Annotated in this window: 114 protein-coding genes and 1 tRNA gene (2 of these 115 cut by a window edge); 79 read left to right on the forward strand and 36 right to left on the reverse strand. The window is 45.3% G+C overall.

All coding sequences use genetic code 11. The annotated features are described in order from the left end of the window. The 12 genes from LZT21_RS04135 to LZT21_RS04190 all read left to right on the forward strand — a co-directional run. A protein-coding gene (locus LZT21_RS04135) for a 2Fe-2S iron-sulfur cluster binding domain-containing protein (protein WP_233935835.1) crosses the window boundary here: on the forward strand, positions 1-636 show its 3' portion. Its footprint begins 414 nt before the window's first position; 636 of the gene's 1,050 nt are visible here — the last part of the coding sequence; its start codon lies beyond the left edge, outside the window; it ends in the stop codon at positions 634-636. 49 nt (positions 637-685) lie between these two features. Further along, positions 686-994 (forward strand): Rieske 2Fe-2S domain-containing protein, encoded by a 309-nt coding sequence (locus tag LZT21_RS04140; RefSeq protein ID WP_233923751.1) that lies wholly within the window; start codon positions 686-688, stop codon positions 992-994. Between the two features lie 158 nt (positions 995-1,152). After that, on the forward strand, positions 1,153-2,277 hold the full coding sequence (locus LZT21_RS04145; protein ID WP_233935842.1) for an ABC transporter substrate-binding protein: 1,125 nt from the start codon (positions 1,153-1,155) through the stop codon (positions 2,275-2,277). Positions 2,278-2,367: 90 nt separating this feature from the next. After that, entirely contained in the window at positions 2,368-3,249 is an 882-nt protein-coding gene (locus LZT21_RS04150; protein WP_233989322.1) for an ABC transporter permease, read from the forward strand. Positions 3,250-3,252: 3 nt separating this feature from the next. After that, positions 3,253-4,104, forward strand: coding sequence for an ABC transporter ATP-binding protein (locus tag LZT21_RS04155; RefSeq protein WP_233923754.1), 852 nt, complete (start codon positions 3,253-3,255; stop codon positions 4,102-4,104). A gap of 3 nt (positions 4,105-4,107) precedes the next feature. Continuing rightward, positions 4,108-4,926 carry an ABC transporter permease gene (locus tag LZT21_RS04160; RefSeq protein ID WP_233923755.1) on the forward strand — a complete coding sequence of 273 codons (819 nt, stop codon included), beginning with the start codon at positions 4,108-4,110 and terminating at the stop codon, positions 4,924-4,926. A 15-nt stretch (positions 4,927-4,941) separates the two neighbouring features. Beyond that, positions 4,942-5,814, forward strand: a complete 873-nt coding sequence (locus LZT21_RS04165; protein ID WP_233989324.1) for an ABC transporter ATP-binding protein — start codon at positions 4,942-4,944, stop codon at positions 5,812-5,814. A 45-nt stretch (positions 5,815-5,859) separates the two neighbouring features. Further along, positions 5,860-6,726, forward strand: coding sequence for a 3-methyl-2-oxobutanoate hydroxymethyltransferase (gene panB, locus LZT21_RS04170; RefSeq protein ID WP_233923757.1), 867 nt, complete (start codon positions 5,860-5,862; stop codon positions 6,724-6,726). 73 nt (positions 6,727-6,799) lie between these two features. Then, positions 6,800-7,558, forward strand: coding sequence for a sulfite exporter TauE/SafE family protein (locus LZT21_RS04175; protein ID WP_255696428.1), 759 nt, complete (start codon positions 6,800-6,802; stop codon positions 7,556-7,558). A gap of 4 nt (positions 7,559-7,562) precedes the next feature. Next, positions 7,563-8,636: a hypothetical protein gene (locus LZT21_RS04180; protein WP_233989793.1), complete on the forward strand. Its 1,074-nt coding sequence runs from the start codon at positions 7,563-7,565 to the stop codon at positions 8,634-8,636. Between the two features lie 152 nt (positions 8,637-8,788). Further along, a complete protein-coding gene (gene soxC, locus LZT21_RS04185; RefSeq protein ID WP_233935855.1) occupies positions 8,789-10,105 on the forward strand; it encodes a sulfite dehydrogenase in 1,317 nt (438 codons plus the stop codon). Next, positions 10,092-10,685, forward strand: a complete 594-nt coding sequence (locus tag LZT21_RS04190) for a c-type cytochrome (RefSeq protein WP_233989328.1) — start codon at positions 10,092-10,094, stop codon at positions 10,683-10,685. Before soxC ends, LZT21_RS04190 begins: the two co-directional genes overlap by 14 nt. Positions 10,686-10,728: 43 nt before the next feature. Here the strand turns inward: LZT21_RS04190 and LZT21_RS04195 are convergent, their stop codons facing one another. Then, positions 10,729-11,643, reverse strand: coding sequence for a bifunctional enoyl-CoA hydratase/phosphate acetyltransferase (locus LZT21_RS04195; protein WP_233935867.1), 915 nt, complete (start codon positions 11,641-11,643; stop codon positions 10,729-10,731). Continuing rightward, positions 11,643-12,443 carry an IclR family transcriptional regulator gene (locus tag LZT21_RS04200; protein ID WP_233923763.1) on the reverse strand — a complete coding sequence of 267 codons (801 nt, stop codon included), beginning with the start codon at positions 12,441-12,443 and terminating at the stop codon, positions 11,643-11,645. Before LZT21_RS04200 ends, LZT21_RS04195 begins: the two co-directional genes overlap by 1 nt. A 206-nt stretch (positions 12,444-12,649) precedes the next feature. Between LZT21_RS04200 and LZT21_RS04205 the strand changes: the two genes are divergently transcribed. The 3 genes from LZT21_RS04205 (at position 12,650) to LZT21_RS04215 (ending at position 16,665) form a co-directional block, all read left to right on the forward strand. Next, positions 12,650-13,633, forward strand: coding sequence for a tripartite tricarboxylate transporter substrate binding protein (locus tag LZT21_RS04205; RefSeq protein ID WP_233923764.1), 984 nt, complete (start codon positions 12,650-12,652; stop codon positions 13,631-13,633). Then, positions 13,633-15,039, forward strand: a complete 1,407-nt coding sequence (locus tag LZT21_RS04210; protein ID WP_233923765.1) for an aldehyde dehydrogenase family protein — start codon at positions 13,633-13,635, stop codon at positions 15,037-15,039. Before LZT21_RS04205 ends, LZT21_RS04210 begins: the two co-directional genes overlap by 1 nt. A 66-nt stretch (positions 15,040-15,105) precedes the next feature. Then, positions 15,106-16,665, forward strand: coding sequence for an AMP-binding protein (locus tag LZT21_RS04215; RefSeq protein WP_233989339.1), 1,560 nt, complete (start codon positions 15,106-15,108; stop codon positions 16,663-16,665). On the opposite strand, the gene LZT21_RS04220 is transcribed toward LZT21_RS04215, so the two are convergent. The 4 genes from LZT21_RS04220 to LZT21_RS04235 are packed head-to-tail and all read right to left on the reverse strand — an operon-like array spanning position 16,658 to position 21,255. After that, positions 16,658-17,938, reverse strand: coding sequence for a SulP family inorganic anion transporter (locus LZT21_RS04220; RefSeq protein ID WP_233989341.1), 1,281 nt, complete (start codon positions 17,936-17,938; stop codon positions 16,658-16,660). The genes LZT21_RS04215 and LZT21_RS04220 overlap by 8 nt on opposite strands. 8 nt (positions 17,939-17,946) lie before the next feature. After that, positions 17,947-19,572 (reverse strand): GMC family oxidoreductase, encoded by a 1,626-nt coding sequence (locus LZT21_RS04225; protein WP_233989349.1) that lies wholly within the window; start codon positions 19,570-19,572, stop codon positions 17,947-17,949. Next, positions 19,569-20,405 carry a 3-keto-5-aminohexanoate cleavage protein gene (locus LZT21_RS04230; RefSeq protein WP_233989351.1) on the reverse strand — a complete coding sequence of 279 codons (837 nt, stop codon included), beginning with the start codon at positions 20,403-20,405 and terminating at the stop codon, positions 19,569-19,571. The genes LZT21_RS04225 and LZT21_RS04230 overlap by 4 nt, the downstream gene beginning before the upstream one ends. Positions 20,406-20,436: 31 nt before the next feature. Next, entirely contained in the window at positions 20,437-21,255 is an 819-nt protein-coding gene (locus LZT21_RS04235) for an IclR family transcriptional regulator (protein WP_233989353.1), read from the reverse strand. Between the two features lie 111 nt (positions 21,256-21,366). Here LZT21_RS04235 and LZT21_RS04240 point away from each other — a divergent pair, with 111 nt between their 5' ends. The 17 genes from LZT21_RS04240 to cysK all read left to right on the forward strand — a co-directional run bounded on the left by LZT21_RS04240 (position 21,367) and on the right by cysK (position 35,800). After that, complete coding sequence (locus tag LZT21_RS04240) at positions 21,367-21,936, forward strand: acetyl-CoA carboxylase (RefSeq protein ID WP_233989355.1); 570 nt, start codon at positions 21,367-21,369, stop codon at positions 21,934-21,936. After that, positions 21,936-23,414, forward strand: coding sequence for a pyruvate carboxylase subunit B (locus LZT21_RS04245; RefSeq protein WP_233989358.1), 1,479 nt, complete (start codon positions 21,936-21,938; stop codon positions 23,412-23,414). Before LZT21_RS04240 ends, LZT21_RS04245 begins: the two co-directional genes overlap by 1 nt. 75 nt (positions 23,415-23,489) lie before the next feature. Next, positions 23,490-24,770, forward strand: a complete 1,281-nt coding sequence (locus tag LZT21_RS04250; protein ID WP_233989360.1) for an ABC transporter substrate-binding protein — start codon at positions 23,490-23,492, stop codon at positions 24,768-24,770. Beyond that, positions 24,770-25,543, forward strand: a complete 774-nt coding sequence (locus LZT21_RS04255) for an ABC transporter permease (protein WP_233923783.1) — start codon at positions 24,770-24,772, stop codon at positions 25,541-25,543. Before LZT21_RS04250 ends, LZT21_RS04255 begins: the two co-directional genes overlap by 1 nt. A gap of 29 nt (positions 25,544-25,572) precedes the next feature. Continuing rightward, complete coding sequence (locus LZT21_RS04260) at positions 25,573-26,349, forward strand: ABC transporter ATP-binding protein (protein ID WP_233935896.1); 777 nt, start codon at positions 25,573-25,575, stop codon at positions 26,347-26,349. Further along, on the forward strand, positions 26,346-27,095 hold the full coding sequence (locus tag LZT21_RS04265; RefSeq protein ID WP_233935898.1) for a sulfite exporter TauE/SafE family protein: 750 nt from the start codon (positions 26,346-26,348) through the stop codon (positions 27,093-27,095). Before LZT21_RS04260 ends, LZT21_RS04265 begins: the two co-directional genes overlap by 4 nt. A 1-nt stretch (position 27,096) precedes the next feature. Continuing rightward, positions 27,097-27,840, forward strand: coding sequence for a sulfite exporter TauE/SafE family protein (locus LZT21_RS04270; protein ID WP_233923786.1), 744 nt, complete (start codon positions 27,097-27,099; stop codon positions 27,838-27,840). Next, a complete protein-coding gene (locus LZT21_RS04275) occupies positions 27,841-28,839 on the forward strand; it encodes a tripartite tricarboxylate transporter substrate binding protein (protein ID WP_233935907.1) in 999 nt (332 codons plus the stop codon). A gap of 45 nt (positions 28,840-28,884) precedes the next feature. Next, positions 28,885-29,214: a helix-turn-helix transcriptional regulator gene (locus LZT21_RS04280; RefSeq protein ID WP_233935927.1), complete on the forward strand. Its 330-nt coding sequence runs from the start codon at positions 28,885-28,887 to the stop codon at positions 29,212-29,214. Continuing rightward, entirely contained in the window at positions 29,211-29,690 is a 480-nt protein-coding gene (locus LZT21_RS04285; RefSeq protein WP_233923793.1) for an arsenate reductase ArsC, read from the forward strand. Before LZT21_RS04280 ends, LZT21_RS04285 begins: the two co-directional genes overlap by 4 nt. Beyond that, positions 29,687-30,319, forward strand: coding sequence for an MIP/aquaporin family protein (locus LZT21_RS04290; RefSeq protein WP_233989367.1), 633 nt, complete (start codon positions 29,687-29,689; stop codon positions 30,317-30,319). Before LZT21_RS04285 ends, LZT21_RS04290 begins: the two co-directional genes overlap by 4 nt. 161 nt (positions 30,320-30,480) lie before the next feature. Then, positions 30,481-31,713 (forward strand): aconitase X catalytic domain-containing protein, encoded by a 1,233-nt coding sequence (locus tag LZT21_RS04295; RefSeq protein ID WP_233989369.1) that lies wholly within the window; start codon positions 30,481-30,483, stop codon positions 31,711-31,713. Further along, positions 31,710-32,129 carry an aconitase X swivel domain-containing protein gene (locus tag LZT21_RS04300; RefSeq protein ID WP_233989378.1) on the forward strand — a complete coding sequence of 140 codons (420 nt, stop codon included), beginning with the start codon at positions 31,710-31,712 and terminating at the stop codon, positions 32,127-32,129. Before LZT21_RS04295 ends, LZT21_RS04300 begins: the two co-directional genes overlap by 4 nt. Positions 32,130-32,187: 58 nt before the next feature. Next, positions 32,188-33,165: a tripartite tricarboxylate transporter substrate binding protein gene (locus tag LZT21_RS04305; RefSeq protein ID WP_233989380.1), complete on the forward strand. Its 978-nt coding sequence runs from the start codon at positions 32,188-32,190 to the stop codon at positions 33,163-33,165. A 72-nt stretch (positions 33,166-33,237) separates the two neighbouring features. Beyond that, entirely contained in the window at positions 33,238-34,140 is a 903-nt protein-coding gene (locus tag LZT21_RS04310) for an NAD(P)-dependent oxidoreductase (RefSeq protein ID WP_233989382.1), read from the forward strand. Between the two features lie 78 nt (positions 34,141-34,218). Continuing rightward, a complete protein-coding gene (locus tag LZT21_RS04315) occupies positions 34,219-34,695 on the forward strand; it encodes a disulfide bond formation protein B (protein ID WP_233923799.1) in 477 nt (158 codons plus the stop codon). Positions 34,696-34,822: 127 nt separating this feature from the next. Beyond that, on the forward strand, positions 34,823-35,800 hold the full coding sequence (cysK, locus tag LZT21_RS04320; RefSeq protein WP_233923800.1) for a cysteine synthase A: 978 nt from the start codon (positions 34,823-34,825) through the stop codon (positions 35,798-35,800). A gap of 13 nt (positions 35,801-35,813) precedes the next feature. On the opposite strand, the gene lysS is transcribed toward cysK, so the two are convergent. The 4 genes from lysS to LZT21_RS04340 form a co-directional block, all read right to left on the reverse strand. Beyond that, positions 35,814-37,373, reverse strand: a complete 1,560-nt coding sequence (gene lysS, locus LZT21_RS04325) for a lysine--tRNA ligase (protein WP_233989384.1) — start codon at positions 37,371-37,373, stop codon at positions 35,814-35,816. Between the two features lie 18 nt (positions 37,374-37,391). Further along, positions 37,392-38,496 (reverse strand): peptide chain release factor 2 gene (gene prfB, locus LZT21_RS04330; protein WP_233923802.1). Its coding sequence is split into 2 segments (ribosomal slippage): positions 37,392-38,414 and positions 38,416-38,496, totalling 1,104 coding nucleotides; the frame shifts between segments, so codons are not numbered across the junction. A gap of 54 nt (positions 38,497-38,550) precedes the next feature. Continuing rightward, positions 38,551-40,290, reverse strand: coding sequence for a single-stranded-DNA-specific exonuclease RecJ (gene recJ / locus LZT21_RS04335; protein WP_233989393.1), 1,740 nt, complete (start codon positions 40,288-40,290; stop codon positions 38,551-38,553). Beyond that, complete coding sequence (locus LZT21_RS04340; RefSeq protein ID WP_233989395.1) at positions 40,290-41,342, reverse strand: hypothetical protein; 1,053 nt, start codon at positions 41,340-41,342, stop codon at positions 40,290-40,292. The genes recJ and LZT21_RS04340 overlap by 1 nt, the downstream gene beginning before the upstream one ends. 47 nt (positions 41,343-41,389) lie before the next feature. On the opposite strand from LZT21_RS04340, the gene LZT21_RS04345 reads away from it, so the two are divergent. Genes LZT21_RS04345 through LZT21_RS04360 form a run of 4 tightly spaced genes read left to right on the forward strand, consistent with a single transcriptional unit; the run spans position 41,390 to position 46,632 of the window. Continuing rightward, positions 41,390-42,652 carry a lipoprotein-releasing ABC transporter permease subunit gene (locus LZT21_RS04345; protein WP_233923805.1) on the forward strand — a complete coding sequence of 421 codons (1,263 nt, stop codon included), beginning with the start codon at positions 41,390-41,392 and terminating at the stop codon, positions 42,650-42,652. Then, positions 42,645-43,331 carry a lipoprotein-releasing ABC transporter ATP-binding protein LolD gene (gene lolD, locus LZT21_RS04350; RefSeq protein WP_233989408.1) on the forward strand — a complete coding sequence of 229 codons (687 nt, stop codon included), beginning with the start codon at positions 42,645-42,647 and terminating at the stop codon, positions 43,329-43,331. Before LZT21_RS04345 ends, lolD begins: the two co-directional genes overlap by 8 nt. Continuing rightward, a complete protein-coding gene (locus LZT21_RS04355; protein WP_233989410.1) occupies positions 43,318-44,151 on the forward strand; it encodes a TatD family hydrolase in 834 nt (277 codons plus the stop codon). Before lolD ends, LZT21_RS04355 begins: the two co-directional genes overlap by 14 nt. Continuing rightward, positions 44,152-46,632, forward strand: a complete 2,481-nt coding sequence (locus tag LZT21_RS04360; protein WP_233989412.1) for a DNA internalization-related competence protein ComEC/Rec2 — start codon at positions 44,152-44,154, stop codon at positions 46,630-46,632. On the opposite strand, the gene LZT21_RS04365 is transcribed toward LZT21_RS04360, so the two are convergent. Beyond that, positions 46,629-47,321 carry a fumarylacetoacetate hydrolase family protein gene (locus tag LZT21_RS04365; RefSeq protein ID WP_233989414.1) on the reverse strand — a complete coding sequence of 231 codons (693 nt, stop codon included), beginning with the start codon at positions 47,319-47,321 and terminating at the stop codon, positions 46,629-46,631. The two genes, LZT21_RS04360 and LZT21_RS04365, sit on opposite strands and share 4 nt — an antisense overlap. Before the next feature lie 122 nt (positions 47,322-47,443). Between LZT21_RS04365 and LZT21_RS04370 the strand changes: the two genes are divergently transcribed. From LZT21_RS04370 to LZT21_RS04380, 3 genes are all read left to right on the forward strand, one after another. Next, a complete protein-coding gene (locus tag LZT21_RS04370; RefSeq protein WP_233989416.1) occupies positions 47,444-48,430 on the forward strand; it encodes a tripartite tricarboxylate transporter substrate binding protein in 987 nt (328 codons plus the stop codon). A gap of 66 nt (positions 48,431-48,496) precedes the next feature. Continuing rightward, entirely contained in the window at positions 48,497-49,189 is a 693-nt protein-coding gene (locus LZT21_RS04375; RefSeq protein WP_233989418.1) for a hypothetical protein, read from the forward strand. 63 nt (positions 49,190-49,252) lie between these two features. Next, complete coding sequence (locus LZT21_RS04380) at positions 49,253-49,639, forward strand: hypothetical protein (protein WP_233989421.1); 387 nt, start codon at positions 49,253-49,255, stop codon at positions 49,637-49,639. Positions 49,640-49,690: 51 nt separating this feature from the next. Here the strand turns inward: LZT21_RS04380 and LZT21_RS04385 are convergent, their stop codons facing one another. Continuing rightward, the gene (locus LZT21_RS04385) at positions 49,691-50,128 is read right to left on the reverse strand and encodes a thioredoxin domain-containing protein (protein WP_233989428.1); all 438 of its coding nucleotides are present in this window, start codon (positions 50,126-50,128) and stop codon (positions 49,691-49,693) included. Next, positions 50,112-50,534: a thioredoxin domain-containing protein gene (locus LZT21_RS04390; RefSeq protein ID WP_233989430.1), complete on the reverse strand. Its 423-nt coding sequence runs from the start codon at positions 50,532-50,534 to the stop codon at positions 50,112-50,114. The genes LZT21_RS04385 and LZT21_RS04390 overlap by 17 nt, the downstream gene beginning before the upstream one ends. Before the next feature lie 331 nt (positions 50,535-50,865). Between LZT21_RS04390 and LZT21_RS04395 the strand changes: the two genes are divergently transcribed. Both LZT21_RS04395 and LZT21_RS04400 read left to right on the forward strand, forming a co-directional pair. After that, positions 50,866-51,390, forward strand: coding sequence for a hypothetical protein (locus LZT21_RS04395; protein ID WP_233989432.1), 525 nt, complete (start codon positions 50,866-50,868; stop codon positions 51,388-51,390). Positions 51,391-51,450: 60 nt separating this feature from the next. Continuing rightward, a complete protein-coding gene (locus LZT21_RS04400) occupies positions 51,451-52,161 on the forward strand; it encodes a tail fiber domain-containing protein (RefSeq protein WP_233989434.1) in 711 nt (236 codons plus the stop codon). Between the two features lie 107 nt (positions 52,162-52,268). Here LZT21_RS04400 and LZT21_RS04405 read toward each other — a convergent pair. Beyond that, positions 52,269-52,345 (reverse strand) — tRNA-Met (locus tag LZT21_RS04405). A 143-nt stretch (positions 52,346-52,488) separates the two neighbouring features. Between LZT21_RS04405 and LZT21_RS04410 the strand changes: the two genes are divergently transcribed. From LZT21_RS04410 to radA, 3 genes are read left to right on the forward strand one after another with little or no spacing between them, the layout of a single operon-like run. Further along, positions 52,489-54,432 (forward strand): potassium transporter Kup, encoded by a 1,944-nt coding sequence (locus tag LZT21_RS04410; protein ID WP_233935968.1) that lies wholly within the window; start codon positions 52,489-52,491, stop codon positions 54,430-54,432. Further along, positions 54,429-54,923 carry a hypothetical protein gene (locus LZT21_RS04415; protein ID WP_233923824.1) on the forward strand — a complete coding sequence of 165 codons (495 nt, stop codon included), beginning with the start codon at positions 54,429-54,431 and terminating at the stop codon, positions 54,921-54,923. The genes LZT21_RS04410 and LZT21_RS04415 overlap by 4 nt, the downstream gene beginning before the upstream one ends. A gap of 6 nt (positions 54,924-54,929) precedes the next feature. Further along, the gene (gene radA, locus LZT21_RS04420) at positions 54,930-56,300 is read left to right on the forward strand and encodes a DNA repair protein RadA (RefSeq protein ID WP_233989441.1); all 1,371 of its coding nucleotides are present in this window, start codon (positions 54,930-54,932) and stop codon (positions 56,298-56,300) included. Here the strand turns inward: radA and prmB are convergent. The 3 genes from prmB to dapD are packed head-to-tail and all read right to left on the reverse strand — an operon-like array spanning position 56,292 to position 59,261. Continuing rightward, entirely contained in the window at positions 56,292-57,212 is a 921-nt protein-coding gene (prmB, locus tag LZT21_RS04425) for a 50S ribosomal protein L3 N(5)-glutamine methyltransferase (protein WP_233989446.1), read from the reverse strand. The two genes, radA and prmB, sit on opposite strands and share 9 nt — an antisense overlap. 52 nt (positions 57,213-57,264) lie before the next feature. Then, entirely contained in the window at positions 57,265-58,431 is a 1,167-nt protein-coding gene (gene dapE, locus LZT21_RS04430) for a succinyl-diaminopimelate desuccinylase (protein WP_233989453.1), read from the reverse strand. 2 nt (positions 58,432-58,433) lie between these two features. Beyond that, complete coding sequence (gene dapD / locus LZT21_RS04435) at positions 58,434-59,261, reverse strand: 2,3,4,5-tetrahydropyridine-2,6-dicarboxylate N-succinyltransferase (protein ID WP_233923828.1); 828 nt, start codon at positions 59,259-59,261, stop codon at positions 58,434-58,436. A gap of 169 nt (positions 59,262-59,430) precedes the next feature. On the opposite strand from dapD, the gene smc reads away from it, so the two are divergent. The 6 genes from smc (at position 59,431) to LZT21_RS04465 (ending at position 68,710) form a co-directional block, all read left to right on the forward strand. Next, positions 59,431-62,952, forward strand: a complete 3,522-nt coding sequence (gene smc / locus LZT21_RS04440; protein WP_233923829.1) for a chromosome segregation protein SMC — start codon at positions 59,431-59,433, stop codon at positions 62,950-62,952. Next, a complete protein-coding gene (locus tag LZT21_RS04445) occupies positions 62,953-64,008 on the forward strand; it encodes a cell division protein ZipA C-terminal FtsZ-binding domain-containing protein (protein ID WP_233935994.1) in 1,056 nt (351 codons plus the stop codon). Between the two features lie 9 nt (positions 64,009-64,017). Further along, positions 64,018-66,033, forward strand: a complete 2,016-nt coding sequence (ligA, locus tag LZT21_RS04450; RefSeq protein ID WP_255696399.1) for an NAD-dependent DNA ligase LigA — start codon at positions 64,018-64,020, stop codon at positions 66,031-66,033. Positions 66,034-66,170: 137 nt separating this feature from the next. Then, positions 66,171-67,307 (forward strand): NAD(P)-dependent oxidoreductase, encoded by a 1,137-nt coding sequence (locus tag LZT21_RS04455; RefSeq protein WP_233989457.1) that lies wholly within the window; start codon positions 66,171-66,173, stop codon positions 67,305-67,307. 1 nt (position 67,308) lies between these two features. After that, positions 67,309-68,229, forward strand: a complete 921-nt coding sequence (locus tag LZT21_RS04460; RefSeq protein WP_233989459.1) for a hypothetical protein — start codon at positions 67,309-67,311, stop codon at positions 68,227-68,229. Then, the gene (locus LZT21_RS04465) at positions 68,213-68,710 is read left to right on the forward strand and encodes an NUDIX hydrolase (protein ID WP_233989461.1); all 498 of its coding nucleotides are present in this window, start codon (positions 68,213-68,215) and stop codon (positions 68,708-68,710) included. Before LZT21_RS04460 ends, LZT21_RS04465 begins: the two co-directional genes overlap by 17 nt. A gap of 8 nt (positions 68,711-68,718) precedes the next feature. Here LZT21_RS04465 and LZT21_RS04470 read toward each other — a convergent pair whose 3' ends face one another. Then, positions 68,719-71,319: a [protein-PII] uridylyltransferase gene (locus LZT21_RS04470; protein WP_255696400.1), complete on the reverse strand. Its 2,601-nt coding sequence runs from the start codon at positions 71,317-71,319 to the stop codon at positions 68,719-68,721. A gap of 31 nt (positions 71,320-71,350) precedes the next feature. Next, the gene (gene map / locus LZT21_RS04475) at positions 71,351-72,187 is read right to left on the reverse strand and encodes a type I methionyl aminopeptidase (RefSeq protein WP_233989468.1); all 837 of its coding nucleotides are present in this window, start codon (positions 72,185-72,187) and stop codon (positions 71,351-71,353) included. A 172-nt stretch (positions 72,188-72,359) separates the two neighbouring features. Between map and rpsB the strand changes: the two genes are divergently transcribed. Genes rpsB through LZT21_RS04555 form a run of 16 tightly spaced genes read left to right on the forward strand, consistent with a single transcriptional unit; the run spans position 72,360 to position 87,421 of the window. After that, complete coding sequence (rpsB, locus tag LZT21_RS04480; protein WP_233989470.1) at positions 72,360-73,109, forward strand: 30S ribosomal protein S2; 750 nt, start codon at positions 72,360-72,362, stop codon at positions 73,107-73,109. Beyond that, a complete protein-coding gene (gene tsf, locus LZT21_RS04485; protein WP_233989475.1) occupies positions 73,109-73,990 on the forward strand; it encodes a translation elongation factor Ts in 882 nt (293 codons plus the stop codon). Before rpsB ends, tsf begins: the two co-directional genes overlap by 1 nt. Before the next feature lie 29 nt (positions 73,991-74,019). Next, on the forward strand, positions 74,020-74,730 hold the full coding sequence (pyrH, locus tag LZT21_RS04490; RefSeq protein ID WP_233923835.1) for a UMP kinase: 711 nt from the start codon (positions 74,020-74,022) through the stop codon (positions 74,728-74,730). Between the two features lie 13 nt (positions 74,731-74,743). Beyond that, positions 74,744-75,304: a ribosome recycling factor gene (gene frr, locus LZT21_RS04495; protein ID WP_233923836.1), complete on the forward strand. Its 561-nt coding sequence runs from the start codon at positions 74,744-74,746 to the stop codon at positions 75,302-75,304. 45 nt (positions 75,305-75,349) lie between these two features. Then, entirely contained in the window at positions 75,350-76,135 is a 786-nt protein-coding gene (uppS, locus tag LZT21_RS04500; protein WP_233923837.1) for a polyprenyl diphosphate synthase, read from the forward strand. Positions 76,136-76,161: 26 nt separating this feature from the next. Beyond that, positions 76,162-76,992: a phosphatidate cytidylyltransferase gene (locus tag LZT21_RS04505; RefSeq protein WP_233989477.1), complete on the forward strand. Its 831-nt coding sequence runs from the start codon at positions 76,162-76,164 to the stop codon at positions 76,990-76,992. Next, positions 76,989-78,197, forward strand: coding sequence for a 1-deoxy-D-xylulose-5-phosphate reductoisomerase (ispC, locus tag LZT21_RS04510; protein WP_233923839.1), 1,209 nt, complete (start codon positions 76,989-76,991; stop codon positions 78,195-78,197). Before LZT21_RS04505 ends, ispC begins: the two co-directional genes overlap by 4 nt. Before the next feature lie 15 nt (positions 78,198-78,212). After that, a complete protein-coding gene (locus tag LZT21_RS04515; RefSeq protein ID WP_233923840.1) occupies positions 78,213-79,346 on the forward strand; it encodes an RIP metalloprotease in 1,134 nt (377 codons plus the stop codon). A 12-nt stretch (positions 79,347-79,358) separates the two neighbouring features. Beyond that, positions 79,359-81,827 carry an outer membrane protein assembly factor BamA gene (gene bamA, locus LZT21_RS04520; protein ID WP_233923841.1) on the forward strand — a complete coding sequence of 823 codons (2,469 nt, stop codon included), beginning with the start codon at positions 79,359-79,361 and terminating at the stop codon, positions 81,825-81,827. A gap of 28 nt (positions 81,828-81,855) precedes the next feature. Then, positions 81,856-82,395 (forward strand): OmpH family outer membrane protein, encoded by a 540-nt coding sequence (locus LZT21_RS04525; protein WP_233923842.1) that lies wholly within the window; start codon positions 81,856-81,858, stop codon positions 82,393-82,395. A gap of 5 nt (positions 82,396-82,400) precedes the next feature. Then, positions 82,401-83,462, forward strand: a complete 1,062-nt coding sequence (gene lpxD / locus LZT21_RS04530; protein WP_233923843.1) for a UDP-3-O-(3-hydroxymyristoyl)glucosamine N-acyltransferase — start codon at positions 82,401-82,403, stop codon at positions 83,460-83,462. Between the two features lie 41 nt (positions 83,463-83,503). Next, on the forward strand, positions 83,504-83,953 hold the full coding sequence (gene fabZ / locus LZT21_RS04535; protein WP_233923844.1) for a 3-hydroxyacyl-ACP dehydratase FabZ: 450 nt from the start codon (positions 83,504-83,506) through the stop codon (positions 83,951-83,953). Continuing rightward, positions 83,953-84,750 (forward strand): acyl-ACP--UDP-N-acetylglucosamine O-acyltransferase, encoded by a 798-nt coding sequence (gene lpxA, locus LZT21_RS04540; RefSeq protein WP_233989481.1) that lies wholly within the window; start codon positions 83,953-83,955, stop codon positions 84,748-84,750. The genes fabZ and lpxA overlap by 1 nt, the downstream gene beginning before the upstream one ends. Before the next feature lie 7 nt (positions 84,751-84,757). Further along, entirely contained in the window at positions 84,758-85,942 is a 1,185-nt protein-coding gene (gene lpxB, locus LZT21_RS04545; RefSeq protein ID WP_233989483.1) for a lipid-A-disaccharide synthase, read from the forward strand. Between the two features lie 10 nt (positions 85,943-85,952). Next, complete coding sequence (rnhB, locus tag LZT21_RS04550; protein WP_233989491.1) at positions 85,953-86,582, forward strand: ribonuclease HII; 630 nt, start codon at positions 85,953-85,955, stop codon at positions 86,580-86,582. Further along, on the forward strand, positions 86,579-87,421 hold the full coding sequence (locus tag LZT21_RS04555; RefSeq protein WP_233989493.1) for an RNA methyltransferase: 843 nt from the start codon (positions 86,579-86,581) through the stop codon (positions 87,419-87,421). The genes rnhB and LZT21_RS04555 overlap by 4 nt, the downstream gene beginning before the upstream one ends. A 14-nt stretch (positions 87,422-87,435) precedes the next feature. Here the strand turns inward: LZT21_RS04555 and LZT21_RS04560 are convergent, their stop codons facing one another. Further along, complete coding sequence (locus tag LZT21_RS04560; RefSeq protein WP_233923849.1) at positions 87,436-88,257, reverse strand: pyruvate, water dikinase regulatory protein; 822 nt, start codon at positions 88,255-88,257, stop codon at positions 87,436-87,438. Between the two features lie 128 nt (positions 88,258-88,385). On the opposite strand from LZT21_RS04560, the gene ppsA reads away from it, so the two are divergent. Next, positions 88,386-90,776 carry a phosphoenolpyruvate synthase gene (ppsA, locus tag LZT21_RS04565; protein ID WP_233936443.1) on the forward strand — a complete coding sequence of 797 codons (2,391 nt, stop codon included), beginning with the start codon at positions 88,386-88,388 and terminating at the stop codon, positions 90,774-90,776. Positions 90,777-90,817: 41 nt separating this feature from the next. Here the strand turns inward: ppsA and LZT21_RS04570 are convergent, their stop codons facing one another. The 5 genes from LZT21_RS04570 to smpB all read right to left on the reverse strand — a co-directional run bounded on the left by LZT21_RS04570 (position 90,818) and on the right by smpB (position 95,505). Next, positions 90,818-91,660: a peptidase gene (locus LZT21_RS04570; RefSeq protein WP_233923850.1), complete on the reverse strand. Its 843-nt coding sequence runs from the start codon at positions 91,658-91,660 to the stop codon at positions 90,818-90,820. 31 nt (positions 91,661-91,691) lie between these two features. Then, a complete protein-coding gene (locus LZT21_RS04575) occupies positions 91,692-92,489 on the reverse strand; it encodes a transglutaminase family protein (protein WP_233923851.1) in 798 nt (265 codons plus the stop codon). A gap of 21 nt (positions 92,490-92,510) precedes the next feature. After that, on the reverse strand, positions 92,511-93,488 hold the full coding sequence (locus tag LZT21_RS04580) for an alpha-E domain-containing protein (RefSeq protein WP_233923852.1): 978 nt from the start codon (positions 93,486-93,488) through the stop codon (positions 92,511-92,513). 7 nt (positions 93,489-93,495) lie between these two features. Further along, on the reverse strand, positions 93,496-94,908 hold the full coding sequence (locus tag LZT21_RS04585; RefSeq protein ID WP_233989495.1) for a circularly permuted type 2 ATP-grasp protein: 1,413 nt from the start codon (positions 94,906-94,908) through the stop codon (positions 93,496-93,498). 147 nt (positions 94,909-95,055) lie between these two features. Continuing rightward, positions 95,056-95,505 carry an SsrA-binding protein SmpB gene (gene smpB / locus LZT21_RS04590; RefSeq protein ID WP_233923854.1) on the reverse strand — a complete coding sequence of 150 codons (450 nt, stop codon included), beginning with the start codon at positions 95,503-95,505 and terminating at the stop codon, positions 95,056-95,058. Positions 95,506-95,534: 29 nt separating this feature from the next. Between smpB and LZT21_RS04595 the strand changes: the two genes are divergently transcribed. From LZT21_RS04595 to guaA, 4 genes are read left to right on the forward strand one after another with little or no spacing between them, the layout of a single operon-like run. Then, positions 95,535-95,966 (forward strand): type II toxin-antitoxin system RatA family toxin, encoded by a 432-nt coding sequence (locus tag LZT21_RS04595; protein WP_233923855.1) that lies wholly within the window; start codon positions 95,535-95,537, stop codon positions 95,964-95,966. Between the two features lie 4 nt (positions 95,967-95,970). Then, positions 95,971-96,342 carry an RnfH family protein gene (locus tag LZT21_RS04600; protein ID WP_233989504.1) on the forward strand — a complete coding sequence of 124 codons (372 nt, stop codon included), beginning with the start codon at positions 95,971-95,973 and terminating at the stop codon, positions 96,340-96,342. Between the two features lie 34 nt (positions 96,343-96,376). Further along, the gene (gene guaB / locus LZT21_RS04605; protein ID WP_233923857.1) at positions 96,377-97,843 is read left to right on the forward strand and encodes an IMP dehydrogenase; all 1,467 of its coding nucleotides are present in this window, start codon (positions 96,377-96,379) and stop codon (positions 97,841-97,843) included. Positions 97,844-97,854: 11 nt separating this feature from the next. Next, a complete protein-coding gene (guaA, locus tag LZT21_RS04610) occupies positions 97,855-99,462 on the forward strand; it encodes a glutamine-hydrolyzing GMP synthase (protein ID WP_233989510.1) in 1,608 nt (535 codons plus the stop codon). Positions 99,463-99,485: 23 nt separating this feature from the next. Here the strand turns inward: guaA and LZT21_RS04615 are convergent, their stop codons facing one another. Genes LZT21_RS04615 through LZT21_RS11860 form a run of 5 tightly spaced genes read right to left on the reverse strand, consistent with a single transcriptional unit; the run spans position 99,486 to position 103,412 of the window. Beyond that, positions 99,486-100,463, reverse strand: coding sequence for a tripartite tricarboxylate transporter substrate binding protein (locus tag LZT21_RS04615; protein ID WP_233989512.1), 978 nt, complete (start codon positions 100,461-100,463; stop codon positions 99,486-99,488). A gap of 1 nt (position 100,464) precedes the next feature. Further along, positions 100,465-101,349: an oxaloacetate decarboxylase gene (locus tag LZT21_RS04620; RefSeq protein ID WP_233989514.1), complete on the reverse strand. Its 885-nt coding sequence runs from the start codon at positions 101,347-101,349 to the stop codon at positions 100,465-100,467. A gap of 7 nt (positions 101,350-101,356) precedes the next feature. Further along, positions 101,357-102,256, reverse strand: coding sequence for an N-formylglutamate amidohydrolase (locus LZT21_RS04625; RefSeq protein ID WP_233989516.1), 900 nt, complete (start codon positions 102,254-102,256; stop codon positions 101,357-101,359). A gap of 4 nt (positions 102,257-102,260) precedes the next feature. Continuing rightward, on the reverse strand, positions 102,261-103,241 hold the full coding sequence (locus tag LZT21_RS04630) for a tripartite tricarboxylate transporter substrate binding protein (protein WP_233923876.1): 981 nt from the start codon (positions 103,239-103,241) through the stop codon (positions 102,261-102,263). Positions 103,242-103,289: 48 nt separating this feature from the next. Then, entirely contained in the window at positions 103,290-103,412 is a 123-nt protein-coding gene (locus LZT21_RS11860) for a hypothetical protein (protein ID WP_255696402.1), read from the reverse strand. Here LZT21_RS11860 and LZT21_RS04635 point away from each other — a divergent pair. Genes LZT21_RS04635 through LZT21_RS04660 form a run of 6 tightly spaced genes read left to right on the forward strand, consistent with a single transcriptional unit; the run spans position 103,406 to position 107,447 of the window. Beyond that, entirely contained in the window at positions 103,406-104,179 is a 774-nt protein-coding gene (locus LZT21_RS04635) for a hypothetical protein (RefSeq protein ID WP_233923877.1), read from the forward strand. The two genes, LZT21_RS11860 and LZT21_RS04635, sit on opposite strands and share 7 nt — an antisense overlap. After that, positions 104,155-104,883, forward strand: a complete 729-nt coding sequence (locus LZT21_RS04640; protein WP_233923878.1) for a hypothetical protein — start codon at positions 104,155-104,157, stop codon at positions 104,881-104,883. The genes LZT21_RS04635 and LZT21_RS04640 overlap by 25 nt, the downstream gene beginning before the upstream one ends. A 40-nt stretch (positions 104,884-104,923) precedes the next feature. Beyond that, positions 104,924-105,577 (forward strand): 7-carboxy-7-deazaguanine synthase, encoded by a 654-nt coding sequence (gene queE / locus LZT21_RS04645; RefSeq protein ID WP_233923879.1) that lies wholly within the window; start codon positions 104,924-104,926, stop codon positions 105,575-105,577. Position 105,578: 1 nt separating this feature from the next. Further along, positions 105,579-106,049 (forward strand): 6-carboxytetrahydropterin synthase QueD, encoded by a 471-nt coding sequence (gene queD, locus LZT21_RS04650; RefSeq protein ID WP_233989795.1) that lies wholly within the window; start codon positions 105,579-105,581, stop codon positions 106,047-106,049. A 4-nt stretch (positions 106,050-106,053) separates the two neighbouring features. Continuing rightward, the gene (gene tadA, locus LZT21_RS04655; protein WP_255696404.1) at positions 106,054-106,506 is read left to right on the forward strand and encodes a tRNA adenosine(34) deaminase TadA; all 453 of its coding nucleotides are present in this window, start codon (positions 106,054-106,056) and stop codon (positions 106,504-106,506) included. Beyond that, positions 106,503-107,447, forward strand: coding sequence for an LD-carboxypeptidase (locus tag LZT21_RS04660; protein WP_233936056.1), 945 nt, complete (start codon positions 106,503-106,505; stop codon positions 107,445-107,447). The genes tadA and LZT21_RS04660 overlap by 4 nt, the downstream gene beginning before the upstream one ends. Before the next feature lie 18 nt (positions 107,448-107,465). Here LZT21_RS04660 and LZT21_RS04665 read toward each other — a convergent pair whose 3' ends face one another. Genes LZT21_RS04665 through LZT21_RS04690 form a run of 6 tightly spaced genes read right to left on the reverse strand, consistent with a single transcriptional unit; the run spans position 107,466 to position 113,865 of the window. Continuing rightward, a complete protein-coding gene (locus tag LZT21_RS04665) occupies positions 107,466-108,317 on the reverse strand; it encodes a 23S rRNA (adenine(2030)-N(6))-methyltransferase RlmJ (protein WP_233989525.1) in 852 nt (283 codons plus the stop codon). A 27-nt stretch (positions 108,318-108,344) separates the two neighbouring features. Next, positions 108,345-109,127, reverse strand: coding sequence for a phosphatase PAP2 family protein (locus LZT21_RS04670; RefSeq protein ID WP_233989527.1), 783 nt, complete (start codon positions 109,125-109,127; stop codon positions 108,345-108,347). Continuing rightward, entirely contained in the window at positions 109,114-110,358 is a 1,245-nt protein-coding gene (locus LZT21_RS04675; protein ID WP_233989534.1) for a glycosyltransferase family 9 protein, read from the reverse strand. The genes LZT21_RS04670 and LZT21_RS04675 overlap by 14 nt, the downstream gene beginning before the upstream one ends. Positions 110,359-110,367: 9 nt before the next feature. Then, complete coding sequence (locus LZT21_RS04680) at positions 110,368-111,411, reverse strand: lysylphosphatidylglycerol synthase transmembrane domain-containing protein (RefSeq protein ID WP_233989536.1); 1,044 nt, start codon at positions 111,409-111,411, stop codon at positions 110,368-110,370. Beyond that, on the reverse strand, positions 111,408-112,934 hold the full coding sequence (locus LZT21_RS04685; protein ID WP_233923886.1) for a glycosyltransferase family 39 protein: 1,527 nt from the start codon (positions 112,932-112,934) through the stop codon (positions 111,408-111,410). Before LZT21_RS04685 ends, LZT21_RS04680 begins: the two co-directional genes overlap by 4 nt. Positions 112,935-112,956: 22 nt before the next feature. Next, entirely contained in the window at positions 112,957-113,865 is a 909-nt protein-coding gene (locus LZT21_RS04690; protein WP_233989538.1) for an NAD(P)-dependent oxidoreductase, read from the reverse strand. 86 nt (positions 113,866-113,951) lie between these two features. Here LZT21_RS04690 and LZT21_RS04695 point away from each other — a divergent pair, with 86 nt between their 5' ends. Beyond that, positions 113,952-114,758, forward strand: coding sequence for a DUF3047 domain-containing protein (locus LZT21_RS04695; protein ID WP_233936068.1), 807 nt, complete (start codon positions 113,952-113,954; stop codon positions 114,756-114,758). A 98-nt stretch (positions 114,759-114,856) separates the two neighbouring features. Continuing rightward, a protein-coding gene (locus LZT21_RS04700) for a DUF47 domain-containing protein (RefSeq protein ID WP_233923889.1) crosses the window boundary here: on the forward strand, positions 114,857-115,343 show its 5' portion. 161 nt of this gene lie beyond the right edge of the window; 487 of the gene's 648 nt are visible here — the first part of the coding sequence; it begins with the start codon at positions 114,857-114,859; its stop codon lies beyond the right edge, outside the window.

The raw sequence follows: 115,343 nt of genomic DNA on the forward strand, positions 1-115,343 counted from the left end.
ATGGTCTTAGAGTTTGCAGGGATACAAGGTGGACGAGCATGGTCAATGACCAATCAGGCCAAATTCACGGATACGCTAGATTTTGTCATTAAAAAGAAACCCCAAGGACTCTTATCTGATTACTTATTTGAGCAAGAAAATGTAATTGGGCTGAAGGCTAATTTATTTGGCCCCATTGGCAAAGCAGTTTACGAGGGTGAGTTAGATCGAGATTTAGTCTGTATAGCAGGCGGGACTGGCATGGCTGGAATGATGTCGATTTTGGCAGCCTTCATCGCCTCTGGGGCATACCTGCGTAATCGTGCTGATGTATTTTTTGGTGTCCGCACTCCCGCCGATTTATTTTTTGTCAGCGAGCTAAGACAATTTGTCGAGCAGTCAAAAGGCGCTCTAAAGGTCTTGGTAGCCTTTTCAGATGGCCCTGCGAGCGCTGCATTAATCGCAGCAAACCCACTGCTAACCTTCGATCAGGGTTTTGTACATGAAGTGGCCATGCGCGTGATGGAAGGACAATTTACCCCCAAAACAAGAGCCTATTTGGCAGGACCGCCTCCCTTAGTAGATGGTGCCCTAAGAATGCTGTTATTAAAAGCGCGCATACCAGCAACAGAAATTTTATACGACAAATTTGGTTAATATCTGTCAAATTTTATGAAAATAATTCTCTACATTTATTGGAAATAGCATGGCTTCAACTTTTATCTGTAAAAAATCGGATATTCCGCAAGATGGATTTAAGGTTTTTGATGTTGCTGATGGCAAATTACTGATTGCCAATTCAGATGATGGCTACTATGGCTACAACGGCTATTGCCCACACCAAGAAGTTTGCCTTGCGGAAGCCCTTTATGACGGTAAGGTTTTAACTTGTCATGAGCACTTGTGGCAGTGGGACATTGTTTCTGGCGAGCCGCAGGGCTTGGCTGAAGGGCCTTTAGTTACAAAGCCAATTGAGCAAATTAATGATGAAATTCACTTGCTAGACGCCGCATAATCACCTATTTTTACGTATTTAAAAGAACTCTTGCAGAACTAAGGGATAACACCGATTCAGAATTTTATAAATTCCTATATTTTCCAATGGTAGGCTTATTTATAGGAATTTAAATAACGACCAGTTAATCAAACTGGGTAATAAATTGGGAGACACGAATGAAATTTGCATCAATTAAAAAATATAGCTTGAAATATTTGTTGGCTGGGCTTGTAAGTGCTGGCTGTATTTCGCCTGGTTTAGCCCAAACAATTGATTATGGAAAAGTGGGCTCGCCAGTTAATTTAGTGGTGGGCTATCAACCCTATTACACAGAGGCTTGGTCGGGCGTGATTATGCGCGGTAAAAAGTTTTACGAAAAATATTTACCCAAAGGCTCCACAGTTGAGTTTCAAGTCGGCTTGCAGGGCGCTATTATTGTAAATAATATGTTGGCGGGTAAACAACAAATTGGTTACGTTGGCGATATGCCTGCGATTGTTTCCACTACCAAGCCAGAGGTTGCCGATATTCGTCTTGTTGGTGTGTTGGGTATGGGCAAGGATATGTGCAATATTGTTTTAGTAAGGCCTGATGCGCCAGATTTTAAAACGCCCAAAGATGCCTTTCAATGGTTAAACGGTAAAATTATGGCCTCACCGAAGGGCTCTTGTACCGACAGGTTTGTGCAAGATGCTTTCAAAAAAGAAAATGTTAAACCTGAAAATTACCTGAACCAAAATATTGAAGTAATTACCAGTAACTTTAGAGCGAAAAAAATTGATGGCGCTGCAATTTGGGAGCCAACCGCCTCTAAATTAGTTGAAGAAGGTTTGGCGAAGCGGGTTGCCTCGGGTTTTACGGTTGGCTTAAGCGACGGCGGTTTTTTAACCATGCGTGACGATTTAATTAAAGCTAGGCCTGACGTTGCCCAAGCTTGGTTGAACGCTGAGCTAGATGCGCAACTCTTTTTGGCTGATGAGAAAAATGCTAAAGAGGTAATTGATATTGCTATGGCCCAACTTACTGGCTTTACCCGTTCATCTATTTCTAAATCGGTGTATGGTCAAAGCCCAGATCAACTGGGTAGTAAAGTACGTTTTAATTTGCCATTTACCTTTACTCCTGATGTTCGCTCACTACTTACGGGGGCCACAACGTTTTTAAAAGATATGAAGGCAATTAATGTTTCTGAATTACGCAGTGACGCGATCGTTTCCAAGTTTGCTGACGAAGCTTTGAAGGCGAGAAATTTAAAAGCGCCAATTGGTGATGTAGCAGTAATTAATCCGGCACCAATTTAATTTTTATGCGACCCCCTTTGTAATTAAAGGGGGTTTTTTTCGAGTATTAATTTATCAAATGATTTTTAGTTTACCGATTATTGCTATTTCATGACGAATTCAAATGATTCAAATCCAACAGTAAAGCAGCAGCGGCTGAGTTTCGAAATTCGCGAAGGCTCGTTGTTGGCGAAAATTTTAAGCCCACGCCTTTTTTTGATGCTGGTAGGTTTCATTATTTTTTTAGGTTTTTGGCACTTATCCGTTGAGGTTTGGCGGTTACCACGTTTTGCACAAATGCCAGCTTTGCGCACCGTTGTTACCGAGATACTCAGCCCCAATCCCACTTATGGCATTTCTATTTTTGTCGGCGAATACTATCAACATATTCTTGCCAGTTGCCTGCGTGTTTTCATTGCTTTTGCGTTGGCGACAATTTTAGGTGTGCCGCTTGGGCTTTTCTTAGGTTGGTCGACGAAATTTAGGGAATATGTCTTTCCGGTGTTTGAAATGTTGCGACCCATACCGATCTTAGCTTGGGTGCCACTGGCCATCATTATGTTTACTAGCCTAGAGGCGCCAGTCATTTTCTTGGCTTTTCTAGCTTCATTTTTTGTGACCGCCCTAAATACCATGCTCGGTGTCGAATCGATTGATGAGTCTTATTTCAGAGCTGCAAAGTGTTTAGGTGCTAAGGACTACCAAGTCTTTTTAAATGTGGTGATTCCAGGGGCTACGCCGTTTATTTTTACGGGCTTACAAATTTCGATTGGCGTTTGTTGGTTTTCTCTAGTGGCAGCTGAAATGGTCTCGGGGCAGTTTGGACTTGGCTACATTATTAATACTTCATATACCAATGTACGTTATCCAACCATCATTATTGGGATGGTGACTTTAGGGTTTATCGGTTACTTAACGAGCGCAATGGTGCGTGCGGTTGGTAAGCGATTGATGCAATGGCGTATGCGTGAGTTAGCGCTATCTGGAAATTAAGCAATGAATGAATCTGTAAAAACAAGCCAACATATGGGTCGTGGTCAAATTTCAATTGATAACGTCGTCAAAATTTATGATCCTGAAGGTGCTGCAGTGATGGCAGTCGATCATTGCTCGCTGGAAATCGCAGCTGGTGAAATTTGCATGATTGTTGGCCCATCAGGTTGCGGTAAAACTACTCTATTGAATGCGATAGCAGGCTTTCATAGTATTAATAGTGGCAGCATTACGCTGGATGGAAAACTTCTCTGTGGCCCCGGTAAGCCCCAAGCAACACCCGGCTCTGATCGCATCGTAGTCTTTCAAAACGGCGCTTTATTTCCCTGGAAAAATGTGCTGGATAACATGATGTTTGGGCCTGTAATGGCCGGCAAAATGGGTATCAAAGAAATTAAAGAAAAAGCCTTTTCGATGATGGCTGATGCAGGGCTCTCGGGTACTGAAAATAATTTTCCTGGTGAGCTTTCCTCAGGCGTTCGGCGCCGCGTTGAAATAGTGCGCGCGTTAATGAACGACCCGAGTGTGTTGTTGTTAGATGAACCCTATCGCGCGCTAGATTCATTAACAAAATCGGTAATGCATGAAGCTCTGTTGGATATTTATTATAAAAATAAAGTTACTATATTTTTTATTACTCATGATTTACAAGAGGCTTTATTTTTGGGCAATAAAGTAGCGATTATGACAAGTCGCCCTTGTAAGCCAAAAAAGGTATTAACCGTTGATATTCCGTATCCAAGAAGTTATAGCGTAGTAACCGATCAACGCTTTAGAGATTTAATGGAAGAGACTAGTGATTTAGTGCATGAAGAGGCGAAAAAATCATTCGCTGCTGGCGAAAGGGAGGGCTAGTTGATGATTCGCTCAGTGCAAAAATTCTTTTTTAATCGCTCTTCCCGTCGAGCCACGATTGCAATCATTGTCTTTCTGTTGTTTTGGGAAACCTGTTCACGTTCAATGGGCTGGTTCGGTTTTCAAGTGCCGTGGATTGGCAAAATTCCCGCTCCCTCTGCTGTTATTACAGCCTGGATTCCATTGCTTACCGATAGCGGCTATTGGACGAGTTGGTACTTAAGTTCTAAACGCGTCTTCACCGGTTTCTTAATGGCCATGATTCTCGGTATTCCTTTCGGATTATTGTTAGCGATTAATCGGACGGCCTATGGAATCATGTTTCCAACTTTTGAGGTATTACGTCCCATACCACCTTTGGCATGGGTGCCTGCAGCGATTATTTTCTGGCCTACTGCCGAAATGTCCATTGCATTCGTCACCTTTTTAGGCGCCTTTTATACGATTGTGATTAATGTGCTTGGTGGAGCGCAATCGATTGACCAGCGTTTTTTCCAGGCTGCCCGCTCAATGGGTTCATCACAATGGGATATTTTTAAACGAATTGTCTTGCCAGCTACGGTACCCTCCATTGCGGTTGGTGCTTCAGTGGGAATGGGTATTACCTGGGAAGTAGTAGTTGCAGCTGAAATGATTTCTGGCGGCGGTTCAGACGGCGGTGGTAAGGGCGGTGGGCTTGGCTTCTTTATTTGGGACTCTTATTTAGGGGGCTCGTACCAACAAATTGTAGTGGGAATGATTTCGATTGGTATTGCGGGATATTTATCAAGCTCACTAATTCGCGTCTTAGGTGATCATTTCTCAAAATGGACTCGCAGGTAATTGGGTGCTAACGCTATGACAAATATCAATATGAAAAATAAAGCTACAGGCGAAATTGTGCTCAAGTCAGTGAGTAAATCTTATGGCTACGGTGACAGCCTTAAAGAAGTGATTAAAGATTGCTCGCTCACTATTGAGTCTGGAAAGTTAACGGTCATGATTGGCCCTTCAGGATGCGGTAAAAGTACCCTAATTCGTTTGTTAGCGGGCTTTGAAAAACCAACTAGCGGCGCTTTAACTATAGATGGCAAGTCGATTACTGGGCCAGGCAAAGATCGCTTAGTGGTATTTCAAGAATCGGCTTTATTTCCTTGGCAAACTACCGCAGATAATATTATGTTTGGTCCGATTGCGCGGGGTGAAAATACCAAAGAATCGCGCGATTTGGCCGGCTTTTTGTTAAATAAAGTAGGCTTAAGTCAATTTAAAGCAAAATTTCCAAATCAATTATCGGGTGGCATGCAAAGGCGTTGTGAATTAGCGCGGGCTTTGGTTAATTTACCCGAGGTGATGGTGCTCGACGAACCATTTCGTGGTTTAGATGAAATGAGTAAAGAGTTAATGTGGGAATACTATGCAAATTTGTATGAAGAAAATCGACATACAAATTTTTTTGTCACTACCGATATTGACGAAGCTATTTTTTTGGCTGATCGCTTAATCATTATGACAAATATTCCTACTCAAGTAGCGCACGTTATCGAGGTTGATATTCCTAGGCCTAGAAGGCTAAAAAGCTTATTCGAGCTAGACCGTGCAAATGAAATAAAAATGGAAGCCTTAAAGATTTTGCATACTGAGGCAATGAAATCATTTAAGAGTGGAAGTAAGGCGGCTGCAGATTTTATTGACGCCTATTCAAAACGGGTTGAGCCGCTTGCGTCTTAATTTTATAGTGTGGTTTGTAATTTATGTTAATGAGGAGATTTAGAAATGTCTGATACACCAGTAAAAAGAAAAAAAATGACCATTCCGATGTTGAATGCGAAGAAAAAGAATAAAGAGCCGATCGTTCAGCTTGCAGTTTATGACTATGAGAATGCCATCATTGCCGATCGTTTAGGTATTGATATTCTTTGTGTTAGTGATACTGGTGGCATGGTGCTATTTGGCCATGAATCAACCACTTCAGTGTCATTTGAAGAAGTCATGTTTATGGCTCAAGCAGTAAAGCGTGGCTCGCAATATGGTTTACGCATGGTTGATATGCCCTACATGAGTTTTCATCTTTCCGAGCAACAGGCTGTTGATAATGCTGCTCAATATGTTGCAAAAGCTGGTGCCGAAGTGATGAAGTGCGAAGGCAATATTCATCACGCCCGCAATATTGAAGCAATTATTAAAGCTGGTATCCCTGTGCAAGGCCATATCGGTATTTGCCCAATGAGAATGCCTCAATTAGGCGGTTTCGTTGCCCAAGGTAAAACAGCACAACGCGCTAAGGAATTGGTTGAAGATGCACAGGCATTCGTCGACGCCGGTTGCTTCTCAATCATGACGGAAGTTTGTACTTCAGAAGTAAGTCAGTATTTGGCTGAAACGTTAGATGTGCCAGTCATTAGTCTGGGTTCCGGAAGCACCTCGGACGGCGTGCATATTATTGGTTCTGATTTATTCCATCTATATGAAAAGCATGTACCACGCCATTCTAAAATTTATTGTGATTTAGTGCCTATTTTAGAAAAAGGCTATACCGAATATATGCATGACGTTAAAACTCGTCAATATCCCGGTAAAGAGCATACCGTTTTTATGAGTCCAGAAGAGTTGGATAAATTTAAAAAACTGGTTAATTGGTAAGCGTTTTACTCAGAATTTTGAGATGCTATAAATAGAGGGCTGTAAGGCCCTCTATTTATTTAAGGAGATCGAACTGGGATTATTTTTATTAGCCACAACTGCATTATTGGCGGGAACATTTATTGGTGCGGTGGGTGTGGGTGGGGTACTTTTGATTCCAGCCCTAATTGCATTTGCTGGCTTAGATATTCATCAGGCTAGCGCTTCAGCGCTTATCACCTTTATCTTTACCGGCGCTTTAGGTACTTATTTATTTCAAAGACGGGGTTCAATTAATTGGCGGATGTCGGTACCAGTGTGCCTCGGTACATTAATAGCTAGTTATTTGGGTGCCGAAGTGAATGCTATTACAGGCGATCATTTACTAATTGGCATTATTGGTTTGTTGGTTATTGCGGCCGGTGTCTGGGCATTAACGGCGCCCATTTCATCAGACCTTGCAGGCAACTCGGCTTCTCAGGTATTGACAATTAAAAAAACAGTTGTACTAATACTAGTTGGTTTAATTGCCGGATTTGGTTCAGGTCTTTCTGGAGCTGGCGGCCCACTATTTTTTGTACCCTTGATGCTAGTCTTAAAATTTAGTCCGCTGCTGATTATTGGTATTGCCCAAGTGATTCAGATTATTGGTTCAAGCTCAGGATCGGTGGCGAACATTCTTAATAGTGCGGTTGATTTTAAAATTGTCGCCTTTATCTTGCCGTTTGAATTAATTGGAATCTGGATTGGCGTCATCATTGCTCATCGTGTTCGCGTTGATCGCTTAAAGAAGGTGGCAGCTTGGTTATGTATTTTGGTAGGCATTTATATGACAGTCAACTCCTTGGTTTAGTGTGATGCAGTCATCGTCGCTAAGTGATTATTTTGCGCAGCGAAAAATTCCTTTATTGGCACTCGGCCCTAGTCTTCTTTTGCCAGCTGAATTTTCATCGGTTGAGCAAGAATACTGGGCAGTAAGAAGATCAGTTGGTATTTTTGATTTTTCTTTTATGAGTACAGTTGAGTTAGTGGGTAGTGATGCTCTTGCCTTGCTTAAGCTAATTCAAAACCGTGATTGCGAGAAATTGGCGATTGGTAAAATTGCCTACAGCATGTTGTTAAATGAAAATGGTGAAGTTTGGTTAGATGCCACTGTTTGGCGACTGGGCCCTGAACATTTTTATTTAATTACCGGCAGTGCCATTTTGTCTTTTTTGTTGGCTGCCGCAAGACCTTATAGCAATTTGCGCTTGCTAGAAATTTCAGATCAATATCAAGTCATTGCCGTGCAAGGACGGCATAGTAGCGCCTTATTGGAGACTGTTTTGGGGCTTAAGGCTAGTGATTTACCACAATATTTTGCTTTTAATCGGCCACTTCGCTACCCCTCATTATTGATTGCGCGTCTAGGGTATACCGGTGAACTAGGTTATGAGTTATTAGTGCCTCGCGCAGAGGCTATTACTCTGTGGCAGCAATTACAGGCTATAGCTACTTTACCTGCCTTAGAATGTGGTTTTCTAGCCGCTAATATCTTGCGTATTGAAGCGGGCTTTATTTTATTTAGCAATGAATTAACTAAGCCACGCACACTTGCAGCCCTCGGAAAATTATTTGGCGCCGCAAGCGAGAGTGGGGCAGCAGGCTTGCAAACCAAACTCGTGGGTTTGCATTTTCCGCAGAGCGCTAAGGCGATAAATAGTGAGGTAAATTTCGACCGTGATTTAGGTCAAAAAATCGAGCTGACTAGTCACGCTTTTTCCCCTCAATTGGGATATGAAATTGGGCTCGGTTTTAGCTCTCAAGCAGTCTTAGTAGATGGGCCCCTGAACCCTCAAGCACGCCATGTTGCAGTGCTCCCTGGGGGCAGCAATTTAGGCCCTGTTTATATAGAAAAATTACCCTTTTCTGGCCTGTGTGCAAAGACCTAAAATAAGCCCTTCAGCTAATTTATCTATTTCTTTATCGTTTGATAGATAAGGGTAAATACTTAAGGGATTTATCTATGTATAAATAAGCCTAATCGGGCTATCCTAATCTACACAAATAAGTGTATTTAAATAAAATTAAAGAGGAGCGTAGATTGAAAGAATCGGAAAAGATGCAGGCCATAGTGGCGGCTTCGCAAAAAGAACTCCAAGCCTCTACCTCAATGTCGCAGGAAGTTACACGACGATCATTTTTACGCCAAACGGTTGCGCTGGCTGGGGGAGCAGGAACCCTAGGAATGGCCAGCACTGCAGTCTTGGCAGACCCATTACCCATACCTGCCTCCAATCAAACTATGGGCGCACCCTTAGTAGCTGCTTACGGTATGCCATCGAAATATGAAGCGAATGTGATTCGGCGTCGCTCCGATGTTTTGGTTAATAAGCAAACCTTGTCGGACTGGAGTATGACGCCACTGCAATCTACGCCAGGCATTGTCACTCCTAACGGATTATTTTACGAGCGTCACCACAATGGGGTGCCTGATATTAATCCAGATACCCATAAATTAGTGGTACATGGCATGGTGAGCAAGCCACTGGTATTAACCATGTCTGATTTAATGCGTTATCCAACTGTTACCAAATTTTATTTTATGGAGTGTTCCGGTAATGGCTTAACCGATTGGCTTAAGCCCGCTTCGAAAACAGTTCAACAAACTCATGGTTTACTCTCTTGCGCGCAATGGACTGGCGTGCCGCTTTCGTGGGTGCTCGATGAGGCTGGCATTGATCCCAAGGCTACTTGGATTGTGGCAGAGGGAGCCGATGCTTCAGGCCACTTGCGTAGTTTGCCCCTAGATCGCATTATTGATGAGGCCATGTTGGCTTATGCCATGAATGGCGAAATGCTGCGCAGTGAAAATGGATTTCCTTTGCGCTTAATGATTCCGGGTTGGGAAGGTAACGTCAGCATTAAATGGCTGCGCCGTATTAAAGCGGGCACAGAGCCTTGGCATGTGCGCGGCGAAACTGCTCGCTATACCGATCCAATGCCAGATGGCAAATGGCGTAAGTTTAGTTTTGAGATGGAAGCTAAATCAGTCATCACTAACCCATCGGGAAGTATGAAGATTAAGCCGGGATATAACGAAATTACCGGCTTTGCTTGGTCTGGTAAGGGCAAGATTGCTGCGGTTGACGTTTCAGTTGATGGTGGTAAAAATTGGCAACAAGCTCGCTTGGAAGAGCCCGTAATTGATAAGTGCCTAACGCGATTTAACTTCAACTGGAATTGGCAGGGTGGCCCTGCGGTTATTGCTAGCCGCGCGGTTGATAGCACTGGATATGTGCAGCCGACTGTTGATGATATAAAAAAGGTACGTGCAATTACAGGCTTTGTACAACATCACAATGGCATTTTCCCATGGAATGTCAGCGCAAATGGGGAGGTGACAAATGGCATTGGTTAAAAAAATAATAATAATTACAGCAGGCTTAACTTTATTGGCGGCTTGTTCAACAGCGCAAAATACGGCGCCTAAAAATACCTCTGGGGCTGCTTTTGGTAAGCCTATTGCAGAGAAAGATCTGCAGGCTTGGAATATTGATATTCGCACCCAAGATGGTCAGGGGTTGCCAGCCGGACAAGGGAATGCTGTAGTGGGGGAAAAAGTGTATAACGCCAAGTGCGCTTCGTGCCACGGACCTGATGCTAAGGGCGGCCCAGTATTTGGCCCGATGGTTGGTGGTATTGGTTCGTTTAAGACCAATGCACGCGTTCTAACTCCAGGCAGTATGTATCCCTATGCACCGATCTTATTTGATTACGTGCGGCGAGCAATGCCGATGGATAAGCCACAGTCTTTAACAAATGATGAAGTATATGCACTGTCAGCCTATATCCTGAATTTAAATGGCTTAGTGGGTAAAACGGATGAAATGAATAGCAAGACTTTGGCAGCAGTAAAGATGCCTAATCGCGATGGCTTTATGGTTGATGATCGGCCTGATACCAATGCAGTGCGTTGCATGACCAACTGCAAGCCATGAAGTCTTGATGCGGGAAATGAAAAATCGCCTGCGGGCGATTTTTTTATGGCTGTGCGGTTAAGCGCAGCGCCAGAGCGGTAGACGCCACTCGAGAAAATACAGAGTCAGCGCGCGAGGTCAAAATAATCGGTACTTGTGCACCCAGAATAACGCCAGCACATTCGGCGCCCGCCATATAAATTAAGGCCTTATACAAAATATTGCCGACCTGTAAATCCGGCACCAATAAGAGATCGGGTTCTCCCGCCACAATGGATTCAATTCCTTTGGTTTTGGCGGAAAGGGCAGAGAGCGCATTATCAAAGCCAAGTGGACCTTCAATGACTGCACCAGGATAAATGGGTGTAATTTGATGGGCATCGACAATGGATTTTGCATCCAGGGTTGCTGGCATGGCAGGGTTGACAACTTCAGTGGCCGCAATGATTGCAACTTTAGCCTGATGAATTCCCAGGCGGTCGAGCGCCTCTAGGCTACTCAATAAAATTTGCTGCTTTTGCGCTACATTCGGCGCGATATTGACGACGCAATCGCTGATACCCAGTAATTTAGGGTAGCTAGCCATCTCAAAAAGAAAAAGATGGCTGGTACGCCGTTTGGTACGTAAGCCGTCACGATCAACGATGGGACCCATTAAATCTTCGGTATGTTGTGAGCCTTTCATCAGCGCAGCAAATTCTCCTTGCTTGACCATTTGTACTGCTAATTGTGCTGCGGCAATAGGATTGTCGGGGGTGTCAATGAGACGAATATGGGTTAAATCTAAACCCACCTCTTTAGCCAATGAAGTGATGCGCTGTGCGGGGCCAAGTAAAGTGGGAAGGCATAGTTGATGCGCGAGAAGCTCACGCACAGTTTCAAGGGCTGGCAAGCTTAAGGGATAAACCACGCCCAGCGGCAAATGACTTTTGGCAGAAGCAATGAGCTGCTGCAAGCGCGGATAGGTAAAGCGACTCATTAGCTCAGGGTTTGTGAGACGCGTTGAGCCGCCTCTTGTAGTTGCGGAATATATTCCATCGCTTGATTTAGTGGCAGCCTAGCTGTGGCTGCGTGAATGGCAATTGCAGCAACCACGTCTTGGTTACTGTCGTATACGGGTACAGCAACACAAGATACGCCAATCACATATTCTTCATTATCGACCGCATAACCCGTCGTCACAATGCGCTCTAATTCAGACTCTAAAAGCGTGCGATCGGTAATCGTGCGATGGGTAAAAGGTTGTAGTGGAATATTTTGTAATAGTTGGCGGCGCTCCTCGGCGACTTTAAAGGCAAGCAGTAATTTACCGCTTGCACTGCAATGTGGAGGGAGCACTGTACCGGGAGGTAAATGTAAGCGCAGTGGCCAATCAGCCTCAACGCGGTCTAAATAAAATAACTCACCTCTACGCAATACCGCAAGGTTGCAGGTTTCGCCAACTTCAGCGACTAATTTTCTCAATACGCTGTGGCGAATTGCGGCCACACTATCGTGCGTAATCGTAGCAATGGCTAATTTAGCGAGGCGTTCGCCAGGGGCATAGGTTTTCCCCCCAGGTTCTCGTGAGACTAAGCCAGCTTCTTCAAAGATGGCTAAGGTGCGGTGCAAAGATGCCTTTGGCATGGCGGTAATTTGCATCAGTTGCGCCAAAGTAGCCGGTTGAGAAAGGGTGGCTAGTGCCTCCAAAATAACCACGCCCTTCAGCATGGACGAATTTTCATTGGCGGGGTCTTTTTTAATGCCCTCCACTAGGTCTGTCAGGGTCGTTTCAAACATGACTAATCAATCTCAGGAAATGGGTGAATTTGTTGATTTTAATTGAACGTTTCACTAATTAACCCATAAAATACCAGTATTTGCACTTATACGAAACAACTTGTTCCGTTGAGTAAGATTAGTTATTCTATAGGCTTTGGTCTGTGCGACCTTAAACGACCTTATTTATGATAAAAAAACGGGTACAAGAAGATAAAGGAATCAAGATGTCAAAATCATTTATTACCAAGTTACTAATTACCCTATTTATATCTAGTTTTGGGTTGATTTTTTCTGCGGGAGCTTGGGCCCAAGCATGGCCCACGAAGTCAATTAAATTTGTTGTGCCTTACCCGCCTGGAGGTGGAACTGATGTCATTGCGCGTATTGTGCAAGAGCCCTTGAGTCAGGCTTTGGGTCAGCAAATTATTATTGATAATCGCGGCGGCGCAGGGGGCTCGATTGGTACTGACGCGGTTGCTAAGTCACCAGCGGATGGCTACACCGTATTATTTACTTTATCCTCGCACACGATTAACCCGGCTATTTACCCCAAGCTTGCCTTTAATACCGAGAAAGATTTCTTGCCTGTATCTTTGGTGGCTTCCTTGCCGCAAATCTTAGTTGCTAATCCTGATTTTCCGGCAAAGACTGTTAAAGAAGCCATCGAGTTAGCTCGCCTTAAGCCCGATACGATTGCGTTTGCATCTGTCGGCAACGGCTCACCAGGGCATTTAGCAGGCGCGATGATGGCAACAGCAGCGAATGTGAAGATGACCCATATTCCATATCGTGGCGGCGGCCCAGCGGTTACTGATGTGATGGCAGGACAAGTACCCTTGTTATGGGTTTCAATACCTGCTGCAACCCAATATATTAAGGCCGGAAAATTGCGTGCTTTAGCGGTATCAACCACTAAACGCTCAGTGATTTTTCCCGATGTGCCAACCATGGCCGAGTCGGGTTTTAAAGATTTTGAGGTTGACTCTTGGTACGCTATGTTTGTGCCCGTGGGCACACCTCAAGCTAGTGTCGATGCGCTATATAACGCGGTAGTCAAGGTCTTAGCGCAATCGAGTACGAAAGAAAAATTAATCGCGCAGGGCGCTGAAGCTGTGGGCAGCACACCCGCGCAACTAGGAGCGATTGTGAAAGCTGAACTAGCTAAATGGAGTAAGGTCACTAAAGAGTCGAGCATTAAGGCGGAATAATGTCACCAGTAGAAAATTTAGTTGCGCGTGCCCGTGTGGCACAAAAGTCCTTTGAGCAACTAACTCAAAGTGAAGTAGATTTAGTCGTCGAGGCTGTGGCGTGGGCTATTTTGGAGCCGAAACGCAACCAAGAGTTGGCAGAGTTAGCTGTGTTCGATACAGGACTTGGCAATGTAGCAGATAAATTTAAGAAAAATTATCGAAAAACTTTGGGTTTGATGCGTGATTTACAGCATGCGAAGACCGTTGGTTTAATTGCCGAGGATGCGGCTACAGGATTATCGGAGTACGCCAGACCAGTCGGAGTGGTTGCGGCAATCACCCCTTCGACTAATCCTGGAGCTACCCCGATTAATAAAATTCTGAATGCCTTAAAGTGTCGCAACGCGATTATTGTTGCACCATCCCCTAAGGGCCAAACGACTTGCGCACGTCTATTAGAATTTGTGCATCAACAGCTCGATTTAGTGAAGGCGCCACGTGATTTAGTACAAGTATTGCCAAGCCCCATCACCAAAGATGCCACCTATGAATTAATGCGCTTGGCTGACTTAGTGGTGGCGACAGGTTCACAAGCGAATATTCGAGCGGCTTATACCTCGGGAACACCCGCCTTTGGCGTTGGCGCTGGTAATGTCGTAGTCATCATTGACGAATTAGCCGATTTAACCGCGTCAGCTAAACGAATTGTTCAATCAAAAACATTTGATAACGCCACCAGTTGCTCGAGTGAAAATGGCGTGGTAATTTGTGCGCCCGTTTATGCTAAAGCTATCCAAGCTCTCGAGCTTGCAGGTGGCGTGATGCTTGATGCAGACGACAAACAACGTTTACAAGAAGTGATGTTTCAGAACGGTAAATTAACCGCCACGCTCACTGCACAAACGGCAGAGTTTATTGCTGAGCGAGCAGGATTAAAAAATCCACTTGCTAAGACGGCCCGTTTTTTAATGGTAGAAGAAGACAGCGCTGGTGCGAATGCCCCATTTTCTGGGGAAAAATTAAGTCCGGTACTAACAGTTTGGCAGGTTGCTGATTTTGCGGCTGCTAAAGCAATGGTTGCCAAAGTTTATGCGTATCAGGGCTCTGGGCATTCGGTGGGTTTGCATACTCAATTGCAGGGCCCAATAATGGATCAACGCGCTGCCGAGTTAGCCAATGAATTGCCTGTTGCTCGAGTTATTGTGAATCAAGCCCATGCGATCGCCACGGGCGGCAGTTTTGATAATGGCTTACCCTTTTCCTTATCTATGGGCTGCGGCACTTGGGGCGGCAATAATTTTTCGGATAATCTGAATTATCGTCATTATTTGAATATTTCTCGCGTAGTTAGGCCCATACCTGAAATTGTGCCGACAGTTGAAGCTTTGCTGGAGAATTATTTCAGCAAATTTTCACGTTCTTAATTGTGTTTCTTTCCAATTAAATCTATTTAATTATTTAGATTTGACTTAATCATTATGTTAGATCACATGAATTCAACCTTACCGCCAAGCTCGTGTTTGACCATTGGCGACGTAATGACGTACTGGCATCAACAGCAAGCAGAGCACCCCTTTTTATATGCTCCCGAAACTGATGCTGTGCTGACCTATGGTGAGTTAGCTCAAGAGGCGCAACATCTTTTCACCTGGTTTGATGAGCAAGGTATTAGTGCGCACGGGCATGTGGGTTTATTTATGCATAACGGTCGCCAAACAGCGAGTGTTTTTCTGGCGACGATGGCGACTGGTCGCGTTGTCGTGCCAATGAATTTATTGGCACCAATAGATCAACTTGCTTGGGTGTTTGAGCACAGTGAAATTGAAATATTGTTTTATGCGCCTGAGAATAAAGCCCATTTATGGAATGCATTAAAAAAAATTCAAGCTAAATTTAAGCTAGTTGAATTAGACCCTGATGCGGCTCAGGGCCCATTTATGAGTTCAGCAGCGGGAGTTTTGCCACAGCTCAGGGCTCGTGATCCCGCTTTATTAATGTATACCTCTGGCACAACTGGCACGCCTAAGGGTGTGCTTCTAAGCCACGCTAATGTTCTCTATGCTGCCAAGACCGTAAGCGAGTGGCATGGGCTTACTCCAGCAGATACTGTTTTAAGTTCTTTACCGATTTATCACATTAATGGGCAAGTGATTGCGACAATTTCCCCCTTCTTTTCAGGGGGTGCCATTGTTGCGCCACATCAATTTTCGGTGAGTAACTGGTGGCAGGTAGCTATCAAGTATCGGTGTACTTGGATAAACATGGTGCCAACCATTATTGCTTATTTAATTAATGCAGCTAAAGCAAATGGAGTGGATACTCATTTAGCGGCGCAATTAAAACGAATCCGTTTTGGGCGTTCGGCTTCAGCACCGCTGCCACCCGAGCATCACCGCGAATTCGAAAGTCTATTTGGCATTCCTGTGATTGAGGGGATGGGCATGACTGAATCAGCCTCGATGGTATTTTGCAATCCGCAAGATGGTCCTCGCCGTTACGGCAGCCCTGGCTTACCTTGCGGGGTTGAAGCTAAAGTTGTTGATCCCGCTGGAATTGAATTAGCTAATAAGCAAATTGGTGAGGTCTGTTTACGCGGCGCAAATGTAATGCAAGCTTATTTCCATGGCGAAGCTGAAACAGCAAAAGCTTTTGCTACTGATGGCTGGTTAAAAACGGGCGACTTAGGCCTGCGAGATGATGATGGTTTTTATTTTATTACTGGCCGTTTGAAGGAGTTAATTATAAAGGGCGGCGAAAATATTGCGCCACGCGAAATCGATGAGGCCCTGTTAAAACATCCTGCCGTTCTCGATGCGGCTGCAGTCGGAATACCTGATGCGAACTATGGCCAAGAAATTTTGGCTTGCCTTGTTTTGCGTCCTGATGCTCATTGCACAGAGATTGAAATGCGCAATTTTTGTTTGGAGCACTTAGGCAAACTGCGCACACCTAAGGTGATTCTTTTTGTTAATGAGTTACCGCGTGGCGCCTCAGGAAAAATTCAGCGCTTAAAGTTACTCGATTTGCCCGGTGTAGCCAGTTCTACTTAGGGTGAGTTTTGGCTTTAAATAAATGGTGAGAGAGTAGCGAAGTAAAAATACCCGCCAGAATTGCCCATTCTAGTGAAATTGTAATGGTTCCAATAAATGTAATGACCATAGGTAGCCACTCTTTTGCCCCATGACGAAATTCTTTACGAATCTCTTTAGGATCAATTAAATTCCAAGCGACGACTAGTAATAAGGCGCCAATAACGGGATAAGGGAGATATTTAGCGAGCGGACCAACAAAGGCCAAAATAACCATTAAAAAAAGTGCCGCACTAATAGCTGATAAGGGTGTTTTTGCACCAGCAGATAAATTCACGCCAGTGCGATTAAATGAGCCACTTGCGGGGTAAGCCGAAAAAAACGATCCGGCGATATTGGCTAAGCCTTGACCAATAAATTCTTGATTGGCATTAAAGGTGTCTTTTGTTTTTAGCGCAATCGCCCGGGCGATGGCCATGGCCTCAGTAGAGGCTAATAAAGCCATGATTAAGGTTGGACCAAATAATTGATTCAGGGTATTCATCTCTAACTGCGGAAAGGATATAGCTGGAAAAGCTCCTGGAATGCTACTCACGCGCTTAAAAGGGTCGAGCTCGGGGTAGAGGCTTTCGATATAGAGGGCAATAAGGCTGCCAATAATTACCGCCACTAGCATGCCAGGGAACCAGCGATTGAGTGGACGCCAGACAATAATAATTAAAATTGTTGCAATCACTAAACTAAGCACTGCGGGATGCCAAGGGTTTTGCATGAGGGCTAAATAGAGCTCATGCAGGGTTTCATGCGGGCTAATGCCCCGCGGAATAGCAAAACCTGTAACAGTGCCAATTTGACTATTCATAATCAGGATGGCAGCGCCTACAGTAAAGCCCACAATTACAGAGTGAGGCACTTTTTCTACCCACTTACCCACACCGCCAAATCCTAATGTAATTTGAATCAGGCCAATTAAAAAACTCAGGGTGAGTACTAAGCCAACGTATTCTGCCGACTCTGGGGTAGCGAGGGGGGCCATTAAGGCCATGGTTGTTAGGGAGATGGCATTTGCTGGTCCCGTAACCATGAGGCGACTTGAGCCAAATAGGGCAGCAATTAAACAAGGTACCATCGCGGCATAAAGACCATATTGGGGTGGCATACCAGCCAACATGGCAAAAGCAATACCTTGCGGCAAAACGACTACTGCACCAGTTAGACCTGCTAGTAAATCAGCGCGTATAGTGCCAGGGGTTTTATATTCTGGTAGCCAGCGTGAAAAGGGCAGTTGAGGCATGGATGAATTTAAATTAGCGATTGATAATTAATTATATCAGCCGCTTTTTCAGCAATCATCACTACGGGCCAGTTGGTATTGCCCGAAACTAGTCGTGGCATGATAGAACAGTCGATGACCCGTAAACCAGTAACGCCGCGAACCCGTAAATCGGCATCGACTACCGCCATCGAATCATCAGCAGTACCCATTTTGCAGGTTCCAGAGGGATGAAAAATAGTTGCGCCAGTTTCGCGACAAAACGCCAAAATTTCTTCATTGCTTTGGGGATTATTGGGCTTCACTTCGCGGGAAATTAAATTACTCAGCGGTTGGGTCTGCGTAATGCTACGAGCAAATTTGACGGCGGCAATACTAATATCACGATCAAATTGGGTGTCTAAATAGTTAGCAAAGATGCGTGGCGGTATGAGTGGGTCAGCCGATTGAATGTGTACATATCCTCGTGACTCTGGGCGTAACTGACAAACCGACATCGTAAAACCGGAAAAAGGGTGAACTTGTCCTCCAGCCATATCTGCCGAGAGCGTGCCTAAATGAAATTGAATATCCGGCCTACTTGAGGTGGGCATAACTTTAGTAAATAAACCACCTTGGTTAATGCCTATCGACAGCGGGCCACCACGAAACAGTAACCAATCTAAACCCATTTTTACTTTACCGAAGATCGAACGTAGCTGATCATTGGTCGAGATGGGTTGATTTAATTCATAAATTAAACGGTATTGCAAATGGTCTTGTAAATTTTCTCCCACGCCTGGTAAATCTTGAACCAGCGGGATACTCAATTCTTGCAGCAACTTCGCTGGACCAATACCAGAGAGCTGCAATAGTTGTGGGCTTTGAATCGCACCAGCGCATAAGAGCACTTCTTTATTCGCTTGTAGCGTGATTTTTTTACCTTGGCGGAAAAGTTCAACCCCACTGGCTTTGCGACCTGTAAATAAAATCCGTGTGGCCTGGCTGTTGGTAAGCACCGTTAGATTCGAGCGCTTACGCGCAGGGCGCAAATAAGCGACTGCAGTGCTACAGCGCAAACCCTTATGGGTTGATAGCTGGTAGTAGCCAACACCTTCTTGCGTGAGATTGTTAAAGTCCTCGGTAGTAGGAACGCCGAGGGCATTAGCAGCCAGCTTAAAGGCTTCCACCAAGGGATGTTTTTTGGGAATCGACGAAGCCTTTAATGGCCCTTGTTGTGAGTGCAGTGGTTCACCTAGGCGATCATTTCCCTCAGCTTTTTTAAAGTAGGGCAGTACGTCATCCCAGCCCCAACCGACATTACCTAAGTCACGCCATTGGTCGTAATCTTCCTTTTGCCCGCGAATAAAAATTAAACCATTAATTGAACTCGAGCCTCCAAGACATTTGCCTCTTGGCCAATAAATTTCCCGGTTATTCATGCCCGGTTCAGGCGCAGTATTAAATTTCCAATTAACCCTGGCGTCCCACATGGTCTTGCCGTAGCCAATTGGCAAATGAATCCAAGGCAAGCTATCTTCTGGACCGGCTTCAAGTAAGCAGACGCGATTCTGCGGATTGGCAGATAGTCGATTAGCTAGAACACAACCTGCAGATCCACCGCCAATAATGATGTAATCAAACTGTTGGTTCCTTAAGGAAGTCGCTTTAGTCATATGGCGATAGGCCTTAAACCTAGCATTTCACGCGCTTGCTTGCCGCTTGCTACAGGGCGACCGCGATCACGCGCCATTTTTGCGACCCGCGCAACTAGTTCCGCATTATCTTTAGCAACCCGGGTTTCATCGTAGCGTAGATTATCTTCTAAGCCCGTGCGTACATGGCCTCCCAGCTCTAGCGCCCATTCATTAACCGTTAATTGATGTTTACCAATACCCGCTGCTGTCCAAGTGGCAGTGGGCATCACATCTTTTAGTTCTTTTATTAAAAATTCTAAAATAGAGCGCCGTACCGGCATTGCATTCGGAACTCCCATGACAAATTGCACATGAGGCGGTGAGTTAAGCAGACCTTTTTTAACTAAATTCGCGGCGTTGTAGAGCATCGCTAAATCAAATATTTCAATTTCCGGTTTAATTTCATATTTCAACATCTCGCTCGCCAACCCCTCAACAAAATCAGTCGGATTTTCGTAAATACCTACTGGAAAGTTCGTTGAGCCGGTTGCTAAGGAAGCCATATCGGGTCGATGGAAGAGCATCGCCCCGCGCGCAGCTTGATCGCGACCACGACCACCAGTAGAAAATTGTACGATCATCTCGGGACAGTATTTTTTTACACCCTCTTGTACTGCGGCATATAGGTCTGGGTTAGAGCTGGGGCTTTCATCGGGGTTGCGCACATGAATATGTACCAATGAGGCTCCAGCTTCATAGGCTTTCTGAGTTTCTTCGATTTGTTCTGGCGGAGTAACGGGCAAACCCGCGCAATCTTTTTTGCGCGGAACTGCGCCAGTAATAGCAACGGTAATGATGACGGGTTGATTCATGAATACTCCAAAAAAATTAGAATAAGGTAATTTATTGGGTGAGGCTATTTTCTAATTCCAACGCTGCGGCACGTAAAATTGCGACCGATTGCTCGGCGAGTTTTAAGGTAAAACGCGGTGTTGGGCCATGGGCCGCTAATGCAGCAAACACCTTATTTTTAGCGTCACGCACTGGCACGGCAACACAAATAGACCCCTCTAAATATTCACAGTTATCTAAGGCGTATGCGCGGGTACGAATTTTATCAATTTCCGCCATTAATGTGTTGTAGTGGGTCATGGTTTTAGAGGTGTGACTTTGCAGCGGTTCTGCCCCAACTATTCGTTTAATTTGTTGGTCGCTCATGAAGGATAAAAATAATTTACCGCTAGCAGTGCAATGCAATGGCACATGCATACCTGGGTCGATATGCAAGCGAATCGGCGCACTCGTTTCGATGCGATCAAGATAAAGCACTTCATTGCCATCCAGAATATTAAAGTTACATGTTTCTCCTACCGCTTCTACTAAGCGCTTCATAACCGCAACCCGTTGCGAACGAATTGAGTCGGCTGAGAGGAGGCTTAGGCCCATGAGGCGAAATTTTGCGCTGGGCTGAAAGCGACGACCATTTGGGTCGCGCTCGACAAAACCTTGTGCTACTAAAGTATTTAACAGTCGGAAGGCGGTAGGTTTAGCCAAGCCAATACTGGAAGAGATATGTTCTAGGGTAAGTGGAAATTCTGAGTTAGCAATGACTTCCAAAATGAGCAACACTTTTTCCGCCATGCTGGATTTGCTGCCTTCTAGAACCGTTACAGAAGCTAGCCTGCTTGAAGTTTTGGTTGAGACCGTACTAAATTTATGCATTTTTATTGTTTACTTGGCTTAAGAGGGGTTTTTAGGTATTTACCCTTAAATCATTTCATCTAGTGATACTTTATATTCCATTAGAGAAAAGATCAATCAAAAACTACTGTCATGGCAATTAAAAAATCACCACTTACTAAGGCTAGCCCCAAATTGAAGCCTAAGACCAAGACTAAGCTTAAGACCAAGACTCAGCCTAAGACCAAGAAATCGATTACGCCAGTTGGCACTATTTCAATGCAACAAGTGAAAGAAGTGATTGGCCTCATTAAAGATGCCGGTCATTTCAATACCTTTTCTTATAAAACACCAGAATTTGAAATAGAAATCGAAGTTGGAAAGAAGCGCTCGTCTGAAGTTAGCTCCGCTGCTAGCCCATCAGGAGTGACTCTAGCCACAACTCCTCAAGCTGCAGTAGCTAATAAGCCAAGGAGCCATGCGGGTCTTTACGAGGTCTTAAGCCCAATGGTGGGAACTTTTTACCGCCGGCCCAATCCTACTGCACCGCCTTTTGTCGAGATTGGCGCGGAGGTAAAACCCGATACTCCAGTGTGCATTGTCGAGGTGATGAAGCTACTCAATACGATTGCAGCTGAACACGCTGGAAAAATTATCGATATCTGTGTAGCTGATGGCGAAACTATTACAGCAGGTCAAGTCTTAATGGTGATCGAGTTGTGATGTTGAAAAAACCCGTCACGCAGGGCCACTCAGCCCCATTCCAAATGATTGATGTCACGCTGCGCGATGCGCATCAATGCTTGTGGTCAACCCGCATGACCACCGCGCAAATGTATCCAGCTCTAGATAATATCGATCGAGCAGGGTACGGCTATATCAATATTTTGGGTGGCGCGGTGTTTGATGTGATGGTGCGTTTCTTGCGTGAAGATCCATGGAAACGCATGGCATTTCTTAGTCAAGAACTAGAAACGCCTACCGATGCCTTAACTCGTGGACAAAGTATTTATACCTTTGAATTATTTCCTGATGATGTAGTTGATTTAAATATCGCCTTATTGGCAGAATCAGGCGTTAAGGTGCTAACGGTTTACGACGCGCTCAACGATAACCGCAACATTACTTCTTCGATTGCCTCAGGTAAAAAACAGGGGATGCTGATTAATGCAATGCTTACTTATGCATTAAGCCCAGTACATGACGATGCGTATTTTGTGGCGCGCGCCAAAGAGCTAGTGGACTTAAAAGTCGATTTTATTTCTGTTAAAGATCCTACGGGCTTATTGACTCCAGAACGTGGCGCGACTTTATTTCCCGCACTTGTTGCTATAGCCAGGGGCATTCCTTTGAAGTTACATTCCCATTGTCAGTCGGGTTTAGCCCCCCTAGTGTATGAAGAAGCAATTAAAGCCGGCTTTAGCTATGGTTACGTTGCCACAAACTGCTTGGCTAATGGCGCATCATTACCCTCGGTGAATGAAGTTTTAGCTAGTGCAGTGCGTCTCGGTAGGGCGCCTAAGATGAATTTGTCTGCCTTGCAAGAGGTTGATGAGTATTTCGATTGGATCTGTACGCGCGATAGTTTGCCTCGGGGTGAAAAGCTAACCTATGACCCAGCACTATATGAGCACCAAATTCCCGGAGGCATGATCTCTAATCTGCGGGCGCAGTTAGCAACTCTGGGCATCGCCCATCGAGAACAAGAAATCTTAGAAGAAACTGCGCAAGTGAGAAAAGACTTAGGCTATCCCATTTTGGTCAGTCCTTTTGCCCAGTATATTGTGACCCAAGCTGTACTCAATGTGATGCAGGGTGAACGCTATAAAACGATTCCAGATGAAGTGAAGCTCTATTTGCGCGGGCATTACGGAAAATTGGCAGGTCAGGCGAGCACGGAAGTAATGGCGCGCGCTGGGGTGGAGTATGACCCAAGTCAGCGACCGGGTGATTTCATCAAACCTGCTTTAAGTAATTTAAGAAAGCAGTGGGGTAAGTCGGTGTCGCGCGAGCAGCTTTGCCTGCATGCCTTTTATCCTCCCAATTTAGCCTTAGGCCTACAAGATGGTACTCTAGCAGCTCTCAAGCAGGGTAAGCAGTTGCAGCCTTTTTCTGAGCTCATGAAGTATTTGGTTCAAGGTAAGGATTTTTCAAGCGTTAAAACGCGGTTTGGTAGTGTAGAGTTAAGCTTTTCGACTTAAGGGAATCAAAATCATTTTGCAGTAGACTTGTTTATCAAAAGCAGTATTTTATAAAAATTAAGATAGGAGATAGCTATGAAAGCATTAACGATTTCTCGCAGAGTATTTAGCGCTTTAGCCATTGCCATGGTGGCCGGCTTAGCTTTACCAGCTGCTGCCCAAACTACCCAATTTACTGATTATGGCTGGCCAGAGGGGGCGGATGAAAAAATCTCCCCTAAATCTATTGCCTGGCTTAAAGAAAAAGGCTGGTGGCCAATTCAGGTGGCGTTTCAGCCACCTTGGTCTGGTCAAAATACGATTAATTTAGTCATGGATAAAAAAGGCTTGTTGGCTAAGCGTGGGGTCGAGGCGAAGTGGCAAGCCTTCCCTTCGGGCCCAGCGATTAATGAAGTGATTATTTCAGGGCGTTTTCAATTTGGTAATGGCGGTAATTTTCCCTTCACTACTTTAGTGGATAAAAATATTCCCGTTAAAACCATTGCCGTGATCAATGTGAATTTGTTGCATGCCATGTTGGTGCCAACTGATTCAAAAATTAAATCTATTAAAGATTTTAAAGGTTCAAACCCACCTGCTACTGTTGGCATTGTGACGGGTTCTTCTGCCGAGTTTTATATTCAAGCAGCGGCAAAGGCCAATGGCCTGGAAGTTGGTAAAGATATTATTTTGAAAAATATGCCTCCCGGCGAACAAATGGCAATGCCTAAGGGAATTGATGCAGTCGTTCCTTGGGATCCAACGCCAACGATTATGGTGAAGGAGCGTAAAAATGCCCGCATCGTCAGTGATAGCTTCCCTTACAATATTTATGAGGGCACCTTCTATGCGCGTCAAGAAATGATTGATAACGCACCAGACGTGGTACAGGCTTTTACCGATGCGATTGCTGAGGCTACTTTATGGATTCGCAAAAATCCGGATGCTGCAGTAACGGCAATGCAAGAAGATCCTAATCTGAAGAATTACTCCACAGAAATTTTGCGGCAACAGGTTTCTGCTTATAACCTCTTATATAAGCCAAACTATATATATCCTATTCCTTTATTTTGGGGTCGCGCCAATGAGCCAATTTATAACTGGCTATATGAAAGCAAGCGAATTCAAAATAAGCTCACGGGAGTCGATTTTGCGCGCGCTGTAGATACCCGCTTTATGGATAAAACGTTTTCTAAGTTAGGTTGGAGTATTCCCAAGCAGCCGTCTTTCTTGCCAGCTAATTGGAGTACGCCAATGGATAAAACGCCTTATCCAACGTATATGACGTCACTCAATACGACAAAACCTCAGCCTTTCCCTGAAAAGGGTGATTTAACTAAAGACTGGTCGTTTGATGGCAAGGTATACAAAAAATAATGCCTTTTTTTCATTCAGTTAAGCAGTTACGGCGTTTAATTCTGCTCTTGATATTACTGGCTGGCTGGGAGTTTGCCAGCCGGTATATCTTGGATAAAACCCAGGCTACACTTTTACCACCGCCTACTGGAGTATTAAATGGCGCAATTGAATTGGGTTTTTCTGGTGAATTATGGAAACACATCCGTGATAGCTTAGCGCGTGAATTTATTGCTTTTTGTTATGCCAGCGTAGCCATTCCGCTAGGTATTGTGATGGGGTGCTTTAAGTGGGTGAATGAACAGGTTGATCCCATTATTGAAATTTTGCGACCCATTCCGCCCATTGCGTGGATTCCGTTGAGTATTTTATGGTTTGGTGTGGGCAATACCCAAAACCAATTCATTATTTTCTTAGGTATTTTCTTCCCGATTCTATTAAATACCATTGATGCTGTGAAGAATATCGAACCTAATTTAATCCGCGCAGCTCGGTGTTTGGGTGCACGTGGATGGAATGTAATCACGCGGGTGGTATTACGTGCCGCCTTGCCGCAAATTGTCACTGGTATCCGTATTGGCCTGGGAGTGGGTTGGATGGCTTTGGTTGCCGCTGAACTAGTTGGCGCTAATTCTGGCCTTGGTTTTTTAATTAATGATGCGCGAACAGTGTTGCGTACCGACTATATTTTAGATGGCATGCTGGCGATTGGTCTCATTGGCTTGACACTAGATCGGCTCATTCGTTATGCCGCTAAAAAGTTTATGCCATGGTCACGTGCTTTAAATGCGTAATGTTTTCTTAATGGATAGTAATTAAATTAATGTCAGCTTTAAAAGTAGAACACCTTAGTAAAATTTACCCCGCACTAAATGGTCAAGGCCAAGCGGTTCAGGCCTTGGAAGATGTCTCATTAGAGGTGAATAAAAACGAGTTCGTCTCGATCTTGGGTCATAGCGGCTGTGGCAAAACAACCCTCCTGAATTTAATTGCTGGTTTTGAGGTGCCTACTGCCGGTCGAATCGAATGCGCAGGTAAAGAAGTAAAAGAGCCCGGCGCAGATCGTTCGATGGTTTTTCAAGACTATGCTTTATTTCCTTGGCTTACTGTGCGTGACAATATTGCGTTTGGCCTTAGCATTAAGGGCATTGATGCGGCAACAATCAAAAAAGATGTCGAGCATTTTGCCGCTCTAGTGGGTCTTAGTGCCTTTATTGAAAGCTACCCCCATCAGTTATCAGGTGGTATGCGACAACGGGTATCGATTGCTCGTGCCTTAGCAGTTGATCCTACGGTATTGTTGATGGATGAGCCTTTTGCAGCATTAGATGCCCAGAATAGGGCGATGATGCAACAAGAGATGATTCGCATTTTGGCTGAAGAAAGTAAAACCGTTGTACTAGTAACACATAGTATTGAAGAGTCAATTAATTTATCAGACGTGATTATCGTCATGACACGTAGGCCTGGCCGCGTTAAAAAAGTTATTCGCGTGCCAGAACCCAGACGCATGGTAGAAGATACCCCTAGCTATCTCGAAGTGCGCAAGCAAATTCGTGACTTAATTTCTGATGAGCATGATTTAAGTGATGTTAGTTGAATTCATTTGATTGGTTTGCAATCGCCCTGTTAGCAATTTCCGCTACCTTAGGGGGATTATTTCGGCGCTTAAGTGGTTTTGGGGGCGCGATGGTGATGTCACCTTTACTAATGGGCTTTTTGCCCTTGGCAGTACTCATTCCTGTGGTGATGTTCATCGAGCTTCTTGGCGGCGTCTGGTTAGCTCGAAATTGGCGAGTTGCTAAGGAGGATCGCCCCCGTATGTATCGCTTACTTTTAGGCGCGGCTATTTTCCTGCCGATTGGCATTTTAGTGAGCACGCAATTTTCAGTGCAACTGCTAAAGATTGGGGCTAGCTCCGCAGTACTATTCTTTGCGCTTTATTTATTATTACAACCCCATGTGCAGGTTAACTTATCGAAGATCAAGGATAACTTAGTAGGTTCGGGCGCTGGCCTCTTGTTGGGGTCATGCGGTATTGGTGGGCCGGTAGTTGCACTATATTTAAATGCGAGTACGCTAGAGTTCACTCGCGCCCGCGCACTACTATCGCAAGTGACTTCAGGTATGGCGCTATTTGCCATTATTACTGCCAGCTTAATTGGTAGCGATTTAACTTGGCTCCCTTTACTTTTAGTGGGTCTGCCTGCATTCTTGCTAGGTTTTTATATAGCCCACCGTATTGATCAGGAGCACCTCATTAGCCAAGCGAAGATTAAAAAAATCTGTCTTTATCTTTTAGTTGCGAATGCAATTTTTAATTTAGCTATCAGTGCATTAATATAAATTGGAAATCATCCTTACCTTAGTAGCAGCTGCGGCGATCGTTTCATTGGCCTATTTCATTTTTGGCATTACTGGTTTTGGTTCATCAATTGTCTCGGTGCCATTATTAGTCCAGCTATATCCTTTGCAAACCGTAGTGCCGCTAATTGTAGTTTTAGATTTATGTGCCTCTTTTTATCAGGGTAAAAAGTCATTTAAGCAAGCAAGTTTTAAGGAGCTATATTGGTTAGCTCCTTTTACCTTAGTAGGAATGGCAATTGGTGTTACTTTATTGTTAGATGCCCCTAAGAGCCCCTTGCTAATTACCTTAGGAATTTTTGCTGGCTTGAATGGAATTCGTATTTTGGTGGGCCGAAATTCCGCCATAGATAAGACGATTTCGCAGTTTTGGTCTATTCCCTTTGGGGTAAGTGGGGGTATTTTTACCGCCTTATTTGCCACTGGCGGACCCATTTATGCTTCGTATTTGGCTATGCGTATTCATGAAGCAGCTCAGCTAAGAGCGACCATGACGGCAATTATTTTTTCTCTAGTTCTATTACGTTTGCTGTTGATGATAATTACGGGCCTCCTTTTAAAGGCAGATGTTGCATTATTAGCCTTATTTTTAATTCCCTTTATGGCTATCGGCGTTTGGGCAGGCACTCGGGCACATATCGGTATTCAATTAAGTACATTAAAGTTAATATATGGTTTGATCTTATTATTATCAGGCTGTGGTTTACTATTTAGAGAGGTGTTTTAAATGTTGAGAAATTATCTTTCTTCTAAGAGCATTCAATTAGGCCTATTTCTTATCATTATTGGCCTCACTAGCAGTATCAGTAGCGCGGTATTTGCGCAAAATTTTCCTGATAAACCACTGCGCTTAATTGTGCCATTTCCTCCTGGCGGACCAACTGATATTGTCGCTAGGCCGCTCGCGCAGTTACTAGGAGATGAGCTCAAGCAGCAGGTGATTATCGACAATAAAGGTGGTGCTGGCGGCACGATTGGCGCAGATTTTGTGGCCCGTGCTGCGCCAGATGGTTACACGCTTTTTATGGGTACAGTTGGCACCCACGCGATTAATCCTAGTTTGTATAAAAAATTATCCTATGATGCTATTAAAGATTTCACCCCGATTGCATTAGTTGCTAGTGCGCCGATTGTGATTGCCGTTAATGCCAATAGTTCGATTAAAACTTTAGATGATTTAATTAAACAAGCCAAGCAAAAACCAGAATCGCTGCAGTTTGGCACGGCGGGCAATGGTACCCCTGGGCATTTAACTGCAGCTTTATTTGAATCTACTACGAAGGCAAACCTAAAACATATCCCCTATAAAGGTAGTGCTCCAGCCGTTACCGATTTGTTAGGAGGTCAAATTGATTTGGTTTTTGACCCAATTCAATCAGTTTTGCCCCATATTGTTTCGGGTAAATTGCGCGCCCTAGCGGTAACCAGTAAAGTACGCTCGCCAGTGCTACCGGCCATTCCAACAGTAGCAGAGCAGGGCTATCCCCAGTTTGAATCGATCGCATGGTGGGGTGTATTTGCACCAGCCAAATTACCCAAGAATGTTTATACCCTGCTCAAGGCCGATACTGAGAAGATTGCCGCTTCAGCAACCTATAAAGAAAAGCTAGGTAATTTAGGCGTGGTGCCAAATACCGATTTTAGTGAACCATTTGCTGATTTTCAGGCGAAGGAACTAAGCAAGTGGGCGCGGGCAGTGCGTGATTCGGGTGCGACGTTAGATTGATTAGTTCGTCATAAACCTGTAACATATTTCCATTATTATGGAAATATGAAAAATAGTGAAGCTATCCAGGCATTTGTCGCCCTAGGGCAAGAAAGTCGTCTCAATATCTTTCGCCTAATTGTGCAAAGGGGTGATATTGGCTTAACGCCCACGCAAATGATTGAAAAATTGGGCATTCCTAATGCAACTTTAAGTTTTCACTTAAAGGAATTGGTGCAGGCAAGTCTATTAGTGGTTGAGCGTCAAAGTCGCAATTTAATTTATCGACCTAATGTCGCCTTAGTAACGGATCTAAGCGAATTTCTTTTGGAAAATTGCTGCAGTGGCAAGACGTGCGCTATTAAAAGAGTAAATAAAAAAGTAGCCTGTAAATGAAGCCATACAACATCCTTTTTTTATGTACCCATAATTCAGCCCGCTCGATAATTGGAGAGGCATTAGCCTCTACGCATCCCAGTGGGAAATTTAGAGGGTTTTCTGCAGGCTCTACACCGGGTACCAGCGTAAACCCAATCGCTGCAGACATTGCTGAAGAATTGGGAATGGATCGGACTTTATTGAAATCGAAAAGTTGGGATGTCTACGGTGGGCCTGATGCCCCCAAGATGGATTTTGTGATTACCGTTTGCGATAACGCTGCTGGTGAGGTTTGCCCATTTTGGCCAGGGCAGCCAGCTACTGCGCACTGGGGCTTTCCTGATCCATCTCAAGTGCAGGGTACAGATCTAGAAAAGCGTAAAGCATTTAATGACGTGAAGAATGGCCTTAAAAGGCGCTTAGACATAATGGCTGCTATGCCTTTAGAGAAACTTGATTCGATCAGTTTGAAGGCAATTCACACTCAAGCATGAAAACTTACGCAAGCGAATTTATTGGCACAGCTTTACTATTAGCCATCATTGCCGGCTCTGGAATTATGGGTGAAGCTTTGGGTGGTGGTAATGATGCCGTGGCTTTACTAGGTAATAGCATTGCCACAGGAGCAGGCTTATATGTCTTAATTACCTTGCTTGGACCAATATCAGGAGCGCACTTTAATCCGGTTGTGAGTTTAATGTTCTGGAAATTAGGTCATATCAACAGAAGCAAAATGCTTGCCTATTGGGTTTGCCAATTTACTGGTGCGATTGCCGGAATTTGGTTTACCCATTTCATCTTTAGCTTACCTATTTTGCAAGAATCCAGCAAAGTCAGAACCGGCCTAGGCATGTGGGCTAGTGAATTTTTTTCAACCCTAGTTTTACTTAGCGTCATTTATCTTGGCGATCGAAGTGCGAAGGACCGTATACCCATGTTAGTTGCCCTAACAGTGACTGCAGGCTATTGGTTTACTTCATCTACTTTTTTTGCAAACCCGGCCGTAACAATAGCAAGAAGCCTAACCAACACCTTTGTCGGGATCGCTCCAGCCGATACCTTAGGCTTTATTGCTGCTCAAATTGTCGCAGTAGTTCTACTAGCGCTATTCTTAAAGCGTTAATCTCTTTGATTTCATTCAGTTTTTTGTTTAGCCCTGGCTTTGGCAAATTACTTCGATCCCCTTAAAGATTAATTTATACTGTTATAAATTAAGGGTATATACCTTGCGGGGTTAAAAGCGCTTCTAGTGTTTGTAATTATTCTTTTAAGGCTATAACAATAATGAAATTAAACCAAAAAGAACAAGCCATGCTAGCTGGTGAATTTGGGCCAGTAAAGCAAATGGCAATACAGCATCAAATTAAAGTCGGTGATTTTTTTGAGGCTGAAGATTTTGTTGAGGTAGCGCAGGCGCACATTATGGCCGACACAGAAAGTCTTGGCGAGGCTGGGGTAGTTTGGCTTGAGGGCTTAGCGAAGAACTCTTCTAAAGATCGGGTGGTTAGCATTCCGACGATTACCGACCCACGGGGCACAGACTTTACTAAAGCCAAGCAATTAGGTCAAACCGAGAAAATGCTTGATCTCGAGCGGCGTGCTATCGCCGCCTTTGTGAAGATGGGCGTATCGATGACTGATACCTGCATAAATTACCAAACCATCATGGCGCCGATTTATGGTGAGCATGTGGCTTTTGGTGATACGGGTGTTGTCATTTATTCAAATTCAATTTGTGGTGCACGCTCCAATTTTGAGGGTGGTCCATCGGCATTATCAGCGGGCTTAACGGGGAGAACACCGCGTTATGGCTATCACCTCGATTCCTATCGTCGGCCATCGCAACGATTTTCGGTTGACTGGATGCCAAGCTCATTAAATGAATGGGGTGCTTTAGGCGCTTATATTGGTAAGCAAACAGGCAATTACTGGGCTGTACCCATTTTGGAAGGGGTGAGTGCAGTACCCACTTCAGATAGCCTCAAGCACTTTGGGGCGGCGATGGCCAGTTTTGGTTCTACAGCACTATTTCATATTGCTGAGATTACCCCTGAAGCACTGAGACCACAAGATTTAGGAATTGATCAACTATCGCCAAACAAGATTGCTTACTCAGATGTGATGGCTTTGCAAAGCTCGTATCGAGTAACTGATGACGTGGACGTAGTCGTTTTTTCAGCGCCACAGTTAAGCTTAATTGAAATGCGTTCGGTAGCTGATTTATGTGCAGGTAAGCAATTTAAAATTCCTTTACTTGCAGTGACTAGCCCGCAGGTCAAAGCAGATTCAGACCGCATGGGGCTTACTAAAACCATTGAAGATGCTGGTGGCACCGTATTTTCTGGGATGTGCTTTTATCAATCGTATGCCAGAGAAATTGCCACCGCCAATGGCTGGAAGCGGCTTGCTACCAATAGCGCAAAAATGGTCAATATATTAGGTGGGTATGGATACATTCCGATGTTGGCTTCAATGGAAGAGTGTGTAAGAGCAGCTGAGACAGGAAAATTATCATGAGTGCAATTTATTATGCCAAGCATGCCTTAGGCAATATTGTTGAGGGCGAGTGTTTATGTGCCAGCGATGGTTTCTCGGCGCGCTACGATCTAGACCGAATTAATGGCACCTTCTCTAGACCCAGTCATAAGCTATTTGGTAAATCGTATAAGGATAAAATTTTAGTGCTCGATACTGCTAAAGGCGGTGTTGCAAGTGCTTGGATGTTGTATGAAATGAAGTCACGCAATATTGCCCCATTGGCCATTATTTTTAATTCTGTAAATCCAATCTTAGTGCAGGGCGCAGCGCAGGGCGATATCAGCATGCTGAGCGGTTTTACTGAAGACATTACTCAGGCCTTACAGAGCGGACAAATTTTACGGGTTGACCCCAGCAAAAAAATGCTTGAAGTGCTTAATGGGGCAGATAATTAAGTGAAGTTATTCTTAATAGCCTGACATTTTTTAACATCTAAAGAAGTGCGAAAATAATATGCGGATTAAATTCAAATTTTTATTGCCACTTTTGATTTTAGTTGCTAGCTATGGAACTGCTGCTCTTGCTCAGACCTCTTATCCAGATAAACCCGTTAAGATTATTGTCCCGTTTCCGCCTGGCGGCGCAACCGATGTTGTTGGTAGAGCCCTAGCGGTAAGGCTTAGTCAACTATGGAAGCAACAAGTGATTGTAGAAAACAAGCCTGGAGCAGGCGGGAATATTGGCGCAGACTTAGTCGCTAAAGCTCCAGCTGATGGCTATACCTTGCTCCTAGCTTCGCCTGCTGAAATCACCATCAACCCGTATTTATATGCCCAGATGCCGTTTGATCCCAGTCGAGATTTTATTCCGGTAGCTCGCGTTGCCTCATCACCTTTAGTTTTAGTGGTGAATAGCAAGTCAGCAGTAAAAAATATGCCTGAATTACTTCAAATGATTAAAACCCAAGGCAGTAAAGTCAATTACGCCTCTTCTGGAAGTGGCGGACCACAACATCTAGCGGGTGAACTTTTTCAATTAATGGCCGGCATATCGATGACGCATATTCCCTATAAAGGTGGAGCTCCAGCAATTACCGATTTGTTAGGTGGTCAGGTCGACTTATTTTTTGCCGGTATTCCACCAGCATTACCGCATATCATTGCTGGAAAATTGCGACCATTAGCGGTCACGACCCTTAAGCGATCACCATTGTTACCACAAGTGCCTACTGTTTCAGAATCAGGCTTTCCAGGTTTTAATATTGAAAATTGGCAGGGCATTTTTGCTCCTAAGGGAACAAATAGTCAGATTGTCGATAAGATTGCTGCAGATATTTATGTAATTGCCGCAGAGAAAAATTTTTATGATCTCTTATCAGCGCAAGGCGCAGTTCCTGCACCACTATTGCCCAAAGAGTTTGCAGTATTTGTGAATGCTGAGGCGCAAAAATACAGCAAATTAATTAAGGATTCTGGGGCTAAGCCAGACTAATAAAGCAACACATTCATGAGACACCATGAGTGGTTATGAACTTTATGATGTGTAATTTTCTTTGAGGCTGTAATGGAAATTAAAAAAATTGCCTTTATTGGTCTGGGAGTGATGGGGCGCCCAATGGCTTTGCGACTTGCTAAGGCTGGCCATGAATTAGCAGTTTACGACATTAATCCTCAGGCAATGGCTGAATTTAAGGCCTATAAAAATTGCCGAATGGCCAATTCTCCGGCGGATGCTGCGCAGAATGTGAGTTATGTATTTACGATGCTACCCGACTCTGATTTTATTGATGAGGCGCTATTCGGTGCGAATGGAGCTGCGGCAAGTATGCCTAAAAATGCGCTCTTAATCGAAATGAGCACTGGTAATGCGACCCGTTTTATGAAAACAGTCGAACGGCTTGAGGCGCTGGGATTAAGAGCCATTGACGCGCCAATGGGGCGTACTCCGACAGACGCTGCTCAAGGTGACTTATTGGTTTTGGTTGGAGCAGATGAAGCAATCTTGAATGAGGTTAGACCTTTATTAGAAAATTTTGGCAAAGATATTATGCATATCGGCCCAGTTGGTAACGCGATTAAATTAAAGCTGATTAATAACTATATGAGTATGGTGAGCATGGTGCTAACTGCTGAAACACTCATGTTTGCTAGCAAGCTTGGCCTCGATCGCGACACGACAGTTAAGGTTTTGCAAAATACGGTTGCTGGTAGGGGCCAAATTAATGTGAATTTTCCGAAAAAAGTTTTAGCAGGTGATATTACGCCAGACTTCCCATTAGCACTTGGTTTGAAAGACATTAGTTTGGCAATTGAGCTTGCCAAGTCTGCAGGGGTGCCGCTCTTTTTGGGCGGTGTTTCTCGCGAGCTATTTTCCTTAGCAAAACCGTGGGGTAGAGCACAGCAAGACTGTACGGCGATGCTGCTGCTGTTAGAGGATATATGCAACACTCCAACTACATCGAAATAATGGGGTATTTCAACTGATTAGCACCATTTTGAGGAATGGGGCAATCCCTCGTAATGTAGTTTGCTTTAAAATTAGTTTATGAAGCCTAATCAGTACCTTTATATTTCCATCGTCTCTTTTTTGCTGATCATTGTGGCAATCTTTTTGCAGCAAGTGGGCTATCAAGGCGTTTTCTATGCACCGTGCCCCTTATGTATTTTGCAGCGAGTTGGCTTTTTGGGGATTGCAATTATGTGCTTTATGGCCGCTAGCTTTGCCTATTTTGCGCGTTGGTTTCAGGCCCTCGCTTTGCTCTCAAGTATTTTTGGTCTAGGTGTTGCAAGTCGGCACGTATGGATTTTGTATCACCCTGAGGTGTCCTGCGGGATTGATCCGCTAGAAACCTGGATTAATCAATTTCAGATCGTCAATGGCTTGCCTTGGCTTTTTAAGGCCGATGGATTTTGCACAGCGCAATTGCCCTTGATCTTTGGGTTAGCAGTACCGGTTTGGTCTTTAATTTGGTTTGTCATTTTAACCAGCGTGCTCTTAATCACCCTGTTCAAAAAGAAATAAACTACAACTTACTTCTAACTTTTAGTACTTAGCTAATAGCAACTTCATCTTAGCCTAAGGTAGTTTTAAGGCCTGAATGTGAATACAATCATGATTCCTCTTATTTTAAGAATGTTAAGGAATTTCAATGACCTATTTTGCGGATAACTCAGAAACCATTGGTGGCACCCCCTTGGTACGCTTAAATCGGGTTACTGATGGCGCCAAAGCGACTGTACTTGCAAAGATTGAGGGGCGTAATCCTGCCTATTCAGTGAAGTGCCGCATTGGGGTAGCGATGATTAATGACGCTGAGAAGCGTGGCATCTTAGGACCTGGCAAAGAATTAGTTGAGCCTACTAGCGGTAATACTGGTATTGCATTAGCGTTTGTTGCGGCTGCACGAGGCATTCCACTCACCTTAACGATGCCCGAGACGATGAGTCTTGAGCGGAGAAAACTATTAACTGCCCTAGGCGCCAAATTGGTATTAACTGAAGGCGCTAAAGGGATGAATGGCGCTATAGCAAAGGCCAGCGAAATTGTGGCGTCTGACCCCAATAAATATGTTTTATTGCAGCAATTTAGTAATCCATCCAATCCTGCTATTCATGAGGCTACAACTGGCCCAGAAATTTGGGCTGATACCAATGGTAAGATTGATGTTTTTGTCTCTGGTGTTGGCACAGGCGGTACCTTAACTGGGGTCAGCCGCTACATTAAAAAAACCCAAGGCAAAGCAATCGAGACCGTAGCGGTAGAGCCAACTGCTAGCCCAGTCATTACCCAGAAACTGAATGGCGAGGAAATAAAGCCAGGCCCCCATAAAATTCAAGGAATTGGCGCGGGCTTTATTCCTGAAAATTTAGATTTATCGCTGGTCGATCGTGTAGAGCAAGTAACTAATGAAGAAGCTATTGCCATGGCGCGCCGCATAGCTAAAGAAGAAGGAATTCTAGTTGGCATTTCTTGTGGAGCGGCGGCGGCTGCAGCTGTGCGTTTAGCAAAGCTGCCAGAGTATGCGGGCAAAACGATTGTGGTGGTATTGCCCGATACAGCCGAGCGTTATTTAAGCTCAGCTTTATTTGAGGGCGTATTCGATGAAAAAGGCTTGGCTGCTGCTTAAGCTTTAGGAGCGGTTAATTTTCTTCTTCTCTTCGTAAGTGGGGAAAGAGGATCACGTCACGAATATTCGGAGAATCAGTCAGTAGCATCACTAGACGATCGATCCCAATACCGCATCCACCGGTGGGGGGCATGCCATATTCAAGGGCGCGAATGAAGTCGTGGTCAAAGTACATGGCCTCTTCATTGCCAGCTTCTTTTTCTGCAACTTGTTTACGAAAACGCTCAGCTTGATCTTCAGCATCATTTAGCTCTGAGAAGCCATTAGCAATTTCACGGCCCGTAATAAATAACTCAAAGCGTTCGGTAATGCCTGGGCGTGAATCCGATTCTCTGGCGAGTGGGCTCACCTCAATTGGGTAGTCGATGATGTAGGTGGGCTCCCAGAGATGCTCTTCTGCTACGAGCTCAAATAAGGCTAATTGCAAGCCACCTAGACCAGCATTTTTTAAGGCAGGACCGTTTGGATCGATACCGCCTTTTTTCAATTCAGCACGAATAAAATCAGCGTCTTCTAGCTGATTAGCAACATAATTTTTATTCGCTAAGGGGGCGTATTTTAAGATTGCCGCAGTAATACTGAGGCGTTGAAATGGCTTACTTAAATCGAGTTCACGGCCTTGGTGGCTAAGCACTGCAGTACCCTGTGCGTGGATCGCAGCAACTCGAATCAGGTTTTCAGTGAAATCCATGAGCCACAGATAGTCGGTATACGCAGCGTAGAATTCCATCATCGTAAATTCAGGGTTATGACGCGGGCTTACTCCTTCATTACGAAAATTACGATTAATTTCGAAAACCCGTTCAAAGCCACCCACCACTAAGCGCTTTAAGTAGAGTTCAGGCGCAATACGTAAAAACATTTGCATATCAAGCGCATTGTGATGCGTTATAAATGGTTTTGCCGTGGCGCCACCAGGAATGGAGTGCAACATGGGAGTTTCTACTTCCATAAAACTCGCATCAATCATCTGCTGGCGAATTGAAGCAATAACTTTGCTGCGCGCTAAAAAAGTATTTCGACTTTCAGGGGTCACAATTAAGTCGACATAACGTTGACGGTATTTCAGTTCTTGATCTGCGAGCCCATGAAATTTATCGGGTAGGGGGCGCAGAGATTTAGTGAGGAGCCGCAAATTTTTACACTCGACTGAAAGCTCGCCTTTATTGGTTTTAAAGAGAATGCCTTCAGCAGCGATAAAGTCGCCTAAATCCCAGTGTTTAAAGGCGTTGTGTTTATCCGCCCCAAGGTGATCATCGGTAATATAAAACTGAATCTGCCCGCTACGATCTTGAATGGTGGCAAAACTGGCTTTACCCATGACGCGCTTTAACACCATACGGCCAGCGACTTTGACAGAAATTGCTTGGGAAGCTAAATCTTCTTTGCTGATGGCATCATAATGTTGATGCAAGTCAGCAGATAAGTGGCTTGGTACAAAATCATTGGGAAAGGCAACGCCAGATTCGCGTAGCTTACTGAGTTTTTCTCGACGCTCGGCAATGATGTGATTTTCATCTAGCGCTTCAGGGGAGGCTGGGGCCGAGTTAATTTTGAGGTCTTTATCGTTCATAAGAGCACAGTAATTTAGTTAAACACCTTGCTTGAGGCTGGCTTCAATAAAGGCATCGAGATCGCCATCTAATACCTTTTGTGTATTGGAAATTTCAACATTAGTACGTAGGTCTTTAATGCGGCTTTGGTCTAGTACATAAGAGCGTATTTGATGACCCCAGCCCACATCGGTTTTGGTAGCCTCTAGTTTATCTTGCTCGACCCGACGTTTTTGCATTTCATGTTCGTACAGCCTGGATTTGAGCATGCTCATGGCCTCAGCCCGGTTGCGGTGTTGGCTGCGGTCATTTTGGCATTGCACCACGATTCCTGTTGGCATGTGCGTTAGGCGGACCGCCGAATCGGTTTTATTAATATGTTGCCCACCCGCTCCCGAAGCCCGATAGGTGTCGGTACGAATATCTGCGGGGTTAATATCAATTTCAATCGAGTCATCAATTTCTGGATAAACATAAATACTAGCGAAAGAGGTATGGCGACCATTTGAGGAATCAAAAGGCGATTTGCGCACTAAACGATGCACCCCTGTTTCAGAACGTAAGTGCCCATACGCATATTCGCCATCGACTTTAATAGTGGCGCTTTTAATGCCAGCCACATCGCCATCGGATTCTTCTAAAATTTCGGTTTTATAGCCTTTACGTTCGCAATATTTTAAGTATTGGCGGTAGAGCATGCTAGCCCAGTCGCAGGCTTCAGTGCCACCTGCACCAGCTTGAATATCAATAAAGCAGCTACACGGATCCATTTCATTATGAAACATCCGGCGAAATTCAAGGTCAGCAATGATGGTGCCGTACGCTTTAATATCCTGCTCCAGCGCAATTAAGGTTTCATCTTCATTTTCATCGCGGGCTAATTCAAATAATTCTTGCGCGCCAATAATATTGTGATTCAGTTGGGTTAAGGTAAGAACTACCCCTTCGAGCATTTTCTTTTCTTTGCCCAGTGCTTGAGCTTGCTTTTGATCGTCCCAAATTTTGGGATCTTCAAGAATTTGATTAACTTCAGTTAGGCGACGTGATTTGACGTCGAAGTCAAAGATACCCCCGAAGCGCTTGCTCGCGAGCTAGCAAATCGTTAAGGGTATTGCTAATTAGATTAAGTTGTTCGGCTTCCATGGGATGATTATAAGGGCTGCGGCAAAAGTAGCTTAGGCATTCTTAGGGGGGTTGTTAGGCATTAAGGTCGCAGGCCTCGATCATGAGCTGTACTCGGGCTTGTCCCTGATACCGATCCGTTACTAGTCGATAAGCTAGCCTAACCTTTGCGGGTAGGGTTTGGGTTTGATTAAACCAAACTCCTGTAACGGGTTTGCTTGTTTGCATACCTGATCCACTCTCAATAGTACGTAACTGTAAGCGCAGATGCTTTTCTTTCATGAGGCTTTGTTGTAATACCTCAAACTCGCCGTAGAAAATGGGTTGAGGAAAGCCTTGTCCCCAAATTTCACTGGCTAATAAATCACCGATTTCGGGAGTTAATTCAGCACTTAAAAGCGCGCCATCATGCATACAGCGCTTTTCTAATAAATCAGCAGAGAGCAATTCACCGGCGACTGTTTGAAACGTTTGGTCAAAGAGCGCAAAATCCGTACTTTTAATCGTAAGGCCAGCAGCCATGGCATGGCCACCAAATTTTAGAATTAAGCCAGGCTCTCGCTTGGAAACTAAATCGAGGGCATCGCGCAAATGAAAACCGCTTAGCGATCTTCCTGAGCCGCGTAATTCGTCGTTTTCAGCAGGCGCAAATACAATTGCCGGCCGATTAAAACGTTCTTTAAGGCGTGAAGCAACAATACCCACGACACCCTGATGCCAAGCAGAATTCCATAAACAAATACTCGAACGTGCAGCAAAGTCGTGTTGTAATTCTTGCTCAGCCAAATGGGCGAGAGCGGTTTCTTGCATGCCGCTTTCGATCACGCGGCGCTCGCGGTTAATGCGGTCTAGTTCATTGGCAATCGTTTGCGCTTCTACGGAATCATCAGTGAGTAGGAGGCGAATTCCTAGCGTCATATCGGCTAAGCGGCCAGCAGCATTCAGTCTGGGACCAAGTGCAAAGCCTAAATCAAAAGCACTGGCTTTCATGGGATCGCGCGCCGCGGCATTAAAAAGAGCAGTAATACCCAGTTGGCAATTGCCATTTTGCATCCGGCGTAAACCATTGGCTACTAAGATGCGGTTATTGCGATCGAGTTGAGCGACATCCGCTACTGTGCCTAGGGCAACCAAATCGAGGAGGTTCTCAATTTTAGGTTGGTTAGCTTGGGTAAAGTGATCACGTGCACGTAGCTCTGCACGCAGGGCAATTAAAAGATAAAACATCACACCTACCCCGGCAAGAGCCTTACTGGGGAAAGGGCAGCCAGTTTGATTTGGATTCACAATTGCCAATGCTTTAGGCACTTGTGCAGCTGGCAAATGGTGATCGGTAATGATGACTTCCATTCCTAGCTCACGCGCACGGTTGACCCCAGCTTCACTAGCGATACCGTTATCGACTGTAATTAAAAACTCGGGACGCGGAATTTGTTGGGCAGCGAGCTCAACCACTTCTGGCGTTAGCCCATAACCCATCGTAAAGCGATTAGGCACTAAAAAACTTACTGGTGATGCAGGACTTAACATTTTCAAACCGCGTAGAGCAACAGCACAAGCCGTAGCGCCATCGCAATCGTAATCGGCAACAACTAGAATAGGGCGTTTTTGTAACAGGATATCGGCCAATATTGAAGCAGTACTGAGACAATTTTTTAGCTCTTTAGGCGCAATCAGTTCTTTTAAATCGAGCGACAGTAGATTGGGATTTTCAATACCGCGCGCTGCATAGAGTTTTGCGAGTAGCGGATGTAAACCACTTTGCGCTAACCAAGTGGCAGTTCGTTCGGAAAAGGCTCGAGGGATAAAGCGCATTAAGAGTTTGATTCAAGCAGGTCTTGCCAAGACGGCGGAGTATACGTCTGCCAAAATAAGAGTGAGCGTAATAGGCTGCCGAAACCTTTGGTAGGAAGTAAATCAGCGCGCGTAATGGTGCGTTGCCGTGGTTCGGCGCTCGGGAAATCAATTACGATCAATTCATCTAATTGTCCGGCAAGTAATGCCGTACTAAGTTGGGGCCAAATTTCAGCGGGTTTATTTAGCCACGCAAATGCACCGATAAACGGGTTATTAGGTTGAGCAAAATCGATTGTCGACGAGGGCTTATCGGCCATACTAGGTTTATTTAAATAGCGTGCAAGACCCGTTAATAAAAGATGATCGCCAATAAGGGCAGTTGCCTCTTGAATTGCCGGTGGTACGTGAACATCAGCTAAGGCGCCAATGCCACTAAGCCAAATAGAATTGACCCGAGGCAAGCCTTGTTCTTCACGCGCGTCGTTTGTGGAATCAATATGCCAGAGCATTTGGATTTCATTTTGGAGTTTGCGCCAGCGCTTAGCTACCCCTTCTAAGGAAGTATCGCGTGGTGACCACCAGTCGATATTGCGGCCATGGGCCTGATCCGTACTATGGGTATTGAGGGTAGCAAACTCGGTCACTGCTAAGCCAAGTTCTACGAACCAATACGCATGGTGAGGGTTAATTGGCGTAGTGCCAAAATCTTCAGCTAACAAGGGTTTGGCGGCAGTAAATAAAGCTGATCCATCAGCTGGGCTAAGCGCTAAGAGGGCTGGGTTCGTAAGGATCAAATGATCGCGGGTCGCATGCAAATGAATGGCTTGTAGGCAAGCAAAGACCCGATTTTTTACTTGCTCTTGGGGTAGACCAAGACCCAGCATCAGAATGGGGGCTAGTGGCAAAGCTTGCTTAGGATGAGCGTAAGCCAGCAAAAAACGTTCGTGTGGTAAGCCCACAGGCGGCTCTATGGCTGTGTCAGCAAGGGCATCTTCGCCTGCTAGCATCAGGGTAAAGCGGCGCAAGGGGGTTTCCAAGGAACGAGTCATTCCCTTGATTTTATGGGGCATTTAGTAATTCCTGCATAGTGTTGTGCTGAATTCACTAAACTGATGGTATGAAGACACTTCCAATTGAGTTAGAAATTGGCTTACGCTATACCCGGTCGAAGCGCCGCAAGGCCGTGGGTAAGCAAGATGGATTTTTATCGTTTATTTCCGCCATTTCAACCGCGGGCATTGCTTTAGGGGTTGCTTCACTTATCGTGGTTTTATCAGTGATGAATGGTTTTCAAAAAGATGTGCGTGATCGCATGCTTTCGGTCTTATCCCATATTGAAATTACCACTGCGGATAGCATGGGCGACTGGCAGTCCTTGGCAAAGAAAGTCGCGACCCAAGCCCATGTGGTTGGAGTAGCGCCGATGGTGACGTCCCAAGGTTTACTCAGTCGGGGCGGCACGATGCGCGGCGTAGCCTTACGCGGCGTATTACCCTCTGAAGAAGGTCAAGTAAGCGATATACCGAAGCAATTTGTTGCCGGCAGTATTGATAACTTACAAGCAGGATCTTTTGGTGTGGTGCTTGGTGCTGAGCTGGCTAATATGCTCGGTGCTCGTATGGGTGACCGAGTGAATTTAATTGTGCCCGAGGGCGATTTAACCCCTGCTGGAGTCATGCCGCGCATGCGTTCCTTGCAAGTGGTTGGTATTGTTGATAGTGGCCATTATGAATACGATAGTTCCTTAGCGATCTTGCATTGGCAAGATGCCGCAGCTTTACTGCGTTTAAATAACCCATCGGGCCTGCGCGTGAAGGTCGATGACATGCAACGGGCGCCGGAAATTGCACAGCAACTCTCGGCACTATTACCTCAGGCTTTATGGGTCACCGACTGGTCTCGCTCGAATCGCAATTGGTTTGCCGCAGTACAAACCGAAAAGAAAATGATGTTCATTATTCTCACTTTGATAATTGCCGTAGCAACCTTTAATTTAGTTTCTACATTAGTGATGACAGTGAATCAAAAGCAAGCTGATATTGCAATTTTGCGCACCATGGGCGCTAGTCCTGGTTTAATTCAGCGCATTTTTCTAATTCAAGGTTTAGCGATTGGTTTAATGGGTTCTTTGGCAGGAGTGGGCTTAGGCTTATTAATTGCTCTCAATATTGATGTCATCGTCCCAACCATTGAAGCCATCTTTCGGGTGCGTTTCTTACCGCGTGATGTGTATTTTATTAGCGAACTTCCTTCTGATGTGCGCTTAAGTGATGTCTTAACCGTCGGCTTAATGTCATTTGGCTTATCGATTTTGGCGACCCTTTACCCCAGTAGACGCGCTGCTAAAGTGCAACCCGCCGAGGCTTTGCGCTATGAATAAGATCATTACTGCACATGGCCTAGCTAAAACCTATGGCAAGGGACCAACTGCAGTTGAGGTGTTGAAGAATGTTGATTTAGCGGTGAATGCCGCTGAGAAAGTGGCAATTGTGGGTTCTTCTGGTTCGGGTAAAAGTACCTTGTTGCATTTATTGGGTGGCTTAGACAACCCAAGTGCTGGCGAAGTGATGTTAGTGGGCGAGAATATAAAACAGCTTTCAGTTGAAAAAATCGATCGCTTGCGTAATCAAAGTTTAGGATTTATTTATCAATTTCATCATCTATTAGATGAATTTACTGCCCTTGAAAATGTTGCCTTACCACTACGTATACGTGGTCTCTCTCAAGAGGAGTCGCTAGAACGAGCCCGTGAACTTTTACACGCAGTCGGTTTAAAAGCCCGCGAGCGTCATACCCCAGGTGAATTATCAGGCGGTGAGCGCCAACGCGTTGCAGTTGCGCGTGCTTTAGTTGGTAACCCCGCTTGCGTTTTAGCTGACGAACCAACTGGTAATTTAGATACTGAAACTGCTGACGCTGTGTTTGATCTGATGCTTGATGTCGCGCGTGAAAAAAATACCGCTTTTGTGATTGTTACCCATGATCCATTGCGCGCGAAACGGTGCGATCGTATTTTGCGTTTAGATCACGGAATTTTGCAGCCCTATGTGGCTCGATAGTCATTGTCATTTAGACGCACCTGAATTTTCGGCACGCCTACCTTTAGTAGTTGAGGCGGCAGCAAAAAATTCAGTAAGCGCCATTCTTGTTCCTGCAGTGGAGGTAGCTGATTTTGCGATAGCGCGCGAGTTAGCGCATCAATACGCAGAAGTTATTCCTGGACTCGTCTATACCTTAGGAATCCACCCTTTATATATAGGGCGTGCGCAAGATACCGATCTTACAGTGCTAGCAACTGCTGTAGAAAAAGCACTGGATGACCCCCGTTTTGTAGGCATTGGTGAAATTGGTCTTGATTATTTTGTGGAAGGACTTGACCCCAAGCGCCAAGCTTTTTTCTTTGAGGCGCAACTTGATTTAGCGCAGCAATTGAATCTGCCCGTAATCATGCATGTACGCCGCTCGCAAGACGCGATTTTGAAAGCCTTGCGGCAAAGAAAAATTACGGGCGGCATAGCCCATGCCTTTAATGGCAGCTTTCAGCAAGCTGAACAGTTTTTAGATCTAGGCTTTAAGTTAGGCTTTGGTGGTGCAGCGACTTATCCACGGGCCTTACAAATTCGGCGCTTGGTGAGTGATTTACCCATTAGTGCGATAGTGATTGAAACCGATGCCCCCGATATACCACCAGCATGGTTAAGGGATGAGGGGATTCATGATAACGAACCGGCTTTTTTACCGCGTATTGCCAAGGAACTAGCGGAACTGCGTAACTTAGAGCCAGCCGTGTTTGCTCAAGCCGTTTGGCAAAACGCTGCTGAAGCATTGCCGCGCTGGGCGCCTTTACTGAGCTCACCCCATTTTCCTAAAGTAGTTTAGATGTTGCGTTATGGTATAGCGGCGTGGATCGCCGGGGGATCTGCCGTATTATTTTTTTCAAACTTACCACGCTTCTTCGAGCTCGGTTTGGCTGTACTTATCTTCATACTAGCTATTGCCTGGAAATTCACTACTAATCGGCGGGTGGTGGGTATTGTCTTATTATTTTTATTAGGATGTGCTTGCTCGACTTGGTTTGTACAGCAGCGTTTAAGTACTGAACTACCGACGCAATATGAAGGGATTGACTTGTGGGTGGAGGGCTATGTAGATGCCCTACCGCAAGGGGATGAAAAGGGTGCACGCTTTTCTTTTGTGATTGAGCGTTATCTCAAGGCTGAATTGAACGCATTATCACTGCCCCGTAAAGTGTATTTAAGTTGGCAATCACCTTGGCGAAGTCAACAAGCTATTCCAGTAATAAAGCCAGGCCAAGTATGGCAATTACAGATTAAATTAAAACGTCCGCATGGCAGTTTGAATTTGCACGGCTTTGATTTTGAACGGTGGTTATTTCAGTACGGATATCGTGCCAGTGGTTCAGTACGATCGGGTGAGTTGTTAATCGAAAAGACTGCCACACTACCTTGGTCTTTTTTTACGATGATTGAGCGGCAGCGGTGGCACTTGCGGGATAAAATTCAACGCTTAATAAACGCCAATGCCCCTTATCGTGGGGTATTGATTGCCCTAGTGTTAGGTGATCAAAATGCCATTCCTCAAGCTGACTGGAAAGTATTTAATGCCACTGGTATTGGTCACTTAATCAGCATTTCAGGCTTACACGTCACCATGATTGCTGGTTTAGGGGCAGCTCTTGCAGGGCAGTTATGGCGAAGAGGTGCTTTGCCTTTATGGTGCCCAATACCTCAGGTTACTGCCCTAGCAGGTTTGCTTAGTGCTTTTGCTTATGCTTGGTTAGCCGGTTTTCAAATTCCTGCCCAAAGGACGATGTATATGGTTGGAGTAGTGGCAGCCGCAGTATGGTCTGGCAGAATTCCACGTGCATTTGATATTTGGTGGTGGGCCTTGGCATTGGTTTTCTTGATAGATCCAATGGCGCCATACACCCCAGGTTTTTGGCTCTCATTTGGCGCGGTTGCTGCTATTTTGTATTCAATGGGTGACTCAGCAGGCTTACTGGGTATTCCAACTGGCAAAGAATTAGAGTCGGCTTGGCGTACCCGGGCACTCATTGCTTTGCGTGAGGCTTGTCGGGTACAAGCAGTTGTGACCATTGCCTTACTGCCATTTACCTTGTATTGGTTTTATCAAACATCCGTAGTTTCGCCACTGGCAAATGCTTTAGCAATTCCTTTAATTAGTTACGTAGTGACGCCACTTGCTTTAAGTGGCGCTTTTTTACCCGAGTGGCTCGGTAAACCTTGTTTAATTTTGGCGCATAGCTGTATGGAGTGGATAGGCTACGTATTAACTTGGCTAGCATCATTATCATGGGCGGTTGCTTGGTCGCATCAACCCACAATTTGGGCAGGTGTTTTGTCGGTGCTTGGCATTGCGCTAGCAATTCGCCCTGGAACACTTCAGGTGCGTTGGCGTTCGCGTTGTCTCGGGCTAATACTGTGCACCACTTTATTTTGGCGAAATTCCGTAGGTTTAATGCCGGGCGAGTTTAGGGCAAGCGTTTTTGATATTGGCCAAGGTACCGCTGTTTTAATTGAGACTGCCACGCGGCGTTTACTCTACGATGCGGGACCCATTCAAGGAAAACGCAATGATGCAGGGGCACAAATCTTATTACCCTACTTTCGTGGTGCAGGTATCACTGAGATTGATCGTTTGGTAATTAGTCACAGCGATAGCGATCACGTGGGCGGGGTAGGTACTTTACTGAAGAGCATCCAGTTCAATTCATTTATGGGCTCACTGCCGGCGCATAACTCGGTATTTAAACAAATTCAAGCAGCTCAGGTTGTTAGCTTACCTTGTCGATATGGACAATATTGGCAGTGGGATGAGGTCGAGTTTCGCATTTGGCACCCTAGTGAGCTAAGTAGTTTCGCTGCTAGCCAATATACGGGCAAACCAAACGAAATGAGCTGTGTTTTAGAAGTGCGCAATGCGCAGGCCTCGCTTTGGCTCACTGGTGATGTTGAGAAGCAGGGCGAAGCGGCAATTGTTACGCGTTTAAAACAACCCGAATTTGCTGGCTTCAATATAGCTGCGCTTGCTAATCATGAGCTTATTTTTATGGCGCCTCATCATGGCAGTAAAACTTCTTCCTCACTTGACTTACTAAGACTATTAAGTCCCGATGCTGCATTTGCTCAAAACGGTTATCGCAATCGCTACGGCCATCCACATCCTTTAGTTAGCGCTAGATACCAAGCATTAGATATTCCTCTAACAAATACACCTTTAACTGGGATGCAAACTTGGGTCGCACGCCGCAATCAATTAGAGACATATTTTATGCGTAATAAAGTACGCCGGCTTTGGCATGATCAAGCGCCAACCTAAGCAATCAGAGTCTTTAATAGGGGTAAGCCAGCGACATATCCTTCAAGCACATCCCCTTTTTTTACTGCAGCTACACCGGCAGGCGTGCCAGAAAAAATTAAATCACCTGGTTCAAGTGCAAATAAGGTTGATAGATAGGCAATTGTGTCAGGCACATTCCAAATCATCATGGCTAAGTCACCTTCTTGTTTAATCACGCCATTGACTTTGAGATTAATCAATCCTTTAGCAGGATGACCGCATTGACTTACTGGAACGAGATTTGAGCAGGGCGCTGATTCATCAAAGGCTTTACCGGTATCCCAAGGGCGGCCCATTTTTTTTGCCTCACCTTGTAAATCGCGGCGCGTCATATCAAGACCCACGCCATAACCCCACACATGCTTAAGTGCATCAGCAGGTGCAATATTAGAGCCACCAATACCAATAGCTACGACCATTTCAATTTCGTGATGCAGATCTTGCGTTAAAGAAGGGTATTTCATGTCTTTGCCGTCAGTCACAATTGAGGTGGCTGGCTTCATAAAAAAGAAGGGCGGTTCACGATCAGGATCATGGCCCATTTCACGTGCGTGATCGGCGTAGTTACGCCCTACACAATAGATCCGGTTCACAGGAAAGCGGCGGGTATCACCTTCAACTGCAATGGAATTGATTTTTGGGGCGGCAATGACAAATTCGGTACTCATGACAATCCTTTCGGGGGGTAAAGAGGTAAATTGCTAGCTACTATAGCATCAGATAAAGGGCCAAAATTCAATGCTAGAATCAAATTCAAATATTATAAAAAATAAATTAATTGGAGAGAGTCTTGGCGAATCCTTTTTCACGCTTTTTAGTTAGCTGGATTTTTATTGTTGGCACCATTTTTGTGCCGTTATCGGCACAGGCGCAAGCTGATTATCCCAATAAGCCAATTCGGCTCATTATTGGTTTTCCACCTGGGGGCTCTACTGATATTGTTGGGCGAATCGTAGCGCAGAAGCTAGGAGAGCGCCTTGGCCAGACGATAGTTGTTGAAAATCGGGCTGGAGCAGGCGGCACGATTGGTGCAGAGTTGGCTGCCAAAGCAGCGCCTGACGGGTATACACTAACGATCGGCACTACCAGCACTCATGCAGTAGCTGCAGGGGCTTATTCGAAGTTACCGTATGACCCTGTTAAGGGTTTTATGCCCATTTCTTTGGTAGCGGTAACACCCTATTTATTAGTAGTGAATCCCAAAGTGCCCGCAAATAATTTGGCAGAGTTAGTAGCTTTAGCCAAAAGCCAACCTGGCAAACTCAATTATGCTTCAGCCGGCAATGGCTCAACCACCCATTTAGCGATGGAAATGTTAAATGATGTGGCGGGCATTAAAGTGGTGCATGTTCCTTATAAAGGAAATGCCCAAGCCGATTTAGCAATTCTGTCGAATGAAGTTCAGGTATTGTTTGGTTCAATGCCTGCTTTATTACAAAATGCTAAAGCAGATAAAGTCAGGCCTTTGGCAGTAGGTAGTGCTAAGCGCTCAGTTGCCTTACCAAATGTACCTACGGTTGCTGAAAGCGGGTACCCCGGCTTTGAGGCGGCACTTTGGTTGGGAGTTTTAGCTCCGGCTGGCACCCCTAAGCCAATTATTGAGCGATTAAACAAAGAGTTGGTCAGTATTGTGGCTACGCCTGATTTTAAAGTGCTGATGGAGAAGAATGGTGCAGAACCCATCAGTAATTCGCCCGATCAATTTGGCAGCATGATACGTGCTGAAGTAGAGCGGTATAGCAAAGTTGTTAAAAATATCGGCCTTAAATTAGACTAAGTAAAGACCAAAAATAGTGCAAAATAGCGTGATTCATTTTATCCACCAACAGTAGAAAGTAAGACCATGGCCACCAAGAAATCCCCAAGTAAAAAAATGGCCTCTAAAAAAGCAGTTAAAAAAGGTGTTAAGCGCGTTGCCACTAAAAAGCCAGCAGTAAAAAAGCCAACTGCTAAGGCCGCAGCTAAGCCAGTAGCAAAAAAAGCAGCAGCAAAAAAGCCAGCTGCTAAATCGAATGCCAAATCGAGCAAGGCTACAGCAGTGAAAAAAGTACAAATTGAAACTTTTGATCAGCCACTAGAAACTCTATCGCAGTTGCAACCCATTACTTACGCTTTAATGCGTTGGGCTAAAAGCTTAGGCTTTCAAGATTCGATTGAAATCGATCCCGATGGTAATGGCGCGCAGTGGGAATTAACCGTTGAATCGAGTAATTCTAAAATTGAGTATCAGTGCTTCTTTAATACCTTTGAAGAAAGCGGCTTAATTACGATGTCGATTTATTATCTTGATCATGAGATTCCTGCAAAGAATTTAAGTAAAGCAAAAGATTTAATTTTGCAAAGCAACTTGAACTGTTTTGTTGGTCAGTTTCAATTAGCCAATGAAGATAAATTCTTGCGTTATTACTCAGCAGTTGATCTTGAGGATATTGAAGCCATTGATCCCCGCTTAATTGGTAATATGTTCCATGCTGGTAACCAGTTTATGGGCGGCTTTATCGATCAGTTTATTAAGATCGCTATCAAGGCAAAATAAAGCCACGTCATAGGCGCGCTAAAGACTCACTTCATCATTTTGAAATGGAAAAGGTATTGTCAGATGTCAGAAACAGGTAAACAGGCTCCTAATGTCATTGGTATTTGGGTTGGTCAAACGAATGACGCTGTGATTGGGGGAGGTAGTCACTACCCCGGCGGTAAGTCAGGCGAAGTTCGTTTTCTGAGTTCAACAGTGACCTATCAATTTGATAAGCAATCAAACCGCGCCTTTGCTGGAGTCTTTACGATTGCCAACCATACCGTGCCAATCGTTGGCTCATTTAGTGGTGATCTAGTCAGTGGCACGATGGCTGATAAGGACGGGACCTACACCTTTAAGATGCTCGGTCAAAATCAAATATCCATCTTTTTCGCTTCAACCACGACGGATCCCGCTGATAAGTCAGCTGGGCCAGTAGCTGATTGTCACGAAATTACTAGACAGTAATTAAAGCGGGAGTAAATAAATACCAACCCGAGGGTTGGTATTTATTAATCCTTACTTATCCATCACCTGTTTTACAGCATCGATTACAGCTTCGACGGGTAGTGCGCCAGCAACGATATTGACTTTGCCATTGTCCTTATTAATGATGATCACACCAGGTGTACCGGAAATACCAGCAGCCTGACCATCTTTAATATCGGCGGCGATTTGTTTTTTCAGCTCAGCATCATTAGCTATGCATGATTTAAATTGATCGACATTTAAGCCTTGCTCAGTTGCTAACTTTAGGAGTGGATGAACCCCTTTTTCTGCTGGGATACCTTGGTTATTGCCTTTAGTTAATTTAAAAATGGCCTCGGCGTATTTCCAAAATCCAGCACTGCCGCCTTGTTGGTATGCACAGATAGACGCACCGGCTTCTTTAGAGGCGAGAGGCTCATGAAAAGGTAATGGGTAATGACGCCATACTAGATTAACTTGACCAGGCATGGCATCGACCACTTTTTTTAGAGGTCTCGTGAAAGCGTTGGCAATAAGGGCACTCAAAGTCTGAATATTCAATAATCGTAATTGGCGCGCTAGCTTGTCCATAGATAGGTTCAGTCTTAGGATCGACTTTGCGGGCATTTTTGGCTTTTTCAATTTGCGCTTGGCGCTGCTTTTGTGCTTCAGCTTGCTTGGCTAATTCTTCTTTTTTCTTGAGACGATCAAGGCTTCTTTGTACTGCCGGGTCTAGTGCGCCAGTACTTTCTAATTGGTTAATGAGTTTATCGGTAGCAGCATTAGTAGGGGATGTATTAGCAGGGCTTGTACTTGCAGGGGCCTGTGCAAAAGAGGTCGAAGTAAGTAAAGCAAAACAGGCGCTAAAGAACCCGATTTTGACGAAAGAAAACATGATGGCCTCGCAAAAAGAAAACGCAACCTTAATATAGGTACACCACAAATTTAAGCTAAGCAGGTAGCGGCCCATCTAAAAATGAACGCTCCCACGCCATATGTGGATATTTGAATAGCAAATCCACGCAGGGTGTGGAACCTTTTTAATAGTAAAAAATGAACGCGCGCGTTGTGCAATCGACTGTATGAATGGAGGCTAAAAAATTTTCCCCAACGTGGTGCAAAACAGCAGGGTATTAGCTTGAAATAGTGATTGGAGTTAGGCATAATGCCAAGCAAATATTGCGTATTTACAAACCCCTAAATTTGGAATTTAGACCTAGACTACTATGAAATCATTTACCAATAGCCGCATCAAATCTTTGCGTCTTATTCTGTTGACATTATTTATATGTTCCTTAGCCGCCTGTGGTGGCGGAAATGATTCCTCTACTACTACAACAAGTAGCACACCTAGTTCCAGCACTCCTAGTACTGCTACACCAACTAGCCTTGCTGGTTGTATGAAGGCGGTTGGTGGTCCAACGGATGCCTGTTTAATTGCAGTACAAGCTACTACCACTGAAGATGCCTGCAATATCCTTGGCGGATGTAGCGGCACTAAATCTGATGGCACTTTTGTTTACTCTAAAGCCTTATCAGGCTGTGCCACCCAAAAAAATGTTGCCACTGGCAAGCCCTCTTCTTCAACAAACTGTAATGGCGCTATTGCTGCGTCTACTTCCAAAGATGCTTGTACTGATCTGGGAGCAAATCATCCAAGTGGACATTGGTCTAGTGTTAGGAGCAACGATAAAACACTGCAAAGCAAATTAAAGTGTGCCTATGTACTAACTACTACTAGCGGAAAATAACTAATTCTTATCCTCAGCCCGGCTCATGTATCTTGCCTCAATCTAAAGATCAAATCTACTATGAATAAGATTACAAAACTCCTCATCTCTACTTTATTTACCATCGCAGCTTGCGTAACTGCTGGAAGTTTGGGGGCGCAGACTTGGTCTGGAGGTAGCAACAATTGCACACCAACAACAGGGTCGAATTATTCTTGTATGTGTCCCAATGGCTACACTTTTGGAATTGCCAATTACACCAATTGCGGAATGAACGATAACACGATGGGGGGATGCTGGAATCCTTCTACTGGCACTTGCAATTCTTGTGGTTTGGACGGAACAATTAGTCTAGATAATGCAGCTTGTTTTGGAGGTAGTAATGGCCAATCAAGCATATCAGGGGGCTTAAATGGCGACGCCCTGGGCAATTCTTGCACGCAAAATTCTGATTGTGTAATGTGGGATAGTCCTAGCAACCCTACTACTGGTGGGGGGTGTAACTTCTACTACCCCTACACCTGCTACTCCTCCGATATCCGCCTTAAGCGCGACATCGTTTTACTTGGTCAAACAGAGCAGGGTATTAAGCTCTATTCATTTAAATACCTATGGTCTGATCAAGTCTATGTCGGTGTAATGGCCCAAGACCTATTAGAAAATCCCAAGTGGCAAGATGCTGTGATTACTAACCCGAGTGGTTACTATTCAGTGATCTACAGCAAGCTTGGACTGGAGATGGTGACATTAGAGCAATACCAACAGGTTAGTACCGTTGCGCTATTAAAATAGCTTGATTAATAAATTAAGTAGCCTAGCAGCCAATACCAAGCCAGGGCATCACCCTAAAAACCAAAAAGGCCTTAAAGACATAATCGCCTTTAAAGCCTTATAAAAACTGGTTGCGGGGGCAGGATTTGAACCTACGACCTTCGGGTTATGAGCCCGACGAGCTGCCAGACTGCTCCACCCCGCGTCTGAGCCTTTGATTCTAGCATTTTTAAGCCTATTTTGTCGAGCCTTACAGGCTTTTAAGGGTATATTGTGTCAATTAATCGGGAAAAATAAGGGCTCAAAGGAGTAATATATTGCCTTGCAATATCAATTTGAGGTTAAGTAATGTCGGTTAGCAATCCCGAATATTCAGAATCGACGTTACTACGTCCTATCGAAATTTCTCATGGTGCCCATCACGAACATCGCGGTGCCTTACCTGGTCTAGTCGTTGCAGCTATTGGTGTGGTCTTTGGCGATATTGGTACTAGCCCACTGTATGCTTTAAAAGAATGTTTTAGTGTTGCCCACGGCATTCCATTTTCAGCAGAAGCAGTCTATGGCGTGATCTCGATGGTGTTTTGGGCATTTACCATCGTCGTTTCATTAAAGTATGTGCTCTTCATTATGCGTGCTAATAATCAGGGCGAGGGCGGCACTTTAGCTTTAATGGCTTTGGCATTACGCTCGGCACCAGTTGGCTCTCGCCGTGCGATGACCTTAATGATGATGGGCGTGTTTGGCACTTGCATGTTTTATGGTGACGCCATTATTACGCCAGCAATTTCGGTTTTATCTGCTGTTGAGGGGCTTGAAGTTCTTTCGCCAAACTTAACTACTTACGTTATTCCTGTGACTTTAGCAATTTTGACTGGATTATTTTTAATTCAGAAAAAAGGCTCGGCATTAGTGGGTAAATTATTTGGCCCCATCATGGTTACTTGGTTTGTGGTTTTGGGTGTGATGGGTATTTACCAAATTATTAGTAATCCCATTATCTTGCTCGCCTTTAATCCCCTATACGCAATTGATTTCATGCTCAACCATGCGTTGCAGGGCTTTATTGTGCTCGGTGCAGTATTTCTGGTGCTAACAGGTGCTGAGGCTTTGTATGCCGATATGGGGCACTTTGGTATTAAGTCGATTCGGGTGGGTTGGTTCTTTTTAGTGATGCCCTGTTTATTATTAAATTACTTTGGTCAGGGAGCCATGCTGCTACTCAACCCTGAGACAGCAAAAAATCCCTTCTATTCCATGGTACCCGATGTATTTGTATTTCCCTTAATTATTTTGGCAACGCTAGCGACAGTCATTGCTTCGCAAGCTGTTATTTCTGGGGCATTTTCCATTACTAGCCAAGCTATTTTGTTGGGTTTCTTGCCACGCATGAAGATTCAACATACGTCGGATAAGTCGATCGGACAAATTTATATTCCTTTAGTCAATTGGATTTTATTTATCTTTGTGATTGTGATTGTGTTGGCATTTAAAAAGTCTGAAAATTTAGCCGCTGCTTATGGCATTGCAGTTACAACAACCATGATTATTGATACGGTTTTAGCTGCAATTGTGATGCGGGTTTTATGGCGCTGGAATGCCTATTTAGTTACCCTTGTGATTTCCGCTTTTTTATTTGTCGACGCCGCCTTCTTTACCGCTAACTTGTTAAAAGTATTAGAGGGGGGCTGGTTCCCCTTACTGCTTGGTGCCATTTGTTTCATGCTGCTCTTAACCTGGTATCAGGGCCGACAAATGATGCGTGAGAGGGCAGTAAATAATGGCATTAAGCTCGATTCTTTCATGAGCTCCTTATTAAAGCATCCTCCCCATCGCGTAGAGGGCACCGCGGTTTTTCTTACTGCGCATGTTGATTACTTGCCGGTGTCTTTCTTGCATAACTTAAAGCACAATCATGTCTTGCATGAACGGGTTTTCTTCTTGAAAGTGAGTATTTGGGATATACCCCGAGTGCGAAATGAAGACCGTATTACTCTAAGTGAAATTGAGCCGAATATTTTTATTGTGCGGGCGGTGTATGGCTTTAATGAAACCCCTGATATGAGTCAAATCATGCATTTGATTGAGACTAAAGCGAACTTGAAATTCGACTTGATGAGTACCTCATTTTTCTTATCGCGTGACACCATTGTGCCTACTGATATGAAAGGCATGGCTCTTTGGCGTGAAGCCATATTTGCCTGGATGTATCAAAACGCGAGCCGTCAATCTGACTTTTTCAAAATTCCGGCAAATCGCTTAGTTGAATTAGGCGCAAAGGTTGAGATTTGAAAGCCGTATTTGCTGCGCTTACTATGGTATTTGCCATTTTGTGTTGCGCTAATTCAGTATGGGCTAATACTCCTGAGGAAGATGAGTTAGCAGAGCTGAATAAAATTGAAGCGCAATTACTATTACAGCGTCAGTGGATTGATTACCGTTGGAAAAAAGCCTCTGCAGCATGTTACAAAGATTTCTTCGTAACCTATTGCTTAAAAGGCACGCGCGCTGATTATCGCGAAGAAATTGATCCCATTCGTGCGCAAGAAGTGGCTTTACATGAAAGCCAGCGGATTGTGCGCGACAAAATTAAAGATGCCAATGATGCCAAGCGGGCTGCTGAGCGCGCGGATCCCGCAAAAGCAGTGCAACGTGCTGATAATAAAAAAGCGTTTGAACAAAAACAAAAAGACGAAGCTGAACGTGCCGCTGATTTAGAAAAACGCCGTAAAGATGCGCCACGGCGTGCGCAAGAAAATAAAGCGGGTACTCAACTCGATTAATTTCCTATGGCAAAAGTAAAAACAATATACGTGTGCCAAGCTTGTGGCGGCACTTCTGCTAAATGGCAGGGCCAATGCCCAACTTGTCAAGCATGGAATACGCTGGAGGAAAGCATTGCTGAAACACCCAGTGCACCTCGCTTTCAGGGTTTAGCACAAGCGATTCCACGGCAAAAATTAGCCACCATTCAAGCGGAAGATTTGCCGCGCCTTCCTACTGGCATTGAAGAGTTTGATCGGGTTCTGGGTGGCGGTTTAGTGCCTGGCGGAGTGGTGTTACTTGGCGGAGACCCTGGTATTGGTAAATCAACTTTACTACTGCAGGCCTTAGCGCAAATGAGCGCGGCTGGAGTTTCAGCGTTATATAGCAGTGGCGAAGAATCGGCTGCTCAAATTGCACTGCGTGCTAAACGGATTGATTTAAAAGCCCCTCAGCTTGAAGTATTGGCCGAAATTCAGTTAGAAAAATTGTTAATGATCATGGATACGGTGCGCCCGCAAGTAGTCGTGGTTGATTCGATTCAAACGATTTATTCCGAAGCCTTTAGCTTTGCACCAGGATCAGTTGCGCAGGTGCGCGAGTGCGCAGCCCAGTTAACCCGTTTTGCAAAGTCCACGGGCATTTGTGTTTTATTGGTCGGTCATGTGACTAAGGACGGTCATTTAGCTGGCCCACGGGTGCTTGAGCACATTGTCGATACCGTTTTGTATTTTGAGGGTGATACCCACTCGAGTTTTCGTTTAGTACGCGCGATTAAAAACCGTTTTGGTGCAGTGAATGAACTTGGTGTTTTTGCTATGACGGAAAAGGGTTTACGGGGGGTATCAAACCCTTCAGCCATATTTCTTTCGCAGCATGCTGAAATGGTGCCAGGTGCTTGTGTATTAGTAACGCAAGAAGGTAGTCGCCCCTTATTAGTGGAGATTCAAGCCTTAGTTGATACCGCGCATATTCCCAACCCGCGTCGCTTGGCAGTAGGTTTAGAGCAGCACCGTTTAGCCATGCTCTTGGCGGTCTTGCATCGCCACGCTGGGATTGCTTGCTTTGACCAAGATGTTTTTTTGAACGCAGTTGGTGGAGTCAAGATTTCTGAGCCCGCGGCTGACTTAGCGGTGTTGCTAGCGATTCAATCCTCGATTCGTAACCGCGCTTTACCGCGTGAATTAATTGTTTTTGGTGAAGTCGGTTTGGCTGGCGAAATCCGGCCGTGTCCACGGGGTCAAGAGCGTTTGAAGGAGGCTGCTAAATTGGGCTTTACTGTTGCCATTATTCCTAAAGCGAATATGCCCAAAACTAAAATTGCTGGTCTACGCATTATTAGCGTTGAGCGCATTGATGAGGCGATTGCTGCGGCTAATGATTTAGAGTTAGCGTAAGTCTTCAGCCTGAATGAGGATCACTTGCTGATTGCCAGCTGATACCTCCATCCAAATAACGGGTATCTGGGGAAAAGCCAAATGAAAGTGCTCGGCCTCATTGCCAATTTCAATTAAGAGTGCGCCGCGCTCATTTAGATAGTCTGGCGCAGCATCAATAATGCGCCGGATCAAATTCATCCCATCGCTGCCACCCGCTAAAGCAATTGCTGGCTCAGCTTGATACTCTGCTGGTAAGGCTTGCATTGATGCGTCGTTGACATACGGTGGGTTACAGATAATTAAATTAAAACGTTCTTCTTCATTCGGATCGGGTAAAGCGTCAAATAAATCACCATGCAAAAGCTCTATTTGTTCGCTAAACCCATGGCGCTTTAAATTCCGCGCGGCTAAAGCTAGGGCGGGCATACTAATATCACAGGCTGTAACGCGAATATCGGGGCAAGCTAGGGCAGCCAAAATAGCTAGCGAGCCATTGCCAGTACAAAGGTCGAGTACCTTACCATCAGCTGGCAGCCAAGGCTCGAGATCGCCTGATGTAATCAGTTCGGCAATAAACGAGCGGGGCACAATGCTTTGCTCATTGCAATCAAATGGCACCCCCATTAACCACGCCTCTTCCAGTAAGTATGCAAGTGGCTTACGGCTACGAATGCGTTCAGTAGCAATGGCTAAGGCATGCGCTTGTTGTGCGCTAGTTAATTCAGTATGCATTTGCTCAAGTGCTGCACTGGGACTTAAACCCAACTCTTTACTGACAATCCAGAGTGCTTCGCTTTGGGCATCGATAGCACCATGACCAAAATGCAAGTTAGCCATAGCCAGCTGCGTAGCTAGCTGTTGGCAGCATGCTTCAATTGAAATCGGGTTAGCAGCAGAAGGCTGCTGTGGCGCTAGAGGCTCAGGGTCCATGAAGGGAATATTTTGCGGAAGGGATTCTAGTGCCAGCTTAGAGGGATAACGATTAAGCCAGCAGATTTTCTAAAACGCGTCGATAGATATTTTTGAGAGGTTCAATATCGTTTATTGAAACACACTCATTGAGCTTATGGCTAGTAGAATTTATTGGACCAAATTCGACTACCTCTTTACAGATTTGCGAGATGAAGCGACCATCGCTAGTGCCACCGGTGGTAGAAAGCTCAGTAACTACCTGAGTTTCAGTTTGAATCGCCTCTTGGAGTGCAAGCGCTAACGCCCCTTTTGGCGTCAGAAAAGGGCTAGCACCTAGCTTCCAATCGATTGCATAGTCAAGTTTAGCTTCATCCAAAATTGCACTAACCTTTGCGCGTAACGCTTCTGGGGTACTGGCAGATGAAAAGCGAAAATTAAATTCGACGGTCATTTCCCCGGGAATAATGTTATTTGCACCAGTGCCAGCATGAATATTAGAGATTTGAAATGTGGTTGGCTGGAAATAGCCGTTACCCTGATCCCATTCGGTGCTGGCTAAGGTGGCAATCGCCCCAGCCGCTAAATGAATGGGGTTGGCACCGAGGTGAGGGTAAGCAATATGGGCTTGAATGCCTTTGACATTGAGCTTCCCAGATAAAGACCCGCGCCGACCATTCTTAATCATGTCCCCTAAGCGATTGACTGAGGTGGGCTCGCCAATGACACAGTAATCTAAGGCTTGACCGCGTTTTTTGAGGCGTTCACACATCACTACCGTGCCATCGTGTGCAGGGCCTTCTTCGTCACTAGTGAGGAGAAAAGCAATGGTGTCCGCATGATTGGGGTTACTTCGTACGTATTCTTCAGTGGCCACGACAAAAGCCGCTAATGAGGTTTTCATATCTGCTGCACCACGTCCAAAGAGGTAGCCATCACGCTCACTTGGGGTAAAGGGGTTGCTATCCCATTTGTCTAATGGACCCGTGGGCACGACGTCGGTATGGCCCGCAAAGACAAAGACTTTTCCAGCTTTGCCTAGCTTGCCTAATTTAATGGCCCATAAATTCGTTACAGAAAAATCTGCCGGACCACTGATCACCGTTTCAATCTCAAAACCGAGCGCTTTTAAACGTCCAGCGATGACCTGCTGGCAACCACCATCGGCTGGCGTAATCGAGTGGCAAGCGATGAGCTCTGCAGTTAAATCGGCGGTAGCCGAATGGGTGGCTAAAGGCATGCTTAGTCGCGTAATAACTCATTAATAGCGGTTTTGGCCCGCGTTTGTGCATCGACTTTTTTAACAATAATAGCCGCGTAAAGGCTATATTTGCCATCGCTTGAGGGTAGTGAGCCAGGCACCACAACTGAGCCTGCTGGTACGCGACCATAATGGACTTCGCCAGTGTCGCGATCATAAATTTTGGTACTTTGGCCAAGGTATACGCCCATGGAAAGAACGCTATTTTCTTCGATAATGACACCCTCAACGATTTCTGAGCGAGCGCCAATAAAGCAGTTATCTTCAATAATGACGGGTCCAGCTTGAATGGGTTCGAGTACCCCACCAATGCCGACACCACCGGAAAGATGGACATTTTTACCAATTTGGGCGCATGAGCCAACGGTGGCCCAGGTATCGACCATCGTGCCTTCATCTACATAGGCACCAATGTTGACATAAGAGGGCATCAGAACCACATTTTTGCCAATAAAGCAGCCTCGTCTAGCCATTGCAGGCGGGACAACGCGATAGCCGCCAGCAGCAAAATCGGCGGCCGTAAAGTTTTCGAACTTGCTGGGAACTTTGTCGTAAAACTGGGTATACCCTCCAGCCCCCATGGGCTTGTTATCTTCCAGGCGAAACGAGAGTAAAACAGCCTTTTTAACCCACTGATTGACCTCCCACTGGCCTCTGCCCTTTTTTTCAGCAACCCGAATATGGCCCGAATTAAGACCCTCAAGAACTGCAATTACAGCCTTGCGGATATCGGCGGAAACGTCTTGAATAGAAAGGTTGGCACGGTTTTCCCATGCTTGTTCAATGATGCTTTGTGGTGATTGGCTCATACTTTTTAGTTAACTATCAGATTGTTAAGGGGTTTTGTTCTAGGAGGACGAATTATCATTATATCGGTGGGTCAAAAATGGGTGTTGATGCCCCTAACTTGCTATCATCTTCCACAGTGCCATTTGTCATTAAATTGCCTTTTTAATCCCTTTCTTTACAAAGTACGCCGTGCAACTTAAATCAATCAAACTCTCAGGCTTTAAATCTTTTGTTGATCCCACTCATTTTGAATTACCTGGTCAATTGATTGGTGTAGTGGGGCCCAATGGTTGCGGTAAGTCAAACATTATTGATGCGGTTCGCTGGGTTTTGGGTGAGTCACGTGCCAGTGAGTTGCGTGGCGAATCAATGCAAGACGTGATTTTTAATGGCTCTGGTTTGCGTAAACCATCGGGCCGCGCCAGTGTGGAATTAATTTTTGATAATGCTGATGGACGCGCGCAAGGGCAGTGGAGTAGTTTTGGCGAACTCTCGGTAAAGCGGGTGTTAACTCGTGATGGCAATTCTAGTTACTATATTAATAATCAAGTAGTACGCCGTAAAGATGTACAAGATATCTTTTTAGGCACTGGCATGGGGCCACGTGGTTATGCCATTATTGGTCAGGGCACGATTTCTCGAATTTTAGAATCTAAACCAGAAGAGTTGCGGGTTTTTCTTGAAGAGGCTGCGGGCGTTTCAAAATACAAAGAGCGGCGCAAAGAAACTGCCGCAAGGCTAGAAGATACCCAAGAAAATTTAGTGCGCGTACAAGATATTTTGCGCGAGCTGGAATTGCAATTAGCGCGCTTAGAAAGTCAAGCGACAGTTGCTGAGCGCCATAACCAGTTGCAAACCGAAATGAAAGCGCAGCAGCAATTATTATGGTTTGTACGCCAAACCGAGGCAGGCAAAGAGCAAGAACGTTATGCCAATGCAATTCGTGACTCACAAGTGCAATTGGAAGAGCAAACAGCGAAGTTACGGCACGCCGAAACCGAACTAGAAACGATGCGTACTCGGCAGTACGCCTTACAAGATAAAGTCTCTTTAGCCCAAGGGGATTTATATCAAACCAACTCAGATGTAAGTCAAGTTGAGTCACAAATTAAATATGTGCAGGAATCTCGCTTGCGTTTACAGCAACAAACCCAAGACCTACAAGCCCAACTACAGCGTTGGACCACGCAAGAAACCGATGCCGCGCAAGCCCAACGTAGTACCGAGCATGAATTAAGTGCCGCTTCTGACCATGAGCAAGTGATGTCAACTGAGCTTGCTGATTTGCAGGCCGATGCACCCATTAAAGAAACTGCGTTTCAAGATGCCACAAAAAGTGTTGATGACTTACGAATTGCTTTAGCTAATGTCGATCAGCGCTTAGCGAGTTTAGGAGAGCGCATCAAGGCGGTAGCTGAGCAAATGGAAGATGCAAAAGGGCGCGAGGCGCGTTTAACAGCAGAATTGCAAGGCTTGCGACAACCTGATGCAGAAGCCTTAAAAATGGCCCTCGATCGCTATGCAGTTGCGGCGCGCAAGGTTGAAGAGAGCAAAGTCCAGGCAGCAGAAACCCAGGCGCGCGTACCCGCTACAGATGCTGCTCGTCAAGCGGCTATGGAAGAAATTCAAACGGCAAATCAAGATCTAGCGCAAACCGAAGCCAAATTAACTGCCTTAACAGCGCTGCAAGCGAGTGTGCAAGCCCAAGGAAAAATTGGCCCATGGCTAGATAGTAAAGGCTTAAAAGAGAGCAAGCGCCTATGGCAAGACATTAAGGTTGAAAAGGGTTGGGAGCCAGCATTGGAATCGGTGTTACGCGAACGGCTTGCCGCCTTAACTGGCAAGGATGTTAAAGCTGCGCTGACATTAGCTAAAGACGCCCCTCCAAGTCGTTTGGCGATTTTATTAACCGATGGTTTAAAAACGGTGACGCTGAATGTGCCGACGGGTTTTACCCCTTTAATGACGCGGGTGCAATGTGTGGCAGGATCGAGTATTCAGCTAGTACTGCAAGAGTGGCTAAATGCTATTTTTATCGCCGATAGCTTAGATGATGCTTTGCAGCGGCGCGAAAAATTACCCCTTGGTGCAGCCTTTGTCACCGCACAAGGTCATCTAGTAACTCGCGTAGGTGTGCAACTGTATGCGGCTGATTCGGAGCAGGCTGGGATGTTAGCTCGTGCGCAAGAGATGGAGGGGCTGGAAAAACAATTACGCGCGCAACGCCTCATGCAAAGCGAGTTACAAGGTGCCTTAGATCAATGTACTGCAAACTATCAAGCTGCCTTACAAGCCGCTGAGCGTGCTCGACTCAATGCCGAGGGGGCTGTGCAAACAGCCCATGGTTTTGAAGTTGAGCAAATGCAGTTAAGTCAGGCCGAAGAGCAATATACCTTGCGGGCTACCCAAATTAACACGGAACTAACTGAATTAAGTCAGCAAATTGAGCAAAGTAATTTACAGGTAGAACAAGCCAGAGCTGACTTTAATCAATCCGAGCAAACCCAAGCGAGTACGCAGACAGAATTGACAGCTGCTCACCAGCAATATGAGTTAGCTACGCAGGCTCGTGACCAACTACGTGAGGCCTTACGAACTGCTGAAATGGCGGCGCAGGAAGCAGCTTTTGCAGCCCGCTCTTTACAGCAACGAATTACCGATTTGCAGCGCGACCAAACTACGGCGCGTACCCAAATTATGGAAATTCAAGATAAATTTGCCGCCGCTGAAACTGAGTTAGCAGGTTTAAGTGATGAAGATGCTCAGGATAAGTTACAAACTTTACTGGTGACTCGTACTGATCGTGAAACTGCCTTAGCGAATGCGCGTACAGAACAGGATGCATTACTACATGAGTTGCGTGAAGCAGATGAAGCACGGATGTTGGTAGAGCGTACCCTACAACCATTGCGTGATAAAGCGACTGACTTGCAATTACGGGAACAGGCTGCACGTCTCAATTATGAGCAATTTGCCACTTTATTATCAGATGCTGAAGCTGATCTTGATAGTCTTGAGGTTCGCTTTAGCACTGATTTAAAAGTCAGTAGTTTACAAAGCGAGGTTACCCGCTTGAATAATGAAATTCAATCATTGGGCCCTGTCAACATGACTGCGCTAGATGAGTTGGTGAGCTCGCGTGAGCGTAAATCATTCCTTGATGCTCAATCGGCTGATTTGCACGAGGCCATGCAAACCTTAACCGATGCAATTGCCAAGATTGATGCTGAAACTCGTGATTTATTACAAGGCACTTTTGATCAAGTTAATGCACACTTTGGTCGTTTGTTCCCCGAGCTCTTTGGTGGTGGTCATGCCGAATTAGTGATGACAGGCGAGGAGATTTTAGATTCCGGTGTGCTGGTCATGGCGCAACCGCCTGGCAAGAAAAATAGTTCAATTCACCTTTTATCGGGTGGAGAAAAGGCCTTAACTGCGATTGCCTTGGTCTTTTCACTTTTCTTATTAAATCCTGCGCCGTTCTGTTTATTAGATGAGGTGGATGCGCCCTTAGATGATGCAAATACCTTACGCTATGCCGAAATGGTTGCCAGAATGTCAGCTAAGACTCAATTTGTTTTTATTTCGCATAACAAAATTACCATGGAAATTGCTCATCAACTCATTGGCGTGACCATGCAGGAGCAAGGTGTATCGCGCATAGTGGCAGTCGATATTTCTTCGGCGGTATCGATGGTGGAGCCGGCTTAAATGCCAATAAATGAAATGATTGGCAAATTAGGACTGTCAGACCTGCAATTGGCTTTAGTTGTCATTGGGATTTTTTTATTACTGTTAGTGGTGATTGTCAATTTTAGGCATGGGCGCGCTCGCCGCAAATTGAATGAAATGAGGAGCACCGGAAAATTTGATCCTGAGCTGGGATCGCAGCAACGACATGAACCTTCTCTTGGTGAAAGCGATCCTGCAGTGAGTTCTTCATTGCTCGCTGATTCAGCAACAAATAGCAGCAAGATGACTATTGATCCTCGCATTGATTGTGTCGTGACCTTGCGTTTTACTGAGCCGATTCAGGCAACGGAGATCTTGGCAGAAATTGCCACCTGGCCTCGTTTTCAATTTAATTGGGGGGCTGAAGGCTTAAAGGCAAATTGGATTGATGGCGATACTTGGGAAAAAATTCAAGCGGGCTCTGCTTATAGTGAATTACAGTTGGCAATGCAACTCGCCAATCGACAAGGGCCAATTGAGGTTTTTGACTTATCCGATTTTTTCACTCATTGCCAAAATTTAGCAGAAGCTTTAGGCGCACAAATTGACATGCCTGGGGTTAACGCGATGCTAGATAGCGCTAAAGAATTAGATGCCTTGGCAGCCCAAACCGATATACAGCTGAGTATTAATATACTTTTTGATAGCACCCCCTTAAGCTGGAATGATTTAGGGGCTTTGCTGCAAGCAAGGGGCTTTCGTCTTAGCGCGAATGGTCGCTCCTTTGAATTTTTTAATCAGCAGCAATTACTGTTCTTCAGTAGCGAATTAAACCCTGCTGAGCCAGTTAGCCAACTTACTTTTTTACTTGAGCTGCCACTGGTAGCAGTTGAAGAGCGGCCCTTTGAGAAAATGTTAGCGGAAGGTGCGGCAATTGCTGAGACAAAGCAGGGTCGCTTGGTTGATGATAATGGCATTAATTTAACGGCGATGGCAGTTAGTAGCATTCATCATCATATCGATGGTCTTTATGCCGAATTAGAGCGGGGCGGCATTGTTGCTGGTTCTGCCACTGCTCAACGGTTATTTAGTTAGGTTGTGATTTTGTCGCAGAAGGATCCGGCAAAATTAGCCGAGCGATATCGGTGGCTTCAGTTAGAGCTAGCTCGTCTAGAGCATGCTTATTATGTACTTGATGCGCCTTTAGTGCCTGATAGTGAATACGATCGACTGTATCGCGAGATGCTCGATATTGAGCTCATGCACCCTCAATGGGTTAGGCCCGACTCACTCTCCCAGCGGGTTGGCGGTGTTGCTTTAAGTGATTTTCAATCAGTGCAACATGCGGTACCCATGCTTTCCTTAAATAATGCATTTGAATTAAAGGAATTAGAAGCTTTTGAGCGGCGCTGTCGTGAAGGTCTACATCTGCAGCAAGTTGAATTTGCCGGCGAATTAAAGTTTGATGGTTTGGCCATTTCCTTACGCTATGAAAATGGCGTACTCGTTCGGGCTGCGACGCGTGGTGATGGCGCTAACGGTGAAGATGTTACTGCTAATATTCGTACCATTCGCGCTATTCCTTTGCATTTATTGGGAAAATCAATACCTACTGTGCTCGAGGTACGTGGTGAGGTGTTCATGTATTTGCGCGACTTTGAGCGGATGAATCAATTAGCGGCTGAACTGGGTGAAAAGGAATTTGCCAACCCCCGTAACGCAGCTGCCGGTAGTTTGCGGCAGTTAGATTCGAAAATTACCGCACGTCGCCCACTTTCTTTTTTTGCTTATGGATTAGGCGAATTAATTCCAAATTCTTGGTTACCTGCAACCCATCGAGAATTATTGGATCGTTATATTGAATTGGGTTTACCGGTTTGTCCTGAGCGTCGTTTATTAAACTCAGTAAAAGAGATGCTGGCTTTTTACGATGAGGTGGGTACGAAACGCGCTAATTTGCCCTATGACATTGATGGCGTAGTTTATAAAGTCAATTCCTTTGCCGAGCAAAATCAATTGGGTTTTGTTTCTAGGGCACCCCGTTTTGCTTTAGCACATAAATATCCTGCACAAGAGGCGTTGACTACGGTCTTAGGAATTGATGTGCAAGTGGGCCGCACTGGCGCGATAACTCCGGTGGCACGCTTAGCGCCAGTTGAGGTTGGGGGGGTTACCGTTACCAATGCGACTTTACATAACGAAGATGAAGTACGCCGTAAAGATGTGCGCATTGGCGATACCGTAGTCGTGCGTCGAGCAGGCGACGTAATACCCGAGGTAGTAGCGGTGCTACCCGAGCGACGTCCCAAGAAGACCGCACAATTTGTAATGCCCAAGCGTTGTCCGGTGTGCGACTCCCATATTGAACGTTTGGCTGATGAAGCAATTGCGCGCTGTAGCGGTGGCTTATTTTGTGGTGCGCAACGTAAGCAAGCTTTATTGCATTTTGCCCAACGTCGGGCAATGGATATTGAGGGATTGGGAGAAAAAATTGTTGATCAATTGGTCGATTTGAATATCGTACGCACCCCAGCAGATCTTTATCGCCTCGGGTTTAATGCTCTAGCTAATTTAGAGCGGATGGGTGAAAAGTCGGCGGACAATTTAATTCAAGCAATTGAGCAATCCCGAAAAACGAGTTTGGCGCGCTTTATTTTTGCCTTAGGCATTCGTCATGTCGGTGAAACTACGGCTAAGGACTTAGCTGCGCACTACGGCAATATGAGCGCCTTGATGGCGGCCTCTGCCGAGGAACTATTAACTATTCATGACGTTGGCCCAGTTGTAGCCGATTCGATTGAAAGTTTTATGGCTGAGGCACATAATCGCGAAGTCATTGAACAATTGCTAGCCTCTGGTATGCAGTTGAGTGTGACTGAAAAGACCTTGAATGCAGCGGTAGCAGGTAAAACCTTTGTTTTGACCGGTACCTTGCCATCCCTTTCACGTGAGGATGCTAAAGCGATGTTGGAAAAAGCCGGCGCAAAGGTTGCTGGCTCGGTATCAGCGAAGACCAATTATGTTGTCGCCGGCGCAGATGCTGGTAGCAAACTAGCCAAAGCAGAAGAGCTTGGTCTTGCCGTAATTGACGAAGCAGAAATGCTGGCTTTATTGCGCTAAAGGTTTTTTTAAACCATAAGACTAATAATGTTATGCCCCTTTTCATCAATGGGTATATATGTAGTCTATTTCCTACAAAGAAATCCGGTGGCTAAGAACTAATTGATCCCCTATGCTTTTAACTTTAGGGAGGGTGAATGCAATCATCAGAAAGTTTTTTTAAATCAATTATTGCTTCACAAATATGTTCTCATATCGATTGTTTAATACTTGTAGCACATCTTAATCAGGAGACTTCCGCCTTTATTAAGGCGCTATCTTCATTCGCAAAAATAGCTGCCATATTACCAAAAACAAGCTCTAAAAAACATCTAAATTTAGATGAATTTGAAAGTACTTATAAAATTCTGCACTATTCTAGAGCAGAGATAATTGCAGATAAAGAGAATTTTTTAAAGCAGATAAGTGAATTAGTTGGAACAAGTAGATTTGCAATTATTGATATGGGTGGATACTTTTCGCATGTATACAGCGAATTGCTAGAACGATTTAATAATAAATTAATTGGACTAGTGGAGGACACCGAAAACGGGCATCAAAAGTATGAGAATGCTATTGCAAAAAACTCAATATATCAAAGAAAATTCCCAATAATTTCAGTTGCTAGGAGCACATTAAAAGATCCTGAAGATGCATTAGTTGGCAACGCTATTGTATTTTCAGCAGAAGCAATTCTTCGATCTGTCGGGATAATTTTAACTGGAAAAAAGATTCTTGTAATTGGCTTTGGAAAAATAGGCCGTTCAATCTCTAGCGCATTACTGAGCAGGGGAATCAGAGTAGATATTTATGATACCAATCCTATTCGCTTAGCGTCATCTCTTTCGCTTGGTTTTCATAGTGCAAGTAGAGAAGATCTCATAAAATGCGCAGATATTTTATTTTGTGCAACTGGTAACGGCTCCATTGGAATTAAAGATTTTAGAAATTTTAAAAATGGACTTTTTATTTTTTCTGCAACATCTTCAGATGACGAATGGCAGGCATGCTTAAAAAAAGAGTTTAAAGAAAATGGAAAGAAAAGCAATAAGTTAATTGATTGCCTAACTTATAACAAAAAGAAAATTTATATATGTAATGAGGGCGATTCAGTTAACTTTGTGCATGGTGGTGTTGTTGGTAGTTTTATAAATTTAGTGCAGGGGGAGATGCTATATGCAATCAGCAGACTTGAGCACACTCCGCCTAGTCATATTTATGAAATACCAGATGCATCAAAAAAATTTATTGCTGCCCAATGGCTTAAAAGTCACGGGATTTCTGCATTCAATTGATATGTATGAGCTTTCTTCACTTTTATTGATGGCGACATTTTCTACTATATGTAGATCAGCTTTGAATATCATTGATAGAAAGCAGTTTTTTTTAAATAAAGAAGATATTTGGAAAAAATCATTATGGAACAACATAGTTCCAATGTTACTAATTTTTCCATTTCTTTTTATGTCAGATAATTTTAAAAAATTATCTGAAATTACTTTTTCGTATGAGGTACTTTTTTTTTCATGTACGATTCAAATTGTTGCCTACTTTTTTTCTTATGCTTTAAAGAATTATCGCGTATCTGAAGTCGCTATTATTTCTAAATATGCTGATATAACTGTACCTATTTGCTTGTATTTTATAGGATCTTATCTCCGGTTTGAATGCTTTTTATTAGCGTTATATTTTTTATTTTTTTGGATTTCTATCGGATGCCTTTTTAAAAATATTAATTTAAATATTTTTAGTCTAATTTCCTTTTGCTTGGTTATATCCTTAACTATTCAGGCAATTTCTGGATACTTCATGTATGTTGAAAATGATAAGAACCCAAGTATTAACGAAATTGCAATTTTTTCAATAGCAACACTTCTTTGGAGGCTATTATTTTCATTGATAGTCAATTTCTATGTATCTGAAAATTTATTCAAAATAGTTTTAAATAAATCGCAAAATATCGACCTACTAACGCTATTGCGGGCTGTTTTGACTATTGCCACTCAATTTTCCTTACTTTTTGTAATGGCTAGCCCTAATTTTTTAATTGCTTGGCCGATTTTAAATTCTACTTGCTTGATTTCTCCAATATTTGCTTATTTATTTTTAAATGAACGCATAAGAAAAAGTGAAATATTTCTAATATTTATCTCTTTTTTCATCACTACTTTTTCTATGATAATTTTTTCTAGCAAGGAGTATGGCTGTGTTAAATGAGCAATGGGTTAATAATTTATTATTAAAGCTTGCCCTCGATGCAAGGGCGCTAGCAATATTAAAAAATCCTGATCCTTTTTCAAGATCTACATTATTAGGTCATGTCACTTCAAGTGGATTAGTAATTCATAACAATAAGGCATTGCTAGTATTTCATCCTTATCTATCTCAATGGCTTCAGCCCGGCGGTCATATTGATAAAGGAGAAAGTCCAGTTGACGCAGCAATTAGGGAAGTATATGAGGAAACTGGACTACTTTGTTCGCTGGCTACAAGTAATATAGATTTAGTAGATATTGATATTCATCAAATTCCAGAAAATCTTAAGAAAAATGAATGTCAACATTGGCATATAGATTTATGTTTTTTATTAATACCTGAAAAAAAATTGACTCCACCAGATCCGTTGGATTTTGAATGGTTTGATTTTAATCTGATAACTAATGCTCGAATTTTGCGAGCAATTAAATTAACTACTTAAAAGCACTATTAACTTCCCAGTACTTCCAGTAATTCAGTTTCTAATTGAATTTGTAAGCGCGGATTTTTACTGAGTTCACTAGCATTTAAAAGTAAGACGTCTTCAACTCGCTCGCCTAGCGTATTGATACGCGCAGTATGCAGTGAAACGTGGTGTTTAGCCAATACTCTTGATATAGCATAGAGCAAGCCTGCGCGGTCGCTGGCGGTGAATGAGAGAGCATAGTATTGACCTCGTTCATCGGGCTGCATATGGACCCTGGGTTGAATGGGGAAGCTGCGTGACTGACGCGATAAACGACCCATCGCTGGCGTAGGTAGAGGAGTGGCTTTTTGTAAGGCTTCGGTAAGAGCGTATTCGACTAATTGAATTTGATTGCGGTAACTATGAGGCTCATCATCGAGTTCACTACTAGCAACTTCAAAGGTATCTAAAGCATAACCATGACGCGTAGTATGAATGCGCGCATCTAAAATTGAAAAACCGTTACGTTCAAAGTAGCCACAAATGCGCGAGAAAAGGTCTGCTTGGTCAGGCATATAAACAGCAACTTGTAAACCTTCTCCTGCCGGTGATAGCCGTGCAAGCACAATCGGTTTGGTAGTTTCAACTTGATCCATTAAATGGCGCGATAGCCAAGCAATATCACCTGCCTCTTGGCGCAAGAAAAAAGCCACATCGAGTTTTTGCCAGAAGTCTTCATACGCTGAGTCTTGAAAGCCATGTAAACGCAAGTTACGTCGCGCCTCTTCTTGATGCTGAGCTAATTCCGATGAGGCATCAGGCTTTGCACCACCTAAAACCCTTAGGGTAGCGCGATATAAATCTTCCAGTAACTTGGCTTTCCAGCCATTCCAAACTTTAGGGCTAGTGCCACGTACATCGGCAACAGTTAGTAAGTAAAGCGCTGTGAGATGACGTTCATCGCCAATTTTTTTTGCAAAAGCCATAATCACATTTGGGTTGCTAATGTCTTGTTTTTGCGCAACCTGACTCATATTTAAGTGCTCAGCTACTAGCCAAACTAATAATTCGGTATCTTTTTTATCAAGCCCATGGTCTTTGGCGAATTCACGGACATCGCGTTTACCTAGTATTGAATGATCGCCCCCACGCCCTTTAGCGATATCGTGAAATAAAGCCGCAATAACTAGTAGCCAAGGCTTTTCAAAGTGCGCAATTAAACGACTACATAAAGGGAACTCGTGAGCATGTTCGACCAACATAAAGCGGCGCACATTTCTAAGGACCATCAAAATATGTTGATCGACCGTGTAGACGTGGAATAAATCATGTTGCATTTGCCCGACGATGCGCCGAAAGGGAGGTAGGTAGCGACCCAGTACACTGGTTTGATTCATGAGCCTAAAGGCATTACTGACACCATCGGCTTGCTTTAAAATTTCCATAAAGAGTTGGCGATTTATTGGGGCCTTACGCCATTGACTATTCATTTTTTTACGCGCGTTATACAGTGCACGCAAAATCGTAGCTGATAAGCCATTGACTGCTGGGGTTTGGGTTAATACTAAGAAGGTCCGCAAAATTTGCTCAGGGTGTTTTTGATATAAATTGGGATCTTGAATATCTAAGAGGCCTTGGCGCTCAATAAAATCACTGTTCTCTGCACCCGCAATAGGATGAATGGTGCGTGATTCTTGGGGAAATAATAAAGCTTCAATATTTTGTAACAAAATAGTATTGAGTTGGGTAACCGCCTTGGCTACCCAGTAGTAGCGCCGCATGATGGCTTCACTGGCTTGACGGGCTGAGCTTTCTTCAATACCCATGGACTTCGCTAAACCCGCTTGCAAGTCAAACGCTAAAACATCTTGATGGCGTTTAGCAAGTAAATGTAAATTAGCGCGAAGCGTTGCTAGAAAGCGCTTATTGCGTTTTAATTCAGTAAGCTCGCGCTCGGTAATGAGATTTTTTTGGAACAAATCATTAAAGCTATTGCCCAGTTGAGCGGCCTTACTTACCCAGAGGATTACTTGTAAGTCGCGGAGCCCGCCGGGACTTTCTTTGCAATTGGGCTCAAGCGCATAGGGCGTACCCTGATACTTTTGGTGACGTTGGGTTTGCTCGAGCAATTTAGCTTGGAAGAAGGCCTTGGGATCAAGTGTCGCAGTAAATGCGGTTGCAAATGATTGAAATAGATACCGCGAACCGCAGATGAGCCGAGCCTCTAACAGTGAAGTACGCACGGTTATATCTTGTTCCGCTTCACTTAAGCATTCTGCTAATGTGCGCACTGCCGAGCCAATTTCTAGTCCCGAGTCCCAGCATTGCGTAATAAAACGTGCCACCTTTTCACTCTCAGCTTTTGTATCCAGCTTCGATTCGTTGGGTAGTAATACTAAAATATCAATATCAGAATAGGGAAAAAGCTCTGCGCGCCCAAAACCACCGACTGCAATCAGCGCCAAATGAGCTCCCATAGCGCAGTCTTGCCATAACTGTTTTAAGGCCAGATCATTTAATTCGGTGAGTTTTTTTGTTAGTCGCGCGACATTTTGATCTGCTAGAAATAGTTCGTATTCAGCAGCGCATGAGCTACGTAGATGAGCAATGGCCTGATGCGGTGCGAGTGCAGTCACTGAATTCATGGTCGCAGAAGGACTAATTTGGGGGGGGTACTTAGGCCGTAATTAGTTGAGGTCGAAATACTAAGCCCTTAACGCAATTTGGCGGCGGGTTACTGCCTGCCGACCAAGTTAAAACTTCCACACCTTGTGATGTAACAAGCAAGGTGTGTTCCCATTGTGCTGATAGGCTGCGGTCTTTGGTTTTTACTGTCCATTGATCGGGCATGGTACGAATTTCGCGGCGCCCAGCATTAATCATGGGCTCTATCGTAAAGGTCATTCCTGCTTGCAATTGTTCTCCCGTATTGGGCCGACCATAATGCAAAATTTGCGGGTCTTGATGAAAGACTTTGCCAATACCATGACCACAGTATTCCCGAACGACCGAATAACCCGCTTGTTCAGCATGCGTTTGAATTACATGACCAATATCGCCTAAATAAGCCCCGGGCTTTACTTGGGCAATTCCCAGCCACATACATTCAAAGGTAATTTGCGTTAAGCGCTCGGCTAACACTGAAACTTCACCCACCATAAACATGCGGCTGGTATCGCCATAGTAGCCATCTGGGGTAATCACGGTGATATCGAGATTGACCACGTCACCGCCCTTTAATACCTTATCTCCTGGAATACCGTGGCAGATGACATCATTGACCGAGGTACAGATCGCTGCTGGAAAAGGGGGGTAGCCGGGGGGCTGATAATTTAATGGGGCTGGAATAGTATTTTGAACATCACGCATAAAGGTGTGGCAAATTTGATCGAGTTCGCCAGTACTAACGCCCGGACGAATCGCTGGGGCCACGTGGTCGAGTACTTCGCTGGCGAGTCGACCCGCCTCACGCATGCCTTGGAGGTCTTTTTCAAGGGTAAAAACACTATTCATGCCTTGATTATCAACGACTTGAGGTTTTTTGGCTCTTTTGCGCCTAGATGATTGATATATAAGCTATAATTTGCCCATCGAAGCAATTCGAAATAGCAGGCTAAGCCTTCCAGGGTAGCGTTTTTTAGCGCAGTCAGGACTTAGCCTTAGACCAAACCCTTAGGAGAATGTTATGTCAGTAACCATGCGTGAAATGCTAGAAGCCGGTTGCCACTTTGGCCACCAAACGCGCTTTTGGTCCCCCAAGATGGCCCCTTATATTTTTGGCCATCGCAATAAAATCCACATTATTAATTTGGAAAAGACTTTGCCCATGTTTCAGGATGCCCTGAAATTTGCAAAGCAAATTGCTGCAAATCGTGGCACGATTTTATTTGTTGGTACGAAGCGTCAATCACGCGAAGTGATTGCAGAAGAAGCTGCACGTGCTGGCATGCCTTATATCGATAGCCGCTGGTTAGGCGGCACCTTAACTAATTTTAAGACTGTCAAAGGCTCTTTGAAGCGCTTAAAAGACATGGCTGTTGCTAAAGAAGCGGGTGATTGGGATAAGCTCTCAAAGAAAGAAGCATTAACCAACGATCGTGATCTCGACAAATTACAAAAAGCCCTAGGCGGAATTCAAGATCTGAATGGCGTACCCGATGCAATTTTTGTGGTTGACGTTGGGTATCACAAGATAGCTATTACCGAAGCGAAAAAACTTGGCATTCCCGTTATCGCCGTAGTTGACACCAACCATTCCCCTGAAGGTATTGATTACATCATTCCTGGTAATGATGATTCTAGCAAGGCAGTACTTCTTTACGTACGCGGCATTGCCGATGCGATTCTAGAAGGCAAAGCGAATTCAGTGCAGGAAGTCTTAGACGCTGTTAAAGAAGGCGAAGAAGAGTTTGTTGAAGAAGGGAAGGTAGAGTAATGACGGCTATTACTGCTGCAATGGTTGGCGAATTACGTGCCAAAACCGATGCTCCAATGATGGAGTGCAAAAAAGCATTAACTGAAGCACTTGGCGATATGGCGAAAGCAGAAGAAATTCTGCGGGTGAAATTAGGTAGCAAAGCCAGCAAAGCTGCTTCACGTGTGACTGCTGAAGGCGTCGTTGCGAGTTACATCGATGGTGGCTCTGGCGCTTTAATTGAAGTGAACTGCGAAACCGATTTCGTTTCAAAAAACGATGATTTTCTAGCCTTTAGTAATGCTTGTGCACAGTTGGTTGCTAAGCAGAATCCGGCTGATACCACTGCTTTATTAGCCTTAGCAATGGATGGCAAAACGGTCGATGCTGTGCGTAGTGAATTAATTGGACGCATTGGTGAAAATATGACGCCGCGTCGTTTTCAACGTTTTGCGAGTACCGGTAAATTAGTATCTTATCTACATGGCACTCGCATTGGCGTTATGGTGGAATTTGAAGGCGATGAAACAGCCGCTAAAGATGTTGCGATGCACATTGCAGCAATGAAGCCGGTCGCCTTATCTGCAGCTGATGTTCCTGCAGCCAACATTGCTGCCGAACGGAATATTGCGCAGCAGAAAGCGGCCGAGTCGGGCAAACCTCCTGACATCGTGGCAAAAATGGTTGAGGGTACGGTGCAAAAGTATCTTAAGGAAGTTTCTTTGCTTGATCAAACCTTTGTTAAAAACGATAAGCAAACGGTTGAGCAAATGCTCAAGGCCATGAATACTACGATTAAGTCATTTACTTTGTATGTCGTGGGTGAGGGCATCGAGAAGCGCCAAGACGATTTTGCCGCGGAAGTTGCTGCGCAAGTAGCTGCTGCAAAGGTAAGCGCTTAAGATTAATCACTTTAATAAGGTCTTTCACTATGCCTGCTTATAAGCGTGTCCTCCTCAAACTATCGGGAGAAGCCTTGATGGGGGATGATGCTTTTGGGATCAACCCCATCACGATTGATGCGATGGTGGCAGAAATTGCTGAAGTAGTTGGAATTGGCATCGAGTTAGCCATTGTCATTGGCGGCGGTAATATTTTCCGCGGCGTCGCGGGAGGTGCTGCCGGCATGGATCGTGCAACTGCCGATTACATGGGTATGCTAGCCACAATGATGAACTCCCTCGCATTACAAGACGCCTTGCGGCAAAAAGGCGTCGAAGCTCGCGTGCAATCAGCTTTACGTATGGATCAAGTAGTTGAGCCTTATATACGGCCGCGTGCTATTCGTGCTATGAGCGAGGGTAAAGTAGTCATTTTTGCCGCTGGTACTGGCAACCCATTTTTTACCACCGATACTGCAGCTGCTTTGCGTGGTGCTGAAATGGGTGTTGAGGTGATGCTCAAGGCCACTAAAGTGGATGGTATTTATAGTAGTGATCCCAAACTCGATCCTACCGCGACCTTGTATCAGTCGATTACCTTTGATGAAGCATTAATTAAAAATTTACAAGTGATGGATGCAACGGCGTTTGCTTTATGTCGTGATCGCAAGCTACCAATTCGGGTATTTTCTATTTTGAAGCCAGGCGCTTTAATGCGTGTGGTGTTAGGTGAGTCGGAAGGTACTTTAGTACACGTTTAAAAGGAGTGCTGTGATGTCTGCTGCTGAAATCAAAACGAGTGCCGAGCAAAAAATGCATCGGTCGCTGGAATCATTAAAAAGTAATTTAGCAAAAATTCGTTCAGGCCGCGCGAATGCTGGCATTCTTGAGCATATTACGGTTGACTATTACGGTAACCCAACGCCCTTAAGTCAAGTGGCTAATTTAGGTCTTGCCGATGCGCGGACGATTAATGTGCAGCCTTTCGAAAAAACCATGGTTGCGGTAATTGAAAAGGCCATTCGTGATTCTGATTTAGGTCTAAACCCCGTTTCGCAAGGTACTGTCATTCGCGTACCAATGCCGCCACTTACCGAGGAACGTCGGCGCGAGCTGACTAAATTAGTGAAGAGTGAAGGCGAAGAAAGCAAAATTGCTATTCGTAATTTACGGCGCGATGCTAACGAACATTTAAAGCGACTGAGTAAAGACAAAGTAATCTCAGAAGATGAAGAGCGCCGTGCCCAAGATGAAGTTCAGAAAATGACCGATCGGGCCGTAACGGATATCGATAAAATTGTTGCTGAAAAAGAAAAAGAGATTATGACGGTCTAGACCCGTTTGATCTAAAAAATATGTATTTCTACTTATTCACTTTTTATGTCTAAACATAGTAGCTCTACCTTAGTCATTCCCGAGGTAAGTGAAGTACCTCGTCATGTTGCAATCATCATGGATGGTAATGGACGTTGGGCTGGAAAGCGTTTAATGCCGCGAGTGACAGGGCATTCAGAGGGTCTAGAGTCGGTGCGCAAAGTGGTGGAAGAATGTCGCCGTTCTGGTGTTGAATACCTGACTATTTTTGCTTTTAGTTCGGAAAATTGGCGCCGCCCACCTGAAGAGGTAGGGTTTTTAATGAAGTTATTTTTAAAATCGTTGCGCCGTGAGGTCAGTCGCTTAAGTGATAACGATATCCGCTTTAAGTTAATTGGCGATTTAAGCCGCTTTGATACCGCAATTCAAGATATGGTGCGTTTTTCGGAAGAGAAAACCGCCCATTGCAAAGGTTTAACCTTAACTGTAGCCGCTAACTATGGCGGACGATGGGACATTTTGCAGGCGATGCGCAAATGTTTGTTGCTTAATCCTACCTTGCAGGCCGATCAAATAACGGAGGAATTACTGCAAGAAAATTTATCGATGGCGTATGCACCAGAGCCCGATTTATTTATCCGTACGGGCGGTGAACAACGCGTGAGTAATTTTTTATTATGGCAACTAGCATATACAGAGCTGTATTTCACCGATATATTATGGCCCGATTTTGATGCTGCGCAATTACAGCAAGCATTTGATTGGTTTAGTCAGCGTGAGCGACGCTTTGGCCGAACTAGTGCACAACTCGCCACCAAAGTCTCTAAAGTTTCTGCTCAGGGCACTGTTTAAGCGCAGTTGCGTCTAAACACTCTGCGATGCTAAAGACCCGTATCATTACCGCGTTACTTTTGCTTGCAGTGCTATTGCCTAGTTTATTTTTGCTTAATCCGCTTTATTTGAGTGGCATCTTTTTATTAATCTTGGCATTAGCAGCATGGGAGTGGAGCCGTTTAATTGCGCCACAAAAAGGGCGCTTAGCTTGGTTCTATGCGTTGCTTTTGATTTGCGTTATTGCCGCCTTGTTGTATACACAAATTCCCGTTATTGAATTTAGTATCTTATTAGCGGCGAGTTGTTTTTGGCTCGTTGGCGCCCCTATTTTGTTGTGGCGAGGACTGCGTTTACCGATAACAAAGTGGCCACTGTCATTCGCATTGTTAGGCCTACTTATTTTCATTGCAGCCTGGTTTGCGCTCATTTTATTGCGTCAGTTTGGCGTGGTATTTTTACTTTCTACTATGGCCTTAGTTTGGGTTGCCGACATTGGTGCCTATTTCGTTGGTAAAGCGCTTGGTCGCCGTCGCTTAGCCCCGCAAATTAGCCCTGGTAAAACGCTTGAGGGAGCAGTTGGGGGCCTAATCTTGACTTGTATTTATGCCAGTATCTGCGCTTGGTATTTACCTTTTAATCTTACTTTATTTGGCTTTGCCGTGATGCGATTGGGTTTTCCCTCGATGCTGGTCTTGGTTATCGGCTTAACGTTGTTTAGCATCATAGGTGACTTATTTGAATCACAGGTAAAACGTTTGGCGGGCGCAAAAGATAGTAGCGGCTTATTGCCAGGCCATGGCGGAGTATTAGATCGGATTGATGCCTTATTGCCTACTATGCCGCTAGCAGCGCTTTTAGTTGGCTTGATGTTATGAGTTTATTACGGCGCATCACGATTTTGGGCTCAACTGGCTCGATTGGAGTGAATACCTTAGATGTGATCCGCTCGCATCCTGAGCGCTATCAGGTAGCCGCCTTAACTGCGCATCAACAAGTAGACCGCTTACTCGCGCAGTGTCGTGAGTTTAAACCTCGTATTGCAGTTGTAGGTGATGCGCAGAGTGCAAAAAAATTGGCTGCAGCCGTGCTTCAGGAAAAAATTCCGACCACTGTTTTATATGGGGCTGAAGCATTGGTTAGCGCAGTAAGCGAATCGGATTGCGATACTGTGATGGCGGCTATTGTAGGCGCTGCTGGCTTGTTGCCAACCTTGGCTGCGGCTCGCGCAGGTAAACGTATTTTGTTAGCGAATAAAGAAGCGCTCGTCATGTCTGGGGATTTATTGATGCAAGCGGTACGTGATAGTGGCGCTGAATTAATTCCTATCGATAGTGAACATAATGCGATATTTCAGTGTTTACCAGCGGGTTTTAATGCTCTGCATAGCGACGTTGCAAGGGCAGAGTGTGGGGTTGAAGAATTATGGCTCACTGCCTCTGGGGGCCCTTTTCGTACCACGCCTTTAGTTGAGTTGGCAGATATCACTCCTGATCAAGCTTGCGCTCACCCTAATTGGGTGATGGGGCGCAAGATTTCAGTTGATTCAGCCACCATGATGAATAAAGGGTTAGAGGTGATTGAGGCACGGTGGTTGTTTGGCGTACCACTAGCGCAAATTCGGGTCCTCATTCATCCTCAAAGCGTAGTGCATTCAATGGTGCGTTATCGCGACGGCTCGGTCATTGCCCAACTGGGTCAGCCTGATATGCGCACTCCCATTGCCTACGGCTTAGCTTGGCCGCAGCGAATTGCGGCGGGGGTTGAGCCGCTTGATTTAACCCAGATGAGTGCTTTACATTTTATTCAGCCTGACTTAAAGCAATTCCCCTGTTTAGCTTTAGCTTTTGCCGCTGCACACAGCGGCGGTACTGCTCCAGCAATTTTGAACGCGGCTAATGAAGTGGCTGTAGGTGCTTTTTTGGCTAGTGAATTACCGTATTTACAGATTCCTACTTTAGTTGAGCAAGTGCTTGAGCAAGTAGCGGCCGCTCAAGCTCAAACTCTTGCCGAAGTATTAGACGCTGATCAAACAGCTCGGCGCGTTGCTATGCAATGTTTGGCGCGTTTGCGCAGTCATTAAGCGAGGCCGGCACCGATGCAAGCACTGAGCACTTTATTGGCTTTTTTAGTGGCGCTAGGAATACTGGTGAGTTTTCACGAGTTTGGCCATTATTTTGCCGCTCGGTGTTGCGGGGTAAAAGTACTGCGCTTTGCGCTCGGTTTTGGTAAGCCACTCTTCATTTTTCATGATCGCCATCAAACGGAATGGGTTATTGCGCTGCTCCCTTTAGGTGGCTATGTCAAGTTATTAAACGGACGCGATGCGGAACAAACTATCTCGATAGCTGATCAAGCCAGTGACTTTGAGCGGAAGCCATTATGGCAACGCTCACTGATTGTAGCGGCGGGCCCCCTCGCGAATTTTGTCTTAGCTTTACTATTATTGAGTGTGATTTATGTTAGCGGGGTACCGCAATTGCCTGCCCAACTGCAAACCCCACCCGCCGTATCTTTAGCGGCTAAAGCCGGTTTAAGTGCTGGCGATCGGGTTATTGGCTGGCGCAGCTTGGGAAATGAAGAAAATGTCGATGACCCAGCGAATGCCTTTACTTCAGTAGTGAGCTGGAATGCTTTGCGGTGGTATTTATTGGATAGCATTACGGCACACACTGGTTTTGCGTTGCAAATTGAAAATGCCCGCGGCGGAAAATCAACCGTACGATTTTTAAGTGAGCAATTACCTGAAGTCAAACCAAAGACGGATGTATTTCGTGAGCTCGGACTTTTTCCACTGGTTGCCAATTCTCCGCAATGGTTTGAATTGCAATTAGCGCCGTTACCTGCCATGGCTTATGCCGCAGAGCGAGTATGGTTAATTACAAAAGTATCAAGCCGCATGATGCTGGGTTTAGTGACAGGCAGTACTTCTTTAGCGCAAATTGGCGGCCCACTGAGTATTGCCGATATGGCGGGCAAGTCTGCTCAAGTGGGTTGGCAACCCTATTTAGCATTTTTGGCGCTTCTAAGTATCAGTATCGGCTTGCTTAATTTGATTCCAATACCTATGCTTGATGGCGGTCAGCTACTGTATGATGCATGGGAACTGCTGTCGGGTCGACGCCTACCAGAAGCCTTGCAAGCGGTTTTACAAAAAAGTAGTTTTATCTTGTTAACGTTTCTAATGCTGTTGGCTTTGTTTAATGATTTTCAACGCTATCTTTCGCCTTGAGTCCACCAGAATATGAGTCTTAAAATTCGTCTAAGCTCATGCCTTTATGGCACCTCTATTGCTTTAGCTTTTTTTGGTTTTGCCGTTTCAGCTGCCGAGACCAATAGTAATTTGGTTACTGAGGCTTTACCCGACAATGCACCCGGACCTGCGGCTGCCCCAGCGCCAAGTACTCCGCCAAAAAATTCCGCAAGCAAAACTAGTGCGCCAGGCGATCTTCCAGCAAGCGCAACAGATTCAGGCGGGTTTGTCATAAAAGATATTCGCTTAGAGGGCTTGCAGCGGGTTGAACCAGGCACGGTATTTAGTTACCTGCCTTTGCAGGTTGGCGATAAATTTACGCCAGAAAAAGGCGCGGAAGCAATTCGCGCACTTTATGGCACTGGCTTTTTTCGTGACGTACAAATTCAAGAACAGGGCGATGTCTTAATTGTGAGTGTGGAGGAGCGTCCTACGATTAATCGCATTGAATTTACGGGCATGAAAGAATTTGATCAAGACATTGTCCGGAAATCGCTAAAGGTAGTAGGCCTTGCGGAAGCGCGTTTTTATGACAAAGCATTGATTGATAAAGCTGAACAAGAATTAAAGCGCCAATATGTGAGCAAGGGCTTATTTGCCGCCGAGGTTGTCGCAACCGTTACTCCAATGGAGCGCAATCAAGTTTCAGTGTATTTCAATGTCGATGAGGGCCCCGTTGCAAAGATTCAAGAAATTAATTTTATTGGTAATAAAGTATTTAGTGAAGGCACTTTGCGCGATGAAATGCAACTCAAAGCAAAAGGCTGGCTGTCTTTTTACACTAACGATGATTTATATTCAAAGCAAAAACTCACAGCCGATTTGGAAACGATTCGTTCCTATTATTTAAATCGGGGTTACTTAGAATTTTTAATTGAGTCAACGCAGGTGTCAATTACTCCGGATAAAAAAGGTATTTACCTGACTATTGGCTTGAAAGAAGGCCAGCGCTTTAAAGTTAAAGACATTAAGCTCGCTGGCGAATTACTTGGCAAAGAAGCGGAACTCAGCAAACTACTACAGCTTAAAGCGGGGGATGTGTACTCTTCGGCAAAGTTAGCCGAGAGTACAAAATTGATTGCCGGCTTATTAGGCTCTTATGGCTACGCTTTTGCGACAGTAAACCCCCAGCCCGACGTACGGCAAGATTTAAGTGAAGTCGATTTAACCCTAGTCATTGATCCTGGGCGCCGAGTTTACGTGCGTCAAGTAAATATTACCGGTAATTCCCGAACGCGTGATACGGTCATTCGTCGTGAACTGCGCCAGTTTGAAAGCTCTTGGTTTGATGGCGACAAAATTCAATTGTCAAAAGAGCGGATTAATCGCTTAGGCTACTTTACTGAAGCTGACATCATGACTAAAGATGTGCCAGGCGCGCCCGATCAGGTTGACGTTGACGTGAAGGTAGCCGAAAAACCGACTGGCTCTATTAGCCTTGGTGCTGGTTACTCATCAACTGAAAAAATTATCTTAACTGCGGGTATTAATCAAGAAAATGCCTTTGGTTCGGGTACGGCAATTGGCTTAAATGCCTCATTGGGAAAAATTAATCAAAACCTGGTCCTATCCCAATACGACCCTTTCTTTACTGATGATGGTATCAGCCGCTATACCGATTTATTCTATCGCTCTTCAAAACCGCTGTATTACACCGGTGATCCCGCCTACCAAATTAAGAGTGCTGGCGGAACTTTGCGTTTTGGGGTGCCTTACTCTGAAGTGGATCGGGTGTTTTATGGTACTGCGGTTGAGGCCTACCAAATTAATGCCACGTCGAATACGCCGGTACCTTATCAAACTTATGTGCAGGATTATGGGGTAACCATTCCGGGTACCTTAACCACCTTTAACGTACCCCTTACCGCTTCATGGACCCGTGACGGACGCGATAGCGCTTTAGTCCCCTCAACCGGCTCTTTAATCAGCCTTTTAAGTGAAGTTGGAACCCCGGTAGCCAATATGCAGTACTACCGTATTTATGGCAAATATCAGCAATATCACTCTTTCTCAAAGGCCCATATTTTGTCCTTTAATTTTGAGACGGGCTACAGCGAGGCTTATGGCAAGTACCCCTTTCCAATTACCAAAAACTACTATGTGGGTGGTATTGGGTCGGTTCGGGGCTACTCCCCTGGATCTATCGGCCCACAGTACTTTAATACCTCTACTGGCACCTATCAGCCTACCGGCGGGCAGTCTAAAATTGTGGCTAACCTTGAATATACCGTGCCATTCCCTGGGTCTGGCAACGACAAAACCTTACGGGCTTTCGTCTTTACTGATGGCGGAAATGCCTTTGGCACCAATATCAACCTCGTTCTAAGGTATTCTTATGGCTTAGGTTTAGAATGGATATCACCGCTGGGACCGTTAAAGTTTAGCTATGGCATTCCGATAAAATCGCAGCCAAATGATAATATTCAACGTTTACAGTTCCAAATTGGTACCGCGTTTTAACCATCTTTAATTGTTTTAAGGAAGACTTATGAAGCAACCTTATCTACCGAGAGGTTTTTCTGTTGGCTTATACACAATCTCAACATTGTTTGGGCTTGCGTTTGGTTCTTCAGTTTTTGCCCAGGAGATGCCGCCAACGCGATTGGCAGTCGTGAGCGTGGAAAAAGTGTTTGGCGAATCGAACATGGCCAAGGCAACGCAAAAAAAATTGGAACTTGAATTTGCTAAGCGGCAAAATGAATTACGCGATTCAATGCAAAAAATTAAAACTGCAGCTGAAAAATTAGATCGCGACGCCGCCGTGATGCCAGAGGCAGATCGAATTCGTAAACAGCGTGAGTTGGCTGATCAAGACCGTGAACTGCAGCGCAAGCAACGAGAATATACCGAAGATTTAAATCAACGTAATTTTGAAGAGCGCGCCAAGATTGCCGAGAAGGCCAATGTAATTTTGCGCCAAATTGCAGAGCAACGGAAAATTGATGTCATTATTCAAGATGCTGCTTACGTAAGCCCGAAGATTGATATCACTGATGATGTCATCAAGGCTTTAAATAATCTAAAGTAAGTTTCATGCCCACCGCCATCGAGCTGGCTAAACAGTTTCAAGCGGAGTTGGTGGGCGAGGGCTCTGCGCCGTTAAGGGGTTTAGCCCCACTAGAATTGGCCCAAGCCGATCAAATTGCGTTTCTATCCAACCCCCTTTATCGTCAACAAGCGCTCGATAGCGCTGCTGGCGTCCTAATTGTTAGTGCGGCTGATTGCGAATTTATTCAAGCTGCGAGTACGAAACTGCGTAGTTTTATTGTGGCAAAAAATCCGTATGCAACTTTTGCGCGCATTGCGCAACTATTTGAGGGAAACGTGAATACGAAGTATGCGCCCGGTATTCATGCGCAGGCTGCTGTGGATGCATCGGCCATAGTCCCACCCTCATGCCATATTGGTCCTTTTGTGCAAATTGCTGCTGGTGTAGTCTTGGGTGAGAGGGTAACCATATTGGGGAATAGCTCAATTGGTAGAAATGTACGAATTGGCAGTGATAGCGTGCTACACCCGCTGACAACGATTTATCACGGCTGCGAAATTGGGACACGTTGCATTATTCATAGCAGCACTGTAATTGGCGCTGATGGCTTTGGCTTTGCACCCGATTTTTCGGCGACGGGTGGCGAGTGGGTCAAAATTCCGCAAACTGGTAAGGTAGTGCTAGAAGATGATGTAGAAATTGGCGCCTCGACTACTATCGACCGTGGCGCAATGAATGAAACTCGCATTGGGGCAGGTTGCAAAATTGATAATCAAGTGCAAATTGGTCATAACGTCCATATTGGCGCTCATACTGTTGTGGCTGGCTGTGTAGGTATTTCCGGCAGTACAACGATTGGTAGTTATTGCATGATCGGAGGCTATGCTAATTTTGCCGGGCATTTGACAATTGCCGATCGCACGACGGTTTCAGGTGGTACGTCGATTATTCGCTCTATTATTGAGCCAGGACAGCACTTTACTGGCGTGTTTCCATCGATGTTACATGCGGCTTGGGAGAAAAACGCGGCGATCTTGCGTGGACTCGATAAAATACGCCAACGATTGCGTTTTTTAGAGCGTGGCAAATCTTCGACTGATACTTAATTCTTTCCTCACTGGCATTTTTATATGAACAAAGCAGCTTTATGACCCAGCCCATCTTGATCGATATCAATCAGATTTTGCAATTACTCCCGCATCGCTATCCTTTTTTATTGGTCGATCGGGTTTTAGATTTAGTGCCTCGTGTCAGTATTCGGGCATTAAAAAACGTCACCATGAATGAGCCTTTTTTTCAAGGACATTTTCCTGGGTTGCCGGTCATGCCTGGGGTGCTCATTATTGAAGCGCTTGCACAAACTGCAGCGTTGCTGACATTTTCTGAATCTCAGCAAGAAGACTCACTGTATTACTTTGCTGGCATTGATGGCGCCCGCTTTAAAAAACCGGTAGTTCCTGGCGATCAACTGATCATGACCGCTCTGTATGAACGTGAACGTGCTGGCATCTATAAATTTCAAGTTAGCGCAACTGTTGATGATAAATTGGTTGCCGAGGCTAATATTACCTGCGCAGTGCGCAAAAAAGGTGTTTAATGGCGCGCATTCATGCAACGGCGATTATTGACCCGCAAGCAAAAATTGGCGATACCGTTGAAATTGGTCCTTATGCGGTAATTGGGCCTGCAGTAGTGATTGGCGCAGGCAGCAAAATTGGTTCGCATACGGTCATTGAGGGGCGGACCACTTTAGGTATTGATAACGTGATCGGGCATTTTGTCGCTCTGGGCGGCGCACCCCAAGATATGAAATATCGAGGTGAGGCTACACAATTGACCATTGGCGATCGCAATACGATTCGCGAATTCACGACCATCCATATTGGCACTGCACAAGATACTGGAGTCACACGTATTGGCAATGACAATTGGATTATGGCTTACGTACACATTGCCCACGATTGCCAAATTGGCAATCACACTATTTTTGCTAGCAATGCACAAATTGCTGGTCATGTGGAGGTAGGCGATTGGGCGATTTTGGGTGGTATGACAGGCGTGCATCAGTTTGTTCGTATCGGACAACATGCCATGTTAGGTGGAGCATCGGCTTTAGTGCAAGATATTCCGCCCTTTGTCATTGCTGCTGGAGATAAAGCTGCGCCGCATGGGATTAACACTGAAGGCTTGAAACGGCGTGATTTTTCGACTGAAACGATTACTGCCTTACGTCAAGCCTATAAATTGTTATATAAAGATAGTCTTAGTTTTGAAGACGCTAAATTAGCTATTCATGCACTGTCGGTAAGCCCCGGTTTAGATGCTGCCACCAGCGGCAAGTTGACAGAATTTCATGATTTTATTGCCGCCTCAGCGCGCGGCATTATTCGTTAGGCTTACTTTGCCAACTTTGGCATGTGTCGCAGGTGAACCCTCGGGCGATTTATTGGCAGCCTCGAGCTTGCAGGCATTAAAGCAAATTCCGGCGCAGGCGGGGCTAGAGATGTATGGCATTGGCGGCCCCTTCATGCAGGCTCAAGGCCTACAATCTTTATGGCCAATGGAAGTTTTGAGTGTGCGGGGCTATGTTGAGGCTTTACGGCAACTGCCCACCATTCTGCGTGTACGAAAAGCGCTGATTACTGATTTACTTGGCGCAAAACGCCCCGATGTTTTTTTGGGGATTGACGCGCCAGACTTTAATTTGGGAGTTGAAGAAAAATTACGCTCGGCGGGTATTCCTACTGTGCATTTCATTTCGCCATCCATTTGGGCTTGGCGCGGTAGTCGGATTAAAAAAATTCAACGAGCAGTAGATCATATGCTGTGCATTTTCCCCTTTGAAAAAGCGATTTATGAAGCTGCGGGTATTCAAGCCACTTATGTCGGCCATCCTTTGGCGAGTTCCATTCCTCTAGAGCCTAATGTGTCAGAAGCTCGAGCCCGCTTATTAGAACTTGATCCCAGTCTGCAAAATTTAACGACGGCTAAAGTGGTGGCTGTTTTGCCTGGTAGTCGTCATTCAGAAATTCAATTAATTGCGCCAATTTTTTTTGCAACGATGCCTGTTTTAGCTGAACAGCTTGAGGAAGCGGTACCCATTTTTGTTATACCCGTGGCTGCACCCCACTTAAGACCAGCCTTAGAACAGCTTCGTCTTGAGGTTTTGACTCGCCATCCACAATTACAAATTCATTTGTTCGATGGTCAAGCTGATCTTATTTTAGAGGCCGCTGATGTCGTACTCATTGCAAGTGGAACTGCCACTTTGCAAGCAGCCCTGTGGAAAAAACCAATGGTTATTTCGTATCGGGTGCCTTGGCTTACTGCGCAAGTAATGAAGCGTCAGGCTTACTTACCCTATGTTGGTTTACCTAATATTTTGTGTGGGGAATTCGTGGTGCCCGAGTTGTTGCAATCTCAGGCCCAACCACAGAAATTGGCTAAAGCCCTGCTCAATTGGCTGCTCAACCCCGACCAAGTTGCTGCCTTACGCCAACGTTTTAGTGTGCTGCATCATGAATTGCGTCAACCGACTGCGCTCTTAGTTGCGCAAGTGTTGGCTGAAAAGTTATCACAGCGTTGAGTGCCGCAAAATGAATGCACGGGCGATTTCTCTCTACTCGGCGATTGAAGAGGGGGTATGGATTTGTGGCGTAGATGAAGCCGGCAGAGGGCCATTGGTTGGTGCAGTCTTAGCTGGGGCTGTGCTCTTAAATCCGCTGCAGCCTATTTTGGGCTTAAAAGATTCAAAAAAATTAACGCCAGCTAAGCGCGAATTTTTATACGCTGAAATTATACTCAAAGCTAAAGCCTGGGGAGTGGGTGAAGCGAGCCCACAAGAGATTGATCAATTCAATATTTTGCAGGCGACGATGCTGGCGATGCAACGGGCGATTGAAAATTTAGTTGTCGCTTTAGGCGCTTGGCCTGATAAAGCGCTGATCGATGGGAATCGTTGCCCTGTCTTGCCGATTGCAGCGGAGGCGATTATTAAAGGCGACGCTAAAGAGCAGGCGATTTCAGCCGCTTCAATTTTGGCTAAGGTAAGTCGCGATCGACAAATGGATGAACTCCATGCGCGCTTTCCGCAATATGGCTTTAATCAGCATATGGGTTATCCAACCCCAACCCATTACGCCGCATTAACTAAGTTTGGAATTTGTCCAGAGCATCGTATTAGTTTTGGGCCCGTGCGGCGGGTATTAAATGGTGAAGCCCCATGAATCTATTTGGTAATACCGAAGTTGAATTCATTAGCTCAAAAGACAATGCACTGCTCAAGCAAATTCGCTTGTTACAAGCGCTAGGCAGCAAAGGCCAGAAGCAACGTTTGGCAAACTCCCAAGCAGTGCTAGAGGGAGTGCATTTATTACAAACCTGGGCTGGTGACCCCAGTTTAAGCATCGTACTAACGAGTGCAGCTGGTTTGGCAAACCCAGAAATACTGGAGTCGCTAGAACGCCATTTGGCTTTATGTCCGCAAACCCGCTTAGTTGAGCTAGATACTGCACTCTGGGACTCAATTAGTGAGTTAGAGAATGCCCCCCATTTTTTGGGATTAGTGCAGCTTCCCGATTCTGTCATTCAGCCTATCGCCAAGCAATTTCTGCTAAACGGAGATGTGGTGATTCTAGAAGGTATTCAAGATGCTGGAAATGTCGGCGCCATTTTGCGTACTGTGGCAGCAACCGGGGTAAAAACGGTTGTGGCCTTAAGGGGGTGTGCCCATTTATGGTCTAGTAAAGTATTGCGGGCAGGGATGGGCGCTCACCATCAACTCACCTTATATGAAGATTGGACAATAACTAATCTCATGCAGTATCTTGATGCGCCGTTGCTGATCACTGCTGCCGAAGCGAAGACAGACTTATATGCCCTGCAAGCGCAATTAAAAAATCCTGTAGCTTGGGTATTTGGTAGCGAAGGTCACGGCGTTTCTGTAGAGCTGCGGTCCCAAGGCCAACTCGTGCGAATTCCGCTAGCAGCAGGGGTTGAATCCTTAAATGTTGCAACTGCCGCAGCAGTGTGTTTATTCGAAACTGTGCGGGTACGCAGCAACTAATAACGCGATCTGGTTCATAAAGTTTTATCCGATTTAATCGCTTGTAAGATCGTCGTGGCAATTTCTTCAATTGACTTGCTAGTAGTAGCAATCCAAGGAATTGATTCGCGGCGCATCATCGCCGTAGCCTCGTTAATTTCATAGCGACAGTTTTCTAACTTAGCATAATTACTTCCTGGACGCCTTTCATTACGAATTTCAGCGAGTCTTTCGGGATCAATCATCAAGCCAAAGATTTTTGATTGAAATGTGCGTAAATCTTGGGGTAATTTACCGCGCTCAAAATCTTCAGGAATGAGCGGGTAGTTAGCCGCTTTTAAGCCATATTGCATGGCTAGATACAGGCTCGTGGGGGTCTTGCCAACCCTGGAAACCCCCACCAAAATGACATCAGCAGAGGCTAAATTTTGATTTGATTGCCCATCGTCATGGGCGAGTGAATAATTGATGGCTTCTATACGATTTTTATATGCATCGGTATCGGCGTTGTGGTGTAAGCGATTAATGGCATGGGTCGATTTTTGGCCCAACAATTGTTCGAGCGGCGCAACAAAGGTTTGAAACATATCGAGCACCAAGCCTTCCGCTTTGGCCACAATGCTGTTCATTTCAGGATTGACGAGGGTAGTGAAGATAATTGGCTTAAACCCCTTGTCTTGGCATGCCTGATTAATCGTTTCTAGAGCTTTATAGGCCTTTTCTGGGCTATCTACGAAAGGAATGCGGATTTGCTTAAAGCTCAGCTCAAACTGCGCCAAAATCGACTGGCTAAAGTTTTCGGCCGTAATTCCCGTGCCGTCTGAGACGATAAAAACGAGCCTAGTGGAGTTGGTCATAGTTTAAGGGTCAATTAGGTCAGTTTAGACTGACCGAGGCAAGCGGGGTACTACAATAGCGATTAATGAAGTATGCCGCATTTTTGCTGGCTGCTGAACCGCTTTCTTTATTTTTTGCGAGTGTATTTATGTCCAACCAACCAACTGTAGCCCAGGCGGGCGATGCGTATGTATTGCCTTTTGAACAACTAAGAATGACCGATGTTGAATCGGTTGGCGGTAAAAATGCCTCTTTAGGGGAAATGATTTCGCAACTAGCGAGTGCTGGCGTGCGAGTTCCAACTGGCTTTGCCACCACGGCTTTAGCTTTTCGTGATTTCTTACAGCACAATCAGTTAACTGAGCGTATTCAACAGCGTTTAGTCAATCTAAACATTGACGATGTACGTGCTTTAGCGCAAGCGGGGGCGGAAATTCGCCGTTGGATTGAAGAAGCGCCGTTTCAGCCTCGTCTTGAACAGGAAATTCGCCGAGCGTTTGCTCAGCTAGACGCCTCAGGCCAAGGATCGTTTGCGGTGCGCTCATCAGCAACAGCCGAGGATTTGCCTGACGCCTCGTTTGCGGGTCAGCAAGAAACTTTTCTGAATGTGGCGGGTATTGAGGATGTTTTACAGAAGATCCGCATTGTTTTTGCTTCTTTGTACAACGATCGCGCTATTTCGTATCGGGTACATAAGGGCTTTGCTCATGCTGAAGTTGCTTTATCGGCCGGCATCCAGCGTATGGTGCGCTCTGATTTAGGCGCAGCTGGAGTGATGTTTACACTAGATACTGAATCGGGATTTCCGGATGTCGTGTTTATTACCTCAAGTTATGGCTTGGGTGAAACAGTAGTGCAGGGCGCAGTCAATCCGGATGAGTTTTATGTTTTCAAAACTACTTTAGCCCAGAATAAAAGCGCCATTATTCGCCGCTCGCTCGGGTCTAAATTAATTCAAATGGAATTTGCCCCTGCTGGCTCTGCAGAGCGGGTCATTACCACCGATGTTGCTCCCGAAAAACGCAATCGCTTTTCTTTGGAAGACGCCGATATTACAGAGCTTGCCAAGTTTGCCGTGATTATTGAAAAACATTATGGTAGGCCGATGGATATCGAGTGGGGTAAAGACGGTAAAGATGGCCTGTTATATATTTTGCAGGCGCGTCCAGAGACCGTGAAGAGTCAGGCCATTGGTCAATTAGAGATGCGCTATAAGTTAAAAGGCAGTTCAAAGGTATTGGCGAAGGGTCGAGCAATTGGCCAAAAAATTGGCGCTGGACCAGTACGTATTATTCGCGATGCAAACGAAATGGATCGAGTGCAACCCGGCGATGTTTTAGTAGCGGATATGACCGACCCCAACTGGGAGCCCGTGATGAAACGAGCGGCTGCCATTATTACCAATCGCGGTGGCCGTACTTGCCATGCCGCTATCATTGCCCGCGAGTTAGGTGTGCCAGCCGTTGTGGGTTGCGGTGATGCGACCGACGTATTACAAGAAGGCGCGGTGGTAACGGTTTCTTGCGCGGAAGGTGATGAAGGGCATATTTATGACGGTCTGATTGAAACCGAGATAACTGAAATATCACGCGGAGAATTGCCAGAGATACCCGTAAAAATAACGATGAATATTGGTAATCCGCAATTGGCTTTTGATTTTTGCCAAATTCCGAATAGTGGTGTTGGTTTAGCGCGGCTCGAATTTATTATTAATAATTACATTGGCGTGCATCCCCGAGCGGTTTTAGAGTATCCGAATATCGACCCCGACTTAAAGCGCGCAGTAGAAAGTGTCGCGCGCGGTTATGCCAGTCCACGGGCATTTTATGAGGATAAATTGGTCGAAGGGGTCGCAACAATTGCTGCTGCTTTTTATCCTAAATCGGTCATTGTGCGCTTATCCGACTTTAAATCGAATGAGTATAAGAAACTGATTGGTGGATCGCGTTATGAACCTGACGAAGAAAATCCGATGCTCGGTTTTCGTGGTGCTTCGCGCTATGTGTCTGCCGATTTTGGTGAGGCCTTTGCTTTGGAATGTGTAGCCCTGAAACGCGTTCGTGAAAACATGGGCTTAGATAATGTTGAAATTATGGTGCCCTTTGTGCGCACCACCAAACAGGCTGAGCGCGTTATTGACATGATGGCTAAGCTGGGCCTACGGCGAGGGGAAAACGGCCTGCGCTTAATAATGATGTGTGAGGTGCCGTCGAATGCAATTTTGGCAGATGAATTTCTGACCTATTTTGATGGTTTTTCGATTGGCTCGAATGATCTGACACAACTCACGCTTGGCTTAGACCGCGACTCAGGAATGGAGCTCTTGGCGATTGATTTTGATGAGCGCGACCCAGCAGTGACCTTCATGATTGAGCGCGCTATAGACGCCTGTTGCAAGCAAAATAAATATGTTGGTATTTGTGGTCAAGGACCCTCTGACCATCCTGATTTTGCTAAGTGGTTAGTGGAAAAGGGTATTACCTCAATTTCCTTGAACCCCGATAGCGTAGTGCAAACTTGGGAAATGTTGGCGAAATAAGCGAGATTAAAGCGCGCGGGCGAAGTAGTTTGCTAAAAAGTTTATTTTTTATGGCTCTGGCGCTTTGGTTTCGTAGCGGACTTCTTTTTATTTTCATGCTCAATGGGTACCGCGCCAAGCTCTTTTGAGCTCGACATAATGGCTGTACCTCGGCGTGAACTATTCCAACTGGGTTCCGGTATTTCCATAAAAGCGGCACGTAATTTTTGTCCCCAGACCTGATGAATCATTTGGTAGTAAGGGTTACTTTCGTCAATCGTCACCAGTTTGCTGGGATGAAACGAGTTGGTTTCATAAACTAGTAAATCGAGGGGTAAACCAACCGAGATATTGCTTTTGAGAGTGGAATCCATCGAAATTAAAGCGCATTTTGTCGCCAGATTTAAAGGAGTTTGAAAATTGACAACCCGATCTAATATGGGTTTGCCATATTTTGATTCGCCAATTTGGAAATAACAATTCTCGGGTGTAGCCTCAATAAAATTACCCGCTGAATAAACATTAAATAGCCGTGGATTTTCACCGCGTACTTGACCACCAAAAATGAGATTGCAATTAAAGTCAATACCTGCTTTTTTAAGTGCTTCAAAATCACGTTCATACACTTTTTTAATGGCGTCACCAACAACTTCAGCTGCTTCATGTGCATTGGCAGCGTTCCATAAATTTTTCCCACTGAGTAATTTTCCTTGCAGTAGAATTTCTTTTACAGCTTGAGTAATAGCTAAATTTCCAGAGCTCATCAGGGCAAAGAAACGATCTTTATCTTTTTGAAATAAGGTCATTTTGCGGAAGATGCCAATTTGATCAACACCCGCGTTCGTACGGGTATCAGCTAAAAAAACCAAGCCATTTTTTAGGCAAAGGCCAACGCAATAGGTCATGGCAAGAATCCATTCTTCATAAAAATAGTTACTAGGATAATTGATGGATAGAAATAGTCGCGGTCAGTTCTTCTTCGCCACCCCCAGAGCGAACCCCTTTTACGGGCGCGGCTGAATAGTAATCTCGCCCCACGGCCAGGCGAATATGGCGCGCATCAGTAAAACAGGCATGGGTAGTATCTACACTAATCCAATGACCGCGCTCAATGTCAATACAAGCATCAATCCAAGCATGGCTGGCTAAATCGGGTGAGTCTTCAGTAAAGAAATAACCACTTACATAGCGAGCTGGAATGTGGCTGGCACGACAGAGGCCCAAGAGTATATGGCTGTGATCTTGACAGACCCCAGATTTTAAGGCGAATGATTGCGCTGCTAAACTAGCAAAATTGGTTGAGCCAGGAATATATGCAATGGCTTGCTGTACGGCCGTGGCTAAGTTTAGAATAGCATCAGGCTGATTATTTTTTGGTAAGTCGGCGGCAAAAAAATCGAGCATGTCTGCAGTGGGTTCGGTAAGGCGGGTCTGTTGTAATAAATAATAAGGCGAAACCGTTTTGCTTGAATCGATAAATTCATAGGCTGCACTCGTTTTAACAATTCCTTCAGCTTCAATCATCATTGCAGTATAAGGATTATCTTGCACAAAGGTACTGCAGGTATTTTGAAAGGCATCAATTGACAGATTGGCTTTAATGGGCGTCTGAATGCACCATTTTTCAACGTCTTGCCCAGCAGTTGTAGTGGGGGTTAAGCGTAACTCTTGAATTGAGTAACGGACTGGCAATTCATAATGGTACTCGGTACGGTGAATAATTTTTAATTGCATGAATTGGGCGGTAAAGGGTGGTTAAGCAACAGCTAGGGGTATTAAGAAGGTATTACTAAAATCATCGGCAATATGATTAATGCGCGCTAAGAAAACTTCCATAAATTCTTCGAGACCCTGACTAAAGACCTCATCGATATCGGAAAATTCAAGGCTGGCTTTTAGTTTGCCAAGCAGACGTTCGATTTCCCTTGAGTCTTGATTGCGTACAGCAGCCATTAAGGGGATTAACTCATTGACACAAGAAACTAGCGAACGCGGCATTTGTGGGTTAAAAATTAATAGTTCTGCAACTTTTTTAGGGGTGATTTGATCTGAATAAATTTGCCGATAAATTTCAAATGCAGATACCGAGCGCAGTAGTGAGGCCCAATGATAAAAATCAAAGAAGCTATCGCCTGATTCTTCTTCTAATTCTTTTTTCGTTGGTATTTGCTTTAAATTTTCTTGAATCTCATATTTTGTTTCCAAGATGCGCGCAGTATTATCAGCGCGCTCGATTAAAGTGCCAATACCTAAAAAATATAAAGCTTCATTTTTTAACATTGTGCCTTGAATCACGCCACGCACTAAATGACAGCGGTGCTTAACCCAATCTAAAAAGCGACTATGGTCTGAGCGCTCGCGATTCACTAAGATGGTTTGTAGTTCAAGCCAAGTAGTATTTTGTGTTTCCCATACCTCGGAGGTGATGCGGCCGCGAATCACGCGAGCATTTTCACGGGCAGAATATAGGCAAGAAACAATACTAGATGGGTTAGTATTTTCATAAATCATGAAGTCAAGCACGTTATGACGATTGATGGCGTCATATTTACTGCCAAAATCATCTTCTAATTTCGAAATCGTCAAGAGTTTTTTCCAGCTTTGCTCGAGAAATTGTTCTGGCTGGGGAAGTAAAGACGTTTGATGACTAACGTCGAGCATGCGTGCCGTATTTTCAGCGCGCTCGGTATAACGTGCCATCCAATAGAGGCAATCGGCGGTACGACTTAACATGATTGCCTCATTTTTCTAGGACCCAGGTATCTTTTGTGCCGCCACCTTGAGACGAATTAACCACTAATGAGCCTTCTTTCAGGGCCACTCGGGTAAGCCCGCCCGGTACCATCTTCACCGTTTTACCTGAAAGCACAAAAGGGCGTAAATCAATATGGCGGGGCGCAATACCCGATTCCACAAAAGTTGGGCAGGTTGATAAGGCTAAGGTAGGTTGTGCAATATATTTTTCTGGGTTGGCTTTTAAGTGGACGCGGAAACTTTCTATCTCAGCTTTGCTGGCGGCTGGTCCTACCAACATGCCATAGCCGCCTGCACCATGCGTTTCTTTGACCACCAACTCGCTTAAGTGTGCCAAGGTGTAAGCCAGATCTTCTGGTTTACGGCATTGAAAAGTAGGGACGTTATTGAGGATGGGTTTTTCACCTAAATAGAACTGAATCATTTCCGGTACATAGGGGTAAATCGATTTATCATCAGCTACGCCTGTGCCTATAGCATTAGCCAAGGTCACATTACCCGCTCGGTAGGCCGAGAGGAGACCAGCAACACCGAGTGTGGAATCAGAGCGAAAAGCCAGAGGGTCTAAAAAGTCATCATCAATGCGTCGATAAATGACATCAACTCGTTCGGGGCCTTGGGTAGTGCGCATGAAGACCTGCTCATTTTTCACATACAAGTCTTTGCCTTCAACCAATTCAACCCCCATTTGTAAGGCTAAATAGGTATGTTCAAAGTAAGCTGAGTTGTACATCCCTGGAGTTAACACAACCACATTGGGTTTTTTAACCTCGCTGGGTTTTACTGACTTCAGACACTCCAATAAAAGGTCGGGGTAATGCTCTACGGGTGCAATGCGTTGCTCTTGAAACAAGTCGGGAAATAAGCGCATCATCATTTTGCGATCTTCCACCATATATGAGACACCAGATGGCACGCGTAAGTTATCTTCTAATACATAAAACTCCCCTGCACCTGCACGCACAATATCAATTCCCGCAATTTGCGCGTAGATGTCGCGCGGCACATCTACATTGCGCATCTCGGGACGGTATTGGGCATTATTAAAAATTTGCTCGGCGGGCACAATGCCCGCTTTAATAATGGCTTCTGCATGATAAATATCAGAGATAAAACAGTTTAAGGCTTGAACCCGTTGACGCAGCCCAGCTTCAAGCTGAGCCCATTCTTGAGCGCTAAATATCCGCGGAATTTGATCGAATGGAATCGTGCGTTCTGCGCCCAAGTCATCACCATAAACAGCAAAGGTAATTCCCACTCGTCGAAAAATCAGTTCCGCCTCAGCGCGCTTCAGACCCATAAGGGTATCGCTTTGCTGCTTTAGCCAGCGATGAAAGGTGCGGTAATGGGGCCGCGCTTTACCTGCCTCGTTGAGCATTTCGTCGTATGGCAAGTTCATCGCTATAAGTTAAATCACCTTAGGGTACTTCAGGGGCGAACGGGGAGGTTCGATGGTGCATTAATGCACAAATTTGGTGCTAAAAGAAACTTTTTAGCTAAAAACGGCTTATTTTTAAAGGCAGCTCCAGCGAAAAGTGCCGTTAGCTTAAGACAGGTCGCCGCGGGCAATGCGGGCTTTTTCTCGCTCCCAATCACGTTCTTTTTCGGTAGCGCGTTTGTCATGTTGTTTTTTCCCTTTAGCTAAGCCAATCTCGCATTTCACATTGCCTTTCGAGAAATGCAGGTTAATGGGTACAAGGGTATACCCCTTTTGATCGACCTTGCCAATGAGTTTGCGAATTTCAAGGGCATTAAGGAGTAATTTACGGGTACGCGTGGGGTCAGCTAGTACATGAGTCGAAGTGGAGCTAAGCGGGCTAATATGTGCGCCAATGAGGAATAGTTCAGCCTTGCGGATTACCACATACGCCTCTTTAATTTGTGCCCGGCCTGCGCGAATGGCTTTCACCTCCCAGCCCTCTAAGGCGAGTCCAGCTTCGCAGCGTTCCTCGATAAAATAATCAAAGAAGGCTTTTTTGTTATCAACGATACTCATGGTTTATATAGTAATTTTCTGACTTAATTATGGCAGACGTCTACAAGACCGTTTTAATTAACCAATCCGTTGAACGGATGTTCGATTTAGTGACCGATGTGGCGCGTTACCCTGAATTTCTGCCATGGTGTGGCGGCGTAGAGATTTTTGAACAGTCTGAAACAATTTTAGACGCCAAAATACACATTCATTTTAAAGGCATTAATCAATACTTCCATACGCGCAATGTGAATCATCGCCCCGAAACCATTGATATGGTTTTTGTCGATGGACCGTTTCGGCATTTTTCAGGTCAGTGGAACTTTATTGCCTTGCGCGAAGATGCGTGCAAAGTAGAGTTTAAGTTGCATTGGGAATTTAAAAATGCCTTGCTCGATAAAATTATTGGCCCCGTCTTTGCCCATATTGCTGGTACGTTTGTCGATCGCTTTGTCACCCGAGCTGAAAGCTTATATGGCTAAAGGCTTGAATTTGTGGCTTTGCGACGCCCGCGCAAGCGCTAGTTTGCAAAGGGGCGATGCCTCACCGATCATTACTCCTTTGTATTTACCCCTGCCAAGTGGCGCGGTGGCCACCATTGGAATGGCCTTAATGCGTGCCGGGATTGCTAGTGGGCCCACTGATCCAGCCTTTAGTCGAAAGGGTTGTATTGGGGTCTTTGGCAAGCGCAAAGACTGGCTTAGCCCTATTTATGAAGGTGATCGAATTGAGTTATATGGCCCCTTATTGATTGATCCGAAGGCAGTGCGGCGTAAAAAAGCCAATCAAAACCGGGATAGTGAATTAAAGGCCAGTGCCCTGGCTCGTCAGGCCCGTCGCAAGGCGAAGCAGCGATAAGTCTATAATCTGATTTTGCGACTAGGGGTTTTGTATGCGACTCATCCAAAAAGCACTCACTTTCGACGACGTGCTCCTTGTGCCTGCTTATTCGGCAGTCTTACCACGTGATGCGAGTTTAATTAGTCGTTTAACCCGCGATATTGCCTTAAACATCCCCTTAGTTTCGGCGGCCATGGACACCGTAACCGAAGGTCGTTTAGCCATTGCAATGGCCAGCGAGGGTGGTATTGGTATTGTGCATAAAAATCTCAAACCAGCTGAGCAAGCCCGCGAAGTAGCTAAAGTAAAGCGTTATGAGTCAGGCGTCTTGCGTGACCCCATCACCATTGGACCTGAGGTTACCGTGCGCGAGGTGATTCAGTTATCGCGTGAACATGGCTTTTCTGGCTTTCCTGTGCTGCAGGGCAAGACGGTCGTGGGCATCATCACTAATCGCGATTTACGCTTTGAAGAGGAGCTTGATGCGCCGGTAAAAACCAAAATGACGCCGCGCGATCGACTCGTTACTGTGGGCGAAAGCGCTTCATTAGAAGACGCCAAGCGCTTAATGAATAAACATCGCCTTGAACGCGTGTTGGTGGTCAACGATGCTTTTGAATTACGGGGCCTAATTACGGTTAAAGATATTTTAAAAGCTACCGAGCATCCGAATGCGTGTAAAGATAGCGAAGGTAAGTTGCGCGTTGGGGCGGCGGTTGGAGTGGGCTCAGATAACGACGAGCGCGTCGAGTTACTGGTGAGGGCAGGGGTCGATGTGATTGTGGTTGATACGGCCCATGGTCATAGTCAAGGGGTTCTTGATCGAGTGAAGTGGGTGAAGAAAAATTATCCGCAAGTGCAAGTGATTGGCGGCAATATCGCCACTGCTGATGCCGCAAAAGCATTATTGGAAGCGGGGGCCGATGGCGTCAAGGTGGGTATAGGCCCCGGCTCCATTTGCACTACTCGCATTGTGGCGGGCGTCGGTGTTCCACAAATTACTGCCATCGTCAATGTTGCGCTGGCCCTCAAAGGCACCGGTGTGCCATTAATCGCCGATGGTGGAGTGCGCTATTCAGGTGATGTGGCGAAAGCGCTGGCAGCTGGAGCAGATGCGGTAATGATGGGCGGCATGTTTGCAGGTACTGAAGAGGCGCCAGGTGAAGTCTTTTTATATCAGGGCCGTTCATATAAAAGTTATCGTGGCATGGGTTCTTTAGGTGCGATGACGGATGGTGCTGCTGATCGGTATTTCCAAGAAGATATTGCCACTGCTAATGCCGATAAGTTAGTTCCCGAAGGTATCGAAGGGCAAGTACCTTATAAGGGTAGCGTTCTCACCATCTTGCATCAACTGACTGGCGGTATTCGTTCCTCAATGGGGTATTGCGGTTGTAAAACAATTGCCGAGTTACATGACAAAGCCAATTTTGTAGAAATTACTTCAGCAGGTGTGCGTGAATCGCATGTGCATGATGTCAAGATTACAAAGGAAGCACCTAATTACCATATTGATTAAACGATATCGCTGTGCACGCTAAGATTCTTATTCTTGATTTTGGTTCCCAAGTAACCCAACTCATTGCCCGCCGTATCCGTGAAGCAAAAGTCTATTGCGAAATTCATCCTTACGATTGCGCTCCTGAACTGATTCGACGTTTAGTAGAGCAAGACGACTGCAAAGGCATTATTCTTTCTGGCGGTCCAAATTCAGTTACTAGCAGCGCTAGTCCTAGAGCCCCACAAATTGTTTTTGAATTAGGTGTGCCAGTACTTGGCATTTGTTATGGCATGCAAACCATGGCTGAGCAATTGGGCGGTGCGGTTGCGTCAGCCGAGACGCTGGGTAAAGCCCGCGAATTTGGTTACGCAGAAGTTCGAGCACATGGCCATACTGCCCTTTTAAAAGGCATTGAAGATTTTGTGACTACTGATGGTCATGGCATGCTGAAGGTCTGGATGAGTCATGGTGATTCGGTCACGACTATGCCTCCTGGCTTTCAATTAATGGCCTCAACCGCCGCTTGCCCCATTGCTGGCATGGCCGATGAAGCCAAACAATTTTATGGTTTTCAGTTTCATCCAGAAGTAACCCATACCCTGCAGGGCGAAGCCATCTTGCAGCGTTTTGTACATGATATTTGTCATTGCCCAGGCGATTGGGTGATGGGCGATTACATTAGCGAGGCCATCGCGCATATTCGCGCACAAGTTGGCAGCGATGAAGTAATTTTAGGTTTATCGGGAGGCGTTGACTCGAGCGTTGCCGCAGCATTAATTCATCAAGCGATTGGTAATCAACTTACTTGTGTATTTGTCGATCATGGTTTATTGCGCTTGAATGAAGGTGAAATGGTGATGGAAATGTTTGCCCGTAATTTAGGGGTGAAGGTTATTCGGGTGGATGCAGCTGAACAATTTATGGCGCAGCTAGCAGGCGTAAGCGATCCCGAGATGAAACGTAAAATTATTGGCAAAGAATTTATTGACGTATTTCAAGCTGAATCCATCAAAATTAAAAATGCCAAGTGGTTAGCGCAAGGCACTATTTATCCGGATGTCATTGAGTCTGCTGGCAAAGGTAAAAAGGGTGCTCATACCATTAAGAGTCACCACAATGTAGGCGGTTTACCAGATGATATGCACTTGAAATTACTCGAACCCTTACGTGAATTATTCAAGGATGAGGTACGCGAGTTGGGTGTGGCGCTAGGTCTACCCCGTGAAATGGTCTATCGCCATCCCTTTCCAGGCCCTGGTTTGGGTGTGCGCATCTTAGGTGAAGTGAAGGCTGAATACGCTGATTTGCTGCGTCATGCCGATGCCATTTTTATTGAAGAATTGCGCAACACGATTGATGGAGTTAGCGGAAAATCATGGTACGACTTAACGAGTCAAGCTTTTGCGGTATTTCTACCAGTCAAATCAGTAGGGGTAATGGGCGATGGTCGCACTTACGAATATGTTGTAGCTTTGCGTGCAGTGCAGACTCAAGATTTTATGACCGCACATTGGGCGCATTTGCCTCATGAACTATTAGGGCGTGTATCTAACCGAATTATTAATGAGGTGCGCGGAATCAATCGTGTGGTCTATGATATTAGTGGTAAGCCACCCGCTACGATTGAGTGGGAGTAGAATTTATTTACCTCATCAAGCCTTTATTCAGACTTTATTTGCATGCTCTTAACAATTGGGGCAAACCTAATTAAATCCCCCTTAATTTGCTCACCAAATTTTTCAGGGGTGCCGGGTGATGGAGTAATACCCATTGCTAAGAGTCTAGTCTTTCCCTCTGGTGAGTTCAAAATTTCATTTAAGGCTTGGTTTAATTTAATCAAAATAGGTTTGGGTGTTTTTGCCGGAGCCAACAAACCTACCCAATCATCTATTTCAAACTCTTTGATGCCTGACTCGGTAAAAGTAGGTACATCTGGCATGCTTGGACTTCTTTTTGCGCTTGAGACTGCAATGGCTTTAATGCGCCCTGATTTTACATATTGGTTAGCACCCGCCACAGCGGTGTAAACCAAGGGGATGTTCCCGCCTAATAAATCAATTAAGGCCTGCCCACCGCCTTTGTAAGGCACGTGAACTAAATTAGCACCAGTTTTTTGCTTGAGTAATTCACCAGCAATATGCGGCGTTCCGCCAGCACCAGAGGTGCCATAAGATAAGCCATTCGGATCTTTTTTGGAGATGGCAATCACATCAGCTAAAGTTTTGCCTTGGAAATCATTGTTTGCCACCACAATCAAAATTGCATCGCCAATTTTGCCAACGGGCGCAAAATCTTTTACGCTATCAAACGAGATTTTGTCAAAAAGTGATGGGTTGATCGATAAAGTTCCGGCATAACCTAGGAGCAGGGTATATCCATCGGGCTCGGCAGCAGCCACCATTTGCGTGCCGATATTGCCAGATGCTCCAGGGCGATTATCAGCAATGACTTGTTGCCCTAATTTTAAAGAAAGCTGTTCTGCAATAAAGCGGCCTGAAGTATCTGTCACCCCACCAGGAGTGAATGGAATAATGAGGCGTATGGGTCGATTAGGATAGTTCGTTTGCGCATGTGAGGTGAGCGAGAAAATAAATGTTCCGACTAAAAGTCCATGCAATAGGTATTTGTGTAATTTCATCTCAGTTCCCTCGCTTTGTTTCTACAAACCGTTTTTCAAATTCCCAAACATCTTGAAAGCCCATTAACTCGGAAAGCTCGCCAAAGTCATATAAGTCGACTGGGTTATCAATGGAAGACCCTGAATGTTTAAAGTGCTCGTAGACCTTAGTCATCGCTTGAACTGAGGCCAATAAAGCCGTAACCGGAAAGATTGCAAGCTTAAATCCACATTGCTCTAATTCTAATTTTGACAAAATAGGGGTACGACCTTTTTCCACCATATTGGCAACCAATGGATGGTTGGGAAAAGTTTCGCCAATGCGTCTGATCTCGTTTAGATTTTCAGGGGATTCAATAAATAATATATCCGCTCCAGCACGAGCATAGGCTTCACCTCTTTTTAACGCTTCATCCAAGCCTAACGTAGTTCTGGCATCAGTTCTGGCGATAATTTTAAATTGCGGGTCGACCCTTGAAGCAACTGCAACCTCAATTTTTTTAACCATCTCTGCCAGCGGTATGACGCGTCTTCCAGGGGTATGGCCACATTTTTTGGGAAACTCTTGATCCTCTAATTGAATCGCTACTGCGCCAGCTGTTTCATATCCGCGAACGGTATGCCGCACATTTAATAAGCCCCCATAACCGGTATCGCCATCCGCAATAAGCGGTGTCTTAGCCATGCCAGCCATTGCGGTAACTCTGCCAACCATGTCAGTATAAGTGGCTAAGCCCGCATCGGGAAGGCCTAAAAGAGAGGCTACGGTGCCATAGCCGGTCATATACAGAGCATCAAAATTCATGCGGTCTGCCAATCTGAGCGAGACCATTTCAAATACTCCGGGGGCAACAATTAAGCCAGGGCTAGCAAGTCTTTGATTAAAAGTGTCTCTTTGAGAAGGCATCGCGATCCTATTCATTTTTTACTTGATGTGTTTGCTGAAGGGTTGGTGAAGAACGCTCACTTAAATACTCGGCAATCTTTTTTAGCAACTGGGTGATATCGTTTTGCACCGTTTGAAAATTTGCATTCGGCTCTCGGCTTGCTTCATTCATATAGATGGGTCGACGAATTTCGACTTGAAGGCTATGTCGATTTTTATTAGGTTGACCAATCTGCGCTATGAGTTGCATACCTTTATATGGATCGTTGCGAGCAACTGTGTAACCCAGCGTGCGCAAATATTGTTCGATCAGATTCATAAATTCTGGCTCACAGGTGGTGCCATCGCGATCGCCAAGCACAAAGTCGGCCAAAGGATGAGGATTATTTTTTATCTGTAAGCGTTCGTAGGCATTATTTGGCATTGAGTGTAAATTTAAATGCCATACCCCGCCGAACCGTTGCATGCTATTTTCGATGGCTTGTGCTAGCGCTGCATGATACGGGCGATAATAGTTTTGAATGCGTTGCTGTACTTCGTTTACGCTCAATTGGCGATCATAAATTACAGTGGCAGCGTTTAGTTTTCGCCAAATTAAGCCGTAACCCAAGCGACTTTTCTCGCTTGGAGACAATGGTTCTGGCCAATCGCCATCTAATAACAGAGGATCAATATCGTTCGCTGTGCGGTTTAGGTCGATGTAAGTGCGAGGAAAGTTAGCTAACAGTAAGGTGGCTCCAACACTAGGAGCGGCGCGCCAGAGTTGATCAACATGGGTATCTTCGCCCCCCCTGAGTTGGGCTCGCGGTACAACATGACAAAAATCTGCAGGATATTCGGTACCACTATGTGGTGAGTCACAAACCAAAGGGATGGCTGAATCGGCTGGTTCAAGCAAGCGATAAGGCGAGTTTTGAGAGCCGATCATGGCCTTAGTCAACTTGAATGTTGGCCACTTTAGCGATGCGCTGATATCGGTCAATTGCTTGCTGAATCTGCTTGGCAAATTCAGCGGGTGTTCCAGGTATAGCAATCGCACCAGATTCCTCAAGCTTCTTAATAAATTCAGGATTTTTCATGCCCTGATGGATCGCTTTATTGAGCTTAGCAATAATGCTCGGTGGGGTACCGGCGGGGGCCACAATCCCAAACCAGCCACCACCACCCATTTGCGGAAACCCTAATTCGCCATAGGTGGGCACGTCGGGTAGGGCGGGTGAGCGTTTTTCTGCCAGTACCGCTAAGGCTCGTAAACGCCCTGCTTTAATTTGCGGTAATGCTGAGGGTAGGTTATCAGTAATGGCATCGACTTGCCCTGCTAACGCATCATTCATTGCTGCGCCTGCACCTTTATAAGGGACATGCAGTAAACGAATTTTGGCGAGCATGGCAAAGTACTCAACGTTGGCATGCCCTAATGAACCGGTGCCAGGGGTAGCAAAGGTATATTTATTGGGATTAGCTTGAGCTAAGGCAATGAATTGCTGCATGGTGTTAGCCGGCACTTTTGGATTGACCGCAAATACGCTCGGCGTTGCCGCCACATTAGTAATGGGCGCGAAGTCTTTAATCGGGTCATACTTGAGTTTTCCGGCATACACCGCTGAATTAGCCCCATGCGTACTCATGGTGGCCATTCCTAGGGTATAGCCATCGGGCTTTGCTTTCGCGACAACCTCCATGCCAACCGATCCGCCAGCGCCAGCCCGGTTTTCTACAATGATTTGCTGACCTAATTCACGGCCGGCATATTCAGCGATGAGGCGTGCAGCCAGATCGGTTGATCCACCAGGGCCAAAAGGAACGATTAGCTTCACTGGTTGATCGGGGTAATTACTCTGGGCAAAAGTAGGTAAGCCGCAGAACAGCAGGGCCCCCAAGAGAAGATGGAGCAACTGACGCAATCTAGGCATAGGATTCCTCAGTACCAAAAACAAGAAGAGTTGGCGTTTAATGGCTTGTCAGTTTACCTTACCGCACTCAATGAATTCAATGCACTTGAGCGCGGCCAGCAACAAGGTAAATTGTTTATCATAAGGGTCTGAAGCATCCGCTAATTTACGAACTGGAGCAATCAATGCCATTTTCACGTCGCCTTTTTATGCTGTCTGCCGCTCTGGCTCCCTTTGGCTGTGGTTCAATCGGTTATTTACGCGGGACTGCTGTGCCTGCGCCAAGTCCGATGCCGGCAGTGCGTCCACCGCAGGTGGGTCAAGAGTGGTCTTATTTACAGCGGGATATGTTTAATGGCAATACGCTGGGCACCTTAACCGAACGGGTGCAGTCGGTGGGCTCGCAAATTGTCATTACCCGCTCGATGGATACGAGCACAGCATCAGCCAATACGAGTTCTGGTGCCTTTGGTGCCATTATGAAAGATATCAATCAAATCAATGAACCAATTGGTTCAATGGGCAATGAAGTGCAAGGCCCATGGGGCACTTTTTTAGCGAATCCCAACTGGAAAACCTTATTGTTATTTAACCCAGGAGTACCAGCCTGGCCCCAACAATTAAATGCATCCTGGAGTAAGCAAACCAATACCAAATATCAGGTAGCTGGCAATGCGGGCTATACCTTTTCATGGGAAGAATATATGAGTGCTAGCGCTTGGGAAACCATCACGGTTCCAGCTGGCACATTTACCGCATTAAAATTTAGTAGTTTAGTTAACTACACTAGTCCCGATGCGAATAAAATTAATTGCATTTGGCGAGAAACCTGCTGGTTTGCCCCGCAAATTGGGCGCTGGGTAGCACGGGAATCATCGGGATCGTATATGTTAATTGGTGTTATGCAATCGCCATTTTTAGAAAATGAATATGTTTGGCAGCTAAGCTCTTGGAAATAAATTTATCGCGCCGTGTTTGTTTAATCGCTATAGGCGCCTTACCCAGTGCTTGTCTCACCCCGATTCCTTATCCTGCTGCAACTGTAAGCCCAACGCCGAGTGTACCTCCCCAAATGCGAGCACCTCAAGTGGGGCAGCAATGGGTTTACGCCGTGCGGAATATTTTTAACCAAGAGACACTCGATGTCGTTACAGAAACGGTGGTGCAAGTAGGCGAGCAAATTCGCATCCAACGTAACTCTAATAAAATAGGCCCCTTACCCGATGAAGTTCAAGGACCTTGGGGCAAGATCATTCAAGATCCGCATTGGCAACCTGCGCAAAAGTTTATTCGTCCACTACCAATATGGCCTGAAAAATTAGAGCTGGGCTGGTCTGGTTCTTATCGCGATCGTTATCAAGTGCTCGGTTACCCAGATGCTGACTTTGCTTGGCTAGTCACTATTTCAGCAATTGCTTGGGAAAAAATTCGTACGCCAGCTGGATCATTTGTCGCCTTGAAATACAGTAGCGACTCACCCTATTTTGAAAGTAATGATGTTTCACGTTTCGCTAGCTTACGCAATGAAGAAACTTGGCTAGTACCCGAAATTGGACGCTGGGCGATTCGCCGTAGCATGGGGCGCTATTTATTAGGCGGCATGAGTTGGTCTGGCTCATTTTGGGAGGATTATTTAGAGTGGGAGCTGCAGTCATGGAAATAAATTCTTTCCTAGCTAATTTATTCACCCAGCAATTTAATTAATGTATAGCGTTAAAGAAATTTTTCCTACCTTACAGGGTGAAGGCGCGCATGCTGGACGTGCTGCTGTATTTTGTCGGTTTTCAGGCTGCAATCTTTGGAGCGGACGTGAGGAAGATCGTGCTACTGCTATTTGCCAATTTTGCGATACCGATTTTATTGGTGTTGATGGTATTGGTGGTGGAAAATTTTCGATTGCTGGCGAGTTAGCGAGTGCAATTGAAGCTGCCTGGCTAACTACCGCTGCCGGCCGTCATTACCGCTATGTGGTTTTTACTGGAGGAGAGCCGCTCTTGCAGTTAGACGAAGCTCTTCTGCAAGCCTTACACGCGCTTCAGTTCGAAATTGCCGTTGAAACCAATGGCACCTTACCATTGCCCGCCGGAATCGACTGGGTGTGTGTGAGCCCGAAGGCAGGCACTGAGTTGGTGGTCAAACAAGCCGATGAAATTAAATTGGCGGTGCCACAAAATGGCCATACTCAATTGGAGATGTTGTTGAAACGATTTGAGAGCATGGACTACCGACATCGTTTTTTACAACCCATTGATGGTGTAGAGCGCACAGCGAATACCGCTTTAGCAGTACAGCTTTGCCAAAAAAGACCCTTGTGGCGTTTAAGTCTTCAAACCCATAAATACATTGGGATGCCTTAATATTAGCCCTATGATTACGATTACTAGGCGGTTCGAGTTTGATGCAGGTCACCGTATTCCCCACCACGAGGGTCAATGCGCCCATTTGCATGGTCATCGTTATGCTTTAGAGATCACACTTGCTGGCGAGATTTTGCAGCATCCTGGCGCTGCCGATGATGGTATGGTGCTTGATTTTGGTGAAGTTAAGCACTTAACACAAGTGCATTTAGTGAGTTTATGGGATCACGCTTTTTTAGTAGCGCAGGAAGACCAGCGCGTCGTTACTTTTTTAGCAAGTATGCCAAATCATAAAACTGTCGTTTTGGCTGATGTGCCTACCGTAGAAAATTTAGCGCGAACCGCTTTTCAGATACTTGAGCCTGTTTTTAAGGACTCATTTCAGGGGCGCCTGACTTTAGCTTCAATTCGTTTGTACGAAACGCCTAATTGTTGGGCTGATGTTTTTAGTTCAGTGACGGTAGCAGTTTAATTTGATGAATGCTGATATTGATTTTATGAGGCTAGCATTGGAACAAGCACAATTAGCGGCCGCCCAAGGAGAAGTTCCGGTGGGGGCAGTATTGGTTAAAAATGGCGCGGTCCTCGCTCGTAGTTTTAATCAGCCTATTGCTAAACACGACCCGAGCGCACATGCTGAAATGAATGTTTTGCGTTTAGCTGCAGCGCAGCTTGCAAACTATCGTTTACCAGATACCACGCTCTATGTCACCCTCGAGCCCTGTGCGATGTGTTGCGGGGCGATGCTGCATGCGCGTATCGAACGTGTTGTTTATGGAGCGCCTGACCCTAAAACAGGAGCGGCTGGCAGCGTCCTTAACATCTTTGGTGAATCGCAAATTAATCATCAAACTGCCGTCACCGGTGGTGTTTTAGGTGATGACTGTGGTCATGTATTACGCACCTTTTTTGAGGCCCGCCGCAGATGAAAATTCATCTCATTGCCCCCTCTGGTGCAGCGCTTGAGCAACGTAGCCCTGATAATGCGGTGCGCTACTTGATTGAGCAGGGTATTGCCGTAGAGAACCTTGCTTGTGTGAAACGAGTTCATCAGCGCTTTGCTGGAACTGACGTTGAGCGCTTAGCTGAGCTCAATGCGCTTGCCAAGCTTGATCCTGACACGACTGTAATGGCCATGCGCGGTGGTTATGGTTTGCAGCGTATTTTGCCGAGTATTGACTGGGTTGCATTAGCGAATACAGTAAAGCGGGGCGTGCAACTATGCGGACATAGCGATTTCACTGCGCTGCAATTAGGCCTATTGGCTAAAACAGGTGCGATTAGCTTGGCGGGCCCAATGCTGAATTACGATTTTGGGCGAGTGAATGCAGCAGGTGAGCCCATTCCCCCCAATGCTTTCATGTGGCAGCATTTTCAACAGGCAATCAACGCACGTCAATTAGATTGCCAAGTTCTAAAAGCACAACCCTATCTGGGAGCGAAGCAAAATGCAGTAGCACTAAAGGGCATCTTGTGGGGTGGCAATCTTACTATTTTATGCACCTTAATCGGTAGTGAGTTTATGCCGAGCGCTGAGCAAACTCGGGGCGGAATTTTATTTTTAGAAGACATTAACGAACATCCTTATCGGCTTGAGCGCATGCTCATTCAGTTATTAGAGGCTGGGGTCTTTGCACAGCAGCAGGCCATTTTATTAGGCGATTTTTCGGGCTATCGACTACTTGACAATGATCGTGGTTACGATTTCTCAGCCGCTGTGGCTTGGTTGCGCGAGCGCCTGCCAAGCTCGATTCCGATTTTAATGGGCTTGCCATTTGGCCATTGCCCTGAAAAATTGACTTTACCGGTGGGCGCGCAGGCTAATTTGACAGCCAATTTAAGCGGATTTGACCTGCAGGCACATTGGTAGGAATTACGCCTAAGCAGGCTAAACTTCGGCACCACTTAAATGAAAGCTGGCTTTAGAGTCTTGTGCCAGAGCCTCCTGCAGAGCTGGTAAAGCAAGCTTCAATTTTTCATTTAGAGTCCAGGGCGGGTTCACAACTAACATCCCACTCGCTTGTAAGCGCCGCTCACTTGGATTATTCGCTACCCGCAACTCTGCTTGCAGCCAAGGTCTTGAGTAACTCATAATGATTTTTTTTAAGCGCGCAGCTAAAGCGATCGATTCTCGCCGCGGCAGAATGGGATACCAAATGGCAAAACAACCTGTAGCGAAACGTTGCAAACCTTCAGCAAGCGTGGTTTCAATCTGGCGATAATCATTTTTATCTTCATAAGCAGGGTCAATTAAAACTAAGCCCCTGCGCCCGGGTGGAGGTAATAATGCTTTAAGTCCACTAAAGCCATTGCTGGCATAGACATCAATTTGTTTGGCATTGGGTAGTTGCGCTACATTTCTTTGCAGAATCAAAATTTCTTGGGGATGTAATTCAAATAATTTGAGGCGGTCTTGCGGTCTTAAGAGCCTCGCCAAAATAAAGGGAGAACCTGGATAAATAGATAAGGACTCAGTTTGGTTTTCAAGCTGAACTTGCTGAAATAAGTTTTGAAAAGAGGGTACTAATTTGGTGGTTAAGCGTTCAATACCCCATTGCGCTTCTTTACTGATTTGCGCAAAGCCGTCTTGCAAGTGATAAATGCCAGCACCAGCATGCGTATCAATAAAAGTGACTGCCCCTGGTTTTTCTTGGAGGTAGTGAATTAACTCAATAAGCACAAGATGCTTCAACATGTCAGCATGTCCACCAGCATGAAAAGCATGGCGGTAACTAAACATAACAATGCATGATGAAGAAGTGAATGACTAGGCAGACGTTTTTTGGCGGAGACCAAAAACGATGAGGGTGAGGAAAATAAGCATTACCCCAAGATTTTGTAAATACTGGTTTTCAGCAAAATCGAGAGAGGTATTTAGCAAAATATAGATGGTAATAAGGCCACCCAAGGCAATAAAGCGTGGCCACCAGCCATTGGCTAGGAGTTGTTTGCGAGGTATTTTATCGGCTAGATAGGCACCAATGAGGCCGCACCAAAAGCCTAAACCCGCTGCCACTAACACATCGCTCAGCCAATGCACGCCGAGGGCACTGCGTGAAATTCCCACCAAAATAGCGAGGAGAAATAAAAGCAGAAGGGGGGTGCGTAAGGTTTGCTTAGCACAGAAAAATATTGCTGTGGCCACAGCAAAAGCAGTGAGCGTATGACCTGATGGCATGGAGTTGCTTAACAACATATCGCCAAAGCGAAAAAAACTGCCTTCAGCCAGCACACCAGAAGGCCGGGGTAGGCTTAGCAGCGGCTTCAGAATAGAGCTAATGACCGCTGTTAAGGCCCCAGCAAAAATACCAGCACTTAAAGCCCGTGGCGCAAAAATAAGCAGCGGGAAGGCAATCGCAAAAAGGCCCCAACCGTTACCTAAATACGTAAATGCTGCCCAGGCCCAGTTCGGAAGAATTTGGCTAGCTTCATTGAGTGCTAAAAACGAACTAACCTGTTGGTGGGAGACAAATAAACCAAGCCCCAACGCAATGGGAAGTAGGGGCAAAAGCCAGAATAGCAGCCGCGGTGCGCGATTAATCGGTGGCATCCAGTTGCACTGCGACCTTGACCATCACTTCTGCAACGGTAATAGCCTGCATACAGACATTATCTTGACAAGGCGTTTTGCGATGATTAGCTGCGCTTACACAAGGGGAGCAGGCAAGCTGCGCAGTAATGGGAATCGAGCGGCCGAGCGAGCCATATAAGGCTGGAGTTTCTGGGCCAAAAAGCACCACCGTACGTAATTGGGTAACCGAAGAAAAATGACCGGGACCCGAATCATTGGTAACCATGACTTTAGCCAGCGTATATAAAGCAGGTAATTCGCCAAAACTTACTTTGCCAGCAAAGTTAATCGCACGCTCCACCTTTGCTTCTAAGCGAATGGCTTCAACATAAGCAACTTCATTGGCCGAGCCGGTAATGAGGATGAGATCGTTTGGCCAGCGGGTATGGATTGCCGCAATGAGCTCAGCAAACCGTTGCGGTGCCCAGCGGCGTTGGGGCAACAAATCGCTGGCATTGGGATTGACGAGGATGAGGCGTTGGGCTTGAGCAGCAAACGGAATAGCGAGTTGCCGAGCTAAGCCAATAATGCGCTCTTGTACAGTTTGTAGAACCTGTAGATCGATCTTGGCTTGCTGAATACGAATCGCAGAATCGGGAATGGTAATTTTACTAAAAGGAATTTCAATGGCAGTTGCAAATGCCGCATGCACCAAAGAAATAAAGTTTTTAGCGATATGAATATGGGGGTTGTAATGCACCTTACGCGTTAGCATGGTGCCGCGCCATAATCCCTCACCGTGAAAAATATGATAACCAACCCGCCGTTGTGCACCACAGAGCCCTGTTAAGAGGGCGGTAAAGCGAGAAAATAATTCGAGGTCAATTACGGTATCAATTCGCTGCTGTCGTGCTTGCCATAAAAAAACCACCGAGTCGCGCATCAGGCTAAATAAGCCCGATGAATCAATGGTAAAAACATTTTCTGGCTTTACAGTGTTTAACAAGCTTAAGCTCGCACGATTACTTTTAAAAATAAGAAAGTAAATTTCTGCTCCGCGAGCTTGGGCTTCGCGCATGGCTGGATCAACTAATATTGCGCTACCCATTTCGGATAATTCAATAAACAGTAATTTACGTGGCGTTTGTAATGCTGGTTTAAATGCGCTTTGCAGGCGATCGAGTACTGAAATTAGCGGGCTGATGATTGCGCAGAGTGGCACCCCCACCCAATGGTCGATGCTTCGCATGGTATTGACACGAATACTCATTCGGTACGCTTATTTAAATTTTAAAATGGGATAAACGCCAGGTAGAGCACAGAGCGCAGAGAATGCACCAAAGCTAACTGAGGCTAACACGGTTAAAGAGGGTTCCACTCCCCATAAAACGAGTACCGAGGAGAGTGTGGCTTCGCGTAGCCCCCAACCAGAAATACTAATCGGCAGCATGAGCAGCAAACTGAGAGCAGGCAAACCAATCATCAGCGCTTCTACTGGAACGGCAGCCCCATAGGCCTTTAAGCAGCAGCCTAGCGCAACGATATTAAAGCAGTGAATGCCAATTGAGAAAGTCACTTGGGCAATGGTTATAGGAAAACCAAAAGCAAAACGAATGCCTGGTAAGGTAGCCATCATGCGAAAGCGCGCCAAGATTTTTTCTAAGAGCCTGAGGCTGGGCCCCCAAATTAAAATGAGCGCACCAACTATGCCAGCAAAGAGCATGATTGCAATTACGCCGTAACCTAATTCAACCCCCCAGCTAGCTAGCGTAGCGCCACCTAATACCAAGCCAATCCCACCTAATAAGTTGTTACCTGCTAAGCCCAGCATACGATCAATTAAAGTCATCGCAAAACCTAGGCGTAACTTTGGTGTGGCGTGCCCTAAATCGACTTCATGATGCAATTCCTCATCAAGCTCTTTTTTGCCGCCAACCTTGTCATCAGCGGTCAGGTGGCTGCCGGTAACAGCCCGGTAACTATCGCCACCCAAGGTGCTAGGCAAGCCCTGATTAATTAAGGTGCCAGCAAAATACAACTTAATGTAAGCAAAGACACTCCCTTGAAAGCCTACTTTACGCATCAAGAGGGCCCAACGAATACCGCCACAAGTAAACGCTGAGAAAATAGCTAATACCGCCCCAATAAACCAAAGGGGTTGCATTTTTAATTCAGTCGTAAAAAGTGCATGCCAGTCGATGCCACTGGTGGCTTTCCATAACAGGGCAATCGACAACAAAATACGAATAGTGGGCCAACTGCGCTTGAGAATGGTTTTCCAGGCGGGTTGAGGGGCGGCGTATAAGGGCCTATTTTTGCTCATAGGCGTAAGGATAATGCTTTGGGGTGCCAGCCCTGACAAAAGCTGAAGTCAAAGCGGGATAAAGCTTGGTTAAAGCGGTTAATAGTAAGGCTCTCGATGGTTTCGCAAGTACTAAAATAACCCCGCGGATCGCTTGTATTCACTGGCGCGGCAAACGGTAGGCCTGACCAGTTCACCAAGATAACGTTGGCATTTTCTGGTAAAGGGCCAAACCAGAGATCAAATTGATCTTGACGCTGGTCGATGACAAAAACCGGTAAAGGCTCGCTATACCAAGCTAAGCGACTAGCCAGAGTCCAATTTTGTACTGCAGTTCCAGCAGCTTGTTTCTCTTGTACTAGTTGCGCAGCTCGGGCTCCTGCTAAATTCCAGCCATACAGATCAGCGATGGGATTATTTGGTTGCCCCCTAAAACTGATGCCACCGATAAATACTAAGGTGAAGCCTAATAAGCAAAGCAATAATTGCGTTCCTGCGCAAATGCTGAGCAACCAACGATATGATTTTTGCCACAGCCCAGCTAGGCCAATACCAGCAAAAGGCGCTAAACAAAACCAAGCGGGGCTTGTCCAATGAGGTAGACCACCGCCAGCAGAGAGAATTGCAAAAAGAATAAATGGCAAGAAAAAGAAGCTTAACAAAGCGAGTAGTTGCGGTTTATCAAGCTTCAGAAAGTAACGGATAAAAATACCGCCGCCGATTGGCAGTAAGACTCCATAGGCTAACAATTGCAGTCCAAAAAATCGCGCTATACCCAACCAAGACCAAGTACCGCCGCCGCCATGATTGATTTGGTATTGAAAGGAAATCCACGCATGGGCCCAATTCCAGAAAATAATCGGACTGATCGCAACGAGTGCAATGAAACACGCTAGCCAAAAACCAGACTGATTGAGCCAGTTCTTACGTGGAGATACTAAAAAAACCAGCGCAAGCGCAAGTGCACTAAAAATGGCAGTGTATTTACTTAAACCGGCTAAGCCTAGGACTACACCCAAGACCACCCATTGCCAAACGTAAAACTGCTGCGCTTGTTGCAGCCAGCAAATGGCCAGCCATAATAAAGTTAATACTAACGGGGTTAAAAGCGAATCGGGTAAGAGGCCAATTGCTAAAACGTGTGGCAATGGCGCTAAGACAATGGCAAGCACAGCAGCAACACTAGCCATTTGTTTTGAGGGTAATTGCTGGGCTAGCGAGTTGCGAGTTTTGGTTTGTAGATACAGTATTAAATCGTTAGTGATGTAATACACCAATACACATGAAATGAGCCACAGCAGTTCAGGTATGAAGCGGATCACACCCTCACTGAAGTCATTGGCAACTAAAGGCCATTGAATCCAGCCAACTAAAGGAGGGTGATCAAAATAACTCCAAGCCAGGTGTTTGGCATATAAGGCATAGTGCGCTTCGTCGACTGAAAATTCAACGGCAAAGCCCAGCGCCAAATGAATTAATGCCGCACCAAGCACGCAGCCTAAAACCCAGCGCAGTAGTACTGACGGGCGCAAGAAAGTTGTCATGCGAGCTGTTGAAGCAGCCTGTTTAGGCTAAGTTTTCCAAGTACACCTTAAAAAGGGCTTGTGTGCCGGAACGACCCAGTTCTTTGGTCATTAAAAGATCGTAGAGTTTTTTGGCTTGTTTTAAGCCCGGTAAATTGAGACCCATTTGCTCTGACTCGGTAATCGATATCCCTAGGTCTTTCACTAAATGTTCAATCATGAAGCCGGGGGCAAAGTCTCCTTGTACCATTTTTGGCCCCAACATATTTAATTGGGTGCTACTAGCAGCTCCGCTGCCAATCACTTTGAGTACAGCCAAAGGATCGAGACCGGCTTTTTTGGCGAACGAAAGGCCTTCACACACTCCCATAATGGTTGAGGCAATCACAATTTGGTTGCAAAGTTTAGTATTTTGTCCAGAACCAGCAGGCCCTAAGAGCGCAATATTGTTGCCCATCAGTTGAAAGAGGGGGAGTACTTGGTCAAAGGCTGTAGCATCTCCGCCAACCATGATGGAGAGTTTGGCATCACGGGCACCCACATCGCCACCTGACACTGGCGCATCGAGGCAGGCAACCCCTTTTTTAGATCCTGCGGCAGCAATTTGTACCGCTAAAGCAGGGCTGGAAGTGGTCATGTCGATGGCTATGGCGCCATTCTTTGCATTAGCCAAAATGCCCTGCGGGCCCAAATAGGTCTCTTCGACATCGCGGGGATAGCCAATAATAGTAATAATCACATCTGCTTGCGCAGCTAGTTCCGCCAGCGAGTTGGCCCAAGTGGCGCCGCGCGCAATGAGGCCAGCAGCTTTTTCCTTCGTGCGGTTAAAGACCTGTACTGGATATCCACCAGCGAGCAAATGACCGGCCATACTGTTGCCCATAATGCCGGTACCAATAAAACCAATTTTGCATTGCGCAGGGTTGGCGCTTTTTACTGAGGTGTTTGTCATGATCGAGTCTTTAAAGGGGTGAATAAAAATGATGAAAAGGTGATTTTAGACTGGTCTGCGCAGAATCTCTGGGACAATTCCAATTGATGAAGTTAAGTCCTCTTTTTAGCCGCCTAGTCATCGTTGCAGTAGCGCTTCAGCTGGCTGCCTGCAGCGGGCCCATTTTGGTCTCTGCAGATGGTCAGGCCGGCGGAGTTTCGAACGCTGATCGGGTAGATCCCCAAGATTCAGTAATGAAATTTTCAGTCCAAAGCGGGCAAACTGGGCTGCCTAAAGGTTGGCAGTTTTATCGTTTGGCACCTTATAAGAAAAATACTGTTTATCGCTTAGAGAATTATCAAGGCCGCACTGTCTTAAGCGCTAATGCGCAGTCAGCTGCATCTGGCTTAGCTGTGAAGCTCAAGCCCCAGTCGCCTAAAAATGCCTGGTTGCAATGGGAGTGGAAAGCCGGGGGTTCGATTCCGACTGCAGATAATGCCGAGCGTACAACTGATGACGCTCCGCTACGTATCTTAATTGCGTTTGATGGTAACAAGTCAAAACTCCCCTTAAAAGATCGCTTGGCATTTGAGATGGCTAACTTAATTAGTGGCCAAGAAATGCCTTATGCAACCTTAATGTATATCTGGGCAGGTAAAGGAGTAGTCGATAGCATTATTCCTAATGCCAATTCAGCACGCATCAAAATGGTGGTAGTCGATTCGGGCTGGGAAGGGGTTGGGGAATGGCGCAAACATCAACGCGACCTTTCGGCGGATTATTTTGCTGCCTATGGCGAAGCCCCAGGTAATTTGATTGGGGTGGGCATCTTGACGGATACTGACAATACCCATTCCGAAGTCAAAGCGTTCTATGGTGATATTGAGATAGTACGGAAGAGTACTAAGCCTTAGGACCTTGTCGTTGGCTTTATTAAAGGTAAAGTAACTTCCTTTAGAATGACTCACCCAGATTGTCTTCATGGCCTCATTTATGCAAAGGAACCAAACTCATGTTTTTTAGTAAGTTGATGCCCCACGATGGCAATTTCTTTGAGTTGTTTAATGAGCATGCCAACCATATTCTTGCAGCTTCTGAAGCCTTCCTAAAATTTATTAAGAATTACAGCGATGAAACGCTGCGTTTGAAATATTCGCAGGAGGTAGATAGCGCCGAGAATGCTGCCGATATTGTGGTCAAAGAAGTGAATCGGCGGCTACATAAAACTTTTATTACACCGATTGATCGAGATCAGATTTTTTCTTTAACTAATACCATGGATGATGTTGCTGATTTAATTCAGAATGCGACCGAAGCAATGCATTTGTATGACGTCAAGCAAATGACCCCTGAAATGTTAAAGATGGCTGAAATTTGTACGCAATGTTGTGGGCGAGTGAAGAATGTGATCGCTTGTCTAAAATCCATTTCCGATCCTGAAGTAGCGAAAGATACGCTTAAAACTTGCGAGGAAATCGATCGCCTTGAATCGGATGCTG

Origin of the sequence: Polynucleobacter sp. IMCC 30228 (assembly GCF_021395205.1) — a bacterium.
Lineage (GTDB): Bacteria > Pseudomonadota > Gammaproteobacteria > Burkholderiales > Burkholderiaceae > Polynucleobacter.

Excerpts from the sequence above, each read along its gene's own strand:
- LZT21_RS04140 (WP_233923751.1), top strand. The coding sequence starts at position 686 with ATGGCTTCAACTTTTATCTGTAAAAAATCGGATATTCCGCAAGATGGA.
- LZT21_RS04145 (WP_233935842.1), top strand. The coding sequence starts at position 1,153 with ATGAAATTTGCATCAATTAAAAAATATAGCTTGAAATATTTGTTGGCT.
- LZT21_RS04150 (WP_233989322.1), top strand. The coding sequence starts at position 2,368 with ATGACGAATTCAAATGATTCAAATCCAACAGTAAAGCAGCAGCGGCTG.
- LZT21_RS04155 (WP_233923754.1), top strand. The coding sequence starts at position 3,253 with ATGAATGAATCTGTAAAAACAAGCCAACATATGGGTCGTGGTCAAATT.
- LZT21_RS04160 (WP_233923755.1), top strand. The coding sequence starts at position 4,108 with ATGATTCGCTCAGTGCAAAAATTCTTTTTTAATCGCTCTTCCCGTCGA.
- LZT21_RS04165 (WP_233989324.1), top strand. The coding sequence starts at position 4,942 with ATGACAAATATCAATATGAAAAATAAAGCTACAGGCGAAATTGTGCTC.
- panB (WP_233923757.1), top strand. The coding sequence starts at position 5,860 with ATGTCTGATACACCAGTAAAAAGAAAAAAAATGACCATTCCGATGTTG.
- LZT21_RS04180 (WP_233989793.1), top strand. The coding sequence starts at position 7,563 with ATGCAGTCATCGTCGCTAAGTGATTATTTTGCGCAGCGAAAAATTCCT.
- LZT21_RS04190 (WP_233989328.1), top strand. The coding sequence starts at position 10,092 with ATGGCATTGGTTAAAAAAATAATAATAATTACAGCAGGCTTAACTTTA.
- LZT21_RS04195 (WP_233935867.1), bottom strand. The coding sequence starts at position 11,643 with ATGAGTCGCTTTACCTATCCGCGCTTGCAGCAGCTCATTGCTTCTGCC.
- LZT21_RS04200 (WP_233923763.1), bottom strand. The coding sequence starts at position 12,443 with ATGTTTGAAACGACCCTGACAGACCTAGTGGAGGGCATTAAAAAAGAC.
- LZT21_RS04205 (WP_233923764.1), top strand. The coding sequence starts at position 12,650 with ATGTCAAAATCATTTATTACCAAGTTACTAATTACCCTATTTATATCT.
- LZT21_RS04210 (WP_233923765.1), top strand. The coding sequence starts at position 13,633 with ATGTCACCAGTAGAAAATTTAGTTGCGCGTGCCCGTGTGGCACAAAAG.
- LZT21_RS04215 (WP_233989339.1), top strand. The coding sequence starts at position 15,106 with ATGAATTCAACCTTACCGCCAAGCTCGTGTTTGACCATTGGCGACGTA.
- LZT21_RS04220 (WP_233989341.1), bottom strand. The coding sequence starts at position 17,938 with ATGCCTCAACTGCCCTTTTCACGCTGGCTACCAGAATATAAAACCCCT.
- LZT21_RS04225 (WP_233989349.1), bottom strand. The coding sequence starts at position 19,572 with ATGACTAAAGCGACTTCCTTAAGGAACCAACAGTTTGATTACATCATT.
- LZT21_RS04230 (WP_233989351.1), bottom strand. The coding sequence starts at position 20,405 with ATGAATCAACCCGTCATCATTACCGTTGCTATTACTGGCGCAGTTCCG.
- LZT21_RS04235 (WP_233989353.1), bottom strand. The coding sequence starts at position 21,255 with ATGCATAAATTTAGTACGGTCTCAACCAAAACTTCAAGCAGGCTAGCT.
- LZT21_RS04240 (WP_233989355.1), top strand. The coding sequence starts at position 21,367 with ATGGCAATTAAAAAATCACCACTTACTAAGGCTAGCCCCAAATTGAAG.
- LZT21_RS04245 (WP_233989358.1), top strand. The coding sequence starts at position 21,936 with ATGTTGAAAAAACCCGTCACGCAGGGCCACTCAGCCCCATTCCAAATG.
- LZT21_RS04250 (WP_233989360.1), top strand. The coding sequence starts at position 23,490 with ATGAAAGCATTAACGATTTCTCGCAGAGTATTTAGCGCTTTAGCCATT.
- LZT21_RS04255 (WP_233923783.1), top strand. The coding sequence starts at position 24,770 with ATGCCTTTTTTTCATTCAGTTAAGCAGTTACGGCGTTTAATTCTGCTC.
- LZT21_RS04260 (WP_233935896.1), top strand. The coding sequence starts at position 25,573 with ATGTCAGCTTTAAAAGTAGAACACCTTAGTAAAATTTACCCCGCACTA.
- LZT21_RS04275 (WP_233935907.1), top strand. The coding sequence starts at position 27,841 with ATGTTGAGAAATTATCTTTCTTCTAAGAGCATTCAATTAGGCCTATTT.
- LZT21_RS04280 (WP_233935927.1), top strand. The coding sequence starts at position 28,885 with ATGAAAAATAGTGAAGCTATCCAGGCATTTGTCGCCCTAGGGCAAGAA.
- LZT21_RS04285 (WP_233923793.1), top strand. The coding sequence starts at position 29,211 with ATGAAGCCATACAACATCCTTTTTTTATGTACCCATAATTCAGCCCGC.
- LZT21_RS04290 (WP_233989367.1), top strand. The coding sequence starts at position 29,687 with ATGAAAACTTACGCAAGCGAATTTATTGGCACAGCTTTACTATTAGCC.
- LZT21_RS04295 (WP_233989369.1), top strand. The coding sequence starts at position 30,481 with ATGAAATTAAACCAAAAAGAACAAGCCATGCTAGCTGGTGAATTTGGG.
- LZT21_RS04300 (WP_233989378.1), top strand. The coding sequence starts at position 31,710 with ATGAGTGCAATTTATTATGCCAAGCATGCCTTAGGCAATATTGTTGAG.
- LZT21_RS04305 (WP_233989380.1), top strand. The coding sequence starts at position 32,188 with ATGCGGATTAAATTCAAATTTTTATTGCCACTTTTGATTTTAGTTGCT.
- LZT21_RS04310 (WP_233989382.1), top strand. The coding sequence starts at position 33,238 with ATGGAAATTAAAAAAATTGCCTTTATTGGTCTGGGAGTGATGGGGCGC.
- LZT21_RS04315 (WP_233923799.1), top strand. The coding sequence starts at position 34,219 with ATGAAGCCTAATCAGTACCTTTATATTTCCATCGTCTCTTTTTTGCTG.
- cysK (WP_233923800.1), top strand. The coding sequence starts at position 34,823 with ATGACCTATTTTGCGGATAACTCAGAAACCATTGGTGGCACCCCCTTG.
- lysS (WP_233989384.1), bottom strand. The coding sequence starts at position 37,373 with ATGAACGATAAAGACCTCAAAATTAACTCGGCCCCAGCCTCCCCTGAA.
- recJ (WP_233989393.1), bottom strand. The coding sequence starts at position 40,290 with ATGCGCTTTATCCCTCGAGCCTTTTCCGAACGAACTGCCACTTGGTTA.
- LZT21_RS04340 (WP_233989395.1), bottom strand. The coding sequence starts at position 41,342 with ATGCCCCATAAAATCAAGGGAATGACTCGTTCCTTGGAAACCCCCTTG.
- LZT21_RS04345 (WP_233923805.1), top strand. The coding sequence starts at position 41,390 with ATGAAGACACTTCCAATTGAGTTAGAAATTGGCTTACGCTATACCCGG.
- lolD (WP_233989408.1), top strand. The coding sequence starts at position 42,645 with ATGAATAAGATCATTACTGCACATGGCCTAGCTAAAACCTATGGCAAG.
- LZT21_RS04355 (WP_233989410.1), top strand. The coding sequence starts at position 43,318 with ATGTGGCTCGATAGTCATTGTCATTTAGACGCACCTGAATTTTCGGCA.
- LZT21_RS04360 (WP_233989412.1), top strand. The coding sequence starts at position 44,152 with ATGTTGCGTTATGGTATAGCGGCGTGGATCGCCGGGGGATCTGCCGTA.
- LZT21_RS04365 (WP_233989414.1), bottom strand. The coding sequence starts at position 47,321 with ATGAGTACCGAATTTGTCATTGCCGCCCCAAAAATCAATTCCATTGCA.
- LZT21_RS04375 (WP_233989418.1), top strand. The coding sequence starts at position 48,497 with ATGGCCACCAAGAAATCCCCAAGTAAAAAAATGGCCTCTAAAAAAGCA.
- LZT21_RS04380 (WP_233989421.1), top strand. The coding sequence starts at position 49,253 with ATGTCAGAAACAGGTAAACAGGCTCCTAATGTCATTGGTATTTGGGTT.
- LZT21_RS04385 (WP_233989428.1), bottom strand. The coding sequence starts at position 50,128 with ATGCCTGGTCAAGTTAATCTAGTATGGCGTCATTACCCATTACCTTTT.
- LZT21_RS04390 (WP_233989430.1), bottom strand. The coding sequence starts at position 50,534 with ATGTTTTCTTTCGTCAAAATCGGGTTCTTTAGCGCCTGTTTTGCTTTA.
- LZT21_RS04395 (WP_233989432.1), top strand. The coding sequence starts at position 50,866 with ATGAAATCATTTACCAATAGCCGCATCAAATCTTTGCGTCTTATTCTG.
- LZT21_RS04400 (WP_233989434.1), top strand. The coding sequence starts at position 51,451 with ATGAATAAGATTACAAAACTCCTCATCTCTACTTTATTTACCATCGCA.
- LZT21_RS04410 (WP_233935968.1), top strand. The coding sequence starts at position 52,489 with ATGTCGGTTAGCAATCCCGAATATTCAGAATCGACGTTACTACGTCCT.
- radA (WP_233989441.1), top strand. The coding sequence starts at position 54,930 with ATGGCAAAAGTAAAAACAATATACGTGTGCCAAGCTTGTGGCGGCACT.
- prmB (WP_233989446.1), bottom strand. The coding sequence starts at position 57,212 with ATGGACCCTGAGCCTCTAGCGCCACAGCAGCCTTCTGCTGCTAACCCG.
- dapE (WP_233989453.1), bottom strand. The coding sequence starts at position 58,431 with ATGCCTTTAGCCACCCATTCGGCTACCGCCGATTTAACTGCAGAGCTC.
- dapD (WP_233923828.1), bottom strand. The coding sequence starts at position 59,261 with ATGAGCCAATCACCACAAAGCATCATTGAACAAGCATGGGAAAACCGT.
- LZT21_RS04445 (WP_233935994.1), top strand. The coding sequence starts at position 62,953 with ATGCCAATAAATGAAATGATTGGCAAATTAGGACTGTCAGACCTGCAA.
- LZT21_RS04455 (WP_233989457.1), top strand. The coding sequence starts at position 66,171 with ATGCAATCATCAGAAAGTTTTTTTAAATCAATTATTGCTTCACAAATA.
- LZT21_RS04460 (WP_233989459.1), top strand. The coding sequence starts at position 67,309 with ATGTATGAGCTTTCTTCACTTTTATTGATGGCGACATTTTCTACTATA.
- LZT21_RS04465 (WP_233989461.1), top strand. The coding sequence starts at position 68,213 with ATGGCTGTGTTAAATGAGCAATGGGTTAATAATTTATTATTAAAGCTT.
- LZT21_RS04470 (WP_255696400.1), bottom strand. The coding sequence starts at position 71,319 with ATGAATTCAGTGACTGCACTCGCACCGCATCAGGCCATTGCTCATCTA.
- map (WP_233989468.1), bottom strand. The coding sequence starts at position 72,187 with ATGAATAGTGTTTTTACCCTTGAAAAAGACCTCCAAGGCATGCGTGAG.
- rpsB (WP_233989470.1), top strand. The coding sequence starts at position 72,360 with ATGTCAGTAACCATGCGTGAAATGCTAGAAGCCGGTTGCCACTTTGGC.
- tsf (WP_233989475.1), top strand. The coding sequence starts at position 73,109 with ATGACGGCTATTACTGCTGCAATGGTTGGCGAATTACGTGCCAAAACC.
- pyrH (WP_233923835.1), top strand. The coding sequence starts at position 74,020 with ATGCCTGCTTATAAGCGTGTCCTCCTCAAACTATCGGGAGAAGCCTTG.
- frr (WP_233923836.1), top strand. The coding sequence starts at position 74,744 with ATGTCTGCTGCTGAAATCAAAACGAGTGCCGAGCAAAAAATGCATCGG.
- uppS (WP_233923837.1), top strand. The coding sequence starts at position 75,350 with ATGTCTAAACATAGTAGCTCTACCTTAGTCATTCCCGAGGTAAGTGAA.
- LZT21_RS04505 (WP_233989477.1), top strand. The coding sequence starts at position 76,162 with ATGCTAAAGACCCGTATCATTACCGCGTTACTTTTGCTTGCAGTGCTA.
- ispC (WP_233923839.1), top strand. The coding sequence starts at position 76,989 with ATGAGTTTATTACGGCGCATCACGATTTTGGGCTCAACTGGCTCGATT.
- LZT21_RS04515 (WP_233923840.1), top strand. The coding sequence starts at position 78,213 with ATGCAAGCACTGAGCACTTTATTGGCTTTTTTAGTGGCGCTAGGAATA.
- bamA (WP_233923841.1), top strand. The coding sequence starts at position 79,359 with ATGAGTCTTAAAATTCGTCTAAGCTCATGCCTTTATGGCACCTCTATT.
- LZT21_RS04525 (WP_233923842.1), top strand. The coding sequence starts at position 81,856 with ATGAAGCAACCTTATCTACCGAGAGGTTTTTCTGTTGGCTTATACACA.
- lpxD (WP_233923843.1), top strand. The coding sequence starts at position 82,401 with ATGCCCACCGCCATCGAGCTGGCTAAACAGTTTCAAGCGGAGTTGGTG.
- fabZ (WP_233923844.1), top strand. The coding sequence starts at position 83,504 with ATGACCCAGCCCATCTTGATCGATATCAATCAGATTTTGCAATTACTC.
- lpxA (WP_233989481.1), top strand. The coding sequence starts at position 83,953 with ATGGCGCGCATTCATGCAACGGCGATTATTGACCCGCAAGCAAAAATT.
- rnhB (WP_233989491.1), top strand. The coding sequence starts at position 85,953 with ATGAATGCACGGGCGATTTCTCTCTACTCGGCGATTGAAGAGGGGGTA.
- LZT21_RS04555 (WP_233989493.1), top strand. The coding sequence starts at position 86,579 with ATGAATCTATTTGGTAATACCGAAGTTGAATTCATTAGCTCAAAAGAC.
- LZT21_RS04560 (WP_233923849.1), bottom strand. The coding sequence starts at position 88,257 with ATGACCAACTCCACTAGGCTCGTTTTTATCGTCTCAGACGGCACGGGA.
- ppsA (WP_233936443.1), top strand. The coding sequence starts at position 88,386 with ATGTCCAACCAACCAACTGTAGCCCAGGCGGGCGATGCGTATGTATTG.
- LZT21_RS04570 (WP_233923850.1), bottom strand. The coding sequence starts at position 91,660 with ATGACCTATTGCGTTGGCCTTTGCCTAAAAAATGGCTTGGTTTTTTTA.
- LZT21_RS04575 (WP_233923851.1), bottom strand. The coding sequence starts at position 92,489 with ATGCAATTAAAAATTATTCACCGTACCGAGTACCATTATGAATTGCCA.
- LZT21_RS04580 (WP_233923852.1), bottom strand. The coding sequence starts at position 93,488 with ATGTTAAGTCGTACCGCCGATTGCCTCTATTGGATGGCACGTTATACC.
- LZT21_RS04585 (WP_233989495.1), bottom strand. The coding sequence starts at position 94,908 with ATGAACTTGCCATACGACGAAATGCTCAACGAGGCAGGTAAAGCGCGG.
- smpB (WP_233923854.1), bottom strand. The coding sequence starts at position 95,505 with ATGAGTATCGTTGATAACAAAAAAGCCTTCTTTGATTATTTTATCGAG.
- LZT21_RS04595 (WP_233923855.1), top strand. The coding sequence starts at position 95,535 with ATGGCAGACGTCTACAAGACCGTTTTAATTAACCAATCCGTTGAACGG.
- guaB (WP_233923857.1), top strand. The coding sequence starts at position 96,377 with ATGCGACTCATCCAAAAAGCACTCACTTTCGACGACGTGCTCCTTGTG.
- LZT21_RS04615 (WP_233989512.1), bottom strand. The coding sequence starts at position 100,463 with ATGAAATTACACAAATACCTATTGCATGGACTTTTAGTCGGAACATTT.
- LZT21_RS04620 (WP_233989514.1), bottom strand. The coding sequence starts at position 101,349 with ATGCCTTCTCAAAGAGACACTTTTAATCAAAGACTTGCTAGCCCTGGC.
- LZT21_RS04625 (WP_233989516.1), bottom strand. The coding sequence starts at position 102,256 with ATGATCGGCTCTCAAAACTCGCCTTATCGCTTGCTTGAACCAGCCGAT.
- LZT21_RS04630 (WP_233923876.1), bottom strand. The coding sequence starts at position 103,241 with ATGCCTAGATTGCGTCAGTTGCTCCATCTTCTCTTGGGGGCCCTGCTG.
- LZT21_RS04635 (WP_233923877.1), top strand. The coding sequence starts at position 103,406 with ATGCCATTTTCACGTCGCCTTTTTATGCTGTCTGCCGCTCTGGCTCCC.
- LZT21_RS11860 (WP_255696402.1), bottom strand. The coding sequence starts at position 103,412 with ATGGCATTGATTGCTCCAGTTCGTAAATTAGCGGATGCTTCAGACCCT.
- queE (WP_233923879.1), top strand. The coding sequence starts at position 104,924 with ATGTATAGCGTTAAAGAAATTTTTCCTACCTTACAGGGTGAAGGCGCG.
- tadA (WP_255696404.1), top strand. The coding sequence starts at position 106,054 with ATGAATGCTGATATTGATTTTATGAGGCTAGCATTGGAACAAGCACAA.
- LZT21_RS04660 (WP_233936056.1), top strand. The coding sequence starts at position 106,503 with ATGAAAATTCATCTCATTGCCCCCTCTGGTGCAGCGCTTGAGCAACGT.
- LZT21_RS04665 (WP_233989525.1), bottom strand. The coding sequence starts at position 108,317 with ATGTTTAGTTACCGCCATGCTTTTCATGCTGGTGGACATGCTGACATG.
- LZT21_RS04670 (WP_233989527.1), bottom strand. The coding sequence starts at position 109,127 with ATGCCACCGATTAATCGCGCACCGCGGCTGCTATTCTGGCTTTTGCCC.
- LZT21_RS04675 (WP_233989534.1), bottom strand. The coding sequence starts at position 110,358 with ATGAGTATTCGTGTCAATACCATGCGAAGCATCGACCATTGGGTGGGG.
- LZT21_RS04680 (WP_233989536.1), bottom strand. The coding sequence starts at position 111,411 with ATGAGCAAAAATAGGCCCTTATACGCCGCCCCTCAACCCGCCTGGAAA.
- LZT21_RS04685 (WP_233923886.1), bottom strand. The coding sequence starts at position 112,934 with ATGACAACTTTCTTGCGCCCGTCAGTACTACTGCGCTGGGTTTTAGGC.
- LZT21_RS04690 (WP_233989538.1), bottom strand. The coding sequence starts at position 113,865 with ATGACAAACACCTCAGTAAAAAGCGCCAACCCTGCGCAATGCAAAATT.
- LZT21_RS04695 (WP_233936068.1), top strand. The coding sequence starts at position 113,952 with ATGAAGTTAAGTCCTCTTTTTAGCCGCCTAGTCATCGTTGCAGTAGCG.